Source organism: Secundilactobacillus pentosiphilus, assembly GCF_002217985.1.
Classification (GTDB): domain Bacteria; phylum Bacillota; class Bacilli; order Lactobacillales; family Lactobacillaceae; genus Secundilactobacillus; species Secundilactobacillus pentosiphilus.
Genome location: NZ_BCMI01000002.1, coordinates 57672 through 173014 on the forward strand (window position 1 = coordinate 57672; position 115343 = coordinate 173014).

The window sequence follows — 115343 nt, forward strand, 5'->3', positions numbered from 1 at the left end:
TAACCCCCTGCGTTATACCTCAACTCCAGAAGCAACTGATGGTCACGGCACCTGGGCTGCTGCTGGGATCAACAGCGCTAACGTTGCTATGACCGCTACTGAAACTATTACTTCAAACTCACGTATTTTAGGCGTTGACCCACTGGTTAAGGATGGGATCGGTGAAGAAGATATCACCACTATCACCCTGCCTTATAGTCATTCGGCCCGTGAAGGCGTTGAACGCCTGGGCAGCTTGCTGGAAAAGTATGGCACTTACGAAATGAACGCCATGGCTTTCTCAGATAAAAATGAAATTTGGTATTTTGAATCAATTGGCGGCCATCACTGGGCAGCTGTTCGAATTCCCGATGATGCTTACGTCATTGCACCAAACCGCTTGAATATCGATCAATTTGATTTCAACTCTGACGATACGTTGTTTGCCAAAGACCTGCCTGATATGATTGAAAAATATCACATGAATCCTGATAAAGACCAGGTCAATCTGCGTCATATTTTTGGTAGTGCCACTATTAAGGATACCCGCTACAACAACCCTCGTGCATGGTACGGTCAAAAGTACTTTAACCCAGAATTCGATACGACACCCGTAGACCAGGACCTGCCATTTATTTGCCGAACAAACAAGAAAATCTCCATTGAAGATATGAAGTTCGTCTTGAGTTCTCACTACCAAAACACTCCGTATGATCCTTACGGCACTGGCACTGAAGCTCAAAAGAAGCAGTTCCGGCCAATTGGTATTAACCGGAACCAAGAATTGCACATTCTGCAAATTCGTAACGATGTACCGGCTGAAATCGCAGGGATCCACTGGCTGGCATTCGGCCCTAACACCTTCAACTCCGTAGTCCCCTTCTATGCCAACATTACCGATACACCAGAATCTTACAAAAACACTACTGGTAACTGCGACCCAACTAATATGTACTGGTTGCCAAATATCCTAGCCTTAATTGGTGACCGCGACTTTGCACTGTTTGAAGATCAGGAAAACTTATTTGAAGAACACACCGTTGCGCAGTGCCGAAATCTCCAAATCAAAGCTGATCAAGAAGCTGCTAACCAGTCCGACTTACCCGCTTACCTTGAAAAGGTCAACAACCAAATGGCTGACATTGCAAAAAAGAACACCAACGTTTTGCTTGGCCAGATGTTAGCGCTTGGTGAACCACAAATGGACTTAAAATTCCAACTGAATGATTAACAGATAAAAGCTGTCAGTACGATTGATCATTTAATCTAAATAGCCTGATTTTCCAGTCATGATGATTGGAAAATCAGGCTTTTTTAGTTAACACTAGTTGGTTGATGTCTTCGGTTGATCGTTCTTTGGCGAAAAACGACTGAACAGGAAAATAACTGAGACAACGCCTAACGCCATGCAATACCAGCTATACGGTACAATTGACGCCGGCGAAATCCGAGCAATTGCACCCGCCATTAACAGCTGACCGCCATACGGAATCAGGCCCTGTCCCACACAGGAAAAAATATCTAGGATACTGGCCGTATACGCCTTTGAAATATGGTAGGTTTCTGACAAGTTCTTTGATATGGGTCCAGCAATCATAATGGACACGGTATTATTGGTGGTAATCACATCCAGTAGCAGGCTTAAAAAAGCCATGACGAACTTACCGCCGAGAGCACCATGGGCGTGCTTAGTAATCTTGTTTAACAGCCATTTAATGCCGCCCATATGCGTCATTAAAGCAGCTAACCCACCAACAACAATGGCGATCAAGGAAACATCTGCCATTGATAACATCCCTTTATGCACAGCGTTAAGTGCCCCAATCACGGCGAAACTACCAGAACTGATACCAACCGCCGCGGCAGTCAAAATGCCCATCAATAACACGATCAGTACGTTTATGTTCATAAAGGACAAGGTGATCACAACAATGTAAGGCAAAATATTGAGCCAATGAATGGCACCGAGGCTGCTAACATCGGCTCGGCCAACATGGACTGTCATCAATAATACGGTGGTAATCACTACTGCCGGAATAACCATCATGACGTTTGCTTTGAACTCATTAAAAATGGTGACACCCTGCGTCTTAGCGGCCACAATGGCCGAACTGGAAATAAGCGATAAATCATCGCCGAACATTGCCCCGCCAACGACTACCCCTGCCATAAGCGGCATACTAATATGTGCCATTTGCCCAATACTAGCGGCAATGGGCATCAAAGCAGCTACGGTCCCCATAGAAGTTCCCATAGCAAAGCTGAGAATACAGCCCATAATAAATACACCAGGAACTAAAAACGACTTAGGTAAGTACGTCAGCCCAATGTTCGTGATGGTCGTTACCGCATGCATCGATTTAGTGATGTAATAAAAAGCGCCTGCGAATAAGAAAATCATGATCATGAGCATCATCGTTTCCTGACCAGCGCCCTTAAAAAACACGTTTAACTTGTCACTTAGGGTATCGTCTTGATTATCACCTTTCAATAAAACGGCAACGATACTAGCCAGTATCATCGCCACCAATAACGGCATATTATCAAAACTACCCGTGAGTGTTGCGGAGCTAATATAGAGAATGAGGAAGAAAATTAACGGCACTAAGCCAATAAAGTTCCCCTTTGGTGATGGTTCATTTGGTTTCACGATCAATTCCTACTTTCAAACAGTTTACTCACACTATTATAACGGTCAGCTTTTTGAGAAAAATGGGAGATTACTGAGAGTTATCACATTGTTCTATTTTCTAAAAAAGCAGTCTAACAATCTGTCACACTGAGAATTGTTAGACTACTATTATAGTGACACGCTATTCATTAAATTCAACTAAAAAGTGTTTGTTGCACTGCGGGTCATTTTGACTCGGTTCAGCAAGACGGAACTCGTCACCACTGACAACGAACTAAAGGCCATTGCTAAGCCGGCAAGTTCCGGGCTCAAAGTTAAGCCAATCCCATAGAATACGCCCGCTGCTACTGGAATCCCCAGCACGTTATAAATGAACGCCCAAAAGAGGTTAAGCTTGATTCGGTTAAAGGTCTTGCGGCTGATTGCCAATGCCCGATCCACATCACGTAAATCATTTTTAACCAGGACGATCCCACCGGATTCAATCGCAATATCCGTGCCGGAACCCATGGCGATTCCGACATCCGCCGTTGTTAGTGCCGGGGCATCGTTGATACCGTCGCCAACAAAGGCAACTTTACCCGTCTTTTGAAGTTCCCGCACGTGTGTTGCCTTATCAGCAGGCAGCACATCCGCTATCACCGAATCAATACCGACCCGCCCAGCAATCGCTTGTGCGACTTGCTGGTTATCACCGGTCAGCATGACGGTTTTGAGTCCCCGAGCCTTCAATGCAGCAATGGCTTCTTTTGAGGTTGATTTTGGTGCATCCTGGATCGCAATCAACCCCACTACTCGACTACCAATACCAATAAAGACCACCGTTTTAGCTGCCAACTGCAGCTTTGCCGCGCGTTTTCTTAAATCGGGGGTCACTGAAAAATCTGCCAGTAATTTATCGTTACCAACAAACGCGGTTTGACCATCAATCACAGCCTTAACGCCCTGACCTTCAACCGCCTGGAAATTCGTCACTGGTTTTACAGCAACACCAACCGTTTGGGCTGTTGTTAGGATAGCCGCCGCCAAGGGGTGCTCCGAATCAGCTTCAAGACTAGCAGCCAGCGTTAAAACGCGTTTTTGATCGCCAACGATATCGGTAACCTCGGGTGTCCCTTTCGTAATCGTACCGGTTTTATCAAAAACAACCGTGGTAATATCGTTCACGGCTTCCAGTACCTCACCATTCTTAATGAGGATGCCCATTTTAGCAGATCGACCGGTGCCGACCATTAACGCGGTTGGTGTGGCCAGTCCCAACGCACACGGACAAGCAATGACCACCACTGACACTGCGAAAATCAGCGCACTCGCCATACTGGTCCCAATCAACACGTACCAGACCAGAAAAGTTAGAATCGCTACGATCAATACAATGGGAACAAAAATATTAGAAACCCGATCAGTTAGCTTTTGAATCGGTGCGTGACTGTTCTGCGCCTTTTTGACCAGCGTCACGATTTGCGACAGCATGGTGTCTTTGCCAACCTTTTCAGCCTTAAACATCAACGCCCCGTTGCCATTGACGGTTGAGCCGATCACGTGGTCACCGACCCGTTTTTCAACGGGCATGCTTTCACCCGTCACCATGGATTCATCAATTGCGGAATTGCCCTTAGTAATCACACCATCAACCGCGATTTTTTCACCTGGCTTAACACGGATCACGTCGCCGACAGCAACCTCGCTTAACGGCACGCTAACTGGTTCGCCGTTTCTCATCACGGTGGCTTTCTTGGCCTGTAAATTAACCAATTTTTCAACGGCACCTGAAGCGTTGTTGCGCATCCGTTCTTCAAATACTTGTCCCAGTAATACAAAGGTAGTCACAAAAGCGGCACTTTCAAAAAATACGGCTTGATGCGTAATCATGGCATAGACACTATAAAAATACGCAGTTGCCGTTCCAATTGCCACTAGTGTATCCATATTAGAATGGTGCTTTTTAAAGGAGGCCCAGGCACTCTGCCAGAATGGCCCAGCCGAAACGACCATAATAATAGTCGTTAGTACAAACATGGTCCATTCACCACCGGGAAGCATCCACCCCAGCGGGTGTAAGATCATTTCCGCTAACATGGGTAACGAAAGGATCAGCGAGATCCAAAAACGATTGGTTATTGCCATACTGACTTACCACCTTCCAAACTATTTGTCGTTTCACAACTGAAATTACTTAATAATGAGTTTGCCGTGAAACATATCCATACCGCAGGCCCACTGAAATTCACCAGTTTTACTAGTATCAACTTTAATGACCTGTTTTTCACCCTGAGGCAGCTCACGATTGATCCCAAAGTCCGGAAAAACAACGCGATCTAGGCAACTTGATGAATCACGACGGGTAAAATTCAAGACAGCGGGGATTCCCCGTTTTAAAACGATTCTTTCGGGTGAGTAGCCGCCATTAACGTCGACATCAACTTGCTGAACATCATTGGTTACACTAGCAGTTTCAGTTGCTACTGCATGCTTTCCGAAGAACCACCAAGCAATGAAACCTATTAGTACTAAGCCAACGATCAAAACCAGTATTCTGAGCATTTTTCCAACCTCCCAAGGCGCTTTTATTTCCGTTTACATTTGTAAACCTTGATTATATCTTAACGACTTCGTTTACAAATGTCAACTAAAAAATAGGGTAGGCTAAATGCTTTAGCCTACCCTACTTGACGTTACCTTATTCAGTTTGAATTGCGAAAATCAGTTTCTACCATGTTCCGAAACGTGCGCCTTCACCTGATCCACAATCGTCATAATGTGCCTATCGGACAGCTCGTAATGAATATTTTTCCCATTCCGGGTACCCTTCACTAAGTTTTGCTGCTTGAGCAAGCTTAACTGGTGAGAGACCGTCGACTGATTTAAATCTAAAACTTCGGTAAGCTCAGTCACACTGAGCGTTGATTCTGCTAGGGCTAAAATAATCCGGACGCGGGTGACGTCGCCTAGTGTCTTAAATAGGGCAACAACGTTCTCTAACTCCGATGACACAATCAAATGGTCCTTCAGGTGTGTGACGATTTCTAAATGTTTAGGATCTTCCATTAATTACCAACTGCCTCCAAAATGATCATTTTCCAGTATACGATTACTGCAGAAACCGCGAATACGTTTGCAATTCAATAATAGGACAGTTACAATACATATTAAGATATGTGCATATGTCAATATGTATCGAGGTGATGATAATGAAATTAGCAACTGCTCCTTCGCGCACCAATAAAACGCTGCGTGGTTTTCTGAATCACAAGGGCGATTTAATGATGATCGCCAGTTCAACCATTATATTATTAATTGCGGTAAGTTTACCAGTCTCTGGGGTAAAAATTCTGTTTTATATCACTTCTTACGCCATTATCGGCTATCCCGTTATCTGGGAGTCATTTAAAAATATCCTTCATGGTGACTTCTTCGACGAAAACTTTTTGATGACGGTAGCCACCATTGGTGCGATTGCCCTGGGTGACCATCCTGAGGCTATCGCAGTTATGCTATTTTATCAAATCGGTGAGCTGTTTGAAGCTATTGCGGTCCAACAATCAAAGCAGTCGATTTCAGCCCTGTTAAAACTAAAACCGGCTACGGCGACAATTTTAACCGATACCGGTGAAGAGACCGTTAAGCCGGAACGAGTCACCCCTGGACAGACTATTCGGGTGAAACCCGGAGAAAAGGTCCCGCTAGATGGTCAATTAATTCGCGGCAACACCAGTCTAGACACTTCAGCACTAACGGGTGAATCGCTTCCCCGCGACGTCCAGGCAGGTGAAACGATTTTAAACGGTACCATCAACCTGACTGGTGTCATTGACATCCGTGTGACTAAAGCCTACCAAGAGTCAACCGTGGCCCGAATCCTAGACTTAGTTCAAAACGCCGCTCAAAAGAAAACGGTGACCGAAAAATTCATCACACGGTTTGCTAAAATTTACACACCGATCGTAGTAGGATTTGCCGTTCTGCTGGCCATCTTCCCGCCGCTGCTTCACTTGGGTCCTTGGGCTACCTGGATCAACCGTGCCCTGGTATTCTTAGTCATTAGTTGTCCTTGCGCCTTAGTTATCTCCGTGCCATTGAGCTTCTTTGGCGGAATTGGCGCGGCTTCCCGGCACGGCATTCTGGTTAAGGGCAGCAACTTCCTGGAAGTATTGACCCGGATCAATACGGTTGCGTTCGATAAAACCGGCACCTTAACGCAGGGCCAGTTTACAGTGAGTGAAATCAAGCCAGAAGCACCATTGACTAAGCAGCGGTTATTGGGCATCGCAGCGGCAGCCGAACAGCACTCTAACCATCCCATTGCCCGTTCCATCTTGACGGCCTATCAGGGTGATATGGCTCAATTCAGTATCCACGACGTCCACGAAACGGCTGGTCATGGGATTCAGGCAACGATCAATGATCAGCTGGTAGTAATAGGCAATACCAGATCAATGACCGAAAATCATATCTCAGTGCCCGTTACTCAAACGGACTGTACTACCGTCTACGTCGCCATTGACCATCAATTTGCCGGCAGTATCAGCGTTGCTGATCAACCCAAACCAGATGCTAAGGTTGCAATCAGCACACTTAAACAGCTGGGCGTGGCCCACACCGTTTTATTAACCGGTGATAATCGGAGTGTCGCTGATCAGATCGGTCACAAACTAGGCTTAAACCACGTTGAAGCTGACTTATTACCCGCTCAAAAGGTGTCAAAAATTGAAACCCTTACCCTGGCGGCGCACACTGCCCAGCACCGGGTCGCCTTCGTCGGTGATGGTATTAACGATACACCAGTACTTGCCCGAGCTGACGTGGGCATCGCCATGGGTGGCCTGGGCGCCGACGCGGCTATTGAAGCCGCCGACGTCGTCATTATGGATGACAAACCATCCAAAATCGCGACGCTTATTCAAATCGCCAAAGCAACTCAACGGATCGTTTGGGAAAACATCACGTTCGCTCTCATGATCAAAGTCCTTTTCTTAATCTTGGGTGCCTTTGGTATCATTGGTATGTGGCAAGCCGTTTTCGCCGATGTTGGTGTGACAATGATCGCCATTCTAAACGCGTTACGACTTCAGCACCAATAAAAAAACAGCCTTGAATCAAACTCGATAACGGTTATCAAGCTTGATTCAAGGCTGTTTTTTGATTTAGAAAATGAGGCGCAGCGCATTAATAAAGAGCACAACACCATAACCAACGACTATCAGTCCCGAAATGATGTTGATCCACATGAGTATCCGCTTTGGCAGCCGGCTCTTTAAAAGAGCCACGATAATGGTGATTGAAAAAAACCAAATCGCCGTGGCAAGAACAATCCCGCCTAAAAAGGGCAGCACTTCCGCATTGGTTAAGGTCCCGCGCAACGCCCCCATCGTGACACCCGTATCGATAATTGCTTGCGGATTGGCAACCGTCACAATCCAAGCACTGGCAAAGGCTTCTTTTAACGGCATTTGCGAATCATTTTTACCAAGTTCGATTTGGCTGGCCGACCGTAAAATGCCGATCCCCATCCAAACGACAATTAGTCCCCCAAGGAACATGATGATGATTTTAAGCCAGAGATAGCGGCTCACTAACGCGCCCATCCCTAAAAAGGCAATGGTCGTTAACGTGGTATCCGCGATCCACACAAAAAAACAAATCAGCAACGCCCGTCGTATCCGGTTGCTCATCGCACTATTAAAAACAAATAAGTTCTGCATTCCAATCGACGATACCAGCGCAAAGCTGATCACCATCCCGCGTAGAATAACTGCTGTCATGACAAATTCTCCCTTATTTTGCATAGAAAAAGGCAACCGACTTAGTCTTCAACGTCACTTGGACGTTGCATCTGCGACTAAGCGTAGCTGCCTACCAAGGCCACCCGATGATGGCCAAGTTATTAGCGATTTAATTGATTCTAATCAGCATACGGGAGCCCAATTCAAAAGTCAAGATTGACTTATTTGCCAAAATAAGCCGTGTAGAAAAGGTATCCCGAAAGGCAAAACGCCGCAATCGTAATGATGTTTCTCAGTAATTTAACGGGCACATGCCGAATCACGATTGGACCAGCATACCCGCCAATAAACATCCCGACAGCTAACGGCACCGCCATTAGCCAATACACTTTGATAGTGAATACGTAAATGACCAGTGAAATCACGTTCGTCAGCAGCGATGAAAAATTCTTAATAGCGTTACTGACCACAAAGGGTTTAGTCAGTGTCACGGTTAAAATTGCCAGCATAAAAATTCCGGCCGCCGCACCAAAGTAACCAATGTAAATCCCCACCAGAAAAATGGCGATATTTTTTAGTATCCGCACCCATAACCGTTCCGGTTGCACCGTTTTAGCGGTCCGTTTCTTTTTGCCCGAAACCACCATCATGACCGCAGCCAGGAAAATCAAAAACGGCACCACGTGTTCAAAACTCGATGATGGCAGAAAAGCCAGGATCAAGCAGCCGATAATCCCGCCAAATGCCGTTAAAAGGCCAACGTGCCACATCGTTTTATGATTACCCTTAAGTTCCCTAGAGGATGACAAAGTCGACCCTAGCCCGGTAAAAATCAGCGCAGCAGTATTAGTAACGTCCGCACTCACCGGCGGAACGCCAACACTGAGTAAAACAGGGTAGGACACTAAGGAAGCTAGACCAGCCACTGAACTTAAAAAGCCGGCGGTCGCACCAGCTAGCACCAGATAAATTGTAATGAAAAGAATATGTAGCATGATACCTCCTCAAAAACACTTACTTCACTAGTATAGCGCAATGACTGGCAACGAAAAAGCATGTTTCAAGACCATTGCTGGTCCGGAAACATGCGTCGGTGTCACATTCTCGCTTAAAGGACTACCTTTAATTGCGGCCTAATCTGGGCTTTCATTTGTTCGGTTAACTGCCGGTTATTTTTAATCAACAGTTCATCGTAAATAATCTTTTGAAAAATCGAAACGATTACGCGTGCCAATGGCCGGTACTGGTCTTCAGGCATGGTTTGAAGTATCGGTGCACTTTTCAACTGCCCGGCAATCTCATCAACAAGCCCTTCTAAAACCTGAAGCAGCCAATCGGCTTGATCATCAGACAGCAGCATCCGTTCGTGAATCGTAATCACAAATGATTGATAGTTTTCTTTATCCTGAAAGACTTGCCAAATATCTTCAAAAATCTTCATGAGCCGTTCTTCCAGGTCAGCTTTAGTATAACAATCGTTAAAGGTGGTCTGTAATTGATTCACACGGTTAATAATTCCCTGACACACGATCGTATCTAAGATCTCATGTTTGCCATGCGGGAAATAATAATACATCAAGCCCTCGGCAGTTCCTGCCTCCTGATTGATCATCCGCGTGGTGGTTGCCTCGTATCCGTTCTTGGCAAACATTTCCCGGGAAATTTCTAGGATCTTTTCTTTGTGCTGATCGCTCTTTGTTACATTCTTACTCATCATTTAATCCCCACTTTATTGCCCTTCGCGGTATAAAAAAGGGACAGCTTCTCAATTTATCACTGAAATCTGTCCCTACACTGGTTTATCCCACCATGCCAGCTATTTGCTGTGCAAGTAGATAAACGTCTAACACTATCAAAACGATGGTCACGATCCAGGCACTATACTTTACCCAAGCCCGGTTAGCGAATTCACCCATGATCTTCTTGCTGCTGGTAAACATCACAAGCGGGATTACCGCGAACGGTAAGGCAATACTTAGAAATACTTGCGAAAAAGTCAGCAGATCTTCAATCTTGGCTTCATTGCTGTGATAAATGATGGCAAAGATCAGAACTGGCGTCACTGATAGCAAACGCGTTACTAATCTTTGAGCCCATAACGGAATCCGCAGACGAATGAAACCTTCCATGATAATCTGGCCAGCTAGCGTTCCAGTAATCGTAGAACTTTGGCCTGAAGCCAGCAGTGCCACTGCAAACAGCATACTTAACATTGGGCTGGCAATCGCACCAACGATTTGACTATTGCTTAACGCATTAAATAAATCAACGAAGTGCCCTAATGAGCTGTTCGTGCCAAAGAACAGCGCCGCACCCAGAATCAACAGTAAACTGTTGACGATAAAAGCGATGAACAATTGCAGGTTAGAATCGATCGTTGAGAATTTAATTGCCCGGGCAATATCTTTAGGTTTCGACCGGTCAAGCTGACGGGTTTGTGAGATTGATGACCCTAAGTACAGGTCATGAGGCATAACTGTCGCACCAACGATTCCTAAAGACAGGTATAACATCGAATGGTTGCTCACGATGTCAGTCTGTGGGATATAACCGCCCAGAATTCCGGCAATGCTTGGATCTGACAAAGCAACTTCGTAAGCGAATACTAATAAGATAACGGCTACCAATGTTGCTACGATAGCTTCAATTTTTCTAAAACCTAACCTCATCAGTAACAGTAAGATCAAAACGTCGGCAGCTGTAATCAGGATCCCGATAACTAACGGAATCCTAAACAGTAGCTTAAGCGCAATCCCAGAACCAATAATTTCCGCAATATCGGTCGCCATAATTGCTAACTCAGCAATGACCCAAAGCATAAATCCGGTCCCTTTACTGGTTCGCTCACGAGTAAGCTGAGCTAAATCCTTACCCGTAACGATACCTAATTTAGCAGACATTGCCTGCAGCAGCATCGCAATCAGACTGGAAATTAAAATAACGGCCAGTAGTTTGTACTTAAACTGTGCCCCACCAGCAATTGATGTAATCCAGTTCCCTGGGTCCATATAACCAACGGCAATCAGAATGCCAGGTCCCGTATAAGCCATTAATGTCTTCCAAAATCCGCCGTTTCTTGGGACTTCAACTGAACCGTTTACTTCGTCAAGACTCTTGCCTTCACTGTCAACATCTTGGACAAAGTTGTGTTTCTCTGTATCGTTTTCCTTCATCATAAAAACCTCTTTTCTATTGGCTTAGAAATTCGGTTGGTCATTGAAATCCAAATTTGATATAAACTTAAGCACTTAAGCTTGATTCCATATCAAGTTATTATTTCCTTGATCCAAACATTCAAAGCAATTCATTTACTAGACTGAGCGCCCGCTCAATTACCAAAACATATGTTACCACCATAAATTAAAATTACAAGCAAAAGTTGACTGGATAGAAGAATTAATTTGGAAACCCTAAAAAAATGAGCGCAAAAATAAAATGAGGCCTCCCGTTATTACTTAGATTTAAGTAGTAACAAGATACCTCATTTTATTTATGAAACCGCCAGCCATCGCCAAAATGGCGACGCTGCTAAAACTTAGCCATTAAGCTGGCATTTTCATCATTAATCAGCTTCTTTTACGGGTTCTGCAGCGTTTGCAAGCCCGTTAAACGGATGCTTAATGTAATGGTATGAGTAAACGATCATTGCCCCAAACGTTAAGAAATGAACTGCAAATGAGATCGTCATCGAACCGGTAACATCAGCAACCCATCCTTGGATAGCTGGCCAAACACCGCCACCAACAACCATCATCACTAACATTGCGCCAGCAGTTTCGGTTTGACGGGGGTCTTTAATAAATCCAAGTGTTTCCGTGTAAATGGTGGCATAGCCTGGACCCATTAGAGCCGATACCAAAATCGCAACGTAGACACCATCAAAGGTCCTATCGATCATCATGTATCCAATAGCAAGAAAGCCCAAAATTGAGTACCAAAGAAGAACTTTTAGATGGGGAATCTTTCTCATCAGATAGTCAGCAAGAATCCGGCCAACGAAGAATGCGACATAACTGCCAATCACAAAATTCGAAGACGTTCTCTCGTTGATCGCGTGATTTAAGTTCAAGGCCAGTCGAATGGTGAATGACCAAACTGAAACTTGAAGTCCTACGTACATGAACAACGTAAACATCCCGTAAGTAAAGTTGTGGTTTTTAAGTAAATGAAGGACGGTTTGTCCGATATTTTCCTTAGGAACATTGTGCTTTTGCTTTGGTTTACTACTTGGGAACTGGGTAATCAAAAACAGGATAATCATGACAGCAATCACCATAACCAGATACTTATATGGCTGCAAGGTCTTTTGCAAAGCTTGCTCACCAAAACGGATTCTAGCACTGCCAGATAACTTGCTTAACTGTTCATCCAAATTTTCACCACCGGAAAAAATCAGGTATTTTCCAAGTAGGATCCCAGTGATTGAACCAAAGGGCAAAAACGTTTGTGAAATATTTAGTCTCAGCGTTCTTTGCTTTTCCGGTCCTAAGAGTGCTGAACTGGTATCCGCAGCCGTTTCAATCACTGTTAGCCCAGTTGCCAAGACAAACAAAGCCACTAAGAAAAAGCCATAAGTTGCGGCAGCAGAAGCTGGAAAGAACAAAACACAGCCAATTAGATAAAGCAACAAACCAATAATAATTGTCAGTTTATAAGAAGTTTTCTTAATGAGCCAAGATGCTGGAATTGCCATCAAGAAGTAACCAAGAGAAAACGCACTCTGGACGTATGCAGATGCAAGATTACTTAACTGAAAAATCGATTTAAATTGCGTAATTAAAATATCATTTAAACTAGCAGCTGCTCCCCACATTGGGAATAATAGCGATACCAAAATAAACTGGAGAACAGGCATTTTACTGGTGTAGCCGTTATCTAACTCCTTTCCTCGAAATTGAATAAAACCAAAATCACGGTGCTTTCCTTTTTCCATATCCACGCACTCCTCATAATTTGAAATATTTTGAAATAACACCTGAAAACGTGATTACCTCAACATATTAACACTGGTTTAAAATTTGTTCTACATCCTCAGCAAGATATCTTTCATTATCTTTCATTATTAATGAGTTATAGAAAACAAATGCATTGCTTACAGAATCATGCTAATAGCTCCTATTTAAAATTGGTCTACCCTCTAACTGCGTTCGTGAAACAAAAAAAGCACCAGGATTATCGTCATCATCCCAGTGCTTCTTTTTTTGAGACAAGGTTTCCCCGCCCGTTTTGATCATTTCAAAAAATGATGTTGTTGCAAATACTCTTTGGCAACTACTGAAGCTTTTTGGTGTTTAACTGTTACTTGATAGTTCATATTTTGCATATCAGCAATTGAAATTTTACCACTCAGTCGACTAAGCTGCTTAACAAGAGCTGGGTGCTGTTTAGCAAAACTCGTTCGCATCAGCGGTGCGCCTTGATAAGTTGGGAAAAAGCCCTTGTTATCCTTTAATACGACTAGGTGATACTCCCTAATTTGCGGATCAGTGGTATACCCATCCGTTACGTCGACCCGGCCATCATTTAAAGCCTCATAGCGAAGCGAAGGCTCCATTGTTCTAGCCGACTTTAAGTGCAGCCCATAAGTTTGCTTTAATCCCGGATAACCGTTGCTTTCCTGATAAAAGTCCGGATCAAACGCCCCTGAAAGCTGGTTTGAAACCCGTGCTAAATCAGAAATCGTGCGTAAATGATAGCGCTTAGCTGTTCCTTTTCTGACTGCAACCGCATAGTTATTTTGATAAGCCATTGGTTTCAAATAGGTCATCTGAAACTGCTGTTGCATCTTGCTGCGAGCAGCGTTATAAGCAATCTGGGGATCATGGTTAACCACTTTATTGCCCCTAACCAACGTTTGTAAAATGGTGCCCGTAAACTCAGGATACACGTCAATTTTTTTACTTTGAAGTCCTTTAAACAGGAAACTAGTCCCGCCAAAATTGGGCTTTAACTTCACCACCACTTTTGGCTCATTTTGTTCGATTAAGTCCTTATACATATTAATCAGGACTTCTGGTTCACCGCCCAATTTACCAGCAATTGTCACCGTTTCAGTCTGTGGCTTCATTAAATTATGGCCGATAGTTCCGCCTATGCCAACGATCACCAGAATTAAAATCCCAATTCCCAGTCGTTTCAAGGGGACCTTCGACAAAATTTCAATCAGCCAATTAGCCAGTAACGCTAAAATAGCTGAAAGAATCGCACCCACTAAAAGCGCGTTGTTATTATTCGTTTGAATACCCAACAGAATATAAGTCCCCAAACCGCCACCGCCAATCAAAGCAGCCAAAGTCGCTGTTCCAATGACCAGGACAGTAGCGATCCGAATACCTGATAAAATCATTGGCATTGCTAAAGGCAGCTCAACTTTAAAGAGTTTAAACCGCGGTGTGACCCCCAGTGCATCAGCCGCCTCTAAAAGCACCGGATCAATATTAGTGAGTCCCGCGTAAGTATTTTGAAAAACGGGCATAATCGCATATAAAACCAGCGCAATAATCGCTGGTACCGTGCCGATTCCTACGAAGGGGATTAAAATTCCGAGTACCGCCAAACTGGGAATGGTCTGAATCACACCCGTAACTTGAAGAAAGAAAGCCCCGATACGGCGGTGATTAATGAGGGCAATTGCCAATGGTATGGCAATTAAAATCGTGATCAGCATGGCAATCAGAGAAATTGAAATATGCTGCCACAGTGCCTGTAATAAGTCACTATGATTCTTATTGAGATAACTGATTAATTGACTAATGACTGTCACCTTCCATTTCAAGAGATGCTAAATAGTCAATTAAATCATGATCCGTCAGCACCTGGTCGGCCACGATGACTTGATCGATCTGCGATTGCTGAAGCGCAGTTGCCCATTCAAAGATGCTTTGACCCTTAACCATTTTTGTCCCTGGTTCGCCAGGTTTAACTGGCCGGCCAAAACCGGACGCCAAAACTTGACCTAGTAACTGATCCGTTTGCTGTTCATCCGCAAAGAAGTTGCTGACAAACGCATTTGCCGGCTCACTCAGAATTTCAGTCGGCGTTCCTATCTGTTGCAGCTTGCCGTCATGGACAACGGCGATTCGATCGGCTAACCGTAGTGCTTCATGCATATCATGGGTCACAAAAACAATTGTACTATCTAAGTCCCGGTGAAGGTTGATGACGATTTGCTGTAATTGTCGCCTCGACACTGGATCCAAAGCGCTAAACGGTTCATCCATCAATACTAATCTGGGCTTACCGGCTAAAGCCCTGACGATGCCCACCCGCTGCGCTTCTCCACCAGACAGTTCACTGGGCATCCGATCAAGAAATTGCTCAGGATCCAAACCAACTGCCGTCATCAATTCGGCAATCCGAGCATGCTTTTTCTCTACCGGCCACTTGAGGTTATCTAGTTGTACACTGGCGTTTTCAGCCACCGTCATGTTGGGAAATAACGCCCCGGTTTGCAATACATAACCAATTTGCCGCCGTAGCTGCTGCAAATTCATATCTGCAACGTCCTTACCATCAATTTTTATTTGTCCAGATGTGGGAATAACTAATCGATTGATGGTCTTTAATAACGTTGTCTTACCACTGCCAGAAGGTCCAACCAACACAAATAATTCACCATCGTTAATGGTGAGACTTAAGTGATCAAGTGCATGCTGATCCTCATACTTTTTATTGACGTTAAGCAGTTCAATCACTAGACTCACCTCGATCTAAACGTTTCATTCTAATTTTACTCATCGCTTTATTCTTTCAAATGACTGACTAAAAAAGAGTCACTTTCATAAAGCGCTCCTTAGCCAAATTATTCTCGTAATCGTTTCACGCCAGCTGGTAACTTTGCAGCCGAAGCCATCATCAGTACAGTTGCGTTACCGCCACCTCACCAACGTCATCAGTCACAGCCAAAAGATTACCGCAAAAATGATTGGCCTTCAAGTAGATTGCCCAAAATGCTTACTTTTAATTAAGAAAGGCGCTTAAAATCTCCGAAAGCGTTTCAGGCATCAAGCAGCCGTCTGATCTCAGCTTGCAATTCCGGCACAACTTCGTCTTCAAACCAAGGATGTTGATGCATCCAGCCATAATTCAATGGCGAAGGGTGAACAATGGGAAAGTACTCTGGCAAATAGTCGCGGTAGTGTGCCACCGTTTCCGTAAGCGTTTTTTGACGTCGTTTCTGCAGATAATATTTCTGAGCATACGCCCCAATGAGTAAGGTTAACGACACTTTAGGCATCAATTCCAGAACGGGTTGATGCCATTTTTCAGCAAACCCTTTTCTAGGTGGCAGATCGCCTTGCTTACCTTTTCCCGGGAAATAAAAGTCCAGCGGCACAACGCCTAATTTCCCAGAATGGTAAAACTCATCACGACTCATCCCCATCCATGATCTTAATCGGTCCCCGCTTGGATCATCCCAATAAGTCATCGATTCCTGACCCTTTCGGCTTGGTGCCTGACTGATAATTAGAATCCGTGCTTCGGGTTCAACGTGATACAGTGGCTCAATTCCCTGCTTGGTGAAGTCTGCATTCTGCGGATCCGCCATAATTTCCCGGTAAATCTCTTCTGCGCGCCCCATTTTTCCACTTCCTATTCTTGATAACTCATTTTAACATGACAAACCCCTTGTATGCATGCACATACAAGGGGTTTTCTTAATTTAAATGATCTAATAAAAGTACCCGAGATCACTGGTGACACTTGGATAAACGGGCGTCCAATCAGTGGCATCTTTAGCCGATGTGCCGTGAGTAATCAGTTCCGAAAAGTCGTTGATCAGCTCTTCGGCATTGACTGCTAAAACAACTGCGCCGGCTATTTTACCAGAAGTCTTATCAACGATCGTCGTCACGTGGGCATTCTGATCTTGGAGCCGATGATACGTGTACCAGGCTCCTACCGGCTGATCACTAATTGTATATTGATCAGGGGCCTGCTTAGCTGATTCAAGCGTCACACCAATTTGTGCCAATTCTGGTCCAGCGAACACAGTATGGGGAATGGCTGGATACTGAATCGGATCGTGAGTTTCCCCGGTAATTTCTGCAGCTACGTAGCGACCTTCAATACCAGAAACCGGCGTTAACTTAGGCACCGTTTTAGCAATGGCATCCCCAATCGCATAGATGGACGAAACGCTGGTTTTTAAATGGTCATCGACCTTGATACCCTGCGGTTCGACTGCAACCCCAATCCCAGCCAAATTCAGATCATCCAGATTAGGGCGCCGTCCTGCCGCAGCAAAAACGGCGTTTAATGTCAGCGGATCTCCAGAATTCGTTGTGACTTTGACTTGATCACCAGCAGTTTGCAGTGCTGTCACGTTGGTATTCATATGGAAATGAATCCCCTTACCGGTTAAAATTTTTCGCAACCGCTCAGTGTACGCTTGCGGGAAATTACGCAGCAAACGGTCATTGTGCTGGAAAATATGAACCTCAGCACCAGCTTCAACTGCAATATTAGCCAGTTCAATCGCAACGTAACCAGCACCAACAAAACCGACTTTTTCAGGCAGATTATCTAAGTTTAAAAAATCCGTACTGGTCAAAAAGGCTTCCTTACCAGGAATATCTGGGATGTTAGGGGTCGCTCCAGTAGCAATCACGATTTGCTGACCCGTGACCTGCTGATCACCTACTCGAAGCGTATGACCATCAACGAATTGCGCAGTGCCATGAAGATGGTTAATGCCGGCTCCCTTTAGCCCTGCTTCAGTACCCGTTGGGATCTTTTCCGTATAACCACGCTTAAATGCCATCATTGCCGGCCAATCGACCTTAGGTTCTGCCGGCAACCCGCTTTCGTGATAGCGAATGACCTGCCTTTTGGCCTCCACAACCCCATAAAGCATCTTTTTGGGGTCACAGCCAAAGTTGGGACACGTTCCGCCCCACAAGTTACTTTCAACCACCAAAACTTTCTGGTGGTTGTTTAAACCATATGCCACGGCTAATCCGCCGGGTCCGCCACCAATAACAATCGTATCGTAATCAAACGCCATATGAACCCCTCCTGTTTGCTGCTTATCGTTTCACCCTTCAACATACTACAAAGTGTGTTGTGACACCAAAGTTATGCCTTTACATCGTTAACTGTCAACCACCATTGCCAACCTTATTTACCAAACATTTACACATTACCTATAAATCTTTACGAAGGCTTTATGTTGTATTTACAATCACTCGCTAGTATTAAGCCTATCAAACATAGATAGGGGTTATTTAAGATGAATCTTTTTAAAACAAGTTTATTTGCCGCCGGCATCGTTGGATTATCACTTGCAGCAGCTGGTTGCAGTTCTTCCAATGCATCGGGAGGACACCAAAAGGCCAAAGATTTAACGGTCGTTTTCTTACCCGGTGACTCCGCTAAAGAAGCTGGCCCGGCCAGAACGGCATTAGCCAACGAGATTCATAAGGCGACTGGAAAAAAGGTGACCGTTAAAACGACTACTGACTACAACGTTGCTATTCAAGCAATTTCTTCCGGGAAGGCCCAAATTGCGCTGATGGGACCAGATAGTTACATTCAGGCACATAAGCAAAACGCTGCTGTTGAACCGATCCTCACTTACTCTGGCAAATCCGGCACACTAAAGGACGCCCAGTACCACAGTTACATCATGGTACCTAAGGATAAGGCCAGCCAATACAAAGTAGACGGCAAGTATAGCCTGAAAAAGATCAAGGGCAAAAAAATGTCATTTGTCTCAAATACTTCAACATCTGGTTTCGCCATTCCAGCTGGCGCTATTCAAACCAGCTTTAAGTTGAAAAATAAGGACGATTTACAGCAAAGCGGTAAATTCTTCTCCAAAGTCCTATTTGGCGGCTCGCACCAAGGTTCAGCGGTCAACCTGCTCAAGGGAGATGCCGACGTAGCTGCTTTTGATGATATGGACCTGGTTTCATACGGAAAATTCACCAATGACTCAACCAAAGCGGGAGCCGACTTCAAAATTAACGCCAATGCACCGGCGCCATTCAATCGTGTCCGTGGTAAAGAAAGTATTGCGCTAGCTGCTTACCCGGTACAAAACGAGCCGATTGCAGTCAATTCAAAAATGATCAGTAAGTCAGATACTAAGAAGATCACCAGTGCCTTAACTTCAGCTCGCATCGCCAAGGATAAGAAATTCTTCGCACCATCTAACGCTAAGGTACACAGTCTGTTACCTAAGGATGGTGATAGCCAATTCGTTGCTGTTTCTGATAAATGGTACGCCCCTACTCACAAGATACTTGGTGAATAAATTGCTAATAGAAGGGGGCCTCTATTATGTTAACAGTGAATCACTTAACTAAGAGCTATGACGGCGAGAAAATGTCACTAACGGATGTTTCTTTTAGTGTTCGACCTGGTGAAGTAACCGTGATTATCGGGCCTTCTGGTGCCGGAAAAACAACTATTTTACGTAGTATCAACCAGTTAATCCGAGATGATGACGGTGAAATTTTGTTTGATGATACCGACATGCGTCAATTAAATCGCCGGCAGTTACGGCAGGCGCGCTGCAGGATCGGGATGATTTTTCAGAACTATAACCTGATTGAACCGCTGACTGCCATCGAGAACGTCCTGCATGGCTGTTTAGGCACCAAATCAAATCTGGCGGGGATTTTCTCGATGTATCGTAACCGGGAAAAAGAAGAAGCCCTGCAGCTGCTGCAGAAGGTTGGCCTGGGTGAATTTGCCTATCAGCAATGCCGTAACCTCAGTGGTGGCCAAAAACAGCGTGTGGGCATCGCTCGCGCGCTCATGCAGCGTCCCAAAATCATTTTATGTGATGAACCGATTGCGTCGTTAGATCCCAAATCAACGGTTACGGTAATGGATATTCTCAGAGACTTGGCCGTTAATGACGGTATCTCAGTTCTGATCAATCTTCATCAAGTTGACATTGCCAGGAAATATGCGGACCACGTTATCGGTATTAATAACGGTCAAGTCGTCTTCGATAACCGTGCAAAACTGCTGTCTGATGTGGCCATCGCAAATATTTATCAAAAGAATGTGAACACAGAAGGGAGTCTTGTACATGAATTCTGATGTTCAGCAAATCAATCGTTTCTTTAGTAAAAAACGTTTTCGACTAACACTCATCATCGTCATTCTCGGAATGGCTTACGTTGGTGCTTCAATTGGACTCGGCTTCCAGACTCACTCGTTACTCAATGTTCAAGATGGGATTGCGTGGCTGATTCAAAATTTCATACCCAATGAAGCCTCTAAAGGTTATTGGAATGAGATTTTACAGCAACTCTTTCGAACCTTTTTAGTGGCAGTTGCAGCCACTACCTGTGCCGCCATAGTTTCGCTATTCTTAGCGATTGTTGGTGCTAAAACTTTAACCCCTGCCATTACCGTTAGTTGGGTCATTCGTGCTTTTTCATCGCTGCTGCGAAACATTCCGATCGTTGCCTGGGCAATGATTCTGCTTTTTTCGTTCAAACAAAACGATCTGACAGGATTTCTGGCACTGTTCTTTATGACGCTGGGCTTTCTCACACGGGCTTTTATGGAAACCATTGAGGACTTTGGCACCGAAAAGGTTCAGGCATTACAAGCGACTGGTGCTACTTATCTACAAGTCATTGCCCAGGGCCTCTTACCTGAAATTGCTGTTGCGCTTATGTCCTGGATACTCTACATGATCGAAAATAATGTTCGTGATGCCACCTTAGTTGGCTTACTGACGGGAACTGGTATTGGGTTTATCTTTAACCTCTACTTTAAGAGTCTCCGGTATGGTGCTGCTGGTTTAGTCGTATTGTCCGTCATCATTTTAGTGGTATCAGTTGAACTTATTTCCAACTTGATTGGGAGGTTACTATCGTGATCAAACCAGAAAACCAAGTTTCTATCCCCACCAGAATTCCAGCGGGTCCTAGGCTGTCGATTCCCCTACGATTCCGAGATCGACGCCGCGTCACGATTTTGCTGACACTGATTGTGTTGGCCTATGTCACACTCATGACGTTGCCGACAATGATTCCAAACCATTTCAAGCTAGGCGCAGCACTAGTGAGCTTTACCGAAAACATTAAAATCATGTTTTTACAGCCGCACCTTGCTAACACTACGTTTGTGACTCTATTGGGTGCATTAGGTCAAAGCATCCTTTTGGCCTTCTTGACCACTTTGATTGGCTCAGCCATCGCATTCTTCTTTGCACTAGCAAGTACACGGCGGTTAGCCCCTACCTATTTAGTGTTGGGGATTCAAAGTTTCATGGCTGTTATCCGTGCCATTCCTACCGTTCTTTGGGTCCTCATCTACAGTGTCGTCTTTGGCTTGGGGGCCAACGCTGCGGTGGTCGGTATCACCTTTCACAGTGTTGCGTACCTGACCAAGGTCTATGCCGATAGTATGGATGAACTTTCACCAGGGATTATTGAAACGATGCAGGCCATGGGGCTTAAAAAGAGTGCCATCATCCGTCAGGCAATCATTCCCTACTTGATTCCAAGTTACCTCAGCTGGACTTTCATCCGTTTTGAAATTAACTTTGCCGACGCGATTGCCGTTGGTGCTGCAGCAGGTGCTGGCGGTATCGGGTATCAGCTTTTTATGTCAAGCAGCTTCTACTTCAACTTCCACGAAGTTGGCGTCATGGTTTACATGATCTTGGCCTTTGCGCTAGTGCTAGAAATCATTTCATACCGGCTGCGTTCTGTCACTCATCAGTAACCATCAGGTATCTCACTATTTTAGGAGGAATTCTTTATGATTGAAGCCATTGTATTAGACTGGGCCGGTACCACCGTTGACTATGGCAGTCGTGCCCCCATCATTGCCTTTAAAAATGCTTTTGCCCATTTCAGTATTGATTTAAGTGAAGAAACCATCCGTCAAGATGTTGGCTTGGATAAACTGACTCACGTCCGTAAAATGCTTCAAGAACCAGAAGTATCAAGCTCTTGGGAAGCAAATCATCCTGCCATTCCATTAGCAAAGGCCGCTGAAGAAATCTACGCACAGTTCCAAGTTGAAATTAACAAAGTGCTAGCAGATACTGCTCAGCTAAAGCCTGGTATGACAGACTTCATCAAATTTGCTAACACTCACCACATTCAGCTGGCAACGACTACCGGCTACAATCAAGCCATGCTCAATCAAATTCTGACACTAGCAGCAAAACAAGGCTATAACCCCGCCTATAACATCACTTCGGAACAAACCAATCACGTGGGTCGTCCAAATTCTGACATGGTTGACCTTGCGCTTAAAAAGATGAATATATCTGATCCAGCTCACGTTATCAAAGTTGGTGATACGGTTAACGATATCTTAGAAGGTAAAAACGCTGGCACCATTTCAATTGGCGTTGTAGACGGGGGCAACTTAATCGGGCTATCACAGCAAGAATTCAATCACTTAGACATTGGGGAGCGTGACCGCTGTCATGCTAAAGCAGCCGCAATTTTGAAAGAAGCTGGCGCTGATGAAATTATTAATAACATCGCTGATTTAATTCCGCTAATTGAGTCCATTGACGATCAACAGCATGAAATACCATTATTATTAACACCTGGTCCACTGACAACTAGCCGTACCGTTAAAGAAACGATGCTCATTGATCATGGCACTTGGGACGACGACTACAAAGAACTCACGCAATGGGTTCGTCATGAACTTGTCGCCATTGGCAACGCCTCAGAAGACAACTACACCGCCGTTCTGATGCAAGGCAGCGGCAGTTTCGGTGTGGAGGCAACGCTTGGCACCGCCATTCCTAAGCAGAACGCTACTTTACTAATTGCAGCAAACGGGGCGTATGGTGAACGGATGATTGAAATTGCCGACTATTTAGCAATTCCACACATTGTCCTGCAGGTACCAGAGGACCAAGCCGTCACATTAGCGGCCGTTGAGGAAACGTTAGCAGCCCATCCAGAAGTCACTCACTTCGCGGTGGTTCACTGTGAAACAACCACGGGAATCTTAAACCCAATTGAAGCCATCATCCCAGCGTTGGCGGATAAAAGCATCATTACCATCGTTGACGCCATGTCTAGTTTTGGTGGTGTCCCAATTGATTTAGAGAAACTTCACGTAGATTACCTCATTACGAGTTCAAACAAATGCGTCCAAGGCGTTCCTGGTTTCAGTATTGTACTGGCTAAAAAGACAACCTTACAAGAAACTGAAGGTAACGCTCGTTCCTTGGCATTGGATCTATATCAACAATACCGAACATTCGAAGACCACGATGGCAAATGGCGCTTTACGTCTCCAACCCACGGTGTCTATGCCTTTGCTGAAGCGCTCCGCGAACTTGAACAGGAAGGCGGCGTCACAGCTCGGACGCATCGTTATCACACAAACGAAACGCTCTTACAGGAAGGCATGCAAAAGCTTGGTTATGAATTAGTGATCAACCAAAATGTCCAGTCACCGATCATTACTTCGTTTAAGTACCCAACAACTAGCTTTAACTTCCGCGCCTTCTATGAATACCTAAAAGAGCGTGGCTTCATTATTTATCCGGGTAAGGTTTCAAAGTGTGATAGTTTCCGAATTGGTAATATCGGCGAGGTCTCAGCCGATGATATCAATCGTCTGCTAAACTTGATCAAAACCTATACTAAAGAAAAGTTACAACTGCCGATTGGTAGCTAACTTATCAGTTAACATATCAACTGCGATTACATTAACGAATCAATCAGTACATCTCTGCCAACTCAAACCGTTTCAAATTAAACAGCACACGTCATTTCTTAATCTAGATAAAATGACGTGTGCTGTTTAGTTCGAATCCCAATAGCGTTACTATCCCCCTATTTGATTTAATAAATGTTTCATGTGAAACAAAATAAGCCAAAATTTATTACGATTCTCCTAAGTTAAAAAATAATTAAAAAAATATTTTTGGGGTATACCAATTGTCTCTATTTTAACTTATGGTAACTATACCGAAAATATTAATCGTTGACTTGTGAACTTCAACGAACTCATGGCAGTATATGTGAGTAAATTAACATGAATTTGTATTTTCATTAATCGTTGAAATCCCTATCCTATCCAAATTTGAAATCGCTTTATTTTTTGATTTATAGGCATTGTAAACGTTTGTGTTTTCTGAATAAACGTTTACAATTGGGGTTGTTAAAAAGCTATTATCTATAAGTTAGGAGAGATTATCATGCGTGTACGTCATTTGAGTACTTTCTTTATATTTACTTTCGGCGCACTGGGTGGACTCTTGTTTGGCTTCGATACCGGTATCATTTCAGGTGCCTCATCCCTGATTGAATCCGATTTTAGCCTCAACATTGAACAGACTGGTTTTATTACCTCATCCGTTCTGATTGGTTCCTCAGTTGGTGCTTTGTCAATTGGTTCTTTATCAGATAAGTTTGGGCGGAAGCGACTACTCCTAGTTGCTTCACTGCTCTTCTTGCTCGGATCAGGACTCTCAATGACAGCTTCAGGATTCGTATCAATGGTTGTTGCCCGTATTATCCTTGGGTTTGCCGTTGGTTCTGCTTCAGCATTAACACCGGCTTACTTGGCTGAACTTGCTGATGCACCTCACCGTGGTTCACTTGGGACCATGTTCCAGTTAATGGTTACTTTAGGTATCCTGTTAGCTTACGTATCAAACTTAGGCTTCTTGGGACACAACCTTCTAGGTATCCGTGACTGGCGGTGGATGTTAGGGTCAGCTTTGATTCCTGCCTTGGCATTGTTCTTCGGTTCATTAGTTCTCCCAGAGTCACCAAGATACTTGGTTGAAAAGGGTAAGGTTAGTGAAGCTAAAGAGGTCTTACACGACTTACGTGCCAAGACCAATGAAAATCCTGATAAGGAGTTAGCTGATATTCAAGCTGTCGCTAATCAACCTAAGGGTGGCATTAAGGAATTACTCACCTTTGCTCGTCCCGCTGTGGGAGTTGCCATTGGACTAATGCTGCTACAGCAATTAGTTGGTATTAATTCCGTTATTTATTTCTTACCTCAAGTCTTCATTAAAGGATTTGGGTTCCCTGACGGCGATGCTATTTGGGTTTCCGTTGGTATTGGGATCGTTAACTTCGTGTGCACGGTATTGGCTTACAATATCATGGATAAGTTTAACCGTAAGACAATCTTACTTTTTGGTTCCGTCGTAATGGCAATTTCAATTTTCATCTTGGCATTTTTGAACTTTACCGTCAGTGTTAAAACCGCTGCGGTACCAACCATGATTTTAATTGCTGTCTATATTTTCGGTTTTGCGGTTTCATGGGGTCCCATTTGCTGGTTGATGTTAGGTGAAATCTTCCCATTGAACGTTCGTGGAATTGGTAATTCAATTGGTTCCGCTGCTAACTGGATCGGTAACTTTATTGTTTCACAATTCTTCTTAGTTTTGCTGAGCTTCTTCCACAACAACGTTGGCGGTCCATTCCTAGTATTTGGTTTCTTTGCCATCGTTTCAATCTTCTTTGTTATTTTCGCGGTTCCTGAAACCCGTGGTAAAACACTGGAAGAAATTGAAATGGAGATGCGTCATAAGGAAGCTGATAAGGAAGCGGCTAAAAAAGCGGCCCAAAAAGTCAACTAACAAAGCCACTGACTAATAATCTCTTCACTTTAATATGAAATATTAATATAAATAACACCTCCGAATAAACGTATCCGGAGGTGTTATTTTCATCTAGTGACCCACTCATTACCATTCATTAGAACTTATTAGATGGAAACTACCGCATAAATCTGATACTATATAGGAACTGATTCACATTTCTTGATTTCGACAACCATAAGTGAGGTACTAATTTTGTTAACTGTAACCAATGTGTCCATGAGCTTTTCGGACCGCAAACTATATGACGACGTTAATCTGAAGTTTACTCCCGGCAACTGTTATGGCATTATTGGTGCCAATGGAGCTGGTAAGTCAACTTTTCTTAAAATTCTAGAAGGTCAATTAACCCCTACTACTGGGAATGTTTCAATGGATCCTAATGAGCGAATGAGCAGTTTAAAACAAGATCACTTTGCTTTTGATGACCAAACCGTTTTGAATACTGTTCTTCAAGGACATGAGCATCTCTACCAGGTGATGACTGAAAAAGATGCCCTTTATGCAAAACCCGATTTTTCCGATGAAGACGGCATCAGAGCCGCTGAACTTGAAGGCGAATTTGCTGAAATGGACGGCTGGAACGCTGAAAGTGATGCCAGCCAGCTGCTGCAATCGATGGGCATTCCAGAAGCTCAGCATCAAGCATTAATGAAGGATTTACCAGAAAGCGAAAAGATCAAGGTCTTATTAGCACAAGCGCTATTTGGCAAACCAGATGTGCTGCTTTTGGACGAACCGACTAACGGTTTGGATCCCATGACAATCAGTTGGCTCGAAAACTTTCTTGCTGACTATGAGAATACTGTTCTCGTTGTTAGCCATGACCGTCATTTCCTGAACGCTGTATGTACACACATGTGTGACGTTGATTTTGGTAAAATTCAACTGTTCGTGGGGAACTACGATTTCTGGCTGCAAAGTTCAGAACTTGCCTTAAAGCTTCGTAATCAGGCAAATGCTAAAAAAGAAGAACAAATCAAACAGTTACAGGACTTTATTGCCCGTTTCTCAGCGAACGCTTCAAAGTCCAAACAAGCAACTTCCCGAAAGAAGCAATTGGATAAGATTACTTTGGATGACATTAAGCCAAGTTCGCGTAAGTACCCATTTATCAAATTTACGCCTGAACGGGAGCTGGGAAATGACTTTCTGCGCGTTGAAAATGTCAGCAAGTCGATCGACGGTCATCAAGTTCTGGAAAACGTCAGCTTTATTCTCCGTCCTGGTGATAAGGCTGCTCTAATTTCTCGTTCTGATGTCACCACCAGTGTGCTCATGCAGCTGCTGGCTGGTAAAATGGCACCCGATACGGGTTCTATTACCTGGGGTGTAACGACTAACCGAGCCTATATGCCAAAAGACTTAAATCCAGAGTTCAGCAACGATAACTTGAACATTCTGGAATGGCTGCGCCAATACGCCAGCAAGGAAGAAAGCGATAATACTTTTCTGCGTGGCTTCCTGGGTCAAATGCTGTTCAAGGGTGACGAAGTCCTTAAAGAAGTGCCCGTTCTCTCCGGGGGCGAAAAAGTACGTAGTTACCTCTCCAAACTGATGCTGAGTAAGGCCAACGTCCTCTTACTGGACGATCCAACGAACCACCTGGACCTTGAAAGCATCACGAGTTTAAACGATGCTCTGATTGATTTTAAGGGTTCTATGGTCTTCACTAGTCATGACCACGAGTTCATTCAAACGATTGCCAATCACATCGTTGAAGTTGGTCCTAAAGGTGTGGTAGATCGCGCAGACACTACTTACGATGACTTCATGGCACATGAAGTTGCCCAGGCACAAGTCGATAAAATTTATTAAATATTTCATTACATCGTCTATATCGCAAAATAAGGCCTACCCCAACGTGATTGTCAGGGTAGGCCTTATTTGTTTATTTGTCCGTTTAGTGATCCTTTTTTACTTTGAAATAGCTGCCACGAATCGTACCCGCCAGTTTGGATTTCTGATGGGCAAACTTGAACTTGTCAGCTAATTCAGCTGGCACTTCCATCCCGTCTGAAAGTTTAAAGCCCACTGCGCGCTTTCCGTCTGGATCCAAAGCATACATCACGTTAATCACCAGGCCGCTTTCGTAGAAAACGTAGGTCCACTTAGTCCCTTCGACCTCAAACTGTGAAACTTCCAGTGGCTTAGACTGAATCTTCAAATCACGTTCTGACAACACGTCGTTTACATAGGCCACTAATTCCGGGTGGTCACTGGCCGGCTCAGTCACGTACTCATGTTTATATTTATTCCAGAAGTAACGGGCTTCATTGGCCCGTAATCCAGCCAGAGCTGGCGCAACTGGCGAGCTTTCCAAGCCAACTTGTTCAACGTTTTTAAAATCAACTTTATAACTCATTTGTATCCTCCACTTTTTAACACCAATCAACTACTCCAACGTATAAAGCGCCTAGCGATAATTAAGCTAAGCACCCTTTTAACTACCGTTTGTAAGTGTATGTTGTTTTGGTAACATAATTATGGATTGAAACTCGGTGTGAACTCTTAATCGTTACCTTGAGCTTTTCAGCTTCACCGCCACGAATAATTCGTTGACCAGCACTGTAGCGACTCTTATCCTTACCGGTAATTTCGTAAACATGGTGCTTGAGCGTTTTATACTTCAGCTTATAAGTATCGAAGTAAGGCATACCCATTCCTTGATAGCGGAAACTGCTCTTCTTAAAAGCGTAATATTCCCAATATTGCCCTTTCTTATAAGTATACTGATGTCTGACAGCAGTAGGCGTGCCCTTGTGCCAACTAGCAGCACTGGCAGTGATGGTCGAGATAGAAGCTAACCCCATCACCCCTAAAATTAACGCAACGAATAATAGCAAATGTTTTTCATGATATTTCCCCCTTAAAATAGGGCAATTATACCATAAAGCAAAACTGTTCAAAAAAGGTTATTTCTCGGTCCATCAGAAATGTTCCATATGAAATATTTGCTTAGTTTATGCCTGCTTACAATAATAGTTGTCCTCAACCAATAACCGTCAAAGACAACACTGTAAGACATAATTACGGCCTCCTACAGGCCCCCACGATAAACGATCAGCCTTGCTTCACAACAGTTAGCCGGTGCTTGGCTACTTTAATAATTAGTTGTTCCGGTAACGGTTCATCATACAGTAGATGCCAGCTGCTCTTGGTTGTTTGATACCCTGCCAGTTCATCAGAAAAAAATGAAATCCCCTCACTAGTTGGATATATGCCGATATGATGCTTATTAGCGCCAAAATAAATGATCGGCTTCGTTTGAAAAAAGGCGGGCATGCCGTAAGAGATTTTTTCACTTGCGTCTGGTAATGCCTCTTTTAATAATCGATATAGTCTGGTTAACTGAGGCTGATAGGCTTGTAGCTGTTCAGCAATATATGCCGTAATGACACTCATTTACCCACCCCCTATTCCACTACCTTAAGCACCATGTCAATGTGGGGGATCCCGTCTTCTGAATAAACCTCAGAAACCGGTTTGAAGCCAAAGGATTCGTAGAACTTTTGCAAGTAGCTTTGACCGGCAATTTTAATATTATTTCCCGGGAAATCCTCCTTAATTTCTTCAATGGTGGCACTGACTATTTCCCGTCCGAGATGCTGATGACGAAACGCTTTTAAAACCAATACCCTGCCAAACCTGATATAACCCTGACTGGGGTCTTTGATAATTCGCGTATAAGCCGCCAGCTGGCCGTCAACTCGTAAAATCATATGAATAGCATCGTCGTCTTGATCATCAATTTCTTGATAAGGACACTCCTGCTCCACTACAAAAACCTTGATACGGGCTTTCATGATTTCGAGGAACTCAGGAACAGATAATTCTGACGTCTTTTTTACACTCAGTTTCATAATGGCTCCTCCGTTCTAAATTAGCGCTGGTTAAATTACCCGACAGCTTATTTACCCATGGATAAATTTAATCGCATTATAGCATACTTAGCTTAGCACTAACTGGCTTGCATGACTGAAGCGGACGCCATTTTGAAACATCAAAAGGCGGATCACCGGTAATTGATACCAATGATCCGCCTGCCATTTTTTAACTGCTATGATTCCGGTACTAACTCGCCTTCATCCGTACGGGGAGCCGAAACTAACCAGCCATTATCTAATAGCTGATGGTACTTCCGACCCACTGGTACCCACAGTTTAGCATTCAAAATACTTCTTAGTTCGTCCCAAAATAAGGGATCTTCACGTTCTTCATCCGAAAGGTTGATATGGAGATAGTCACCGGTTTCAGTCTTTGCGACCACAAAGGGGTAGAACACCTTAGTAATCTGCGCTGCCATAACGTTCATTATTTTAGAATCGTGGTCAAGTAGCATCTGCTTCACACTCCTTATCTTTGAAACTAAGCTCAGTTTAGCGTTCAGAACTTAAAGAAAGCCCAAAAAAACCTTGCGAAAGGTTTAAGAAGCACTTATCTTTTTTTAAATGAGACAGTAAAAAGGACGGCTATCAGAGCCGCCCTTTTGCACGATTGTTATATTCTTCTTACTTAATTTCACGCTTTAGATACTCTTCAAACGTCGTTGGTTCGCGTCCAAGTAACGTCTTAAGAACAAATGGGTTACCATCCAAGCCCCACTTAGAATAAGTATCAGATAAGTGTTTAAATGCTTGACGCATATAAAGATCATTAATATGATTCTCATCCAAGAACTTTTCGAGGTCGATATGAGTGGCAACAGCGTGTTCACCCGTCAACTTGTTGTAAGTATCAACTAAGTCTTGAGGGGTATAAGTCTTCTTAGTGCCGACTAATTCGAAGGTCGCCTTGTTGTAAGTATCTGGGTCTTTAGCAACCTTAGCAGCAACTTCACCGACATCCAAAGGATCAACGTAGCATAATTTACCATCTGAAGCGTAGAAGTTTTCGTACTTCCCAGTATCGTGAACCCGCTTAGGATCGAAGTTATGCATGTAGTGCATTGGCTGCAGGATGGTGTATGGCAGTTGAGTTGACATACCGGCATAGATCAGGTGTTCTTCAGTATCACGTTTTTCAACGTGTTGTAAAAGCGTTGTTAAGATCGGGTGGGTCACAGAAATAAAGATGAACTGTGAAACACCGTTCTTAATACTGGAATCGATCATTTGCTTACCGATCAAACCTTCCTCAGCTGAAAACAGCGGTGGAATGTAAGCAATCTTGTCGCTGGCTTTAGTGATTTCATCAATCACCGTAATGTCGGTCAAATCACCAACGAAAGCCTGCTTAATGCCTGGTAAATCTTTAACAGCTGGGTTAATGTCAGCAGCGCCGACTTCGAAACCAGCATCCACTAACGCCTTAACAACGTGGCTACCAGCATGACCGGCAGCTGAAGTAACTGTAATCATAATGTGTTGTTCCTTCCAAATAATCTAATCACTTTTTTAAAGTAAAATTACCACGGAACGATACCAGCATCTTCGGTAAAGGTACCGTTTAAATTGTTCTTAGGGTCTAAGGCAAGTTCAATGGCACGGTGAGCACCACTTTCAACCGGCTTAGCACCCTGCTTTTCGAATAATTCCTTATCAACGAGGTCCGTTGCGGTCATACCTGGGTTAACAGAGTTGGCCGTAACGTTAAGCTTAGCATCTCTGAATTCCTTGCTAAAGGCAACCGTCATAGCATTCAAGGCTGTCTTAGAAGCTTGATATGGGAAGGAAATGATGTGTGAGAACATTGAGGTTGGATCAGTAGCCAATCCCAATGAACCCATGTCACTGGTAATCGTGAGGATCTTACCATATGAAGCCTTCTTCAATAGCGGAACAGCAGCTCTTGTCATGGCATAAGTCCCAAAGAAGTTGGTGTCAAATGTCTTACGCAGTTGGTCGACAGTCGACTTAGTTGGTAAAGCATCTTGAGGACCGGGGATACCGGCATTGTTAATCAAAATGTTGAGGTAACCGAACTTATCATCAATGGTTTTGATCGTTTCATCGATGGTCTTTTGATCCGTAATGTCACAGTGGACTAAAGCAACGTCCAGGCCTTGGTCCTTCAGTTCTTTAACTGCTTTTTGACCAAGTTCCATATCATAAGCACCGATGAAGACGAACTGGCCATGTTGAGCTAACGTTTTAGCTTCAACAAAACCCATGCCTCTTTCGGCACCCGTAATTAATGTGACAATTTTTTTAGCATCAGCCATTATAAAATACTCCTTTTCTTATAAGCATTTAATAACTATTTCACATGAGAGCTTAGAATAAATCGAAACTGTTCGATGTCTTCTCAGTGTCTTCAACTGAAACAGTCGGTTTGATATCATTAGCAACTAACTGACGGGCACACCAGTTAGCAACACTGCGAGGCTTGTGATCGAGTAATTCGATCAATTGCTTGTTGTTACCAGCCCAGCCCCACTTGTTATAAGTTTTACGCAATGCGTAGAAGGTTTCAGTTGCGAAACTGTCACTGCCTGCGAAGTAGTCTGGCCAATACTCAACCAATTTTTCTTCGGGAACTGAAATTGGTGTGATTTCCTTACCAGAAACTTTGCTCATGATAGTAGCAACGTCTCTAGGTGTCATCGATTCGTTACTGCAAGTATAAATGGCATATTTGTAGCCGTCTTCAGTGAGCATCTTGATGGCACAGTCGGCAACGTCCAATGGGTCCACCCATGAAACCAGCTTGTCAATGTCACACATACTTGGGTATTCACCCATATCGTAGAACATCTTCATAAAGATGTTTTGGTGATACGTTGATGGCCGCAGAACGCTCCAGTCTAAGCCGCTTTCAAAGCCGCGATAAAGCAAATATTGTTCGTCCTTAGCCTTCATCCGGTGTTGCAGGAGTGTACTCATATTAGGATACATGCAAGATAAGTAAACAAATTTGCTGACCTTAGCATCGATGGCTGCGTCGATCGCGATCCGGCCCATCTTAGCTTCTTGATAAGTAAACTGCGGCGGAATGTAAAGCACCTTATTGACGCCCTTCATTGCTTCAGCAACAAATTTGGGATCACGGCTGTCACCAACAAGAGTTTCTTTAACCCCTTGCTGTTCAAATTTCTTAATATCAGGATTCATGTCAATGGCACGAATTTCAAAACCTTTTTTAGCAAGGTAAGGGACAATCTGACGACCAACTTTACCGTATGCGCAGGTAATTAGTAACATATTTCACAACCTCCTTTAATGACCATAGTGTATTCCCTTAAAGCAAACTCGTCAAGTATTACTTTATGAGTTTGGTTTGCATGAATTTCGTGTATAATGGTTTTGAAAAGAAGGGGAGAATAAAAATGACGGGGAAACAATCACAGCGCCAAGAACAATATAACCGTGGGAAACAGCTATTTATCGATACTGCGAAGCATCTGTTTAAATCACAAGGGTACGATAAAACAAAGGTCAGCGATATTGTAAACGCCAGCGGCCGAAACGTCAGTACGCTCTACCACTATTTTCCAGCAGGTAAAAAAGATATCGTTAAAACCCTCTTAATTACGGATATTAAAGAGGAATTTGATAAATTGGCCGAGTTAATGGCCTCTAAAAGTGATGGTTCGCTCATTGATTCACTGCATTTGTTCTACCATCAATTCGTTGAAATTTTCTATCATAATTGGTATTTGATGTCGATCATGCTGTATTACAAGGATGATTTTGAAACTGAGGTCACGCCCATTACACGTGAAGGGACAGACCATATGCGTGAGTTGCTGGCGGAATTCTTACAAAAACGTGTAGACAGCAAAGAATTGTACATCACTAACTGTCAGGTAGCTGCAAAACTGTTTTTCGCCCCTGGGATGGAAAACATTATCGTTAACTTTTCTGAACCCGAAAAAGACGTCTTTGAAACCAGCGAGATTGACCAGCTGATTGCGACGTGGCAACGAGATACCATTTTCTTCGAACACTCTAAGTAATTAAAAACAGCCCGAAACTGCCCCATTGGTGGTTTCGAGCTGTTTTTAATTACCCGGCTGATCAAGCATCAACAACACTGAAGCGCTGTTTGATATGCTTAGGTTCTTTCATTTCTTGTACAATGGCAGCTGCCAAGTTACCCGTAGAGGTTACTGGTTTTCCCTCTTGGTTGACCATTGGGTGATCACCGCCGATTTTAAAGTTGGTCTTAGGACCGTCATTTAATTCATTTTGAGGTGTGACGGCGATCCAATCAACGTTATCCACCCACTTCAGGTACTCAAATTCATGACTTTGCTGAACGGGTGCTTCGATCCAAGGCTGACCGGCATACTTCTTCAAAACAGTGTCGATCATTGGCTTGCCATCATCGTCCAATAACGTGCTGGCACCAATGATGAAGACCAATTTAGTTACCGTGTTTTCCCGGAACATCGTGATTAGATTGGTTGCCATGTCAATGTGCTGATAGGCCTTTAGTGAAGCAAAGGCGTCAACTACGTAGTCAAATCCCTTTAAGTCGTCGTAAGTTAATGCCAGCGCATCTTTTTCAACGATTTGTGCGTCTGCTCCCAATAAAGACTGAGCTTTCTTAGCATCGCGAACGATTGCTGTGGCGTCAATGTTATTTGCAACGGCTTCTTTGTATACCGCTTGACCAACGTGCCCCGTTGCACCAATAATGCCAATTTTCATGAGGAATCCTCCAATTTACAGTTAAAGTTTAGCGTGGTCCCTCTTTTACGTTGCCGACCACCGATACAATATAACGCATATTATATCGGCCGTCAACAATTAACAAGCAGCTTGGCAAAAAATAGCTGTTAGCCAATTAAAAAACACGTCTGCGGTGCCCCGCAAACGTGTTACATCAATGAATCAATAAGCTTCATCCCAGCTGCCGGCAAACTCGCCAAATAACCCGTTGATTTTCTGGGGATCAAACGCGCCGCCGCGATCGCCCGTTGCCTCTATCCGTTCTGGTCCCTTGCCCGCCAGCACAACTGGGAGCTGGTGGTGCTTAGCTTGAAGAAAGGCCTTCATCGTGATCATCTTTTCTAACTCAATTTGGTGCGTCCAACTAGCACCGAAGTCGTAAATATATGTCACATCGCCTTTCTCGAGGTCCGGATAAGCAAAGTTTTCACTCTCATCTAACATTTTGTCACCCACATCCAGATCTTGCATCACGATGCCGTATTCAGTAGTGGGATCATCAACTGGCGAAAAGCTGTGCAAATGACTATTCGTCCACCCAAACAATACTTGGATGATGGCATGCAGCTGATCATACCGGATACTAGTAGGAACGACAACCCGTCGCCAGGTATCTGGTTTGACGTCTTTTAATGTCACTTTGAGCTGCATCATACTACTTTCAATCATGAGGCACCTCCAGTCACTTTAGCTAACTGCGCACCCATTCGGTAAATTCGGTCAAAAACCTGATCTTCAACCCGCCGTTCTGCCGCACTTCGTGAACGCAGTGTACTATTAGGCCGGTTGATCTTCGTGTATCTAATTGCTGGATCATAAAGATAAATGCCTGGATTGTGAGCAATGTAAGTCGTGGTAAATAAATAATCTTCCGCGATCGTCAGTGATTCATCAAACCGCAACTGCTGCTGTCGAATAGCCGGTAACGAAAAAGCCTTATTCCAAACATATCCGCCAATTTCAGATCCCCGTAGGCTTGCCTGACGAAACATCATTTGCTGAGAAAAGGTTTCGTAGTGATCCTGCTGCTCCATCGGCGTATGCCACCATTGATAACCGACCGTTACCGCTGGTGTCTCTTTCTGAAACCCGGTAATAATGGTTTTAGCGAAGTCTGGGTGCAGACGGTCATCGCCATCTACAAAGGCTACCGCATCCCCAGTTGCGTGATCAATACCAAAATTACGGGCAGCTGAAACCCCATGATGATGATCAAATTGTTCCACGTGAAACATCGGTATTCCCTTCACGAATTCCGCTGCTTTTTCTGCCGTACCATCCGTAGAATGATCATCAACCAGCCACAGCTCAAAATCTTCCGTCTGGTTAGCTATCGTTTGCAGGGTTTCATTAAAATAATGACTTAAATTATAGGTGGGTACTACTAGTGTCAGCTTGATCATTGCATTCACCCCAAAACTTTCATTTTGTCGTCATTATGGCAGAATACACGACATAGTCAATTATCTTCACTCGACTTTATACCTGAAGCTGCAAATGTGGTATTTTCAATTAAAAAAGCCTGCCAAATTGACAGACTCTACCCTATTCCAAAATTTAAAGTTCCTCACCGTCTGCAATTTTACCAAGAACAGTAAATGATGGGATAAAGAATACTTCACCAGTTTCTGGCGTTGAGAAATCCAACAACCGGTCAGACTTGGTAAACATATTTGTCAGCATCCGCTTGGTAACCGTCCAGTGACGGGCATAGCCGATAAAGTAAGTCCCGTTAACATTCTCTGTGGGGTTCGAAAAAGGCACGTTCATCCGCACAATTTTATGTTCAACCCCGCCCTCATTGTCTTGGGAGGCAATGTTATGGGCGTTGGGTGCCTTTTGATCATCTTCAAGTTCCACGTCATTGAATTTCTTTCGGCCAATAGCTTGTTCCTGCTGCTCGGTCTTTAAGTTGTTCCAGGCTTCCATATCGTGGGCATACTTTTGAGCAAACGCATACGAGCCGTTAATGAATGCCGGATCTTCATCGCCAATGACCGCGTAGTCGGGTGTATCCAGGGCACTCGGATTTTCCGTACCATCCACAAAGCCGATAATGGCCCGTCCTTCAAAATAGCGGAAGCCGTGAGTTTCATCAAGTACCGTAACGTTATCTTGGATTCGTTCCATCACCATGGTCATTAACTCAAAGGGAACAGCTGAATCTTTCGCCCGTACATGGAAGAACAGGTCCGCAGGCGTTGCCGGTGCCGTATATTTTGGCCCCACAACCGGTGCGAACTCCTCTAATTCTTTAGGCCGTTTAGCATCGGGAAAGAGATAGTCCCAGGCCTTGCGTGAGAAACCGAAAGCAACCGCTAATCCCGCATCTGGGTACCGAATGTTCAGCGAATTTTCAAACGCCGGCAAATGTTCTGCCAGGTCTTGAATCATTTCTAGATCAGCATCATGATCCTCACGCTTTAAGTCCATCGTTGAGAAAATAATGTTACTTCCCGCATCCTTATAAACTGACTGAACGTCTTTCAAATCAATTGCCATTCCTAATCTCCTCCTTAGATAGCCAGTACCACTATCTTTTAAAAGTATTCACTTTAGAACAATTCTTAGCTAAAGTTATTTTACCACAATTTAACACTGATTAAAGCGCTTTCTTAAGCTTAATTTTAAGCTTATTCAGATGATAGCTAACACCTTACACGTGAACTTAAAAAGCACTTTCAAGCTCATCGCTCAAAAGTGCTTTTCTAGTGATTAATTCTTCGCGTAAGGATAATGCGCCATTACCGGTAACTGATTCCATTTGACGGGATAGCCGGCACCATGCGCACAGAAAACGGAATCTGGGGTATTCTCCAAATCTCCTACCGGATCATAAGCTGCTGCGGCAATCACTTCTTCAGCATTATGACACGGCCGGTAGTCATCAACGACACACTCTAATTCGCCTTGACCATGGGTATAGGCGTTGACCGTTTGAGCGTACCCCTGCATTTCGGCAACCGGCGCGCTGCCTGTAAGTGTAACCACGGTGCCAGCGGTATTGTCCGGCGTTTCAAATTCACCAGCCATTCGCTGAATGTCGTTCATTGCCCGGCCGACCTGGTCTTGAGTCACTGTTAGGCGAAACTGATACCAGGGCTCTAATAACTGCGCTGTCCCCTGCTGCTTGGTCATCATGAGCCCCTGACGAACTGCTCGCCAAGTCGCCTGCCTGAAGTCGCCGCCAACCGTATGCACGATACTGCCGCGTCCGCCGATCAACGTGATCTGCATATCGGTGATCGGTGCACCCGTTAATACACCCAGGTGCTGCTTAGCTTTCAAACTCGTCATAATTTGATGCTGCCAATTTTTATCCAGTACCTCCAGTGAGCAATCGGCGGCAAAACTAACACCGCTGCCACGTGGTGTCGGTGTCATCAGTAAATGGACTTCAGCGTAGTGCCGCAACGGTTCAAAATGACCAACCCCTTCGATTGGATCAGTGATGGTTTCTTTATAGAGGATACTGCCTTCATCAAAACTCACGTCCAGTTGAAACTGCTGCTCTAACAGCTGTTGAATGACTTCCAGCTGCATGGCACCCATCAGCTGTACCCGGATCTCCTGCAACTGGTTTGACCAGGTCACGTGCAGTTGCGGATCTTCATCTTCCAGCTGCTGCAAGGCGGTTAAACAAGCGTGCAAATCATTTCCTTGTGGATCAACTTTATACGTCAAAACCGGCTGCAGAACCGGTGCTTGACTATCCGCCAGATCACCTAGACCCTGTCCAGGGCGTGTCCCTGTAAGTCCGGTAATGGCACAGACTTCACCAGCAGTGATCGTCTGATTTACCGTATATTTGGTGCCATTATACTGACGCAGCTGATTGATCTTTTGCTCCGGCAAGACTTCATCCCGGGGGTGCAGTTCACCGCCCGTCACACGTACCCAGGTCAGCCGTTCGCCCTTTTCATCATGTGAGACTTTAAAGATCCGGGCACCGAAACTTTGATTCGCTTTCCGTTCAGTTGTCCATTGCTGTAAGCCGGCCATTAGGGTATCAACGCCGTTTAGTTTCAGTGCTGCACCGAAATAAGTTGGGAAGACTTTTCGCTGACTGATCAATTGCCGGATAACGTCATCACTCAGCGTTTCCGAGGCCATGTAACCATCAAGCACTGAATCATCCTGTAACGCAATATCTTCGTAGCTATCAGCGATGCTGTCGCCATCAAATGCTAGGCAGCCGGGCGATAACTCCGTCTGTAGCTGCGTCAGCAACGCCTCCCGATCAACGCCGGGAGCATCCATTTTATTCACAAAAATAAAGGTGGGGATGTTATACCGCGACAATAACCGCCATAACGTCCGCGTATAGCCCTGAACGCCATCGGTAGCGGAAACCACCAAAATAGCGTCATCCAAGACGCTTAGGACCTGTTCCGTTTGAGCGCCAAAATCCGCGTGACCCGGCGTATCTAGTAAGGTTAAGTTCAACTGATCATATTGCAGACTCGCTTCGTGAGAAAAAATGGTGATGCCGCGTTTCTTCTCCAGATCATCGGGGTCAAGAAACGCATCACCATTATCTACTCGGCCCAGGTGTGACAGTATCCCCGCCTTATAAAGTAAAGCTTCAGACAGCGTAGTCTTTCCCGCGTCCACGTGGGCAATAATTCCAGTTACGATGTGTTTCATGCCTGTTCCCCCTGTAGTTGTTCAATACTCTTATTATTCCATGTTATCACCAATAAGCAACTGAAAAAGGATTATAGCACCATCATTAATAAAAAAGCCGGGCAAGAAATTTTGATTATTTCCCGGGTAATATTTAATTGAACAATCGTGCCCTCTCACACCCAATTTGTAATAGAATACCCGGTTCATTTTCCTCATAATAGCGAATAAAAACGGTCCCTACCAGATGATAGAGACCGCTTCCAATTTTAATATTAATCAGCGTTTAAAGTTTAAATCCTATGAATGATCTGGAACTGCATTAGCATCAGTATTCACATCCGTGGTTACTGTACTCGCCTCTGTGTTACCATTATCATCCAGCTTCGTTTCAAGCTTTTCAACAATCTGAGCATGCTTCTTTTCAGATAGTTGAACCTTGGTAAAGAAGAGCAAAGCTGAAACCACTAGCAAGACCATTGGAATGTAGAACATGAACATGTTGAAGTGAAAGACGCCAGAAGCAGAAATATCACTTGGCTTAGCATCTCCGGTCATGCCTGCAGCCACGGCAACGATACCGACAACACCATTTGAAATGGCACCAGACAACTTATCAATTAAGGGACGAACTGACAAAGTAACGGATTCGTTCCGGTGACCGCTCTTTAATTGCCCATATTCCACACTGTCAGTAATTGCCATTAAGGTTGCCAAGAAAATCAACGGGTAAGGGAAGAATAACAAACCGATAGCAACCAGTGCTAACAGCAAGTTCGTTCCAGCAAACAAGAAGAGAATGTAACCAAGAAGCATAACCCCAATACCGCCGCAGAAAATTGCCTTACGGTGTACGAGTGCTTCAAGTGCTGGGAATGAAGCAACTGAGATAACACCCAAAATACAAGTGATCACACCAACCCAAGTGTATGCCCCAGCATTACCTAAACGATAACGGAAGTAATACATCAGCAGTGAGTTGTTAACAACGTAGCTGAAGGCAAATAAGAAGTAAGCCAGCGCGATCCATAACAACTGATCATTGCGAGCAATAACTTTGAAGACTTCAAGAACACCAGTATGCTTCGTGTTATTACGAATCTTATTGTGCTGTTCATTGGTGTTCAAACACGTCATCATCGCACCACCGACACATAGGACCGCCACAACAATGGCATAACCTAACCAACCAGCCTGCGTCTGCTGGCCGCTTTTAGCACCGGAAAAGATTTGAGAAAATAACATAATTGCTGGGGTGATAATGATAATAACACCTTGAGCGCCAAGTGTTGAACCAAACCGGGCAAATGTCCCAAACTTTGTCCGTTCGTCAGCTTTCATACTCAATGCTGGCAGCATTGACCAAAACGAAATATCGGCAAATGAGTAACTGCCATCCAACAGAACGAAAGTAATCCCGAAGAGAATGAGATATAACATCGGGTTACTTGTCGTCAAACCGAAGTAATCAGAGAAAATCATGATTAACCCAGCGGAGGCAACGAGTGAACCACCAAGTAACCAAGGCTTAAACTTACCCCAGCGGGTATTGGTGTTATCAACAACCCCACCAATGATTGGATCAAACATAATTTCACCAACCCGAATGACAACGATTAAAGTTGTAACGAACCCAACCATCTTTGCGTCACCAGCATTGGTGAATAATTGACTAGTGACAAACATCATGAAATAAATACTTAGTGTATTGTAAAACGCATCATGGCCAAAGGCACCAAGGGCGTAGGAAATATACTTTTTCAATGGGAACCCTCCTAGTGATTTAATAATGTCAAAATAATTGCAGTAACCTAATTGAATAAGTCATTTTGTAAAACTAGATTACTTATTGGTGTACATTATAGTTGTAACCGGTTTCAAAGTGCAAGTTAGATTTCTATTTCACTTAGTTAAAATTTCCCTTCAAAGGCCATGAAAGCGCTTAACACCAACGTGTTTAATTCCTAAATTTAAAGCATAAAAATTCTTTATTTCCTATTATTGTGATACTTTGAACTTTTAAATCCACTAAAAAACGTAACTTCTGCAAAGGAAGTTACGTCTAGAAAATCGTTAGATATTATCTAAAACCGTTTTTATAATCTGCAATGTGGCGCCATAAGAAACCGCCCTTGATTGCACTGTCCCACGTTCTACATAGGGCTCATCCTCTGGAAAAGCGGTAATCTTTTTAATACGATCATTGATAAACTCAACTGCATGGTCGTCCAAAAACTTGACCAGCTCGCCGGCTATCACTAACCGGTTATCAACGAACATATGCAAATTATTGATTACCTCAGCGAGATTAGTTAAATAGTTTCGCCAACGTTGAACCGTTTCTTGGTCCTGCTGTGCAAGGTGATCCATAAAACTCTGAATGTTTTCGTCCCGTTTCAAAAGTGCACTTAAAGAACTGTAGGTTTCTATGCACCCCCGCCGACCGCAGTAACACAGGTGTCCGTTTTGGGAATTAAGCGTGATGTGCTCCATGGTACCGCTTCGTCCCTTCGCACCCGTGTAGATCCGGTCGTTGATCACAATGGCCGTGCCTAAATGCTCGCCAATCGACAAATAAGTCGCATCCTCATGGTTCTTTGACTGCGTCTGTTCAGCCAAGGCAACACAATCCGCATCATGAAATAACGTTACCGGTATGCCAAACGCACGCTCGAACTGTCCGCTAGTTAAACCAGTGCAATTTAAAATCTTACCATAGAGCACCGTTTTTCCATCAGAAGAAATCAAGCCTTGAATACCGATACCCACACCAGCAACTTTATCCAGCGGAATTTTTTGGGCCTTAATAAAATCTCGCACCCAATTACCCAGTTGCTGAAAGTATCCCAGTTCAATGGTAAACGGCAGGTTAATTGTGGCAGAGCCCAAATCCTCGTACAAGACGTTTACTAACGTTGCCGTCACGTGGTTGGCGAATAGTTCCAACCCAACAGCATAAGCCTTTTCGTTGTTTGGGGAATAAACAACCGCACGTCGGCCAACACTTGAGGAGAATTTACCATCAGTCACAATTTGCTCATCTTCCATTAGTTGATGCAACGTTTGAGTTACCGTTGGCAAACTCAAATCCATCTTCTTAGCAATGTCTTGCTTAGAAATTTTTCCTGATTCATAAATTAATTTGTACATCGCCCGGTAATGTCCGGACGGTCTGCTATTATCACGTTTCATTCGTTCGTCCCCCCGTAATGTCATAGTTAAAACCTACCATCATAATGCTTAAAATGCAATTTTAAAAACGTTTTCAAAAAGTGTTGACATTTATTTTGAAAGGGGTTACATTAGTCGTGAATTAAATAAAGCGCTTTTACAAAATGAATTTATTAAATAGTTTTCGTTTTGCAATCCGCGAAATTTTAATCACACTATATTTTCCTGAGGAGGAACAGATATGGGTATTTTAGATCGTATGGCCCTTACCGGTAAGAAAGCTTACGTTACCGGTGGAGCACAAGGATTAGGGAAAGCAATGGCAACGGCCTTAGCCGAAGCCGGTGCCGATGTCGCCATCGTTGATATCAACGAAGACAAAGCAAAAGCAACCGCTGATGAAATTGCAAAGAGCACAGGTCGTAAGGCAATTGCCGTTAAGACCGATGTTACCGATCCCGACCAAGTTAAAAAGATGGTTGAAACGGTTGTTTCAGAATTAGGTGGCCTTGATGCTGCATTTAACAACGCCGGTATGTGCTTGAACATTCCAGCCGAAGAAATGTCATATGAAGACTGGTTGAAGGTTGTTAACTTGAACTTAAACTCCGTCTTCCTTTGCTCACAAGCCGCTGGCCGTTACATGATCAAGCAAGGCAAGGGTTCAATCGTGAACACCGCTTCAATGTCTGCTCACATTGTTAACCGTCCACAACCACAATGTTCATACAACGCTACTAAGAACGGTGTTATTCAATTATCGAAGTCACTTGCTATTGAATGGGCTAAAAAAGGCGTTCGTGTTAACACCATCAGCCCAGGTTACATGGGCACTGACTTGACTTTGAGCTCAGAATCATTGAAGCCATTGATCAAGACCTGGAACGATTGGGCACCACTTGGCCGCTTAGGTCGTCCTGATGAATTACAAGGTATGGCTGTTTACTTGGCCGGCGATACCAGCAGCTTCTCAACTGGTGATGACTACCTTGTTGATGGTGCCTTCACAGCTTGGTAATAAGAACAATGTATTTAAAGAGGCGCTTAAGGACCGCAATATAAGGTGCTTGCGTCGGCAGCACCCCAGCAATGGGGTGTTTCTGCCGGAAGTACCTTATTTATAAGTCTTAGCCTTGCGGAACGTACAGCGACTAGATGTATAGTGAGAGTCAATATTCTCACTTGCCCAACCATTTAATCACCATGTTCCCTACCCCATCAAATATGATCGAATGAAAGGAAGCATTCCCATGCAATATTTAATTGGTACAGATATTGGGACTTCAGGTACTAAGAGTATCTTAATGGATACAACTGGTAAACTGATTGCTCAAGATCTTGAAGAATATGATGTTTTAACACCAAAACCACTCTGGGCTGAACAATGGCCAAACGTTTGGGTTAAAGGTGTTAAAGATTCCATCCGCGCCGTTGTTAAAAAGTCCGGCGTCGCTCCAGAAGACATTAAAGGCTTAGGCATTAGTGGCCTTTACGGTGGTTCAGGTGTTCCAGTTGATAAGGACATGAAACCTGTACGTCCGGACTTGATTTGGATGGACCGTCGTGCTGAAGAAGAAACTGAATGGGTTAAAGCTAACATCTCCACCGAAAAACTGACAGAGATCACTGGTGACGATGTAGTTGACCCATACTACGGTTACACCAAGATTTTATGGATCAAGAACCACGAACCAGAAAACTGGCGTAAGATCCACATGTTCCTGCCACCAAGCAACTACGCTATCTATCAATTAACTGGCGCCGTTTGCATCGACCATACTGCGGCCGGTAACTTAGGTGGTTTGTACGACATCAACACGCATACTTGGTCAAAGGAATTACTGAACGCAATGGATATTCCTGAGAGCATGATGCCAGAACCAATCGTTGACTCAACGACGATCGTTGGCCACATTACAAACGAAGCTGCTGCTGACTTAGGCCTTAAGGCTGGTACCCCAGTTGTTTCTGGTGGTGTCGACGTTGGTGCTGCTAACGTTGGGATGGGTGTCTTTGAACCAGGCCGTTACGTTGCCGCTATTGGTTCATCAATGAACGCTGCTCTTGTCAGCAAGACGCCTATCAAAGGTAAAGGCTTGATCGTATGGCCATATCCTTACAAGTCTGAAGACTTGGTTTACAACTTCTCTGGTTCAGCTACTGCCGGTGCCATTACGAAGTGGTTCCGTGACGTCTTTGGCGAAAAAGAAGTGGCTGCCCAAAAAGCTGGCGGCGATAACGCCTATGTCGCATTAGGCAAGGAAGCCCACGACATTCCTGTTGGTAGTGAAGGTTTGGTTGTTCTCCCTTACTTCATGGGTGAACGGGCACCTGTTTGGAACTCTGATGCTAAAGGAACCATTTTTGGCCTATCATTAGTCCACACCAAGGGTCATTTGTTCCACGCCTTTCAAGAAGCTGTTTGCTACGCTTTACGTCACAGTATGGAAGCAACTGGCCGCGACCTTGGCGATTACGTCGTCATTGCCGGTGGTGTGACTAACTCACCTGACTGGGTTCAAATGTTTGCCGATGTTACTGGCTACGCTGTTCGGACACCAATCGAAAACGCTGAAGCTAACTTAGGCGATGTCATGCTCGCAGGTCTTGGTACTGGTATCTTAGACGTTGAAGACGTGCAGAAGTGGCAAGTTCTTGGCGACAAGATCGAACCAGATCCAAAGAAGCACGAAGCTTACAACAAATTCTACAAGCTTTACCGTCAACTCTACGGTGATCTTGAAGGTGACATGCACACCCTCACCCAGATCACTAAGGAATCTGAACAGTTACTCAAAAAAGAAGAACAAACTGTTTAATTTAAATTGACACGAATCACAGAATAATAACCATAACTAACTTAACTATTAAAAAACTAGTGAGAGCCTTGCCCGGCTCCCACTAGTTTTTATTTTCGCCACTACTTAGCAGATCCTGTTAAATCACAGTCTAAATCCGATACCGCTTCTAAAGCCCGTTAATGGCCGATAGCAGCCCGGCCATATCAGTTAAGGTCATTCCCTTTAATGCGGTTTGAAGTTTCTCGATTCCCTGTTTTTCGATCACTGATAAGTGGGTACAAACATTGCGCGAGATTATTCACGCTAGCCCTTCCCCTCTATGATCACTCAGATTATAACGCTAAATAGAATCTTGAACGTGATATAGCCCTTCTTATCATCTAAAAAAGCACCCCCACCAAACCGGTAGAGGTGCTTTCCCAATTGAAACTATTTAACTTTTTCTTCGTTTAAGCGTTTTTCTTAAGCAAAGTCGTTGGTACAAACAGCATCAATAACAGTGCAATACCAATCAAAGCTACTGAAGATGATTGCTTTTCAGAAGTTTGTGGCAATTTAGCTTCAGTTGATTGTGGTTGGACATTGTCCTGCTTACGTGGTTTAACAACGGCGTTTCCGTGAACCTGAGTAGCTTTAACACGTGTAACAGGTGTGTTAACGCGATTCTTAGAAGGCGTTGGCGTTGATGCACGATTTTGATCAGTTGTGGTCACAGGTGTTTCTGGAACGTTTGGTGTCTTTGGTTCTTCAGGTGTAATCGGCGTTTCCGGGATATTCGGAGTATTCGGATTCTCCGGTGTTGGAGGCGTTACAGGTGGTGTTGGAGGCGTCTGGGGTTTCTCCGGCTTAACTGGAACATCGTAATCGTTAACCAAAGTTGCAGTTCCGTCAACAGCTGTGGCAACACCGTCATTTTCAGCGGTAAAACCAGCAACTGGTGTTTCTTTAACACTGTAGATAATTATGTTGCCATTGGCATCCGTCACATCTAGATCAGTAAAACGACCTGTATAGTGGTTGCCGTTAGTTAACAGCAGCGTCTTAGTCGTTACTTCACCGTTAACAAGTAAAGTAACGGTAATATCTGGGGCTTGTGTACCGGTTGGTACCCCTTTCCAAATTTTAGCAACATTGACATTGGTTTTAGGCTTAACAGGTGGCACGATAGGTGGAATGAACTTATTTACAAGTTCAGCCTTGCCATTAATCACTACCGCGATTCCACCATTTTCGGCGATATAGCCAGCAACTTTAGTTAGTTCCTTAACTGTGTAGGCAATTACTTTGCCATTGACATCGGTCACATCTAGGTCAGTAAAGCTACCCTTGTACTGGTTATCACTTGTTAAGGTTAGTGTCTTACCAGTTGATTTCCCATTAGCATACAAAGTAACTGTCACTGTTGGTGTTTCCGTACCAGTTGGTACGCCACTCCAAGTCTTAGTTACTTCGATATTGGTTGTGTTCTTCTTGTTGAAGATATTGACAAGAACACCATGCTTATCAATATTACGGTCAATGGTTATTGTGTATGATTTACCATCACCTAATACGTTACCGGCTCCATCATCTAGTAACGTATTCTGATAGCCACTAGCCGGCTTAACTTCAGTAATAGTGTATGTGCCACTCAGTAAAGGGTTAGTCTGGGCAGATCCACTATCATCCGTCGTTAAATCCGCTACAATAATACCAGTGGCATTAGTAATCTTAAATTCAGCGCCAGCTAGTTTAGAGTAGTCACCTTTTGAATCTTTATCAGTACCATACTTGTGAATTTCGATGACACCCTGAGCAATCGTCAACTCAACATCACTATCTGTTCCACTATACTGAATTGTATAGTGGTTAGACGTTGCTTGAGTATTATCATGCGCAACAATTGCTGTATTGCTAAGGTCATGCGTAGTGGATGCATCTTCATTCATACGAAATTCGATATGCAAACCAGCTATACCTGAGTTTCCAGTAGCTTTCAGTAAATTATGATAGCCGTCGACAGTTTGGCCAACATTAGCTACTCCTTCAGACGGAACTTTGTCACGAACCTGATCCTCATTTGAACCTGACGTCGGTTGTGTCAGACTTAATTGATTACCTGCACTATCCTTAACACCAAGATCACCAACGTTCATGATAAAAGTGTACTGCCCAGCAGTGTATGACTGACCATAAACGTTACCATTACTAGTTTGCTTGAAGAATCCATACGAGCCCAGATGACTCTTAACGTAATCATTAAATTGAGTAAAAGTGACGTTATCAGTAGATTCATCACCATTAGCAGCAGCAACATCAGCTAGAGATACATTTTGACCTACATTAACGCCAAGTACGGTATCAGTAGTACTCAACACATTACCATCCTGGTCTCTTAAATAAATTGGGACACTCAAACGTGGTGTTGAGTCCTGAGATACAGTTTGCCCTGGCGTCAAATTATCATAAACAACTGCATTCTTCATTACATGATCAGCAGACACGGTTCCAGTACCCAATGCATCTGCTATGGCGTCAATATTAACATTTAACGTCCAGTTAACTTCGCCAGTTGGACGACCATTATCATCAAGAACTTGATACCCTTCTTTAACGATTGGCCCTTTACCTTGGTAAGGATCACCGCTAACCGGCTGTCCATTAGGAGCAGGTTTAACATCAAGAGGAACTGTGCCACCCTGTTGATAACTGATGGTTTTTTGACCCTCGGTTACCTTACCACGAGTATCAATAGTGGCAGAAACATCCGTAACACCAGTGTTCTTCTCCAGATAATCATTGAATGCGACTTTTACCAGTTTTTGAGTATCACCAATTTTTACTAATTGATACGAGCCAATCTCAGGATTGCCTGATAAATGCTTATCTATTAAAGGAAACACTGATGTGTCAGTGAATACTATTTGGTCAGGGAGCTTAACACTGAAGTAATCACCATTCTTTATCTGACGCACTGCAGTATCATTGATAGTAAAATTAGAAAGAAAGTGTACAAAGTCACCATCATGAATATCTTTCTGATAACTTCCATCAATGTTATTACCATTAATATCCGTCAATTGTTGATTAACAGTAACATCACTAGAAATATCTTTGCCTGTTTCACCAGATTTGTAACTAATTTCTGGTACGAAAACTGCAGGCGCAACAGCTTCTTTGAATGATTCATTGCTGTGATTAGATTCAGTCTTCTCAGCTTTTACTGTAGGATCCTGAGTCATTGTCACATCAGGAGTTGTCGTCGCTGGCTTTTGAGCTTGATCATTAGTCGTTGCTGTATTCGGCTTCTCAGATTGTTCATCAGTAACTGTCGCCTGTGACGCTTTAGTAGTTGTACGAGGCTCCACTGAACTATTCACAGTGTTCGTGTTTTTCCCTAGGTTTGCCAGATATATACACTTGCTTGAACCAGTGGAACCGGTAGCAACCGCAGTATTAACAGACACATTATTTGCTGTAGCATTAGCAGTTACTGGCAAGATGAGCAGCGTCAGCATAGCCAGTAGAAAACTAACAGCCAGCAAAAATTTCTTCACAGAAATATCCCCCTTTTTTGTGAAATAATCCATGGAAAAAAGCTTCCTCAATATTAATTCACCCCCTTTACTTTAAAAAGTAGTTTTCACAAATCATAAAGAAAATTAACTTCTCCTAGTCAATCCTCTTTATGCGGTCATTATAGCACTATAACATTTATTCATGGACACTTTTTTGATATTGTTCAATGAAGAGACAATTTTAATACAAAATATTTTCTTTGATATCCCCATAGTTACCTTTTATATAGCAAATGACTTTGTTTTAGTAAGCTTTTGCGGCCAAATTAAGTCATCTAAACTGACAAACATAGTAAACGGTACTTAAACGTTCCATATGAAACATTTAAGTACCGCTGGGAATGAAAAAGCTTTAAGCTATTAAATTTAATTATAAATTCAATAACTTAAAGCTTAATTATCATGTGAATCTTCGGATTAACTAATTACTTTAAGACGCTTTTACCAAGGTAACTTACCCGCATTTTCCGTAAAGGTTCCCGTGGCAGCATCATTCATTGGCAAACTAGCCATCTTGATGATCTGTGCCGCACCGGTAGCAACGTCCTGCATCTCTGCTGGAGCGGGTGCATCCTCTGAGCGGCCGGCCTTCAATAGCGGAATCATTGCCTGGGTCACATCGATCAGGCCAAAGTAGTTCACGTCAAAGTCCTGACAACTGAACTCGATCATCACTTCGCCCATTCAATAACAAAATTCGTTTGCCGACTAGAAAGTGGTCATCCGAATCGGTAGCTGTATGCAAACCAACAATCAGAAATACGGTGGAAATAACGCCGAAAAGATTGTTCAGAGCATCCGCTTTTAGCGCCTGAGAATGACCGATAGATGCTAATCCGTATTCAATCAAAGTAATCATCAAATAAATGGCGATATTACCCCACAGCGACTTAAGAGCGACTTTAATTCTAATCAAGGTTAATTAGCGCTGGTATGATTCCATAAGATAATATAAAAAGAGTTATACGGTGTTCCACGTGAAAATATTTGTATTCTTTAAAGGGGTTGTTAAAAACAATTATTAATTTAATCTCGTAATGGTTTGAATAAGCATTTCTTCAAATGATTTAGTAAACTCCGCATGCTCCATTCTAATTGCCATGCCTTTATTAAACCCAAAACCAGGATCAGAGCATAGCCATAGCTGCTGAGCATCTATGATAATACAGTTAGGTAGATTATGCTCATACTGTGTCCAATTGACATGTCTAACTAGTTCAGGATCTGGGGCTTCTTTTGTAAGAATATGAATCTTCCCACCATGATTAATTACCTGGTTTATGAGTTGATGCAAGAAAGGCTTTAACTTAGGAGTTGTGATAAATACTTCTGTTGCCTTCTGGTCTCGTGATAAAATCGAATTCTGGTAATGCCCGCTGTACATCTTTAACCCTCGTTGCTTTGAATAATCATCCTCAACGATTTCATATCCTAATCGTCGATACGATGAACACCGTTTGCGGTACATATGCATTAACATGGGTACGAACATATCAACATAATCATATATTCTAAGTTCTTTTTTATGGGCTAAATTACGATTCAAGCGTCCAACTACTTGTTCAACATTACCTCTAAAACTTATTGGCATAGCTAATATTATAGTGTCTAACGACGGAATATCTAATCCTTCCCCGCCTATAGAGACTGTTGCCAAAACGATAAAAGCATCCTTAAATTGATTGATTTTTTCAATCTGCTTTTTTCGATCTCTAGCATTAATTCCTCCGTATATTCTGAATGTCTTTTCAGGTGGCAATTGTGCATAAAGTTGATCCACATGAGAAATAAGATTAGTTAAAACAATGACATGCTTTCCTTCATCCAAGCTTCTTTTACAGTCCCGAATGATGTTGGCGTTACGTTCCGAATCATTTAAAATTGCTAAGTTATTTTCATTACGTCCATTATTCAGCATCTCAAGACTGGTCATACCAAGATTAGTGAAACGAGGAACAACACTTCTACTCACGGATAATGCATATTCTGGATCTATAATATCAGTTTGATACCTAATCGGGCCAAATCTCATAATAATGATGGGTTCTTGTCCATCCCGCCGATATGGTGTCGCTGAAAGACCATATAAATACTTTCCCCGAATTTTTTCAATCACAGAATCAAATGTATATGCTGCATCATGATGAACTTCGTCACTGATAACCATGCCATAATGATCTAAAAAAGCCTGAGAATCTTCCATTTTACTTATTGACTGTATAGTTGCGATATCAACAAGTCCACTGGGATTCTTTTTTACACCATAATAAGTCCCTATTTTATTTTTGTGTTTCTTACGACCTTTGGGAGTATACTCTTCAATCACTGGCTCATCTTTAATATCAAGAAAGCTGCTTAACCTTTCATACCATTGTTCTGCTAACGTTTTATTTTTTACGAGAATCAACGTGCTCACTGCTCTTTCTGCAATTATTCTTGCACTAATAACAGTCTTTCCAAAACCAGTTCTAGCAGCTAAAATACCTATATAACTATCCATCAGAGCCGAATAAGCCGGAAGTTGGTTATCATATAATTTACCATTAAAATTAACGTGCAAAGGATGACCAGCAATTGTGTCATCCACCCAATCAATACTTGCTACAACTGCTTTTAACTTATCCTCTAATCCTCGGGGTAGAGCAAGTACATCATTAGTCTCATGAAAAAGACTAATGATGCGAGGAATATTATATACAGATCGTCTACTTGCCTGTGCTTTATAAAACTCAGGGTTGCGAAAAGATGAAAGATATTTTAACTGAAGTAACTCTTTAGAGGATAGATCCGTTTTCTTGATATATAGTAAATTAGCGCGTTTTACTGTTAACTTCCGATTGATACTGAACGATTCATCAAATAAATTTGATTCTGCAGGTCGATCATCTTCGAATAATCGGTACCCCGTTCTGCTTGTAATTTTCTCTGTTAACTCAGTAACATCTTTTTCAGTCAAAATTCCAATTTGTTTTAAGACTTTCCATTGGCGCTTTAGCGGATGCCAACTGGCATCAACAAAACAGTTCCGTCCTTGCAAAATTGCTTGTCCTTCTAAGGGTGCTGCAATTAAATTACCAAGCTGTTTACCATCAATCCGATCTTGAGATGGAAACATCCTATCAAATGCCGAAAATGGTAACCTTGGTTCGATTGCTTGAGTTGCTTGTAGAATTGCATCACCGAAATGTCGTGCTTTAGTAGCGGATATTGGTCTGTCAAAAAACAACCAAATATGACACCCCACTCCCGATTGAGATAGTTCAATTAAGTGCGAAATATCATACTTAGTGCACACTTTGGTAATAGACTGAGCAAGTTGTTTCCAAGGCTGATTTTCATGGTGCCCATCAATATCAATTGCTAAAAAGGGAGTTGTATTCTCTTTAGTCAGTGGATATAAACCAATCGCGCTACTATCATGTCGACTAAGATGTTTCCGAATAACGTCATCTGTCAATGGATAATGAACTGTTTCAGACGGCCGACCATTCTCCCATGGTCCTGCAGGAGAATATGCCTTTCGTTGCGCTTTTTTATTAAAATAACGAGAGGCATAAACATCTGTACGTCCAACAAAGCGTCGTTTAAATAAATCCAATCTGGCAGTCCAATTAATTTGTTGTTCAATTAAATGATTTTTTAGTTCAGACAGCGGCATTGTAAACAGCTGCTCAGTATTAACTTCCCGGTAAATTACTATCTCTCCAAGGCTAGCCATACTTTGATCATTTGCCTTTGCTACGATTTCATAACGCTGACCGTTTAATTCAAAGGTTTTAATTTTTGTCATAGTATACCTCCCCAAAAGATAGTAAATTGATAAATACACCCATAAATATTTAGACAACTTTTTGAATTATTACCAAACAAGGATTGCTCCATTTAAATTTTTTTGACCAGTTCTTCTATTCCTGAGAAATTTTTGAAACTAATAACTCTTTTTGCAGTGTCAACAAAAATTCTAGTGAATAAAAGTGGGAAATTTTAAAAATACCCTGTGCACGCTCATACCAACCCGAATCAGCGTTATCTTGTTTAAAATTTTGAAAAAGTGTCAGTTGATCAGTAAATAGTTCTACCTCGTTATCGAAAGTAATCAAGATGCCGTACGGTTTTATAGAAAATGAATTGGCGTTTTTAATAACTAGAGAAATTTTATTTAAATCTGTGAAATAAGAATATGTGAGATTTGCTAAACTGTTAACGGACGCGATTTCTAGCGCATCCTCTTCCTTTTTAATTGGTACCATTGAATTAAACCAATCTGGCTTAATCAATACCTGTGAAAAAAATATTTTAGTTCTTAAATGCTCCTCTACTTGATAGGGATATTTATAAGGTTCAACTTCGGCATGTCTTGTACTTTTACTTTCAATTAAATCATCTACTAATTTGATAACGAAGTCAGTCTGGTGGTATCGGTAATTCCCCCAAGTACCTCGAGTTCGACTATTATCCGCACGCCTAACTGTTGCCCACAACAATGAATATATTTGGGCAGGTGTATAGCTTATCAACCAACGCTGAAAAGCCATCTTCATTTTATCGTGATCCGCATCACCTGAATAAGTCAATGATAGATCTTCAAATAAATAGATAACAAGTTGATTCAGTTCTGACAATACTAGTTCAAGATAGACTTCATTCACCTTCGAAGGTATAAAATCCAATGGAAATCCTGCATTCGGACTCTTTAAAATCTCTAGTAGTTGGTCATTGTCTGTATTTTTACGAACAATATTTATATCCCAACTAACTTTATCTAAAAAGAAATTGTATTCGTTTTCATTTTCATCTACCTCAATAGCCTCACTTGGACTTTCTACGGATACAACAAGTACTCCACTTCTTGCTAAATGCCTTAATGTTGTAATGCTGATCTCATTCTCCATATCAGGTAATGAATTAAACGACCCAATATTTGTTAAATTACTGGCATGGAGACTCTGTAATATTACAGCCAAGTCCAAAACATAGTCTAGTGATAAATCAGCATAGTCAATCGGTGGATAGTTGCTCCGATTTTGTTTCTCGATGAGTTTTTTACGGGTTTGAACTACTTCTCTTCTCTTCTTTTGACATCCCATACAATTACAAATACGATTGATTCCCGAATATCTAAGGTTATTTCTAAAAATTGTGTGGTGGCAATGAGGACAAACAATATTCTTATCCCAATCATCCTTCCTAGTTCTAGAGGGTAAATCAACAAACATATCATTGTTATCATATGGACATTGAATTTCTGAATCAATCTGTGGAAGTTCTTTGGCTACATCACCGGGTTGCATTTTAAGATGATACTTTTTGAGAATATCTGATACTTTATCCTCACTAAAATAATAATCATTTAGTAACTGGGACAGTGCTTCCCCTGGCATGTCGCTAAACACGTTACTTTCTTTAAACCGTACTTTAGAAAGGTCTAAATCTAACAGATTTAATTTGATATTTGCCAAACTGCTCACCTCAATATAGTAAAAATTAATAGGTTAATAATATTTAATTATACAGGTTATTAAAAAAGACGCCCGTTTTTTTGAGCGCCTAAATACATTTCTTCAATTTTTAACCCTTATCGCTTACCAAGGTAACTTACCCGCATTTTCCGTAAAGGTTCCCGTGGTAGCATCATTCATTGGCAAACTAGCCATCTTGATGATCTGTGCCGCACCGGTAGCAACGTCCTGCATCCCTGCTGGAGCAGGTGCGTCTTCTGGCCGGCCACCGAAACCAGTAGCAGTCCAGCCGGGGTTGACTGAGTTAACCGTAATGCCCTCATCCGCTAACTCTTTACTGAAGATGATCGTGGCAAAGTTAACCGAGGCCTTTGATGACTGGTAACCCAGTGAATTAACCTTGTAGAACCGTGAGTTGGGATCACTGGCCAGGCCCATGGAGCCCATGTTGCTGGAAACGTTGATGATTTTGGCTGGCTGAGCTGCCTTTAATAATGGAATCATCGCCTGAGTGACATCGATCAGGCCAAAGTAGTTCACGTCAAAGTCTTGACGGATAGTGTCTGTACTAAGTTCTGAAGCTGACTGATGGTGGTCCATTGCGATTCCCGCATTGTTGATTAGGATGCTGAGATAACCGTAATCGGCCTTAATTTTTGCCGCTGCAGCTTTGATCTGTGCCTTATCGGTAACGTCTAGCTGAATGAAATCAGCTTTAATCCCGTCATTTTTAAGCTGTTCAACCGCTTTTACACCACGTTCTGGGTTACGGGCACCGATCAAGATATGCTGTCCCTTCTTACCCAGTGCTTGGGCGGTAGCAAAACCGATCCCTTTATCAGCACCAGTAATCAGTGTCAAAGTTACTTTTTCTTCTGCCATAGTTAGTGATTCTCCTTATCGTTTAAAATGATGATGGTTTAATTAGTCGTTTTCGTGAAGCCAGTTTTCTGTTTTTTGATAGAGCCCGTCTTCATCGGCCTTGCGGTCAGTTCCCATTAAGTCTTGGCTGATTTCACCACCGGCTTTGATGCGGCCATAAGCAAGAAAACGATAGCTCCGGCGTAATTTGGCAACGTCATCTGCGTTAACCTTGAGATCTTGACCAGGGATTGCCGGCTGCATTTTATCGGCTTCATCGATTGAAGTTAAGTTAACGATTTTCCATGCGTTATCCCGCTTTTCAACCCGGTAGATCAGACGCATATAGGATTCAATGACCGCTTCAACGCCGTTAATCATCTGCCAGTGATTAGTGGTTGATGAAAGTTCAACGTAGGCCCGGTTCCCATTTTGGTGGACGATTGGTGTGCCAAAACGTCCCACGATCGGTAATGAATTGGCAAAATCCGCCGGCTGCTTGCCTAAAAAGGTTGAAACCGGGCCGCTTTGCCAGCTAGTCGTCACCGTTGCATCCGGAAAATAACAATCAGCGGCTTCCTTAACGTGCCGACCCCGATACATCCGTTCCTTCAATACAAGTTGACTAATTGCTTCAAAATCATTCATTATTACCCACGTTCCTTTCAATCAAGCGTTGACCTACAATTATACGTACAATATCAAATAGTCTATAATTGACAGGAATCTACTTTATACTTACAATTGATAATTGTCAATTGTTTATAATCGGTTACACTTTATTAATCTTAAAACTTCACTAAGGAAGTGACGAAATGACAGCGAATACTAACGATGCTTTAGAACTGGAACGGCTGTTTACCGATTTGACCCAGGCAATCACTCAAAACCGGACGCTGGATGAATTTGGTCTCACACGGCTCCAGGCCATTACCCTAAAGAACGTTTATACCCGAATCGGTATCAGTATGAGCCAGCTGGCTGACACTACCGGCATCTCACGGGCACAATTAACACGTTTGATTACCACGCTAGAAAAACGGGATCTGGTCGAACGCCGGCACAATGAAGATAATCGCCGAGTGGTCAACGTTTATGGCACCGAACATGGGAAGAACGTTATCCGTGAACACAGCCAGCTGATTGCTAACCGGATCCAATCCCATACCAAAAACTTATCCCCGGCTGAACAAACTGCCTTGACTCATCACTTACGTGAGGCCATTCGGCTGATGGTCAAAGCGGGAATCATTACACCAGACGATCAGTCGCCGCTGAGTCAAATCAGCAAAGATCAACCCAAATAATCTAAAAAGCGTTAGAAGGTTAAGTGCCTTCTAACGCTTTTTTAACTACATTTATTGTTGCGTACCTGCTAAATTGTTAGGAATCAACATCCGGTATAACTCCAGCACTTCGGCCTGCGGAATTGGTTCTGGCGCCGCCGCAATTTCCTGTGCGAAGTGCAAAATTGCCCCACCAAGAAACTCACTGACAAACTGTCTTCTGGCAATTGGATAGTCCCGTAAAATCAGGATTTGCTGCGCGGTGCCGCTTAACACTGACTTGACACCTGATCAGCTAGAAGCCTTTGCGCATGGTAACGCCGAACGAATTTTTCATCTGAATTAGAAAGGAATCTGATTGTAATGACTTTAAATCCACAGCAAATTAAAAATACCCAAAATGAATTACAGCAAAATTTTGAACTTAGCGGTTTGACGAAGGAACAAGTCGCTAGCGACCTGCACATTAGTCTCACCAAATTAAACCACTTATTTACACTGACACAAAGCTCGCTGAATGACCCCTGGATCTTGCGTAACTACCTTACTAAAAAAGTTGAAGCACTAGGTAAAAAGCCGGTACCTTTCACCGCTCTAGTTGGTGATTGGCACCAGTACTGGTTCTTGGATAGTGGCCTGATTGATGCACGGAAGATGTCGGCTGGGGACGATTAATGATTGATTATTGCTGGATAGATTCTTACTTTAAAATTGCAGTATGCAGTATAATGATGCTGTTTAAAAAACTATTATGGGAAGATGATTTAAATGGTTCAATCCAAACGTCTCGTTGCATTAACACTTAGTGCAGGCATGCTTTTACCAGTCTTTTGTGCCCCACTGACAGCCAGTGCAAAGACAACCTATCTGCCATCGTCAGTTCGCAGTCATACCTGGTACCGGCTGACCGATGGCTCCCAAGGTGGTTTTCATGATAAGACCACGTTTAGGGGCAATCACATGACCGTAAAAAGCTATGGTCATACCTACCATTGGTCACTAACCAGTTTAAAGAAACACAGTAAGTCAACTTATTATGGCCGGCTGCATTATTCGAAGAAATATTCTGAACTGATTAAGGTTAAGGTCATTAGCTCAAAGCACTTTGATTTTATTCCAAAACACTCCTATGGAACTATAGGTAACTACAAGGGCACTGATCGAGTTGGTGCTATCATTTTCAGACGTTAAAATAATAAGAGGAAGCCCCAATGTTTCACATGAAACATTGGGGCTTCCTCTTTGGTTTCTAATTAGTAGCGTTACCCACTAGAATTACAAGAATAATAAGCAGTATAATGTTAAGGCATTGTTTTCATCAGCTTAAATTCAACAATAATTAATCAGCTAGGAGTTTTCTAATGACCAAACCAATGAACAAAGTTTTAAAAGAACAGTTTTTCGTCGATGATCTTTCTGATGATCAAAAAAAGGTCATCACCAATATCAACGACTACATTAAGCAAGGACTCAACAGCAAGACTTCCTCCGTTGCCATCATCGAAGGGGCTGCGGGAACCGGTAAATCAGTTGTTCTGATGGAACTAGTGCGCCAATATATGACGGATAAGCGCTATAAAACTTCGCTGGTAGTCAACCATCCGGAACTCTATAAAGCTTACCGGGAAATGGGTTCAGCCATTCCTAATATGAATGTTGGTACCATTCGCCGACCAACGTCACTCATCAACTACGCGCAAAAGCATCATGAGAAATACGACATTATTTTCGTTGATGAAGCGCATCTGCTTTATTCCAAATCAGAACCCTACGCGCATTATCGCGGCCAAAACCAGCTGACCGATTTAATGAATTTAGCCAAAGTGGTCGTTGTCGTGTACGACTTCGATCAGGTCTTTCAATCAAAGATGTACTGGGACAAGGACCTGCTCTTCAAGACCATTGGTAACCACCCCTACAAACAGTTCAACATGAACTTCCAGTACCGGATGGTTGCTAGTGATGAACAGGTTAAATGGATGAACGATTTAACTGAAGAAAAGCCCATCAAACCGTTCCCCAACAACAGTGATTTCGAATTCAAAGTGTTCGATAAAGCTGGCGAGATGTTTGAAAAAATTAAGGAACAAAACAAGAAATATGGCATGAGCCGCATGGTCGCTACCTCTGGTTTCCCACGAATTGACGGCCGCCATAACGTTGAAATGGACACCTTTAACCTGCCATGGGACGAATGGGATCCGCAGCGGACACCGTGGGCGAAACGTGAAGGCTCCATTACCCAAGTTGGGACTATTTATACCCTGCAAGGCTTCGATTTAAACTACGTCGGCATGGTTATCGGCCCATCATTCGGTTATGACAAAGAAACTGATACGATGACGGTCATTCCCGAAAAGTATTCGCATAAGGAAGTCTTCAAAAAGCGCAAAGACCGGAAGTTTACCCGTGATGAATACAAAGCGTTTATTGCTAATGTTTTGAATGTTCTAATCAAGCGTGGTAAGTATGGACTTTATCTGACTGCTTACGATGATGCTTTGCGGACACGGTTGTTGGAATTAAATAATACAAGTAAGTAGAATTAACCTACTCAACAAATAAAAGCAGACCGGAAATTTCTCGGTCTGCTTTTTTATGAATATTAAGTTAGTTGCCATTGGACGCAAGTCTGTTCAATCTATACCGATACCACCAGTCTGGCACATCCACGGGATAGTTACCCATCGCTTCACCAATGACTCGGATTGCTGGCCAGCTAGTTAATTTCTCTAAGCTCAAAAAGTGATCAAAAAAGGTCTCACCAACACCAACGACTGTTCCGTTTAGGTTCACCCTTACAGGTGCGTTCTCTTCCAACACTGCTTGCCATCCATTTGCATACGACTGACGCTCATCGATTGATAAGGGATGTTCATTCTGCAATACGGACTGAATATCAGCAAAATCGAGTTCACCTAAATGTGAGACTCGGTACAATGCTGACCATTTTTTCGCTTTTGGCAACATTAATGGCACCCGCACTTGCGTAACCCGATTAGTTACACGCTGAGTTAACTGGCAAAACCAGTAAAACCCAACCTGGTCATCTGCCGTTTCACTCCACCATACTCGCAACGGCTCTCCAGCAGCAATGGCTGATTTAAGCTGCTCTATCTGTTTCATAATAGATGTCCGTAATTCATCAGCTGTTTGCCCATCGGTATTATGGCTAGCTTTCAATTGCCAAAATGAGTCCTTAGCACCGCTAAATCGGTGTAAATTCCCAAATTGGGCATCTAACTGCAAACCGATTGTTGGCATTTTTGCTTCATATTTCAACATACCCGCAAAACTTTCGTCAAAAGTTACTTCCACGGCCGTCACCCCTTATCTTATTTTCAGCATCTATTTAACCGGTCGATAGCTGCCGTTAAATGCTTCTCGTCCTTTTTGCGTATACCTAGTCACAAAATCCGTTTTAGCAGCAGTGTAAGCGTCACGGTTATACTTGTACTTTTGTTCTAACTTTAGTTTTAGTTCCCCATACTGCTTCGCTATTTCCGGATTTACTATCAAATAATCGCGAAAATAGAGCTCTCCCCAATCACCAGCTGGTTTAACGTGTAAATGGTACACCTTTTCTGCAAAGCCAGTAGGTAGATACCCTTTATTCAAATCGATTGTTTTTAAACGGTTATTTCTAGCCATGACCAGCCATTTCAATGATTGCAAATCTGAAATGACACTGTCCAGATCATACGAACCAACAAGTTCTAACAAAATATCAACCGTGGGCTTCGCAATTAATTCAGGCACAGACGTACTGCCAATGTGATTAATGCGATAAATAGCCGCACTATGCAAATGTTGGACTATCTTTTGTTTTTCGTCCGCATACCACAGCTGATAATTCGGATTAGGTGCTTTCAACACAATTGGAAATAGCTGCCAAAGCTCATGAAGACTCATTTCTTCTAATTTTTTCATGAAGTAATTCTCCTCACTTATGATACGGACTGCCCTCATTAATCATAAATGCTCGGTAGATCTGCTCCGTAAGTACCAGCCGCATCAGCTGGTGTGGCAGCGTAAACCGCCCAAACGAAATCTGGGTATCCGCACGCTTCAAGACTTCTGTTGCTAAGCCCAGCGAACCACCGATCACAAAGGTAATATCGGAGTGCCCATACGTGGTAAGATCCTTGATTTCCTTGGCAAATTCCTCTGACGAGCGTTCCTTCCCTAAAATGGCCAGTGCATAAACGTATTCGCGGTCTTTAATTTTAGCTAAAATCCGGTCGCCTTCTTTTTGCATCACCTGATCCATCTCAGAATCACTTAAGCTCTCCGGTGCTTTTTCGTCAGGTACTTCCACGATTTGAAATTTGCAAAATCGTGACAGCCGTTTCGCGTATTCAGCAATGCCTTGTTTAAAATATTTCTCCTTTAATTTACCGACTACCACCAATTTAATGTTCATAACTTTCTCCTCATTTTAAGTTGTCCACAAAGTTATCCACAGGCTGATGTGGTTAATTTTGTTCCCTTTGTGGACGGTTATTCGCTTGCTAAAAATAAATATTCATTTTCATTTCACACTGTCTTATAGGGTCTATTGTACCAATGTAAACGCCGTCATAGCAACGTTTTATTAAAATATGATTAACCCCGTTTTTTAGTTATCCACAATCTGTTCATAGTTTTCGAGGCACGCCTGGAGGAAACCGGCAACCACGGTGTTTCTACCAATTTAAATGTTATCCACAAAGTTATCCACAGTTTCTTGTGGATTACTCACACTTCCGAATTTTCCACAACTGTAGCGCTTACTATATTCGACTACTGACAATAGACATACCATTAAAACGGTACTCATCCATCCGTGAATATCGCGAACATTCGTCTTTTTCATCACATACGAAAAGGCTGGCACCTGATTCATCAGGTGCCAGCCTTTGCTTCACATGCACTACTTTTTTGATTATCGATTCAGTTGAGAGGTGGTTTCAGTCAATTTTACCTTCGTTGTCTTCTGATTACCGTTGTGGTAGTAGGTGAGCGTAACCGTATCATCCACCTTGTACTTGTACAACAGATCTCTCAGCGTGGAATTCGTACTGATCTTCTTGCCGTCTAAGGCAGTAATGACATCGTACTTCTTAATGCCGCTGCGACCTGCTGGTGTTGAAGCACTTGGCGTTTCCATGACGACAACCCCGTTTTCAACACTGCTTGGCAGCTTCAAAATTGACTTTTGCTGTGACTTTGAAATTTCCGATAGATCAACGTACTTAATTCCCAATGCCGGTCGAACGATCTTACCGTTCTTGATCAGTTGGTTAATCACCGAAACGACTTCATTACTTGGAATTGCAAAGCCCATTCCTTCAACGCTAGTACCAGAATTGCTGCTAGCGAGTTTCATGGAATTGATCCCAATCACTTGACCGGCAAGGTTGATCAGCGGTCCGCCAGAGTTCCCTGGGTTGATCGCCGCATCCGTTTGAATAACGGTGGCGTTACCCGTTTGCTGGTTAGTGGCTTCATCCGTTGTCGCCACGGTCCGCTTCTTGGCTGAAATAATGCCTTCGGTCAGCGAAGTGGCATATTGGGAACCCAATGGTGAGCCGATTGCCAGCGCGGTTTCACCAACTTTAATGTTATCCGAGTTGCCAAAGCTGGCAACTTTAGAAACTTCCGCGCTGTTAACTTTCAGCACCGCTAAGTCAGTAATGGCATCTTTCCCCACTAACTTGGCGTCGATCTTTTTACCGTTGCTCATGATCACTTCAAGTGCGTTAGAACCGGATACCACGTGGTTATTGGTGACGATATACGCACTGTTGCCAGCCTTTTTATAGATCACACCTGAACCTTCGGAACTGGCTTGCAGTTTACCATCACTCGATGAACTGCTATTTGAGTCATTGCCGCCACCAAAGATGCCAGCCAAACTATTAGAAGATTGGCTTTGTTTTTGCAGATTAATCACTGAGACTACCGAATCCTTCACGTTTGAGAAGGCTTTAGAAGCTTGCGAACTGACATTGACCTTCATATTGCTGGTTGACGCCGTACCGGATTTATTTGAACCGGCTGGGACAGAAGTTGTATCCCGATTACTGATATAGTTAGCACCGCCATAAGCAATACCGCCACCCAGTAGACCAGCGACAAGTGCTGTCACAGCAACCTTGATAAGCAGTCCACGATTATTATTTGATCCTGGTTTTTGTTGATTATCCATACTTCCGCGCAAATCGCGCTTCCCTCCTTGTATGTCATCACAATTGAGGCAAAGTGATGAACACAGATATTTAGGTCGCATGTCGCCCCTAAACTTGCTCAACCTACTTACTTATGCGTTTATTTTACAGACGAGATGTGAAATTTGTTTGAAGCTTTGCTCGTAAAAAGTATAAGCTTTTTCTAAGAAAAGTTTAAGCGTTTAAAGCGCGATCAAGTCGCTAGCCTTTTCCGGATCGGTATCCAATATTTTAAAATCGTGGTTAACCCCAAAATCATGGTCTTCCATGATCGAAGCCACGGTCAGACGGGCCAACGACTTCATGTTGTTTTCCTGACTCAAGTGACCCAGGAAGATCCGTTTGGTGTGATTGCCCAAAACGTCCATCATTGCATCGGCACCCTCTTCATTGCTTAAATGCCCCGTATCGCTGAGAATCCGCTGTTTAAGCGGCCATGAATAGCTGCCCATCCGTAACATTTCAACATCGTGGTTACATTCCATCAAGTACGCATCCGCGTTCTTGATTACACCCTCTACATGGTCCGAAACGTAGCCGGTGTCCGTGAGTACTACAAAGCTCTTTCCCCCGCTGTGAACAGCGTAAAATTGGGGCTCAGCAGCATCGTGAGACACGGTGAAACTCTCAACGTCAAGGTCACCCATACTCAGTACGGAATCCGGCGCAATAATGTTTTTTTGTTCAGTAGAGATTTTACCGATCTTACTAGCCATGGCATCCCAGGTACCTTGATTAGCGTATACATCCATCCCGTAGCGCCGTGCCAATACCCCGACACCCTTACGATGGTCTGAGTGTTCATGCGTCACGAAAAGTGAATCAACATCACTCAAATCGCGACCGATGGATTGCATCAGATTTTCAATTTTTTTACCGCTTAATCCGGCGTCAATTAAGATTTTATGTTCAGCCGTTTCTACATACGTACAGTTCCCCGTACTGCCACTGGCGAGAACACTTACCTTTAAGCCGTCATTTTGCTCTTGCATAAACTGCCCAACTTCCTTTTATTTAAATACAAAAACCCCGCCAACATGGTCATTGGTAGGGTCGTGAATCATCATCCATACTCACTTCTCAATGATTGTTCGTCGTTACTATTACAACGCATTTTGTGCTGAAACGCAATCATTAATCCTGCTGATAAGCGACTATGTGAGGGTAAATATCTCTGAATTAGCATTACTCGTTTGGTTGTTCTCACCCGTCTTGATCACTTCACCGGTATAAGCATTCACCCGCTTTAAGATAACGGAAGATGAGTTGTTGATCTTCACGGCAAATACCCAGGTTGGTAAGAAGACGTATTGTCCACGCGCCGTTAGTAGCCGCGTATAGGCCAAATGCACCCAGGTCACTTTAGCACCATTCGGAATTTCATTATACTGATATAACCAAGTCAACGCCCGTTCATCACTGATGGTCTTAGCAGCCTCCTTGAGGATCTTGACGCCTTCCAAGTAATTTTGACTGTACCCAACCACCCGATGCTGACTGTCTAAATCAAAACGGATCTGACAAAAATGTGAGTAGACTGGCTTTTGTTCAACTCGTTGCACATAAATAATTTCACTGCTGCTGGAGAGCTGCTTACTATAACTGTAATGCTTGCCTTCTGCAACTAACCCAGGATTAGCAACGATTTTGTCTAAAGTTTGCTTAGCTGACCCACTTGTTATCTTAAGCGGTTTTTTAAATTCGCTAACCAGTTCATCGCCACTGAAGCGGATTGACTGCTGCTGTAAGTTAGGCGCAGCCTGCCGCAAAGCATCCCCGTTATTTCCTGAGAAATAGTAGCCTTCATATTTCTGGGTAGTCGGCTTACTATAAGTGATTTGATCTTTGCGCATTTCTTCCAGGATATTATTACTGCCCGCCGCTGTAGAATCACCAACGCTATTACGGTTATACGCCAGAAATAAGAACACGTCCATGGCGATAAAAATTGCTAAGAAAATTAATTGAATTCGCTTAAAATTCACGTCCGACTACCCCCTTTCACTCTTGACCAAGCAGTTTGCGATAGTTCTCCCACTGGTTGCCAATCTTGACGTACCAGGTTGGCGATAAGTTAACTACTTTGGCTAACGATCGGTCACGACTCCACTCATAGCCGAGTTCAATGTCTTGAACCTTGTTAACCTTGATGCCAGCAGCCTTAAGCTGTTTCAGCAGATCGCTAGTCGACATGATCGTGGCCGAACTCTGCACTGGCGGAACCGGTATCTGCAGACTATCCAATGAGAATCGCATGCGGTATGAAGACTGATCCAGTACTTTCATCTGAATGGCACCAAAATTACTCTGATCAAAAACCGGCAGGCCGCCAGCATAAGTGCGGAAAACCGCGGTATCGCTGGATGGGTCATAATCGTAAAAGCGGACACTATCTAGTGGTATTCCGACCATGACCAGCTGTTCATAAACGTGATTCATCGTTTGCAAAAAGCTGCTGCTCTTAACTTGTGAATTATAGTCAGTGAAGTTCACCGTATCCGTCTTTTTATCGACTGTCATGTGCCGGAATCCGTGATCATCGTAATCGGTGCTGTTCTTGTGCCGCTTGATCTGCACATTACTGTTGGCATTAGTGGTCATGATTCGGTTAGCGTAATAGTCTTGGGTCTGCTGCGTTAGCTGATAGCTGTAAGTGCGTAGTTTAACACTCTGCGGATAATCCAAGATGATCTTACCGTTCAGTAACCTAAAGGTAACGGGGTGTTTGACCATGCTATTAGTGGTGCTATTACGCAGCTTCGTTTTATTGTGCTTAAGCGCCACTCGAACAACCCGATAGCCCTGGTCATTTAATAAGTACAGATGACTAGGATCATTGAGCATTAACTGCATGCGGTTAAACTTCTGATTGGGAATTTTGATTTGATTGTTAAACGCCTTGCGAAAGAAATTCACCGAAATAGCAGAATTATAATTCATCAAAATCGTCCCTTTGTGCTTTAACTGCGCAAGGTACTTTTTGGCGTTTCCATGACTGATCGTTTGGGCCTTTTCCGCTGTAAAATGACTCATTCGATCCCGTAAATCAGTCGCCACGTTAACCCGGCTATTGGTCAGCAGTTCCTGCTTGCCTGAATTACTCGTTGAAATAAGCTGCGATGGCAAATAGATATCTTGAAAGGTTGTATTACTGCTGCTATCTGAATTTTTGGTTACTTTAGTTCGGCTGCTCAAGTTGGAATGGGCCGGATTGGTCCACATCATACCTGAGAGTCCAATACTAATGAGCACTGCTGTTACCAGACTAGCTGGCAGCCAAATATTTCTAAGCTTCATCCCAGAGATCATCCCCCTCATCGTAAGGTTCGTATGGCAGTGAAATGTAGAAAGTAGAGCCATGACCTTCACGGCTTTCTACCCAAATCTTGCCACCCAATGACTGGATAACTTCTTTGGAAATTGCCAGACCAAGTCCAGTACCGCCTTGAGCACGTGAACGGGCTTTATCAACCCGGTAGAAACGGTCAAAGACGTGCGGAATATCCGCTCGCGGAATGCCCAATCCCTGATCGGCAATGCTAATGATCACGTTATTGTCAGTTTCCATCAAACGACAAGTAATCACCCCACCATCAGGTGAATACTTAATCGCGTTATTCATGATATTATCAATCACTTGCGTAAAACGGTCCGTATCAATTTCAACCCATAAATCACGCTTAGTAAAGTCCCGTTTAATGGTGTAGTGTTCATCAGACCGGTCTTTTTGCTCATCACTATCAATGATCATATCAAACCGATTCAAAATGTAATTATATAACTCGTTTAAATTAACGAGTTCCAAATTCAACTTTTGCGTACCGGAATCCATTCTGGAAAGGGTCAATAAATCATTGATCATCCGAATCATCCGGTCCGTTTCATCTTGCGTGACCTTCAAGAACTTTGGTGCGATCTTAGGATCTTTCCAAGCGCCGTCGGACAATGCTTCGACGTAAGAACGTACACTAGTCAGCGGCGTCCGCAATTCATGCGACACGTTTGAAACGAATTGTTTCCTATCTTGGTCGATCTTTTGCTGCTCAGTGACATCGTGCAGCACACAGGCTAGTCCGCTGATAAACCCTGATTCACGCTGAATCAGTGAGAAGTAAGCCTGCAAGATCAAGTCGTGATCATCAGTGGAAAAGTCCAGCATAATTTCATCCGGATCTTCCAGTAAATCACGCAAGGTATATTGATCACGAATATTCAAAATATCCAAGACGGACTGACCAATTGCCTGATTAGAATCAACGTCCAAAAATTCTACCGCGGTTTCGTTAATAATGGTGACATTTCCACGTCGGTCAGTGGCAATAACGCCATCAGTCATGTGCGCCAGGACAGAATTCAGCCGCCTTCGCTCAGATTCAGTGGACTCTTGGGCTTCTTCCACACGAACAGAGAGGTTATTAACCGCACTGGCTAACTGACCTAATTCGTCGTTTCCGTATACTTGAACCTGCCCAGAATAATCTCCTCGGGCGATGCGCTGCGTTTGTTCCTTCATTTCTGTAATGGGTACGGTAATTGCCCGGGAAATAACAATTGAGAGAACTAGCCCCATGGCAACCGCAATCACAGCCGCAACCAAATATAGGGCAGTGACTTTACTAATACTGTCATAAACGTTTTCTAGGTTCGCACGAATGTAAACGACCCCAACGGGCGTACTGCTCCCGCTGCTTTGTTTGATCAATGGTGTGACCTTAGTGTAATAATATTGATTTGTTGACGCGTCATACGTCGTTGTTTCACTGCCGGCACTGTTATTATAAATGACCTTTTTAACGGTGTTGTCAGTGGTTTTTTGACCAACAATCTGCTGATTATTAGCCTCATTGGTTCCCCGAATGGTGCCCTTATTGTCGATGACGCGGATCTGCGCGTTCGCCGTGCTAGGAATATTGGCATCAGACAGGAGAATACGGATCTGCCGGTTAGAAGCATCAGTATTCGACCGTGACAGTTGAGTGGTTAAGTTCGTACTGACATAACGTTGCAGCGAAATTTGGCTTTTAAATTGCCGCAAGTTTTGCGTCTCAAGCTGCTGTACAAACACGGCGCCGACAATTTCCAATGTAATAATGAGCATCATCGCGAATACAAACGCGATTTTAAACTGTATCGAATGATACCATTTTAGTTTTCGTTTCACGCTACCGTTTACCCCTTAAACGCCCTAGGACGCGAATAATTAAGCCTGACCAGACTCGCTTTCAGTATTCCGTAAATAATACCCAACACCTCGACGGGTGACTAACCACGTTGGGTGACTGGGATTATCCTCAATTTTTTCACGTAGCCGACGTACAGTAACGTCGACCGTTCTGACATCACCAAAGTAATCATAGCCCCACACCGTCTGCAGCAAGTGTTCACGGGTCATGACTTGGCCAACATGCTGTGCTAAATAGTGCAGTAACTCGAATTCACGGTGAGTTAATTCAATGTTTTGGCCCCGTTTGGTGACCGAATAAGCGTCTGGATGAATAACCAGATCGCCAATTTCAATGTCCTTGTTTTCCTCTTCTTCGGGCTGAGCCGCGTTGACCGTATTTTGCCGACGCAAATTAGCCTTAACTCTAGCGACCAGTTCACGGTTAGAAAACGGTTTGGTGACATAGTCGTCCGCGCCTAGTTCCAAACCTAGAACCTTGTCCAGTTCGGAGTCTTTAGCAGTCACCATGATGATCGGCATATCGTGTTTCATCCGTACCTGACGGGCAACTTCCAGTCCATCGATCTTAGGCAGCATTAAGTCCAGAATAATTAAATCCGGGTTAGCTTCTTCAACTTGTTTAAGTGCTTCTTCACCATCATGGGCGACGACCACTTCGTATCCTTCTTTAGTTAGGTTAAATTTTACAATATCAGTAATTGGTTTTTCATCATCGACAACGAGAATAACTTTTTTCATCTGAACATGTCCTCCTTCAGATAACGATTCGTTCAAGTATAATAGTTTTTATTTTAGGTGCTTTTCGGTCATTCCAACGCAGTAGCACGGGCCGCGCAGGATCTTACAAGTAGGTGGCAGGTACATTTTAGATCATACCTGCACAAGGTTTATTATATCACAGTATTTTACATTACGCGAAAGGCCAAATCTAGCGCGCATCATAGGTTTATCGGGTTAAATCACCAAATTGGTTGTATAATACAATCATCTGGCTGAAACCCGGCCAATTTCGGCAGCTTATTCATCTTTTTAAATATTCTGCCACTTTTTTGCAAAAAATAGTTGCCAATCACTTTTTATCATGATATATTAGTAAACGTTGATTAAGACAGGTGCTTGATCACAGGCTTCAAACAAGCCGTTATGGGCAGTTAGCTCAGCTGGCAGAGCAACGGACTCTTAATCCGTGGGTCCAGGGTTCGATCCCCTGACTGCCCATCACAAGCAACACACCACTAATCAGTTTCCACGATGCTGTAAATCGCCGTGGTTGCTGATTTTTTTATTCTCACTGAAAAGAGTATTCGTTAATAACGGGTACTCTTTTTATTTGTGCTATCAATGTTTTTTATAAAACGACAAAAGTAACTGACCGTCAAAATATATAAATTAGACTGTCTCCCCTATATCTCAGTACTATTGGATAAGTATCATGTGACAAATTAACGGTTTAGTATCTAAAATTTTTTATATCTTTCTTTTTCATCCTTATAATACTATAATCAAATCAATTGTTTCTATCCATCTCTAAGGGAGGTCATTATTAATGATGAAAAGCGTTTGGAAAAAGGCAGCAACAGTTGTATTGGGGGCTTCATTAGTCGGCGGTGTGCTTGTGGAAGTGCCGAATGCGTTGACAACTACGCAGGCACAGGCATCAGTCAAAATTTCGTATTCACAATATCAAAGTGACATTAGCGGTATCAAGGGTGCTTTAGGAAAGGCGCCAACAGGTACTCAAAGTTATGTTGCTGATGCACTTCCCAAGCCAAATGATAAAGAAGCCTATCAACCAATGGGTAGCTTTGATTATTATCTAGGCAACCTGGCATCAGCCGCTCAATCGAATACTGATACCAAGGAACAGGCAGCTGAAAATCTAAGTGCACTGGTTGCAACGTATAACGTCTTCAAAAACCGGTTAACTTCAGGTGAACAGAGTCAGTTGGAGTCAATGGCCAATAAAATCAACGGAGAAATTGCAACTTCCAATGTTGCTACCGGTTATTGGGATATTGGGAATGATCTGAGTGGCTTTGGCACCACATTACAAAGTGCCGTACTAAACTATGGGAACAACTATGACGGTGTTGGTTCTAAGCCAACTAAGAAGACAAGCTACATTTCCAAACTATCTGTTAAGAAGGCCTCAAAGAAGTACGTTAAAGTCACTGGTTCAGCTAAACTTTACAAGAGTGCTAAATACGCCCGCGTTCACACCTACAAGGGCAACAAATACACGAAGTTGAGCAGCAAACACACCTTCAGCAAGTCCGTCTACGCACCAAAAGCGAAAACTGTGAAGGTTACGGTTGGTAACTACAGCCACGGTCACTTTTCTTCGGTAACCAGTACTAAAACAGTTCACGTTAAATAAGCTTAGAGCAGTTCTCTAAAGAGCACCAAGAGATTAAAATTAATCCCTTGGTGTTTTTATTTATACCGTTACTATTTTTTATAAAAAGTATTAATCAACAGGATATGAAGATTGAGCCGTCTCTCCTAGATACCAGTATCATTGGATAACATCATGTGACAAATTAACGGTTTAGTATCTAAAATATTTTATATCTTTCTTTTTCATCCTTATAATACTATAATCAAATCAATTGTTTCTATCCATCTCTAAGGGAGGTCATTATTAATGACGAAAAGCGTTTGGAAAAAGGCAGCAACAGTTGTATTGGGGGCTTCATTAGTCGGCGGTGTGCTTGTGGAATTACCTAATCCGTTAACTACTACACAGGCACAAGCAGCAACAACATCAATTTCATATTCTGATTTTAAAGATGATGAAAACGCGGCTAAAGAAGCCGTGAAGTTAGGGAGTCCATCAGTACAAAAAATCGTTAACTCCAAATTTTTTGCTAATATGGAAAAAGACCCTGTGAGCGCCTATAATGTCTACAAACCATATTCGTTTACCGCAGTAATGAGTGCATTAGGAAATGATGGCGCAAAAAACTATGATTCCAAAGGAAATTTAGCAGGAAATTCAAGTAAAGACTGGGCTGCTATGCAGTCATTAAGCGATCACTTTTCAGGAAGATTTAGTTCAAATACTCAAGCAGGTGTACAATCTGCTTATCAGGCTGTCATAGATCATAATGGTAAAAATGATGGTGAGAAAGACTACGGATTGGCGGGATATGCAATCGACTTTCAAGATAGTTTTCAAACAACATTTGACGTAAAGAAAATTACTGGAATGCCAGCGTCAACTAAAAAAAGCTACATTTCCAAACTATCTGTTAAGAAGACCTCGAAGAAGTACGTTAAAGTCACTGGTTCAGCTAAACTTTACAAGAGTGCTAAATACGCCCGCGTTCACACCTACAAGGGCAACAAATACACGAAGTTGAGCAGCAAACACACCTTCAGCAAGTCCGTCTACGCACCAAAGGCGAAGACTGTGAAGGTCACGGTTGGTAACTACAGCCACGGTCACTTTTCTTCGGTAACCAGTACTAAAACAGTTCATGTTAAATAAGCTGCAATGAACGTTTAAATAGCGTTTAAATTCAACACCAAAAGCACCGAGAGATTAACTCCCTCGGTGCTTTTTTGCTTCCTAAATTCGGGTGATGATCCCAATTTACCAGCCAATCACTACTTAAACCGGCGGCCCAAAATATCCAAACTGCGTAATTGTCCGGCCATATCAGCAACGTCTGGCAAGTGGCCCCAGGTTTCAAAACCATTTTTCTTAAACAACCCAATACTGGGGAGATTATGATGGAAAATAAAGGCGACCAGTGTGTCGATATCCAACGTTTTTAACTGCGAGAAGACGTAGTTTAACGCCGTTTGTCCCAGGCCGCGGTGGCGGTAATTTTCATCAATATAAATACTGATTTCCGTTGTGTGCACATACGCCGGACGGCCGTAAAACGACTCCAGACTCACCCAGCCGGCGGTGGCATCCCCGTCCTTCATGACCCAAATCGGCCGTGAATGCGGGTCAAATTGATCAAACCAGGCCTGCTTCGAGGCCACCGAAACCGGCTTCAGATCAGCGGTGGCTAAGCGGCTGGGGATGATTTGGTTATAAATTGCGGTAATGGTTGGTAAATCAGCTTCAGTTGCGTATTTAAAGGTAATACTCATAGTTAGGCTCACTTTCAAAATTTCTATGAATATCATACGCTTTTCCTGTTCTGAGTACCACTTCACATCGCGGTGTTATTTAACGGGTGGGTCAGCAATTGTGATCACGATCTTGCCGTGAGCATGGTGTGATTCACTGCGTAAATGAGCCGCACGCAGCCCTGCCGTAGTGAGCGGGTACTCGCTATCAATAATCACCTTGACCTTCCCCTCGGCAACCAATTCAGCCACCGCTGCTGTATCCTTACCATTGGGGTGCATCCGCCAGTGTTTAGCTGACGGCCGACCGTTCTGCTGGGCAGCTGTTGGCTGACCGGCGATACTGATCAGGTGTCCAGCTGGCTTTAAGATCGACAGCCCATTGTCAATATCATCCATCGTGTCAAACACCCCATCGTAATCATGTAAAACGTCGGTATACTTAGTCTGATGGTAATCAATCACTTCATCAGCACCTAAGGAACGCAGTAATGCATGATTCTCTGCACTGGCCGTAGTCGCGACGTAGGCACCTCTAGCTTTGGCAATCTGAACTGCAAACAAACCAACGCCGCCGGCACCACCTTGAACAAGCACTTTATCACCCTTACCAACGGCTAATTGCTGAACGATCACTTGATAGGCAATCGTGCCAGCCAATGGAATGGCCGCACCCTCTTCAAACGAAATAGCCGCTGGTTTCAATGCTAACTTGTCTTCTCTAACCGCCACATACTCCGCATACGTACCAGGGTTATCCGGTCTAGCAATCACTGCATCACCGACTTTAAACTGCCGAACGTTTGACCCTACTTTAGCGATGACACCAGAAACGTCCGTACCTAGTACCAGCGGGAACCCCCGACCCGACCGTGTTCCGTTTCGGGTACGCCAATCAATGGGATTCACACTCGTTGCAACCATTTTTACCAACACCTCATCCGGCCCAATAGTTGGTACCGGTAATTCCGCTTCATGAAGCTCCTGAGCATCACCGAAACGATCAATGACAATTGCTTTCATCACTTCCAACCCTCTTTCGCAAAGTCCTGTGATTTAATTTCGCGCACAATATAGGCCGATTCAGGCCGAAACGCAAGCATTTCAAACCGCAAGTTCAGACACCAAAAAAACGCTGATATTACCCATTTAAGTGGGTAATATCAGCGTTTTTTATATGTGTGGGTGTGTATCTATGTGTTTGCTATGTGTCGTTTTTAACTCATCTTTTAAATTTTTCTACCATATATACTATGTGTAATGAAATATGTGTGCCGTTACTATGTGTTGGTGATTAAACTTCGACTTTTTTGTCGATGGCTTCCTTGATGGCATTGCCTAACCGTTCAATCCCGGTAACGATTTTATCGTCTTGCATGTTGGAATAGTTCAAACGGAAGGTCCCAGGAATCACTTTATCAGCATAGAATGGTTCGCCAGGAACAAAGGCCACGTCATGGTCAATGCAGGTATTAAAGAGCGACTGGGTATCTACGCCAGGAACTTCGACCCAGATGAACAGCCCGCCTTCTGGATGACTGTAACGGGCATCCTTAGGGAAGTACTTCTTGATGGCATCCATCATTAAGCCCTCACGGCGGCGGTAAACGTCACGGATCTTGGCAATGTGGTCATCAATATTGTATTCCGCCATGTACTTAGCAATGATATGCTGGGTCAAATTATCGGAATGAACGTCCACCGTCTGCTTCATTAACGTAAACTTCTTAACCAGTGTCTTTTCGGCAACGATCCAGCCGATCCGAAGACCTGGTGCTAAGATCTTGGAGAAGGTACTCATGTAAATGACCCGTTCATCATGTTCAAAGGTCTTGACTGGTGCCACATCCTTACCGGCGAAGCGGATGGCACCATACGGATCATCCTCGAGGATCATGATATTGTACTTATCGGCAATTTCAATCATCTTTTGACGACGATCAGCGGTCATTGTCCGGCCGGTCGGGTTTTGGAAACTTGGTACCGTATAGATAAATTTAGTGTTGGGATTATCTTTAACGGCCTGCTCTAAGGCGTCCATCTTCATGCCGTCATCATCCATCGGCACGCCGACCATGTGAGCGCCATAACTGCGGAATACATCCAGGGCACAAAGGTAAGTTGGCTGTTCTACGATAACGGTGTCTCCAGGGTTAACAAAGAGCTTGGCGGTTAAATCGATCGACTGCTGTGAACCGGTGGTGATCATAATGTTATCAATATCGCACTTGATACCTGAACGGTTCATCCGCTTAGCAATCTGCTCACGTAATTTCGGATAACCAGCTGCAATGCTGTATTGTAAGGCTTCGCGGCCGGATTCATCGTACACCTCGTTAGTGACTTTCTTGAGGTCTTCAACTGGGAACAACTCTGGTGCGGGTAAGCCGCCCGCAAAGGAAATCACCTTTGGATCCCCTGCCACCTTTAAAATATTGCCAACTGGGTCTTCATCGCTTTCAGGTATGTTGTTTGCAAATTGATATTTCATTATGCTTCCACCTCTGCTTTTTTGTCCGCCACGTTTTCTTGTGGTTTGTGATACTTACGCATCATTTCTGCCATATGAACTTCTTCAACAACAAATTCATGAACCCGGCAAACGTAGTCGTGTTCGCGGCCGATCTTGGCAATGTAGCCGTTGATGTAATCCACTTCAGTAGGACGACCCTTTGAGAAGTCTTGATACATTGATGGGTAATGGTACTTGTAAGCTTGGCTCACTGGAATAACCGAATCGATTTCTTCTTGACGGCTTTCAATGAGTCGAATACCGGCGCGTTCGCAAGCGTCAAAGGCTTCGTTGAAAAGCGTGGTGGCCATCCGGGTAACACCCTCGTATTCGATAAACTGACCCATTTGCATTTCAAACATCGTGCAAAGGGTGTTGGTCACGGCGTTGAAGACGACCTTTGACATGCACATGCCCTTCCATTCGTCCACCATTACGGGACCCATCTTAGCTTTGGTAAAGTCGTCGAAAATGGCTTGAGTGGTCTCATCGGCCGGCTTATTGTTGTAAGGTGCCATATGCATCACTTCACTGTTAACGGGGCCCATGAAATCAACGTTTGCTGGTCCATCCATCCGGGTCGCGATCATCGCGGTACCACAGACAATTTGATCTTTAGGGAAGTACTTTTCAATTTTTTCGAAGTGGCCCATGCCGTTCATAGCTGAAAAGACGTATTGGTCATCGTGGAAAATACCGGCTTTACTATCACGTTCGAGTTCTTCGGCTAATTGCATCTGCTTCTTGAAGATGATCCAAACATCTGGATGACCGGTATATTCTTCTGGGTAGTACATGTTGATCGGGATGATCCGACGATTCTTGTGGTCGCGGGCAACTGAAACGCCGCCTTGTTCACGAACTTTTTCAACGTTTGGTTCCCAGGTATCGATGAAGTCAACATCGACACCAGCGTTTTCCTGAAGCATGACACCGTAACGATAACCCATTGCACCTGCACCAATAATTCCGTATTTCATGACAACCACTCCTTTTAAAGTTTTATAATCTAATCAGCTATACGACAACTAAAAAACGCCCTTTGGTCAAAGACCAAAGGGCGTTTAGTAACGCGGTACCACCTTAATTCAAATTACCGTTTGAAGTAATTCCTCACACGCACGGCAACTAACAGTTGCGATGCGCTGCACAATAATGGGTGCCACCAGTTCGCCTCGAGAAGCGAACCCGTCGAACACGATCTTTCAAGTCATAGTCTTAATACCGTCTCACCTAATCGGTACTCTCTTCATAAGGCTATGACCCTAATCCACCGGGTCAAATCTGTTTGTCGTATTTGAAATGTTGCAATTAGTGTAGACCCCAGCATGAGAAAATGTCAATCTTTTTTAATAAATTAATTTTATTCGCGTCATTTCAAAACCGGTATTTATACTGCTATAATAGACTTTGTCGCCGTTTAAATTATTTTTAAATGGTCAAAAATAATGAGCAGTTATCCTTCTCATCAAAATAACAGAAGTATAACTGCCACTGGAGGAATGTCGGATTATGTGGCGAACAAAGTCATTTTCGGAATTATCAACTAAGGAACTGTTTGAGATTTACCGTGTCCGCGTCGCAACCTTTGTGGTCGAACAAAATCGGGTTTATCAAGAAGTCGACAATGACGACCTCAACGCGTTGCACGTTTTTGATCAAGACGATCACATTGTCGCTTACGCGCGCATATACAAAGAGAATCAAGGCGTGACCTTTGGCCGGGTATTAACTGATCCAAAACACCGGGGACAGGGTCTTGGCGGTCAACTCTTGGAACACGTTTTAAGCGCTATTAAAAAGCACTATAGCGGCCTAGACATCAGTATTGAAGCCCAAGTACAAGTCCAGGGTTTCTATCAAAAATACGGTTTTCGGTCCGTTGGCGAGCCCTTTATTTTCAATTCCACCCCACACATTAAAATGGTTCACGACCCGCTTTAATTAAAAAACGAGTTTGGCCAGTAATTTTGTCAGCCGTGCTTTTTCTGCCTCAGTCAGCCGTGAAGTTAAGCGCTCTGAACACGCTGTTTCAAACGCATGTAACTTCGGATAAACTTCTTTTCCCTTGGCGGTCACGTAGACGCGCCTAATTCGCTTATCCTTTGCGTCATCTTGTAATTCTAAATAGCCGCTATCAACTAATTTTCGTACGGATCTAAACGCTGTAGTGCGATCAATTTGCAGAGAATCCGCAAGCTCGCCAAGAAACATGCCTGGCCGCTCATAAACGCGGATGACATACAAAAAAGCGTTATTTCCTAAACCAAACTTCCGAAATTCAGTATTACTAGTGCTTTGAATACGACGGGTAATACCGCCGATATCCCGAATAATATCAAACATGACATCCTCCTTAAATACTTTCTGCCTCTAATTTATCTTAAACTAATTGCATTTGCAATGATAAGGTGATATACTTTTGCCATAACGTTGCATATGCAATGAATTTACAATAACATTTAAGGGGAGATACTATGTCTGCATTTATTATTTTCGTCTTCATCATGTCACTAACACCAGGGCCTAACACGATTATGGCCATGAATTCTGGACAACAGCACGGATTTCGTTCCAGTATTAAATTAAATCTGGGAATGGCCTTTGGTATGGGACTAATTGGTTTAATTGGCGTTTTCTTTGCTCATTGGCTACAATCTACACCGACCTTTTTAACCGGCATGAAAATTATCGGCAGCGCCTATTTACTTTACTTGGGCTACCACGTTTTTATTAGTAAGCCCACCGATGATGATGAAAAAAGCGGTGATTTTCAAACCGGCTTACTCTTACAGTTGACCAACGTCAAAGTTTACCTGTACTTCATTACTGGTTTAGGCGCCTTCAGCTTTGCGGGCTTATTAGATTCAATCCCCGCTAAATGGGTCTTTATGGTCATCATTGGCAGCCTAGGAACCTTCGTCTGGACCGTCGGCGGCCAGATGATCAGTCGTTTATACTTCCGTTACTACCGGTTATTTAATCTGATTGTCGCACTGTTACTGGCCTTTTCCGCCGTTGATCTATGGCGCTAAAGCTGATCAATTCGTTCAAGCGCGATTCTTTAATCCTTTTTGCGTTAAATATGTCTCACTTAATCTAAGCTCAGTTTATTAAGTCAATTCTTTAAGATTGATTTGGTAGCCTGGGCTTAGATTTTTCTGCACAACTAAAAAATCATTGTATTTGCAATTAATTGGTGCTAATATTCTGCTAAATTGTAATAAATGCAATGAATAATCATACATACTCGTCAGGGGGAGATTCAATGTCAGCTTTTTTTATTTTTGTCTTTGTGATGTCATTTACACCGAGACCCAATACGATGATGGCAATGGTCTCTGGCCAGCAACGCGGATTTCGTTCCAGTCTGCGGCTTAATCTGGGCATGCTGTGCGGCATGGGATTCATGGGACTCATGGGTGCTTTGTTTGCTCACTGGATGCAATCAACACCGACCTTTCTAACGGTGATGAAAATTGTTGGCAGTGCCTACCTAATGTATCTTGCTTACCATATCTTCATCAGTAACCCTGGGGAAGCTAATAACAGTACCGGTGGCTTTCGCACTGGCATGTTACTGCAGTTGACCAATATTAAAGGCTATCTGTATTTCATCACTGGTCTGGGCGCATTTAGTCTAACTGGTGTCTTAAATAACATGCCCGTTAAATGGCTGATGATGGTCTTGATTGGTAGCCTAGGCACCTTTGCTTGGACGGTGTGCGGTCAAATGATGAGCAAGTTCTACCACCAGTACTACCGAGTTTTCAACACCGTCATCACCCTGCTACTAGCGTTTGCCGCAGTTGATCTCTGGCGGTAATCAAATTGATAAATGTTCCACGTGAAACATATCGAAAAAAATAAAGCTTCGTCCTGCGGCAGCCGATTTTAATTGGTTACTCAGAACAAAGCTTTATTTTTTTATTAATTCATCTCAAGCGAACCATAATCAACGCCAAGTCGATCTGCAATCCCGGTAACTTCAGCTAACGTCTTATCATCAATGATCATGCCGTTTTTCTTTCGGTCTTCATAGGCTAGTGCTTCCTTATCCCCGGCAACGTAAATCGTCTTGCCTGGAATGGCTGGCAGCTCGCGAATTTGCTGCAGGTAATCAGAAAAGCGCTTAACAATTTGATTCACATCACCAAAAATAGCCGGATCAATCGCAATAAAGCTCTGGCATGGCCCCACTGATAGGTCCTCAGGCGTAATCTCAGTAGAAGTGTTGCCCAACGATAGAATAGAGGTAAATACTTCCACGATGACCCCTAACCCAAAGCCTTTATGGCTGCCAGTTTCTTCCGTCACACCACCAAGCGGTGTCAAACCGACGTTAGACATTGGGTCCCGCAGCGCATCCAAATCAGCCGTATCGTGATGGTCGTTGATCTCTTGATCGCCATCTTTGGCTACCCACAAAGCGGGCAGATCCTTTCCCAACTTCCGATAAACCTCAATTTTACCCTGAGGTACCGTCGTCGTAGCCGCATCATAGATAAAGTTATGCGGTTTTGCCGGCATGGCAAACGCAATTGGGTTAGTGCCCACAAATGCTTGTGTGGCGTGGGTTGGCAGCATAGCGGGCCGAGAGTTGGTTGACGATAACCCGATCAAACCTTGATCAGCCGCCATATTGGCGTAGTAGCCAGCAATGCCATAGTGACCTGACCGCTTAGTCGTCACGATGCCAACACCGTGCTCCTTGGCCTTTTTAATAGCGATATTCATACTATAAATACCGTTCAGCTGACCCAAGCCAAAGTTAGCGTCGACTACAGCACTGACATCGGTCTCTTTCACAATTTCGGGCTGACTTTTAACGCGAATTTTACCGTTTTGAATGAAGTGATCATACATCACCATCCGTTGCACCCCATGGGAAGCAATCCCGTGTAAGTCCGTATAGATCAGTGTTTCGGCAACTGCGGCACTCTGTTCTTCCGTAAAACCGTATGCTTTATAAATCTTATGTACCAAAGCCTTAACTTTATTACTATCATATCGTTTAGTCATCTTAAACATCCTTTCTAAGCGTGTTGATCAATGAAAGTAAGATTAAATTATTAACCCTTTTATTATCTTCTTCTTATTCCCGACTTGCAACTACCTTTTTTTCAATTGAGCTACTGGCGCTAAATATTTTAATTGCTTTATTTTATGTATTTTTATTAAGAATTTTAATACTATATGCAGTTATTTCCCTGCCTATTTTGGTATCACTTCTCACATGGCTTTACCATTCCTTAATAATACCTTTAGAAAGTAACATGGAAAAATTCATATTTTTGTCACATTTGTTGCCTATCATTTAATCATAGTCAATGAAAGATTAGTTGGCTTCCCTTTTTAAAACAGATAACGGTTTTTCCGATTTTTCCTCCTCCCCAAAGCAGGATAAACCCAAGATTAAACGCTATCACTCCCCTCAACCTCACCACAACCCCTAATGTGGTGGGGCTTTTTGTAGAGTGTGGAGGTAAGCGGTTAGATAGCGGAGTGTAAGGCCACCCCACCATAAATCCATGAGCTTAGGATTTGTGGTGGGGTGGCCTTACATGCAGCTATCTGCTTACCGGAGCACGTTTCGGCAATGTACCATAAACCCATGGGCTTAGGGGTTGTGAGGAGGGGCCTTATATGCAGCTGTCTGTCTGCCGGAGCACGTTTCAGCTATATAAAATAAAGTATACAAAAAATCCGGTCATCCACCGATGACCGGATCATTCAATCCATCAAAAAAGGCAGGCCCGCCGACCTTCTGAACGCACGAATGCGTCGATCTTTGGAATCCCGCCATGGTTTGGCACCGCTTGATAGTATCGCATGGATGTTGCGGTGTGTCAAGGCAGTACTGTTATATAGCCGAATCGGGCTACAGCAGACAGAGAGCTGCAGATAAAGGCGGTAAATACAAACCCAAAACCAGTTTGTCTGTAATGGTTATATAGCCGAATCGGGCTACAGCAGACAGAGAGCTGCAGATAAGGGCAGTAAATACAAACCCAAAACCAGGGTTTCTATTTACTGCCCTTATCTTTCGCTCTCTAACCGTCTGCTTCCGCACCATACGCTATCGAAGAGAACTTATTATACGACTTAACGAACAGCAATTTCACCGTTCCACGTGGGCCCGAACGGTTCTTTTCAATAATGACTTCAACTTCGCCCACATCCTGTTCGCCATTATTGCTGTCATCATCGCTATCATCACTGTCGTCATCATGCTCGTAGTAGTCATCACGGTAAAGGAATGAAACAATATCGGCATCTTGTTCGATTGAACCGGATTCCCGGATATCTGACAGCACCGGCCGCTTATCCTGACGCTGTTCTACACCACGTGATAGTTGTGACAGCGCAATAACGGGGACATGCAGTTCCTTAGCGAGTTTTTTAAGCTGCCGCGAAATCGCAGAAACTTCTTGTTGCCGGTTTTCAGCGCCGGTACTTTCAACCAGCTGTAGGTAATCCACAACAACTAACCCTAACTTACCGTTCTGTTCCTTGGCTAACCGACGGCACTTCGCCCGAATCTCTGACATTTTAATCCCAGCAGTATCATCAATGAAGATCTTGGCTTTAGATAAACTGCCCATTGCGACAATTAAATTCTGCCACTCGCCTTCTTCAAGCTGACCGGTCCGCAAGTGGTTGGCGTTAATACTGCCTTCTGCACACAGCATCCGGTTAACCAGCGATTCAGCACTCATTTCAAGACTAAAAATGGCGACGGCTTTATCCGTCTTGGTGCCGACATTTTGCGCGATATTTAACGCAAACGCTGTTTTACCAACCGCTGGCCGAGCCGCTAATATCATTAATTCGTCATCATGAAGTCCCGTGGTCATTTTATCTAAGTCAGGATACCCCGTAGATAAACCGGTGACCGTATCGCCTTTTTGCGACAAGCGATCGATCTCTTCGAAGGTGGTATTTAAAACGTCCTTAATAGCCTTAAAACCCGCTTGATTACGAGATTCGTTGACGTTCATGATCGACTGTTCCGCCTGATCAAGCAAGTCATCAACCGGTGCGTCTTCAGCGTAGCCATCCGTGACGATTTTGGTAGCCGTTTGTATCAACCGACGCAAAACCGCCTTTTGAGCCACGATTTTGGCGTAGTAGCCCACGTTAGCCGCCGTTGGAACGGCCGCAGCTAACTCTGCAATATAGGGCATCCCGCCAATATCTTCAAGCTGGTTTTGGCGTTTTAATTCATCCGACACCGTCACCACATCAATGGCTTCATCCCGGTCGTTTAAATTGACCATCGTCTGGAAAATCAAACCATGCGCACGACGATAGAAATCATCCGCGGTCAGTTGTTCCATTGCATCGACCAGGGCATCGCCGTTTAAAAAGATGGCCCCAAGTACCGCTTTTTCCGCCTCAATGTTTTGAGGTGGTGTTTGATCTCTCAATCCTTCACTCATTATTAATTACCCCTTGCTCTGATAAACGAAGGGGTCGGGGCAAACTCGATTTGCCGACGACCCCTCGAAAATGGACTTCCAATTACTTTTCTGAAATATGAACCCGAATCCGGGCAGTCACATCCTGATGTAATTTAACGGGCACGTTGACGAAGCCCATCACTTTAATCGGTTCGCGTAATTCAATCTTACGCTTATCCAATTTTACGCCATACTGTTTCTCTAACGCCTGCGCAATCTGCTTGCTTGGAATTGACCCAAACAGGCGGCCGTCAGCTCCAGCTTTCGCTGTTAATTGAACGATGGTCTTATCAGCTTCCAAGACCTTCTTAACCGCTTCAGCTTCCTGACGTTCTTCTTCTTCGCGCTTAGCTTCGGCTTTTTGCTGACCCTTAAGCTGGCTTATTGCACCGGCTGTTGCCGCTTTTGCTTTTCCCTGTTTAATTAAAAAATTTTGGGCATAGCCGTCTGGAACATTCTTAATTTCGCCGCGCTTACCTTTGCCGCGAACATCTTGCAAAAAGATAACTTTCACAATAAGTCCTCCTTATCTGACATGCAAAATCATTCCGCAATGCCAAGACTTTATCGATCCCAAATTGGGAGCTTTCATCTAATAACTTTACCATAAATCGCGACCTGTTTAAATAACCTTAAGGTCGCGATTTTTTAAGCAGTTTGATTCATTTTTACGAAGCAGGTTCAGACTTCTCGTCAGTTTGACTCTTTAAAATAGCTACCAGCTGATCTTTAACTTCAGCCACCGTACTATCCGCAATCTGGGTAGCACCGCTTGATAGGTGACCGCCGCCGCCCATCTTCTCCATGATCAGCTGAACGTTAATCTCACCCATGCTTCGAGCGGAAATACCGATCCGGCCATCATCTCGTTTAGTAATGACAAATGACGCATCTACACCCGACATATTGAGTAAATCATCCGCTGCTTGAGCCGCTGTCACAGAATCGTAAACCTCGTTTTCTTCACCAGCAATAACCGCCAGATCCTCGTTTACAAAGGTGACCAGTTCGATCAGGTGATTGCGTTGCAGATAACTATCAACGTTTTCCTTCATAAACTGCTGCATCTGAACCGAGTCGGCGCCGGCTGAACGTAAGTAACTTGCTGCATCAAAGGTCCGCGAACCAGTTCGCAGCGAGAAGGACTTCGTATCGATAAAGATCCCGGTGAGCATCGCTGTTGCTTCGATCTCATTAATCGGTTCACTTTCCTGAGACTGGTATTCAAACATCTCGGTAATCAGTTCACACGTTGAACTAGCGTACGGTTCAATGTAAACCAGCATTGGGTTTTCAGGGAATTCCTCGCCACGACGGTGGTGGTCAATGATCATTACCCGGTTCTCAAGCCGCTTGTATAGCTCTGGTGAGATCGATAACGACGGCTTAGAGTGATCCACCATGACTAACATACTTTGCTTGGTAATCTTAGTCAGCGCTTCTTCTGGTGAAATGATGGCATCGTTGATCTCCGGGTACTCTTTGATTGAATCCAGCAGTCGCTGCACGTCACTGTGAATATCGGTGCGATCCAAAATAATGTAACAGTTCTTCTGGTTCATCTGCGCGATCCGCCGAATCCCCATACAAGCCCCGATCGAGTCCATATCAGGCTGCTGGTGACCTTGAACAAAGACAATATCTGATTGGTTCATTAACTCCTGCAAAGCCTGTGAAATCATCCGTGCACGCACTCGGGTCCGCTTTTCCATCGGGTTGGTCTTCCCACCGTAGAAACGGGCTTCTTCGTCTTGAGCACGAACAACCACTTGATCCCCACCACGACCGAGCGCTAGATCAAGGTTACTCTGCGCCTGATCAGCTAACTTGTTTAAGTCGGCACCACCGTACGCAATTCCAATACTTAGCGTCAACGGGAAGTTTTGCTTAGAAGTACTCTCGCGAATAGTATCCAAAATACTGAATTTATCTTTCTCGACAGCCCTCATCGCTTGTGCATACATGAAAACTAAGTAATGGTCGTCATCCAGCTGCTTGACGTACATCCCGAACCGCTGTGCCCAAGTGGACATTTCATTCGTGACATAGTTTCTCAAGTTAGAGATCTCCTGATCAGTCATCGACTGCGTCACTTCGTCGTAATTATCCAAAAAGACTTGGCCAATGGCGATTCGTTCGTTTTCATACCGCTGTTCAATTTGGGTGAAGTAGGTGACCTCAATCATGTAAACGGCGCGAAAATCCTTTTGCACTAAAAATGAGAATTGACGGTCTTTCCAAGTCACCGTTTGCGGCTGCTCATCATTAACGTGATCTTGAATCAGCTTTTCTAATTCTGGATCAACGTCACTCATCCGCTTACTCAATACGGTTTGATCACCAAAATACTGCTGCAAGTACGGATTGACCCACTCAATGGCATCATTGTCGCCAAAAATCATGACCCCAACAGGCATATCGATCAACGCCTCTTGTTCGCCACGATTAATTCGGAACGACAGATCAGCAATGTAACGGTTCATATCTGCGCTAATTTCATTCATGGTGTTAAAGGAAAACACTAAACTGGTAGCCACCGCCACTAGCGCTAGCAAGCCCAAAATCCATGAGAATAAAAAGGCCAGAACGATCCCAGCAACTGATAACACGATCATAAATAACGACAGACCGCGAAGACGTCTATTTCTTAAAAATTCGGGTAAATTAGCCCTTGAAAATAAACCGTTCATCTTCAGACTCCCCTGCTTTATCGACGATAATAGTAGTTACATTTTAGCACAAATGGAAATAAGGTGCGGACCCGGTTCTCAGGTTGTTATTTTGTCTATCTGTGAACAGTATATCAAATTAAAATTAATCGTCTCATAAAAATTTAACTTACGAAGCCAACTTTTTTCTGGTAATGTAACCCATTGTGCAAAAAACTTATTTTGAAAGTGGGGATTTAATTTAATGGAACAACAAGCTGCAATGGCCGCTTCAAAACCACGTGTCATCGTTAAGCACCCAGCATTAGCCATGGCCAGCATGCTGATCGGTGCCTTTGTCGGAATGTTTAGTGAAACGTCTTTAAATATCGCCCTACCAAGTCTGATGGTCAGTCTTGGAGTCAACACAGCAACCGTCCAATGGCTCGTCACGGGCTATATGTTAGTGATTGGGGTCGTTTTGCCGCTGAATAGTTTAATGACGAAGTGGTTTACTACCCGCCAGGTTGTTATCTTCGGCTTACTAGATTTTCTAGTCGGTGCCGTGATTGCGGCCTTAGCGCCGACTTTTTCAGTTTTACTCTTTGGCCGCATGATCCAAGGCATCGCTACCGGGCTGATTTTACCCCTGATGTTCACCGTCGCCATGCAGGTCTTCTCGCCAGCAAAGCTGGGAGCTGCCATGGGTGCCTGTGCCATGGTCATTATGTTCGCACCAGCCATCGGACCGACCCTAACAGGATTAATTTTAGCCAAACTTTCCTGGCGCTGGCTTTTTTGGGCTTTCGTGCCCTTCTTAGTGGCAGCGTTAATTTTTGCGCTGACTTCATTGGAAAACGTCGGTAAACTCAGCAAACCAAAAATCGACATCATTTCCATTTTGTCCAGTGTGGTGGGCTTTGCCAGTATCGTTACGGCCGTTAGCTTTGCTAGTTCACATGGCTGGGGATCACCGCTTGTTTTAGGGTTATTATTGCTTGGTGTTATTGTGTTAGCCGTTTATACTTATCGCCAAGTCCACATTAAAACACCCATCTTAAACCTGAAGATTTTTGCCACCCCAGCTTTTCGGGCTGGCGCGCTAATGGTGATGCTGGACTTCGGCATTATTCTTTCGGCAATGTATATTCTACCAATGTATATGCAAAAAGGCTTATTGTTGCCAGTTGCAATGACCGGGATCATCATGCTGCCGGGTGGTATTGTTAACGCCTTAGTATCCGCAGTTTCCGGTCGCTTATTTGATCATTTTGGCGCTAAGTGGTTAACTCGTCTGGGCTTTTTCATTGCCATCATTGGTAGTATCATGCTTCTCATGACTAGTACGCACACGGCTGTTATCTTCGTGATTGCCGCCCACGTCGTCTTAATGATTGGCTGTCCCTTAGCAATGTCACCAGCTCAAACCCACGCACTAAACGCTTTGGCTGGACCAACTGCCGGCGACGGCAGCACCATCATGAACACGATGCAGCAGATCGTCGGTGCCATTTCCACGGCGCTGGCCACCAGCCTCTTGGGGATCGGTGAAGCTGCCAGCCATGCAAGCGCTCAGGGAGCGTTTACGGCCGGTGTCCATGTTGCGGTCTACCTACCACTTGTATTAGCTGTAGCGGCACTAATTATTACGTTTACGACACGTTCTTTTAAAACGGAACGTTAATTTAACTTTTAACCAAGAAAAACGTCTTCGACGGTCTGAAATGACCTTGCGAAGGCGTTTTTTTAATGTTTCGATTATTTCTTTTCATGTTTCCGACGCGGAAGGCCGAGCCAGCCGAGAATACTTAACAGTAAGCCACCAAGCAATGTTGGTTTAACGGTGACTGTTTCGTTGGTTTGCGGCAAACGTGTCACGGACAGTTTATTCGCCGTTTTAGCTTTCAAACGAGTTGTTAAGACAATCTGACCAGCAACACGACCAGCACGACTGTCTTTTGAAAGCACAGCTGCTGTCGCTTTTTTAGGCGTGGTCGTCGCGACAGCTTTGCCACCTTGCTCATTTTCGGTGATTTCCGGTACCGCGTGCGCCTTAGCAGCTTTACCAAGGTGTTTTCGATACGCACCTTGGTCATCAGCTGGTGTTGTTACCATCCCCTTGTCGTTACTTGTGGCATTCGGCTGCAGCGGTTCTGGATCACTTGGCACGGACGTTTGACTATTCCCGCCACCGGAAGTAGCTGTCCCGCTGCTCCCTTGTGAAGGACCAGTTGGCGTATCATCTTGCGGCATTAAGGGAATAATGACTGTTTGATTACGGGCTTGCGCTATTAATAGCGGCAGCTCACTGACTGGAATCGCCAGCTGCCAATTGGCAGGGACCTGTTCCAAAACCTGATACCGGTCAAACGGTACGCCAGGATTGCCAATTAAAGTCATACTGCCACGAGTAATGCCATCCGGTGTCTGGTAATTTACCGTTGTGGTTGTTGCGGCTAAAGCTGGTGCAGTAGCCGTCTTCGTTTGTGCGGCCAGGGAAATGACGATTGTCTGGTTCACCATTTGAGCCACTAGCTTGGGCAATTCATTAACTGGTATACCTAACTGCCAACCCTTAGGAACGTGGGTCAAGATCTGATCTTGGTGAAATACTGTTCCTGGGTTACCGATCAAGATCATACTGCCACGAGTAATACCATCCGGCGTTTGGTAATTTACCGTTGTGGTTGTTGCAGCTAAGGCCGGTGCAGTAGCCGTCTTCGTTTGTGCGGCCAGGGAAATGACGATTGTCTGGTTCACCGTTTGAGCCACTAGCTTGGGCAATTCATTAACTGGTATACCTAACTGCCAACCCTTAGGAACGTGGGTCAAGATCTGATTTTGGTGAAATACTGTTCCTGGGTTACCGATCAAGATCATACTGCCACGAGTAATGCCATCCGGCGTTTGGTAATTTACCGTTGTGGTTGTTGCAGCTAAGGCCGGTGCAGTGGCCGTCTTCGTTTGTGCAGCCAAGGAAATTACGATTGTCTGGTTCACCGTTTGGGCTATTAGCCGAGGTAATTCATTAACTGGTATACCTAACTGCCAACCTTCAGGAACGTGGGTTAAGATCTGATCTTGGTGAAATACTATTCCTGGATTACCGGTTAAGGCCATACTGCCACGGGTAATGCCATCCGGCGTTTGGTAGTTCACTGTTATCGTCGTTGCAAATATTGCGGGTGATGATGCGGTTTTATTTCTTTTAAGGTGAATCACCAAATCATTTGTCCCGTAACTACCGGACCCTACTGAGCTAAACTGAAAGGTGGCTTGATCAGGCATTTTCTCTCCGTTAGGGATGGTCAGTGTATCCGCCTTGACATCATAGAACCACGTTTTTCCACCCTTATCCTTAAAAATTAATTCATCAGGCAACGTCACACCAACGGCCTCTTCAATTGCAGAACGAACATTTTTAATTTGAGTATCGGTCGCCTGAGCTGCGACATCAACTCGGGCCTGCTGATTGCTTAAATAGTCTGCGGAACCCTTTTCGGCATAATCGGCGACCTTACTAATGGCGTTCTTGGCAAAGGCATCAGTAGCAATTGTTTGGTTAATAGCTGAATCTGGTTTGTCGATGACCAACTCACTAATTTTGTTATTTTCAAACGCCTGGATACCGATCGAAATCACTTTTTCAGGAATTGTAACGGTCCCGCTAATCTGATTGTTCATAAAAGCATGGTCGCCAATTGTTTCAACGTTTTTACTTAAAGTGAGCTGGTCAATTTGATTATTTGTAAAAGCGTTATCGCCAATATAAGTAACCGTATCGGGAATCACGATTGCACCCTTTATTTGATTACCCGCAAAAGCGCTGGTCCCAATCGTTTGAATCTGATGGTCTAACGCCAGTACACTAATATGATTACCTGTAAATGCACGGTCGCCAATATTGACAACGTTTTTTGGAAGCGTCAATGAGCTAATCGCATCTGCTTCAAAGGCTGACGTTCCGATCCCTGTCAACTTACTATTCTGACCGAAACGAACCGTTGTTAACGCCTTATTATTCTGAAATGCTTCATTATTAATCAGGCCAACTTGATCCGGTACTGTCAGCGCAGTTAACTGGTTATTCGCAAACGCGTCATTGCCAATTAGCGTGACACCCGTCCCTAAATCAAGATGACTGATCCGGTTATTGGCAAATGAGCCACGGCCCGTATACCAAGTGCCCGTTCCCAGCACCACACTGGTGATTTGATTATCTGCGTAAGCATCATCACCAATTGACTGTACTGAATTAGGGATCACAACTTCACCGGTGAGCGCGTTACCTGCAAAGGCAGCGGTACCAATTGATGAGATGTTTTTGCCTAATGTCACTTGGGTCAAAGCTTTGACGATCTGTAACTGATCACGGTCACTTTCATTATCAAAAGCGTAATCAGCTATGGCTGTAACTGCATCACCATTATAAGTATCGGGTATTGTGATGGCTGTCGCATACCCGTTCTTTGGTGCCGTACCGCCAGCGAGGTACTTTTGAAGCTTACCCGTGTAGCCTGTAACGGTATACCCGTAATTGTTTTTCGCGTAGGTATAATCCGTCAGCTGTGTATACGTATTAACCCCGGTTTTTTCATTTGTTGAGGCGCCAGTAACTGACACCCAATAGTTGCCAGTTTGATCCTTTAAAACAGTTGGATTGCCTGTTGGGGCAGTTGTTTCACCCGTCTTCTGATCAGCGGCTGCTGGCGTAACGCTGGGTTGCTTGGTCGTAGATTGACTGTTTGCAACTTTAAGCGCCAGTGAGTGACCGTTGACATCAACTGCTGGTTGCTGAGACGGTTTAGTTGCTTCAGTGGCTGGTTGAGATTGGCTTGAGGAATCAGGCGCGGAACTACTGGTTGACGCGCTTGATTGGGCATCAGGTGTACTCTCAGCAGAACTTGACGATGCACTGCTACTTGATACTTGCGCGGCATCGGCTTCACCCTTTTGCTGTTCTGATGAGTCGACTACTGAGGACGTTGATGCCTTAGTTGTTTCAGTCTGCGTTGCTGATGTCTCCTGAACATTAGCACTGGCAACCGACATACTCAGTGTAAAGCCAGTCATCATTGTCACGGTAATAATCCCCATCCGAACCCAGCATTTCTCTTTATTGCACTCAAAATGCTGCAGTCGAACCATATTCAGATTATTTAATCGGTCGTTTTTTTCCATTTACTTGTGATACTCCTTGCTTAAAATTCTATAATTCGGTATTACTCTGGATAGACGTGCTTTCACTATACCACTGCTTTGGGTATCTAAGTAGGGATTACATGAATTAAATTTACAAGACTTGTATCATAAACCTGAAAATGAGGCAAACAAAAAAAGGGGCCAACCAGCAAATGCTGATTGACACCCTTTACTCACTATATTAGTCAGCAACAACGAATGGCATTAAGCCCATGATCCGTGCACGCTTGATAGCGATGGTTAACTTACGTTGGTTCTTGGCACTAGTACCAGTCACCCGACGTGGTAAGATCTTGCCACGTTCTGAAACAAAACGTTCCAATAAGTTAGTATCTTTGTAATCGATGTATTCGATATGGTTTGCGGCGATGAAGTCGACTTTACGACGACGACGGCCACCTCTTCTTTGTTGAGCCATGATTTTCCCTCCAATTCGATCCGTTTAGAACGGTAAATCATCATCGGAGATATCAATTGAATCACCATTATTAGCAAATGGGTCAGCCTGATTATCCCCGCTATTCTGATTATTATTGTTAGCCGCTCCATTGGTATTTGGATTACCAAACGGATTAGTGTTCTGAGGAGCATTGCCAGTGGGTGCGTTATTGTTACCGCCATTATTGCTGTTACCTGCATTATTATTCGCTGAACGCGGTTCTAATAAAGCAAAGTTTTCCACAACAACTTCGGTAACGTAGACCCGTTGACCCTGCTGATTTTCGTAGTTTCTGGTTTGAATCCGACCATCGATCCCGACTAACGCACCCTTGTGGGTAAAATTAGCAAAGTTCTCAGCGGATTTGCGCCAAATAACACAGTTGATAAAGTCAGCTTCACGTTCGTTGTTTTGATTGGTAAATTGCCGATCAACAGCTAACGTAAAGTTCCCAACTGCTGCCCCGCTTGGGGTATACCGCAAATCAACATCTCTTGTCAAGCGTCCGGTAAGCACTGCCCGGTTGATCATACGACCCGCTCCTCTCAGTAGTTAAATGTCAAAAATTAGTCTTCGCGTTTTACGATCATGTGACGAAGAATATCATCATTGATCTTTGAAAGACGGTCGAATTCGTTTAAAGCTTTATCGTCATTAGCGTTTAAGTTAACAATGTGATAAACACCTTCATTGTAACCGCCAATTTCGTAAGCGAAACGAAGCTTCTTCCAATCTTTTGAATCGATTAAATCTGCACCATTATCAGTCAAAATCTTGTCGAAACGGTCAACCAATGCGGTCTTTGCTGCATCGTCAAGATCTGGACGAATGATGTAGGTAATTTCATACTTCATGAAATTTGCACCTCCTTATGGACTTCAGGCCCTCTTCATTGAGTTTTAAGAGAGCAAGGAGAGTTATCCGAATGGATTACTCACAGAATATTATTCTACCAAAGTTCAATCAAAAGTGCAATGTTATTCTCCATTTAGATTACCGGCAGCGAGACGATCACCCCGCAATTCGGCTGCCGTAACCTTCAAAAATTAACTTATTTTAAGACTAACCTGACAAGAGATGGTGGTTATACCTGTTATCTACGCAAAAAAGAACGGCATTAATTGCCGTTCTTTTAAATTACTTTATTTTATTCATCATCGCTACTGTCATCACTGTCAGCTGATGAATCAGTGTCATCATCCGTTGCCCGGTCAACTAACCGGTTTAATGATGTATCACCACCGTCAGTTGAATCATCCGATACCGCATCGTCAGATTCATCTTCAGGCGCTTCTTTTTCAACAACCGCCATGGTCGCGACTTTCGAGTCATCGTCCAAACGAATCAGGTGAACGCCCAAGGTTGCCCGACCGGTTTGTGAGACATTTTCCACACCAAACCGGATCATGACACCCTTATCGGTGATCAGCATAATGTCTTCTTCACCGGTAACCGTTGCTAAGCCCGCAAGCGGACCATTCTTTTCGGTCACGTTGATGGTCTTAATCCCTTTGCCACCACGTCCCTTGATGGCATATTCGCTAGCTGGCGTCTGTTTACCGTAGCCCTTTTCCGAAATGACAAAGACGTTATCATTCGGTTCTAGAATATCTGAACCAACGACGTAATCATCTTCACGAAGACGGACACCACGAACACCAGTAGCTGAACGGCCCATTGAACGAACATCGCTAGCCTTAAAGCTAACGGCGTAGCCTGAATGGGTCCCAATGATCATGCATTGCTCATCGTCAACAATGGAAACGTTGATCAGCTGATCGTCATCTTTCAGACTCAAAGCTTTAAGTCCGTTGCTGCGAATATTGGAGAAGTCGCTAACTGGCGTTCGTTTAACGGTGCCGTGCAGGGTGGTGAAGAACAGATACTTCTGCTGATCACCCGCTGCATCAGACACGTTGATCACGGCTTGAATCTTCTCGCCAGCTTCAATATTCAACAGGTTAATAACGGGAATTCCCTTAGCGGAACGACCGTATTCGGGAATTTCATAACCCTTCATCCGGTAAACTTTACCAGCGTTAGTAAAGAATAACAAAACGTCATGCGTCGAAGTTGAAATCAGGTGCTCGATAAAGTCGTCATCGTGGATACCCATACCTTGAACACCACGGCCGCCACGATTTTGCGCCTTAAATTCAGACGTTGGTAACCGTTTAATGTAGCCGTTATGGGTCAAAGAAATCATGACGTTTTCTTCTTCGATTAAGTCCTCGTCTTCCAGACTCAAGACTTCACCGACCATTAATTCGGTTCGACGTGGGTCACCGAATTTATTTTGAATGTCCAGCAGTTCCTCGTAGATAATTTGGTTCTGCTTGTCCTTGCTTGCCAAGATCTCTTGGTAGTTAGCGATGGCCTTCTGCAGGTCCGCATACTCCTTTTCAACCTTATCGCGTTCCAGACCAGTCAAACGAACCAGCCGCATATCCAAAATAGCTTGCGCCTGTTTTTCGGAAAGCGGGTAGCGATCAATCAACTCGTTTTTAGCAATTTCAGCTGTGTGCGAATTACGGATGATCGCAATAATTTCGTCAATGTGATCAAGCGCAATTTGCAGCCCTTCCAGAATATGTGCCCGTGCTTTCGCCTTTTTCAGTTCAAATTCAGTCCGGCGACGGATGACTTCCAGTTGATGAGCCAGATAATACTGCAAAATCTCTTTTAAGCTCAAAATCTTCGGTGAGCCGTTTACGATAGCCAGCATGTTGAACCCAAATGAAGTTTGCATCATCGTCATTTTGTACAAGTTATTCAAGATAACTTCAGCACTGGCGTCACGACGAACATCGACGACGATCCGCATCCCTTCACGGTCAGACTCATCGTTAACATCCGTAATGCCTTCGATCCGTTTGTCCCGTGCAAGTTCAGCGATCCGTTCAATTAGCCGCGCCTTGTTGACCATGTAAGGAATCTCGGTGGCAACGATCTTTTGCTTGCCGCTTTTATCTTCTTCAATTTCAACTTTAGCTCGTAAAGTAATGGTTCCCTTACCGGTTTCATAAGCTTTTCGAATACCGGATTTGCCCATAACAACACCGCCGGTAGGAAAATCGGGACCAGGTAAGGCTTCCATCAAATCAGCAGTGGTCGCATCGGGATTTTTCATCAGAATATGCAACGCACTGATCACCTCCGCCAAATTATGCGGCGGAATGTTGGTAGCCATCCCAACGGCGATACCAGACGCACCGTTTACCAGCAAGTTGGGAAAACGCGCTGGTAAAACCACGGGTTCCTTTTCAGTGCCATCGTAGTTGGGCTGATAATCGATGGTATCTTTGTTGATATCCCGCAGCATTTCCATGGCAACCTTACTCAAACGCGCTTCGGTATACCGCATGGCAGCTGCGCCATCACCATCAACTGACCCAAAGTTACCATGCCCATCAACTAACATGTAACGGTAACTGAAGTCTTGTGCCATCCGAACCATGGCTTCATAAATCGCGGAATCACCATGGGGGTGAAATTTCCCCATAACATCCCCGACGATTCTGGCAGACTTCTTGTACGGCTTATCAGGTGTCACACCTAATTCACTCATGCCGTAAAGAATCCGTCGGTGAACTGGCTTTAGTCCATCACGAACATCTGGCAGTGCCCGAGCAACAATAACACTCATGGCATAGTCCAAAAATGAAGTCCGCATGGTTTTCGCTAAATCGACATCGGTGATGCGACTTGGCAGTTCTTCATTCGCCAAATTAAGTACCTCCCATACTGTTTCACGGGCAACTCAACTACCCGTCGATCAATGACTCCCAGAGAATTTAAGCTCAATTCCAACTAGACGTCCAAGTTTTCAACATACTTTGCGTTCGTTTCAATAAAGTCCCGCCGTGGTTCGACCTTGTCACCCATCAACGTCGTAAAGACTTCGTTGGCTTCGGCAGCATCACTGGGGTCAACCCGCAATAACCGTCGTTTGTCAGGATCCATCGTGGTTTCCCACAGTTGGCTGGCATCCATTTCACCAAGTCCCTTATACCGTTGAATAACGGGTTTCGGTGACGGTGGTAACTGACCCATAATGGTGTCTAGTTCTTCGTCAGAGTCAATATAGCGTTTCATTTTTCCTTGACGAACTTGGTACAGCGGCGGCTGAGCAATGTAGACATACCCTGCATCCAGTAACGGCCGCATGTAACGGTAAATCAGCGTCAGCAGTAACGTTCGAATATGGGCGCCATCCACATCGGCATCGGTCATGATGATCAACTTATGGTAGTTGACCTTAGAAACATCAAAGTCTTCACCAAAGCCGGTTCCCATGGCTGTAAACAGCGAACGAATTTCTTCGTTGGCCAGAATCTTGTCCATGCTGGCTTTTTCAACGTTCAGGATCTTCCCACGGATTGGCAAAATAGCCTGAGTTAACCGCGACCGGCCCTGCTTAGCAGAACCGCCGGCGGAATCCCCTTCGACAATAAACAATTCGGAGATCGCCGGATCCTTACTGGTGTTATCAGCTAATTTTCCTGGTAAATTACTAATTTCCAGGCCGCTCTTTTTTCGGGTAACTTCACGCGCCCGCTTAGCAGCGACCCGTGCTTTAGAAGCCAGTAGCCCCTTATCAACCACTTTTTTAGCAACCGTTGGGTTTTCCATCAAGAACTTCATGAAGTGCTCACTGAAAATATGATCTGTTGCGGTTCTGGCATCTGAGTTCCCGAGTTTCGTTTTCGTTTGTCCTTCGAACTGCGGATCCGGATGCTTAACTGAAACAACGGCCGTCATCCCTTCACGGACATCTTCTCCGCTCAGGTTAGCTTCGTTGTCTTTCATCAAATTATTCTTCCGGGCATAGTCGTTAACGATCCGGGTAAGGGCTCGTTTAAACCCTTCCTCATGCGTCCCGCCTTCGTACGTGTGAATATTGTTTGTAAACGTCAGCAGGTTAGCATGGTACCCATCCGTATATTGCAGTGCAACTTCCACCGTAATACCGTGTTCTTGACCCTCAACGTAAATGGGCTCGTCAAATAAAACGTCGGTATTCTTGTTCAAGTACTCCACGTAATGTTTGATGCCGCCTTCGTACATGAAGGATTCTTCCGTTGGCTTTTCTGGCCGCTCATCGCGAATCGTGATCCGCAGACCCTTGTTTAAGAAGGCTAGCTCACGAATCCGGGTTGTCAGCGTTTTAATATCAAAAGTGGTGGTTTCCCGGAAAATATCTGAATCCGGCAGGAAGTGAACCGTCGTCCCGTGAATGTTTTCCGGCAAACCGGTGTCAATGACCTTCATTGGCGTGGTCACCCGGCCGTAAGCGAAGTCCATGTAGTAACGCTTGCCGTCACGAACAACCTTGACATCTAGTTTGGAGGACAGTGCGTTAACGACTGAAGCGCCAACACCGTGCAGGCCACCGGAAACTTTGTAGCCGCCACCGCCGAATTTACCACCGGCGTGCAAAATCGTGAACACCGTTTCCAGTGCGGGCTTACCCGTCTTCTTTTGGGTATCGACCGGAATTCCACGGCCATTATCCATCACAGTGACACTATTGTCTTTATGAACCGTCACGTGAATGGCGTCGGCAAAGCCAGCTAAGGCTTCATCGATCCCGTTATCAATAATTTCCCACACCAAATGGTGCAGCCCTTGTGAACTGGTAGAGCCAATGTACATTCCAGGCCGCTTCCGAACCGCTTCAAGCCCTTCAAGAACTTGAATCTGGCTGGCATCATATTCGCGGGCACGTTCCTGTTTAGTTTCTTTTTCTTCAGCCAAGTGTGATCCTCCTCACTATAATTCCCTGTGATAACTATTCATCAGCCTGGATTTCACCATCGCTGATCCTAAATACTTTTGGTTGATGTATCAATTTTTGCGCCACACCGCTTAAACTGGTGGTGGTTAAGAAGGTCTGAACCTTATCTTGAATCGCCGTTAATAAGTGGGTTTGCCGATTATCATCTAATTCAGACAAAACATCATCTAGCAGTAACACCGGATACTCACCCGTCTGCTCATGCATTAAGTCGATCTCGGCCAACTTAACGCTAAGCGCTGTGGTGCGTTGCTGCCCCTGAGAACCAAAACTCGAGACGTCCTTATCGTTCACCAGGAATTTTAAGTCGTCCCGGTGCGGCCCGATAAGCGTTGTTCGCCGAAAAAGTTCCTTTTCTCGGTGCTGCTGATAAAGCTGCTTTAGCGCATCATAGACGTGCTGGGTATCTACTAGATTTTCATCTTTAACACTGGTTTCATAATGAAATGACAGTTTTTCCCGCTGCTGGGAAATCTCCTGATGAACCTGAGCTGCCCAGACTTCTAAGCGCTTCAATAGCGTGACGCGGGCACTGATGATCTCAGAACCGTACGCCGCCAGCTGATCTGACAAAACGTCTAACAGCACCATATCGGATTGCTGTTTATGGCCTAATTCCTTAAGGTAGCGATTACGCTGCTTTAAAATCATCCGGTACTGGGTCGTATTGTATAAATATTTATGACTCATCTGTCCAAATTCCATATCCATGAAACGCCGCCGGACTTGTGGCGATCCCTTAACTAAATTAAGATCTTCCGGTGCAAATAAAATCACGTTTAACTGACCGACATAACCCGATAATCTGGCCTGTTCCAAATGATTCACTTTTGCTTTTTTACCGTGTTTTGAAAGGTCTAATTCCAGCGGCGTAACGCCACCGTGCTTTTGAACTCGGCCTAACACCTGCGCTGCTTGCGCCTGCCAGCCGATCAATTCACGATCATTGCTTGTCCGGTGACTGCGCGCTAAAGCCAAGAAGTAAATGGCTTCCAGCAAATTGGTCTTCCCCTGTGCGTTCTCACCGATCAAAACGTTCACGCCTGGTCCAAAAGTAACCGTCAAATCCTCATAATTGCGAAAATGATGCAACCTTAATTCTTCTAGTTTCATAAGCTTATTCAGCCTGTTTTAAGCGAATAAAAAACAGCCCGACATCTTTAACATCGACCGTATCTCCTGGATATAGTTTTCGTCCGCGCCGATCATCCGGCTCATCATTAACATCAACTGCGTGTTCCTTCAAATACCACTTCGCTTGACCACCTGAGCTAACGATTGCTTCCTCTTTGAGCAATTGGCCTAAGGTGATAAAGGGTGGTTCAATGAAAACTTCCTTTTTCACAGCTTCACCCACCTTCATTTTCTCTTATAATTATACGCTTTTTAGGGGTAAAAGTATAGTTTCAGTTTCATTTTAAGCCATTTGAGCGCTTTTCCATATTTGTAAGGTATTTTGCCATAATTCAGTTAAAAACGCTTAGAGCTTAAAAATAACGTTTTAGAAGAAATTAAGCGTTTATCGAATTAACAACGCAATGACTCTTGTGAAAAAGTAGAAAAAACACTGCGATTTAACCTAAAAAACCAATCATTTTTGTAAAATTAACTTTTTTAGCTAACGTTTTGTTAGGTACAAAAAAGCACCGGTTCAGTTTTGTGCTGAACCGGTGCTTTGCTTATTTTCTGCTTAAAACGTTCTGACTGGTGTGATCAGCTGAATGAAGTTTTCCTGATCTTCAGTTGGAACTAACGTAAACGGCCGCAATGGTGACGTAAAGGCAATTTTGATCACTGCTGCACCAAATGACCGCAAAGCGTCTTTCATATAGTCGGGATTGAAGGAAATCTCCAATTCTTCTCCGGTCATTTCACTAGGCGTCAAGGCTTCCTCAACGTTACCAACGTCGGGCGAATTACCAAAAATCTTCGCCTGACTGTTAGCTGGGTCAAGTGTCAGCTTAACCACGTTGTTGCGTGATTCGTGTGACAGCAGTGAGGCACGCTCGATAGCTGAAAGTAAGCCCTTGGCGTCAAATTCAGCACTGGTAGTCGATTCGTTTGGAATCAGTCGCGACGTATCTGGATAGTTGCCTTCCAGTAATCGTGAATAAAACATGGTGTCACCGATCGTAAACAGGACTTGGTTTTCTGATAACCGCATTTCAACGTCCGGATTATCATCGCCAATCATCCGTGCAAGTTCCGTTAAGCTCTTGCCGGGAATAATGACGTCGTAAGTCGCGGAGGCAGACGATGGCAACTCGATTTTTCGTTGACTTAACCGGTGACTGTCAGTGGCAACCGCTAACAGCTGGTTATCAACTAACGTAAAGTGAACCCCGGTTAGAATCGGCCGGCTTTCCTGGTTAGAGACCGCAATAACGGTTTGGTTGATCAATTCCCGGAAAACGTCGCCGGTTAAAGTAATCGCATCGCTGGCATCGATTTCTGGCAAGTGCGGATAGTTATTTGCATCTAAACCATTGATCGTAAACGATGCCGAACCAGAAGTGATTTCCGTTTGGAACCCTTCAGTCACATCTAACGTCATGTTGTCTTCCGGCAGGCGTTTGACAATATCACTGAAAAAGCGGGCAGGCAACACAATGGCACCTGGGCTTTGAATGGCGAGTTGATTGTCCGGATTATCCGAATGAATCAGCGTTTCAATGGAAATGTCGGCATCTGAACCGGTTAAAGTCAAGCCAGTATCATCAGCTGATAATTTTAAACCGGTTAAGATTGGGATCGTTGTTTTTGAAGAAATAGCGCGTTGCACGTTGTTCAGTTCCTTGATAAACGCTGCACGATTAATTGTAAATTTCATGTTTGGGACTCCTTATAATCCATAATATAAATAAAAAGAATAGTAATAGTAGGGCAGTGGAAACTGTGGATAAGTTTAAGAAACACTTATTAATTAGGAGTTATGCACATGTGGATAACTTGTGCATAACTTTTTGAGTTTTCCACACCCGTTTCTCTGAAGTCTTATCTATCATAGCCTATTCGTACCAGTAAAAAAAGTAGCCGATTTGAGATTTGAATCAAATCGATTACTCATTTACCCGTTAATAAGACTACCTTTCAATTTCGGTTTTGAGATTCGTAATTTCAGCTTGCAGATCACTGTCCGTTTTTAGCGCATCCGCAATCTTATCATAGGCGTGAATCACGGTGGTGTGATCCTTGCCGCCAAATTCATTACCAATTTTTGGCAGTGAGCTGTCAGTAAGCTCTCTTGAAAGGTACATTGCGATTTGCCGTGGCATCACAATGGTCTTCATCCGTTTTTTACCCTTTAAGTCAGTTAAGGAAACGTGATAATACTTGGCAACTTTTTCTTGAATCAGCGGAATCGTCAGTTCGCTGGAACGGCGGTCAAGCTTCAGGCTCTTCAGTGAGCTGGCAACCAGTTCCGTGGTAATCGGCTGGTGCACCATCTTGGAATAAGCATGGACCCGCGCTAAAGCGCCTTCGAGTTCACGAACGTTGGAGTCGATACGACTGGCGATGTAGCTTAACGTTTCGTCGGGAATGGCGATGTTGTCTGCTTCAGCTTTGTTCCGTAGGATAGCGATTCGGGTTTCCAAATCGGGCGGTGTGATATCAACTGATAAGCCCCAAGCAAAGCGGGAAACCAACCGGTCCTGCAGTTTTGGAATCTCGTTTGGCAGTCGGTCTGAAGTCAAAACGATTTGCTTACCATCATCGTGAAGATCGTTAAAAGTATGAAAGAACTCTTCTTGAGTACCTTCTTTGTCAGCAAAGAATTGAATATCATCTACTAATAGGAGATCAACGCTGCGATACTCTTCACGGAATTGATCCTGTGTCTTGGATTGGATCGCGGTAATAAAGTCGTTGGTAAACGCTTCACTAGTCACGTATTTCACCTTGGCATTGGGATCATCGGCTAACATCTTGTTACCAATAGCGTGCATTAAGTGGGTCTTGCCTAATCCCACGCCACCATAGAAAAATAGTGGGTTATACATCACGCCTGGTTCTTCGGAAACAACCAGTGCAGCAGCATGGGCCATCTGATTTCCCTTACCAATAACAAAGGTATCAAAGGTGTATTTGGGATTCAGTTTAGCGCTTTGGCTAAACGGAGCGGATGCTGTTGCTGGGTGTTCAAGTGTGGATACCTGGGAGCTGCTGTCATCATTAGCCACAATAAAAACTGGCTGAATATCCTCTTGGGCGTATTCATAGGCCAGTTCAACTAACGGTTGCGTTAAGTTGCGTTGCCAATAATCACGGTGTAACTCCGATGGTAGCTTGATTGTCAGACGATTGTTTGTTAACTTAACGGGCTCTGCAGATGAGATCCACGTTTTAAATGCAGTAGGGGCGATTTTCTGTTGGAAACCGTCTTTGATTTCACCCCAAAGTGTGTCTAAATCAAGCACTTTTCTTCCTCCCCGTATTAAATTGATAAATTCAGTTTAGCATGCCACTAAAAAGTTTTCCACAGCCTTTTGAACTTGTGGATAAATGTTTCACAGGCAGGTATAAAGTTTTCCACAAGGGTGTTCATAACTTTTAAAAAAGCTCTGTGAAACATTTTTATCCACAGGCCCCTGTGCAAAACAAATGCTGTTATATCAAGTGTTTCACAAGTTCGTCCCCAGAATTAACAAGGGAGAATTCTTGAGAAACCACAGCCTGTGGACTAGTGGATAACTCTGTTAAAAGGAACTTAATTTGAATCTAAAATGAACGGGTTATCCACACCCCTAAAGCATGAAACAAATTTTTTTAATCGAAAAAAAGCGCCTCTTTTTTAAATTTAGTCTTTGATGTTGGCACTATATATGCTATTATATTTTAGAAATGCATTTAGAGATGTAAATAATGGCTTCATGCCTGAGGATCAGGAGGTGTAAGTTTTATGAAGCGAACATATCAACCAAAGAAACGTCATCGTTCACGCGTGCACGGTTTCCGCAAACGTATGAGTACGAGCAACGGCCGTAAGGTTTTAGCACGTCGACGTCAAAAAGGTAGAAAAGTATTGTCTGCATAGACCACTGACCAATCAGTGGTCTTTTATTTTTATTTCGCTTAAAAATAATTTAGAGCGGACGTTTTGGAGATGCAATATGCGAAAATCTTACCGCGTAAAAAAAGAAGCGGAATTTCAAGAAGTCTTTGAAGCACGGCAGTCGGTAGCTAATCGTCAATTTGTCATTTACCGGATGGATCGCAAAGACCAGCCCCATTTTCGGGTTGGTATTTCAGTAGGCAAAAAGATTGGCAATGCCGTTCACCGTAACTGGGTCAAACGCCGTATTCGGCAGTCGCTGACGGAGTTAAAACCCTATTTGAAGCAGGACGTTGATTTTCTGGTAATCGCTAGACCATCAACGTCTGAAATGCCGATGCCAGAGATCAAGACGCACTTGATTCACGCTTTGAAGCTAGCAAAGTTGCTTGATAATGATTATAGCGAGGAAGACCAGTGAAAAAATTAAAGCGATTTATCACTATGTTTGGAATCGTTGGTCTGTCTGTCTTATTGACAGCCTGTGGTAACCAGCCAATTACCGAACATAGCACAGGGTTTTGGGACGGCGTTGTCCTCTTAAACTTCTCCCGGGCCATTATTTGGTTAGCCCACGTTTTTGGTGGGTATGGTATGGGAATCATCGTCTTTACGATTATCGTGCGAATTATCATCTTGCCGTTGATGGTTTTCCAAACACGAAGTATGCGGAAGACGCAAGAGATTCAACCCCAGTTAAAGGCATTGCAGAAGAAGTATTCGTCTCGTGACCAGGAAACGATGGCTAAGCTACGTGAAGAGCAGCAAAAGCTCTATAGTGAAGCGGGCGTTAACCCGGTTGCTGGGTGTTTGCCGATGGTTGTGCAATTGCCAATTATCTGGGCGTTGTACCAAGCTATTTTTCGAACCGATGTTTTACGGTCGGGTCACTTTTTATGGTTGCAACTGGGTGCGAAAGATCCGTACTTGATTTTGCCCATACTAGCTGCAATTTTTACCTTCTTGAGTTCATGGCTCATGATGAAGGGTCAACCAGAATCAAATTCCATGACAACTATGATGACGGTAACCACACCTGTGATTATCTTCATCACCGCGTTAAGCTTGCCGAGTGCACTTTCGTTATACTGGGTGATTACCAACGCGTTTCAAGTAGGTCAAACTTTGGCGATTCAAAATCCTTGGAAGATCCGACGCGAACGTGAAGAAAAGATTCGGGAACAACGAGCACACCAACGACAAATCAGAAAGGCTGTTCGACGTGCTAAACAAAGCCGTCGTAAGTAGTTAACAGTCCTCATTTTAAAAGCTAATAAGAATCTCAGGGTAGTCTGACTGCTCTGAGATTTTTTGTGCTTTCTAGTTAGATATCGTTATTTAAAATTAATTTCACAAAATTTGTAATATTACCATTTGCAAAAGCTACTAAATGCAAGCCCCTCGCATGCTATACTATAAGTTAAGCAGTTTATTGAAGGGAGGTATGAACAGTAACTGTTTTGTTGTAAAAGGATATCAATTTTTGTAAAGTGGTACTGCTATTCTATTCTGTATGCTTATAAGTCCATTAAAAAATCTAAGAAGGTTAAAGTTAGGCGTTAAATTTTCTGCATTAGCTAATAGCTTATAAGTTGTGATTTATATGAATTTCATTAAAAGGCTTTTTGGGATAAAGCCATCCCGTATAATGTGAGGGACACCTCACCTTGGTGATTAAATTCAATAAGGCGGAACAAGTGATGTTACTCACCTATCAAGTCGAAATTAAGCCGACTAAAAAGCAAGCATGGTTGATTGACAACCACATTAGCGGAAGTCGCTGGGCTTACAACCTGTTTTTGGATATCAATAAGCAACGCTACGAACAAGGTTATTATTATTTGAATGCGTATGCCTTTAGTAAGTGGTTTAACCATGAGTACCTTGAGGCCAATCCTGATGATTTATGGATTAAGGATTTATATGCTAAATCGATTAAGCAGGCTTTTATCGATGCGGATACTGCTATGAAGCGGTTCTTCAAGAAGCTGAGTGGCTTCCCTCATTGGCGCTCGTTTAAACGCGGTCAGGGCAGTTATTATTTTGTGAAGAATGGTAGAGCACAAGTGATTGCCTGTGAACGTCATCGAATTAAGCTACCCAAGCTTGGCTGGGTTCGTTTGAAAGAGTTTGGCTATATTCCTACAGACTCAGAACATTTCGTTATCAAACAAGGCCGGATCAAATTCGAAGCTGGTCGGTATTACCTGACCTGTTTAGTGGAACAGGCTGAATTAGCAAAGCTAGAATTGACCGGTGAGCCCATTGGTATTGACCTTGGTCTAAAAGAATTTGCCATTTTAAATGATGGTACTTTATATCCTAATCAAAACAAAAGCAGTCGGGTAAGACGGATCAGAAAACGCCTGCGCCGACTGCAAAGAAAAATGTCCCGTCAGTATCACGCACTGAAAGCTAGAAGACAGAAAGAAGGGAAATCTGCTACTGATTTAAATCTAGCTAAAACTCAGCGGAAAGTGCAACGCTTGTATCAACGATTAACCAACATTCAGTCCAACTATCATAATAAGATTATTGCTACTGTGGTGAGAACCAAACCACGGTGGGTAGCCTTAGAGGATTTGAATGTTAAGGGTATGATGAAAAATCGGCATTTAGCTAAATCGGTTAGTTATCAGGGATTTTATAATTTTAGGATCAAATTAACCGCTAAATGTCAGCAATTAGGCATTCCGGTACACCTGATTCACCGGTTTGAACCAACTTCTAAGTTATGCCATCAATGTGGCCATAAAAAAGTTGATTTGAAACTGCAAGATTGAGTGTATGAATGTCAGAATTGCAACTATACTGAAGATCGCGATATCAATGCGGCTCTGAATATCAGGGATACTGAAAACTTTGAATTAGCCTATTAAAAAAGGTTTCAAAGCATGTACCGGTGGCTAGCCGGGAATTAACGCTTGTGGACTATCATATCAACTGTATTAGTGAGTTTCATGCGAGGCAGGATAGGGGGAAGCAAGAACGATCTATAACTTTTAAAAGTTATCAGTAGCAGAAGGCAGTCATGACTTTATACACCAGCGAGACCGTTGAAGGGGCCGTTCAAAAAGCACTTCAACAACTTCAGCTCGATAAATCTCAAGTGGAGGTGACCATATTAACGAAACCGCGCAAAGGTTTTTTTGGTATTGGTGCCCGAAAGGCAAAGGTAGAGGTTAAGCCGGCTGTTGTCAGCAAGCCAGAAGAAGCAGTGGAGACGACTGATCCGTTAGCTAAAGCATCGTATAACAAATCAGAGTCAGAAACTGAAACTGACAGTGGATCGACACAGGATGTAGCAACCACTGATGAACCAACGGCTAACCGACAAGCTGAATATCAGCAGGTAGCCAGCGAACTCAATCAGTATTTAAGTGAAATTATTAAACAATTAGGCATTGAAGCCATCAGTCAGGTTGTCGTCCAGCACAGACACGTCAACTTGAATTTTGAAACTGAACAAGAGGGGCTACTAATTGGTAAGCATGGCCGAACGATCAACGCACTGCAGAGCCTGGCACAGGTTTATTTAAATCATAAACGGTTCTCCAAACTTGAAGTGACATTGGACGTTGCTAACTACCGTGAGCGCCGGGTAGAAACCTTGACCCGCTTAGCCGAAAATATGGCCCGTGAAGTGGTTGCAACTGGCAAACCAGTTTATCTGGATCCAATGCCATCTTTCGAACGTAAACAGATTCATAGTGTCCTAGCAGACAACGAGCACGTTATGACCTATTCGGCAGGAACGGAGCCGAAGAGGGCGGTGGTGATTACACTTCGTTAGGTGCGTAAAAAAGCGTTAAGGGAGTGGAGCGTAAGGTGACTAGTGGTGTAAACCGCGGGCTTGGGTTTAGACCACTAGTCACCTTACGTGCAACTCCCTGCTTTTTGAAGCCAGTTTGGGCTAGAGGAAAGGGGAGCGGAATGTCTGAGAAGTTGGACAGTTAGGCGCTTTAAATTTACCCAGCTTAATCAGGCTCCAACGAGCAGACAGCTGCATGTAAGGTGCTGTTCGCACAGGTACACCAAAGTCCGGCGCACCCATGCGAACAGCACCTTACACTCCGCTATCTAAACGCTCGTTTCCGCACCTTGTTTTCGCACCTTTTCTCCTTGACACTCCCCCCATTCCAGTCTATTATGATACTTAATCATTCTTATCTTAAATAGATAAAGTAGTCAAAGTGCTTTATCCATGCTGTTAGGGGCATGGAGTGGGCACTTTTTTTGTGCGTGAAAATATGAACAATAAATTAATGGAGGGATAAACATGACGACGACAAGTGAATTTGACACGATTGCGGCCGTTGCAACACCGCCTGGCGAGGGTGGTATCTCAATTATTCGGGTGAGCGGCGACCATGCTTTTGAAGTAGTCATGCCCTTATTTAAGGGTAAATCACTGGATAAGGTGAAAAGCCACACAATCAATTATGGCCATATTATTGATCCAGAAACGCAGTCTGAAGTGGATGAAGTGATGGTTTCCGTAATGCGGGCACCAAAGACTTATACGCGTGAAGATGTGCTTGAGATCAATTGCCATGGCGGTTTGTTAGCCACCAACGAGATTTTGCAGCTTGTCATTAGTCAGGGTGCGCGGTTAGCTGAACCCGGCGAATTCACCAAGCGCGCCTTCCTCAACGGCCGTATTGATTTGAGCCAGGCGGAAGCCGTCATGGATCTGATCCGAGCTAAGACGGACCGGTCGATGAAAGTCGCTTTGAATCAGCTGGACGGGAGTTTATCGCGACTGATTAAAAAACTGCGTCAAGACATTTTGGAAGTTTTGGCTCAGGTTGAAGTCAACATTGACTATCCGGAATACGATGACGTGGAAACGATGACCACTAAACTGCTGCTGGAAAAAGCCAAAGAAGTTAAGGCTTCAATTCAGCAGCTGCTCAAAACCGCTAAACAGGGAAAAGTCCTGCGCGATGGCCTGGCAACGGCAATTGTCGGCCGGCCGAACGTGGGTAAATCCAGCCTACTCAACCAGCTGCTTCACGAGGATAAGGCCATTGTAACGGATGTTGCCGGGACCACTCGAGACGTCATTGAAGAGTACGTAAACGTCGGCGGTGTACCGTTGAAACTGGTTGATACGGCTGGGATTCATCATACGGATGATAAAGTCGAAAAAATTGGTGTGGAACGCTCCAAGAAAGCGATCGCTGCTGCTGATTTAGTGGTACTGGTGTTAAATGCCAGTGAGCCGCTAACGGATGAAGACCGTCAGCTGCTAGCTGATACTGCAGACGAGAAACGGATCATCATTTTAAATAAAACGGATTTACCACTGAAACTAGAAATGCCGGAACTTAAGCAACTGGCTGGTGATACTAAGATCATTCAAGCTTCCATGACTCAGAATCAGGGAATCGATCAACTGGAAGGCGAGATCAGCCACCTGTTCTTCGATGAAGGGATCGAAACGGGCCGCGGCAGCGTGATGGTCACTAACGCCCGCCATATTGGCTTGCTGAAACAAGCCAGTTCGGCTTTAGACGATGTCATGAGCGGGATTGCCGCCGGTATGCCGGTTGATTTGGTACAGATCGATATGACACGGTGCTGGAATACACTGGGTGAAATTACCGGTGACAGTTACCAAGACGAATTGCTGGATCAGCTTTTCAGTCAGTTTTGTGTCGGTAAGTAAACGAGAGAATATATTTAGGAGGAAACAACATGCCTGAGATTCAAGCCTATCAAGGCAAGGACTATGATGTCATTGTCGTTGGTGCCGGTCATGCCGGAGTAGAAGCAGCACTGGCAGCTGCGCGGATGGGCAACAAGACGTTATTAATGACGATTAACCTTGATATGGTTGCCTTTATGCCGTGTAACCCATCCATTGGCGGTCCTGCTAAAGGGATCGTCGTGCGTGAAATTGACGCGTTGGGCGGTGAAATGGGCCGTAACATTGATAAAACCTACGTTCAGATGCGGATGCTCAATACGGGTAAGGGCCCTGCTGTCCGTGCTTTACGGGCACAAGCAGATAAGCACGCCTACCATGCTGAGATGAAGCACACCCTGGAAAAGGAACCGAATTTAACGCTGCGCCAGGGGATCGTCGATGATTTGATCGTTGAAAATAAGGTTTGCCAAGGGATCATCACGAATACGGGGGCACATTATCATGCTAAGACCGTCGTGATTGCTGCTGGAACGTCCGCACGAGGCAAAATTATCATCGGTGAGCTCATGTACTCATCGGGGCCGAATAATTCCCAGCCAGCTATGAAACTCACTAAGAACCTCGAAAAATACGGTTTAGAGCTTGAGCGGTTCAAAACGGGAACGCCGCCACGAGTTGACGGCAATACCATCAATTATGATGAAACTAAAGAGCAGCCAGGCGACAAAGCACCTAACCACTTTAGTTACGAAACGCCGGATGAAAATTACTTGGCGCTTAAGAACCAGCTGTCCTGCTGGTTGACGTACACCAACGAAACCACCCATAAAATTATTCGGGCCAATCTCGACCGCGCCCCAATGTTTACGGGTGTGATCGAGGGTGTGGGTCCGCGGTACTGTCCTTCAATTGAAGATAAGATCGTGCGGTTTGCGGATAAGAGCCGCCACCAGCTGTTCTTGGAGCCTGAGGGCCGGAAAACGGATGAGTGGTACGTTCAAGGACTGTCTACATCAATGCCGGAAGAAGTACAGCAAAAGATCGTCCATTCGATCAAGGGCCTGGAAAAAGCGGAACTGATGCGGCCGGGATACGCCATTGAATACGACGTGGTTTCGCCATATCAATTACGGCCAACGCTGGAAACGAAAGTCATTAAAAACCTGTACACCGCTGGGCAGACTAACGGAACTTCGGGCTATGAAGAAGCAGCTGGTCAAGGTATTATGGCTGGAATCAACGCTGGGTTGCGTGCCCAGGGCAAAGCGCCGTACGTGATGAAGCGTTCAGAAGGCTACATCGGTGTTATGATCGATGATTTGGTCACGAAGGGCACCAATGAACCGTACCGGTTGCTGACGAGCCGGGCCGAATACCGGTTAATTTTGCGTCACGATAATGCTGATTTACGGCTGACGCCAAAGGGCCATGAGCTCGGACTCATTTCTGATGAGCGGTACAGCGCCTTTCTAGCGAAGCGTCAAGCCATTGAAGACGAGATGGCACGGCTAAACACAGTACGGGTCAAGCCCTCTCCTGAAGTGAACGCCTACGTTGAATCGCATAACGAGAAACCGTTGAAAGACGGCGTTTTAGCTGCGGAGTTCCTCCGTCGGCCACAGGTCACTTACAAGGACTTATTGCAGTTTATTCCAGCCCCTGAAAAGCCGTTGGACCGCCGGGTGATTGAGGAAATCGAGATTCGTATCAAGTACGCCGGTTACATTAAGAAAGCCGAAGATAACGTGGCTAAAATGAAGAAGATGGAAGCCAAGAAGATCCCGGAAAACATCGACTTTGATGCCATCGATGGTCTAGCCACGGAAGCACACCAGAAATTGGATAAGATCCGTCCCGAAACCATTGCGCAAGCAACGCGAATCAGTGGCGTCAACCCAGCTGATATTGCGATTTTGAGCGTGTATATCGAACGGGGTAAAATTGCCAAAATTCATTAATTAGAAATGCAGTAACTAAAAAGACTGAACCTTGATCAAGGTTCAGTCTTTTTTGGTCTAATCTAAATTAAGGTGTTTAAATAACCCTTTTTGATAATCACGATCACGTTGACGTTCAATCAAACGATCAGCGTAGCCGCTGCACAGGAATTTTTCCTCTTCGGTTTCGGGAACAATTTCCGGCAGGGGCGGATCAGCGGGGTTAGAAACGGTGACGAAGGTGACAAAGCAGGTGAAGCCCACAAACCGTTCGCCGGTCAGTAAGTGCTCCCCGAGGCCCTTAACGAAGACTTCCAATGAGCGGTGACTGGTGCCAGTAACGTACGATTCAAACAGCATGGCATCCTGCATGACAAACGGCGCGATAAAGTTCATGTGATCCATCGTCGCCGTAACTTGGACCTGACGGATGGCTTGAGAGGCCGCAATTGAGCTGGTATCATCCGCCATAGACAGGATTCGGCCGCCAAACACGGTGTTATGTTCGTTTAAGTCAGAACTAAATACCCGGTGGTTTGAGATGGATAACGTTTCGTGACAGGTTAGCTGATTTGCACTCATAAATGTGACCTCCAATTGTCAGTAATTAAAACCATTCTACCATAAATTCACAAGCAATAATAAAGCGGTTTCATTTAACAGACGAAATCGAATTAATTGTATTTTCGGATAACGACTTGCATAATGAAGCCAAAATTAACGGAAAGAAGCGATGAAAATGACACGCCGTTTAACCCTGTCACCAGAGGCAATTGAAAAAATCAAGCCGCATCTAAGGGAGGATACCCGCATCTTGCTCAGTTACGATGACGGTGTCGGTCCTTATTCTCACCACGGATTAGTGGCCTTACAAATTTCGTTTCAACTAGTACTGATCAATGACAGTCAGTCTTTTAAGGATTACGATGAAAAAATTGAAACTAATCTGCAGCCGATGTACGTCAAAAGTTATTCTGATCGTTTCTTAAGTGACCAGATGACGTTAAAGCTGCAGCCGAAATACCAGACACTGATTTTGGCGGATAATGGCGAAGTCATTGACCAAAATGTCGAGATCGTGGATGAACGAAAATAAGGGTTTAAAAGCAGCCATTGTGATTCAACGGCCGCTTTTTTTGTTGGTTGAAAGGCCGAAAATTGTTGTGAAATCATTAACTTACAAAAAGTAAGCTAATGACGTGACTTTCAAATATGGCAGTCCTATACTTTTCTATGTTGAATAATTTAAGAATCAGTCTTTTTTGATGAAACTGATGGAGGAGTGCGATTCAGATGACAAAGATGATGGCAGGACAAGCATTAGTGAAAGTATTGGAAGATTGGGGCGTAGATCATATCTACGGCATTCCTGGGGGCTCAATCAACCACACGGTGGAAGGCCTATATTTAGAACAAGATAAAATTAAATACATTCAGGTGCGTCACGAAGAAGTCGGGGCCATTGCGGCTTCGGCTGATGCAAAATTCACCGGTAAAATTGGGGTAGCCTTCGGTTCTGCAGGTCCCGGTGCAACTCACCTGTTTAATGGCCTGTACGATGCCAAGATGGATCACGTACCAGTGCTGGCCATTGTGGGACAAGTGCCGCAGCCGACGATGAACACCAACTTCTTCCAGGAAATGGATGAAACGCCGATGTTCGAAGATGTTTCGGTTTACAACCGGACAGTGACAACTGCGGAACAGGTTCCCTACGTCATCAACGAAGCCATTCGGGAAGCCTACCGTCAAAGCGGAGTTGCTGTGGTGATCTTGCCAGAAGATCTGACGACTAAAGAAATTGACTACAAACCAGCTAAGACGCCTAAGGTCGTAGCTAATAACTACAGTCAAACCGTTGATCCCAAGGCGATCCAAGACAGCCTGAAGATGATCAAGGAAGCTAAGCACCCGTTGATTTACGCGGGCCGCGGTTTACTGGGTGCCAGAGACGAGCTGACTAAGTTCTCCGAACAGTTCAACATTCCGGTGATGAACACTGTGCCAGCCACCGGAGTCATTTCAACGGACCACCCGAACTTTATCGGAACGTTTGGCCGTTTGGGTGCTAAGTCAGGGTTCGAAGCTTTGCAGCATACTGATTTGATCCTGTTCTTAGCTTCCGAATTCCCGTTTGCCCAGTTCTGGCCAAAAGACGTTAAAATTATCCAAGTAAACACCAACGCCTTTGATATTGGTAAGACGGTTGACGTTGACTACGCCATCATTGCGGATGCCAAGGCTTACTTAAACGATATGATTGCCACTGGCGAAAGCCGCCCAGCCGATACTTGGCTGAAAGCTAACCAGCAAAACAAAGCTAACTGGGACAAGTGGTTAGACGAACAGGCCGAGGACGACAGCCGCGGCTTGAACCCTGAAGCCGTGACCAAGAAGATCGCTGAACTGGCCGGTCCTAACGATACCTACGCTGTTGATACCGGAAACGTTTCTGAATGGGGCGTTCGTGGTTTACCAATGAACAAGAATCAGCGGTTTGCCATTTCCGGCTTATTTGCAACTATGGGGTTCGGCTTACCAGGCGGTATGGCTGGTGCGCTCAGTGTGCCTGATGCTCAGGCCTGGTCATTATCAGGCGATGGCGGTTTTGCCATGGTAGTACCCGACATCATTACGGAAGCCCGGTATGAGTTACCAGTCATCAACGTGGTCTTCTCCAACGACCGGTTTGGTTTTATCTACTATGAACAGGCTGAATCCAAGCAGCACTTCTATGGCGTTGATCTAACCGATGCCGATTGGGCAAAGGTTGCTGAAGGACTTGGCGGCATCGGCTTTACCGTGAAGAATAAGGCTGATTTGGATGAGGTCTTCGCTAAGGTCAAGGATCTGCAAGCTAACGGCAACAAGAAACCGATCGTCATCAATGCTTACATCAATCCGGATGACCCGATTGCCACAGCCTTTATGCCATTAGACGAAAAGCTCTACGGCGCGGACACTGTTAAGGCGTACTCAGAGAAGTACCACATTGATCCAAAGACGCAGCCATCGTTGGGCGAATTGCTTCGGGCTCAGGGTGATGAAAGATAATCAATAATGAGTAAATAGTGCCGTGCAACTTATTTGGTTGCATGGCACTATTTTTTGGTTGTTAATTAAAAGTTCCCATTTCTTTACAAATTTGCCGTAATCCACGCAACCGTTAATAAATTTGTTATTATACAGATATAACTAACTTTTGGGGAGGCAAAAAAATGGCAAACTGGTTTAGTAAAAAACGCGCAAAGCACCGTGTACTTGGGGGATCCAATAGTGATCATGAAATTGATTATGGCGAGTTGTTCACGAATTATATGAAAGATAAGCAGCAAAATATCTCGCGGCAGCGACAGCAGGCCCAGAAGTTATCCCATCAAATTAAGAAAGAACAGCAACGAAATTCGTAAAATTCAGTTTAAAAAAAAGACTAGTGCAGCTACGCACTAGTCTTTTTGACTACTATTCGTAGCCCAAACCGTTAACGTTTGCCCGCTGAGTTTTAGTGCCCGTCCAAAACGGCACTTTTACCACGCCAGCGACCTTATTCTTCTTAACGAAGCCCCAGTAACGGCCATCGTTTGAAACGCTTCGGTGGTCTCCTAAAACGAAGTAGTCACCCTTAGGCACGACCGTCACGTGCTTGCCCCAGCCGTACTGTTTTGCTAACGACTGTAACGTCCAGTTACGGGTACCTGTTCCAGCTGTTGCTTCACGCTGACTGATAAAACTTTGGCTGACGACTTTATCATTAACGTAAAGTTTGTTGTTGACGAAGGAAACGGTATCGCCAGGCAGGCCGATGACGCGCTTCACGTAATCCGTGCCCGGTGCGGCCTCTGGATCAGCCCCGTGAGCATCAAAGACGACTACGCTGAGGTGTTTGATCTTGGCCTGTTTGAACATCCAGACCCGTTCATTATTGGTCAGATTTGGTTCCATTGACGGTCCATCGACCCGAACCGGTGATAGGACAAAGCTTTTTAATCCGAATGCCAGCAGCAGACCAATGACGACTGGTATGACGATTTCCTTGATGAATTTCATGACGTTTTTTTCCCTTCCAGAGTATGCGGTGCAGACCCTGATATCTTAATTAAATACACTTTATATTACTCTTTTTCTGCTAAAAGTCACAATGAGCGACGGTGATTTATCATAATGTTAATGAGCTTATAAATGATTTTGCTAGTATTTTTGGCATAATTTCGTATCATGGTAAGTATGATGCAATTTTGAAGGGATGGCTTGATAACATATGTCTGAAAAACGTCACCGGCTTCGGTTTACTTTAATTTTAGGGACTTTGAGTGCCACGGGACCATTGTCGATTGATTTATATCTGCCGGCGCTGCCGCAAATGATGCGCCAATTTCGTACTTCCGCGTCGCTGATTCAACTCAGTTTAACGGCGTGTCTTTTAGGCTTGGCGTTTGGCCAGTTGATTGCCGGGCCGTTAAGCGATCATTACGGCCGTAAAAAACCGCTGCTTGCCGGTTTCTTGGTGTTTGCTGCGGCTTCGTTTCTGATCGCGCTGACGCACTCGATTCCCATGCTGATCGTGATGCGGTTTATTCAGGGCCTGGCGGGTGCCAGTGGTCAGGTGCTTTCCAGAGCGGTGGCGCGAGACCTGTTCAGCGGTCACGCGTTGACTAATTTTTACGCCATTTTAAACGCGGTGAACGGGGTTTTCCCGATCATCGCGCCGATCATCGGCGGATACATGATCCAGTTCGTACCGTGGGAAGCCGTTTTTATTCTCCTGGGTGTGATCGGGCTCGGGCTTTCCGGACTGATTGTGATTGGGATTCCAGAAACGCTGGCACCGGCAAAACGTTTGACGGGACCGCTGTTTGCCACTTTTAAGTCCTTCGGCAGCCTCGTTAAAATGCCGGGGTTCATGCGTCATATTATAGGCACCGGCTTAATTTACGGCTGCTTGTTCAGCTATATTTCTGCCTCAACCTTTATTTACCAGCAGCTATTCCAGCTGTCCGCCCAAACCTTTAGTCTGATTTACGCGCTGAATGGGCTGGGAATTGTGATCGGCAGCGGGCTGCCCAGCCGCGTTAACCGGCTGTCGGAAGTCAGCCAAATGAAGCTTGGCATCGTGCTGGTATTATTAGATAGTCTGGCCTTACTGCTTGGGTCATGGCTGCGATTCTCACTGATCGCAGTGGCAGTATTGCTGTGGTTCTTAGTGTTATTCATCGGGATGCTGCTGACGCTGACGACTTCGATCATCATGAACCAAGCATCCCAAAACGCCGGCAGTGCCTCTGCGCTGGTCGGGCTATCACAAAATGCGTTTGGCGGGATCTCCTCACCATTAGTGGGCTTGTTTGGTACCGCGAGTTACGCACCAATGGCTGGGCTGATTTTGATCTATAGTCTAGGTGCGTTAGGCCTAGTGTATAAGGACCGGATGCAGACGCCTTAAAAATGCAGTAGAATGAACCTACTTAAATTTAAAATACGTATTAGGAGGAAAATGAATGCAACCATCAAATCCAGCAGAATTAACAGCAAACGATTTTAAGCAGTATCATCAAGAACTAAAACAACGATCAGACGCCGCCGTTATCAGCCGCGCGGTAATGACGAACGGGATAGATGCCGCGGCTACCGATCCGCAGGCCAAGGTCCGCCTCCACCGGGAATTTTCAGTTGAGTTAGACACGGGGACCGTGACAAATCAAAAACAAAGCGGCCGCTGCTGGGAGTTTTCATTACTCAATACCTTGCGGCACAAGTTTGAGCAGTCACACCACGTGAAAAACTTTGAACTGTCGCAAAACTACCTGTTCTTCTGGGACAAAGTGGAACGGGCGAATATGTTTTACGAGCATATTCTAGCGACGGCTGATAAGGATCCGAATGACCGTGAAGTGGCTTTCTACCTCAAAATGGCAGGCGGCGACGGCGGTCAGTGGCCCATGGCAGCTGCACTGGTTGAAAAGTACGGGGTGATGCCGGCTGACGCGATGCCAGAAACGTATAACACTGATCATACCAGTGCCTTTGCATCCACCTTGGCACTTAAAATGAAACGGGATGCCGTTATTTTACGTGATCTGGTCCACGACGGTGCCAGCGCGGACCAGCTGGCGAAAAGACGTCACCAAATGGTTGGTGAAGTGTACCGGATGGCAGCTTATTCCTTCGGCGAACCGCCGACTCACTTTGATTTAGAATATCGCGATAAGGATCAAAAGTGGCACCGGCAGGCTCATTTAACGCCAACGGCCTTTTTCAAACAGGAATTTGATGTTGATCTGGAAGATTATGTCGTGGTGACGAATTCACCGGATAAACCGCTGAATGAACTGTACCGTTTGGCCAGTCAGGAAAACATTGTTGGCGGCAAGCAGATTCAGTTTTTAAACGTGGAAATGCCCGTTTTGAAGAAAACGGCGATCGCACAGCTGCAAGACGGCGAAACCGTTTGGTTCGGCAATGACGTCCTCCAGCAGATGAGCCGCGAACAGGGTTTCTTAGACGCTCAATTATACCGACGTGCTGAACTGTTTGGTATCGATCTGTCACTGACAAAGGCACAGCGGTTCGCTTACCACGAAGCCGAAGTGACCCATGCCATGACCTTAACGGGTGTTAACCTAGTTGATGGTCAGCCTAACCGCTGGAAAGTGGAAAACTCCTGGGGTGAGAAAAACGGTGAAAAGGGCTACTTCGTGATGACGGATGATTGGATGGATCAGTTTGTCTATGAAGTTGTCGTTCATAAAAAGTACCTGACGGATGAACAGCGTGCGATCTTAACGCATCGTCCGGTCGAATTAGCACCGTGGGATCCGCTGATGTAGGTTTAAAATTGATGTTAACAGCCACGACAAAGGGCGTTCTCAAAACTGGG

Annotated in this window: 98 protein-coding genes, 1 tRNA gene and 2 pseudogenes (1 of these 101 only partly in view); 36 read left to right on the forward strand and 65 right to left on the reverse strand. The window is 44.1% G+C overall.

The features are described from left to right. Nucleotides 1-1210, forward strand: the 3' portion of a protein-coding gene (locus CES81_RS01395; RefSeq protein WP_089120393.1) for a C69 family dipeptidase. 197 nt of this gene lie to the left of the window's left edge; only the last 1210 of its 1407 coding nucleotides appear in the window; its start codon lies beyond the left edge, outside the window; the stop codon is at nucleotides 1208-1210. Between the two features lie 93 nt (nucleotides 1211-1303). Here the strand turns inward: CES81_RS01395 and CES81_RS01400 are convergent, their stop codons facing one another. From CES81_RS01400 to CES81_RS01415, 4 genes are all read right to left on the reverse strand, one after another. Then, nucleotides 1304-2629 carry a Na+/H+ antiporter NhaC family protein gene (locus tag CES81_RS01400; RefSeq protein ID WP_089120394.1) on the reverse strand — a complete coding sequence of 442 codons (1326 nt, stop codon included), beginning with the start codon at nucleotides 2627-2629 and terminating at the stop codon, nucleotides 1304-1306. A gap of 180 nt (nucleotides 2630-2809) precedes the next feature. After that, on the reverse strand, nucleotides 2810-4738 hold the full coding sequence (locus CES81_RS01405) for a copper-translocating P-type ATPase (RefSeq protein WP_089120395.1): 1929 nt from the start codon (nucleotides 4736-4738) through the stop codon (nucleotides 2810-2812). 45 nt (nucleotides 4739-4783) lie between these two features. Continuing rightward, nucleotides 4784-5155 carry a cupredoxin domain-containing protein gene (locus CES81_RS01410; protein WP_089120396.1) on the reverse strand — a complete coding sequence of 124 codons (372 nt, stop codon included), beginning with the start codon at nucleotides 5153-5155 and terminating at the stop codon, nucleotides 4784-4786. Nucleotides 5156-5314: 159 nt separating this feature from the next. After that, entirely contained in the window at nucleotides 5315-5659 is a 345-nt protein-coding gene (locus CES81_RS01415) for an ArsR/SmtB family transcription factor (RefSeq protein ID WP_089088041.1), read from the reverse strand. Between the two features lie 143 nt (nucleotides 5660-5802). Between CES81_RS01415 and CES81_RS01420 the strand changes: the two genes are divergently transcribed. Beyond that, a complete protein-coding gene (locus CES81_RS01420) occupies nucleotides 5803-7692 on the forward strand; it encodes a heavy metal translocating P-type ATPase (RefSeq protein ID WP_225356314.1) in 1890 nt (629 codons plus the stop codon). A gap of 63 nt (nucleotides 7693-7755) precedes the next feature. On the opposite strand, the gene CES81_RS01425 is transcribed toward CES81_RS01420, so the two are convergent. The 9 genes from CES81_RS01425 to CES81_RS01465 form a co-directional block, all read right to left on the reverse strand. Then, the gene (locus CES81_RS01425) at nucleotides 7756-8373 is read right to left on the reverse strand and encodes a LysE/ArgO family amino acid transporter (RefSeq protein ID WP_089088042.1); all 618 of its coding nucleotides are present in this window, start codon (nucleotides 8371-8373) and stop codon (nucleotides 7756-7758) included. Between the two features lie 182 nt (nucleotides 8374-8555). Then, nucleotides 8556-9329, reverse strand: coding sequence for a sulfite exporter TauE/SafE family protein (locus tag CES81_RS01430; RefSeq protein ID WP_089088043.1), 774 nt, complete (start codon nucleotides 9327-9329; stop codon nucleotides 8556-8558). A 113-nt stretch (nucleotides 9330-9442) separates the two neighbouring features. Next, complete coding sequence (locus CES81_RS01435; RefSeq protein ID WP_180949684.1) at nucleotides 9443-10048, reverse strand: TetR/AcrR family transcriptional regulator; 606 nt, start codon at nucleotides 10046-10048, stop codon at nucleotides 9443-9445. Between the two features lie 85 nt (nucleotides 10049-10133). Continuing rightward, entirely contained in the window at nucleotides 10134-11507 is a 1374-nt protein-coding gene (locus CES81_RS01440; protein WP_439951264.1) for an Nramp family divalent metal transporter, read from the reverse strand. A gap of 389 nt (nucleotides 11508-11896) precedes the next feature. After that, nucleotides 11897-13267 carry a sugar MFS transporter gene (locus CES81_RS01445; RefSeq protein ID WP_089120399.1) on the reverse strand — a complete coding sequence of 457 codons (1371 nt, stop codon included), beginning with the start codon at nucleotides 13265-13267 and terminating at the stop codon, nucleotides 11897-11899. A gap of 297 nt (nucleotides 13268-13564) precedes the next feature. Beyond that, nucleotides 13565-15088 (reverse strand): ABC transporter permease/substrate-binding protein, encoded by a 1524-nt coding sequence (locus tag CES81_RS01450; protein WP_225356320.1) that lies wholly within the window; start codon nucleotides 15086-15088, stop codon nucleotides 13565-13567. Further along, on the reverse strand, nucleotides 15084-16028 hold the full coding sequence (locus tag CES81_RS01455) for an ABC transporter ATP-binding protein (protein WP_089120400.1): 945 nt from the start codon (nucleotides 16026-16028) through the stop codon (nucleotides 15084-15086). Before CES81_RS01455 ends, CES81_RS01450 begins: the two co-directional genes overlap by 5 nt. Before the next feature lie 302 nt (nucleotides 16029-16330). After that, nucleotides 16331-16915: a uracil-DNA glycosylase family protein gene (locus CES81_RS01460; protein WP_089120401.1), complete on the reverse strand. Its 585-nt coding sequence runs from the start codon at nucleotides 16913-16915 to the stop codon at nucleotides 16331-16333. 90 nt (nucleotides 16916-17005) lie between these two features. Then, complete coding sequence (locus tag CES81_RS01465) at nucleotides 17006-18340, reverse strand: dihydrolipoyl dehydrogenase family protein (protein WP_089120402.1); 1335 nt, start codon at nucleotides 18338-18340, stop codon at nucleotides 17006-17008. A gap of 225 nt (nucleotides 18341-18565) precedes the next feature. On the opposite strand from CES81_RS01465, the gene CES81_RS01470 reads away from it, so the two are divergent. From CES81_RS01470 to CES81_RS01500, 8 genes and pseudogenes are all read left to right on the forward strand, one after another. Continuing rightward, complete coding sequence (locus tag CES81_RS01470) at nucleotides 18566-19591, forward strand: phosphate/phosphite/phosphonate ABC transporter substrate-binding protein (protein ID WP_089120403.1); 1026 nt, start codon at nucleotides 18566-18568, stop codon at nucleotides 19589-19591. Nucleotides 19592-19617: 26 nt separating this feature from the next. After that, entirely contained in the window at nucleotides 19618-20388 is a 771-nt protein-coding gene (gene phnC, locus CES81_RS01475; RefSeq protein WP_089120404.1) for a phosphonate ABC transporter ATP-binding protein, read from the forward strand. Continuing rightward, nucleotides 20378-21178: an ABC transporter permease subunit gene (locus CES81_RS01480; RefSeq protein ID WP_089120405.1), complete on the forward strand. Its 801-nt coding sequence runs from the start codon at nucleotides 20378-20380 to the stop codon at nucleotides 21176-21178. Before phnC ends, CES81_RS01480 begins: the two co-directional genes overlap by 11 nt. Next, nucleotides 21175-22029 carry a PhnE/PtxC family ABC transporter permease gene (locus tag CES81_RS01485; protein WP_225356315.1) on the forward strand — a complete coding sequence of 285 codons (855 nt, stop codon included), beginning with the start codon at nucleotides 21175-21177 and terminating at the stop codon, nucleotides 22027-22029. Before CES81_RS01480 ends, CES81_RS01485 begins: the two co-directional genes overlap by 4 nt. A gap of 36 nt (nucleotides 22030-22065) precedes the next feature. Then, nucleotides 22066-22812, forward strand: a pseudogene (phnX, locus tag CES81_RS13730) (phosphonoacetaldehyde hydrolase); the annotation flags it as partial. A gap of 39 nt (nucleotides 22813-22851) precedes the next feature. Beyond that, a complete protein-coding gene (gene phnW, locus CES81_RS13735; RefSeq protein WP_263849962.1) occupies nucleotides 22852-23961 on the forward strand; it encodes a 2-aminoethylphosphonate--pyruvate transaminase in 1110 nt (369 codons plus the stop codon). A 523-nt stretch (nucleotides 23962-24484) separates the two neighbouring features. Beyond that, nucleotides 24485-25888, forward strand: a complete 1404-nt coding sequence (locus tag CES81_RS01495) for a sugar porter family MFS transporter (RefSeq protein ID WP_089120407.1) — start codon at nucleotides 24485-24487, stop codon at nucleotides 25886-25888. A gap of 216 nt (nucleotides 25889-26104) precedes the next feature. Continuing rightward, entirely contained in the window at nucleotides 26105-27727 is a 1623-nt protein-coding gene (locus CES81_RS01500) for an ABC-F family ATP-binding cassette domain-containing protein (RefSeq protein WP_089120408.1), read from the forward strand. Between the two features lie 85 nt (nucleotides 27728-27812). On the opposite strand, the gene CES81_RS01505 is transcribed toward CES81_RS01500, so the two are convergent. The 8 genes from CES81_RS01505 to CES81_RS01540 all read right to left on the reverse strand — a co-directional run bounded on the left by CES81_RS01505 (nucleotide 27813) and on the right by CES81_RS01540 (nucleotide 33051). Beyond that, nucleotides 27813-28274, reverse strand: coding sequence for a DUF8821 family protein (locus CES81_RS01505; protein WP_089120409.1), 462 nt, complete (start codon nucleotides 28272-28274; stop codon nucleotides 27813-27815). 82 nt (nucleotides 28275-28356) lie between these two features. Next, the gene (locus tag CES81_RS01510) at nucleotides 28357-28722 is read right to left on the reverse strand and encodes a hypothetical protein (protein ID WP_180949685.1); all 366 of its coding nucleotides are present in this window, start codon (nucleotides 28720-28722) and stop codon (nucleotides 28357-28359) included. A gap of 250 nt (nucleotides 28723-28972) precedes the next feature. Further along, nucleotides 28973-29314, reverse strand: coding sequence for an iron chaperone (locus CES81_RS01515; protein ID WP_089120411.1), 342 nt, complete (start codon nucleotides 29312-29314; stop codon nucleotides 28973-28975). Between the two features lie 11 nt (nucleotides 29315-29325). Then, nucleotides 29326-29772, reverse strand: coding sequence for a GNAT family N-acetyltransferase (locus CES81_RS01520; RefSeq protein WP_089088058.1), 447 nt, complete (start codon nucleotides 29770-29772; stop codon nucleotides 29326-29328). Nucleotides 29773-29969: 197 nt separating this feature from the next. Then, the gene (locus CES81_RS01525) at nucleotides 29970-30251 is read right to left on the reverse strand and encodes a hypothetical protein (protein ID WP_089120412.1); all 282 of its coding nucleotides are present in this window, start codon (nucleotides 30249-30251) and stop codon (nucleotides 29970-29972) included. A gap of 169 nt (nucleotides 30252-30420) precedes the next feature. Continuing rightward, complete coding sequence (locus CES81_RS01530; protein ID WP_089088059.1) at nucleotides 30421-31269, reverse strand: SDR family oxidoreductase; 849 nt, start codon at nucleotides 31267-31269, stop codon at nucleotides 30421-30423. A gap of 47 nt (nucleotides 31270-31316) precedes the next feature. Next, nucleotides 31317-32072, reverse strand: a complete 756-nt coding sequence (locus tag CES81_RS01535; RefSeq protein WP_089120413.1) for an SDR family NAD(P)-dependent oxidoreductase — start codon at nucleotides 32070-32072, stop codon at nucleotides 31317-31319. 52 nt (nucleotides 32073-32124) lie between these two features. After that, the gene (locus CES81_RS01540; RefSeq protein ID WP_089120414.1) at nucleotides 32125-33051 is read right to left on the reverse strand and encodes an SDR family oxidoreductase; all 927 of its coding nucleotides are present in this window, start codon (nucleotides 33049-33051) and stop codon (nucleotides 32125-32127) included. 125 nt (nucleotides 33052-33176) lie between these two features. On the opposite strand from CES81_RS01540, the gene CES81_RS01545 reads away from it, so the two are divergent. Beyond that, complete coding sequence (locus tag CES81_RS01545; RefSeq protein WP_180949686.1) at nucleotides 33177-33806, forward strand: TetR/AcrR family transcriptional regulator; 630 nt, start codon at nucleotides 33177-33179, stop codon at nucleotides 33804-33806. A gap of 61 nt (nucleotides 33807-33867) precedes the next feature. Here CES81_RS01545 and CES81_RS01550 read toward each other — a convergent pair whose 3' ends face one another. The 7 genes from CES81_RS01550 to CES81_RS01580 all read right to left on the reverse strand — a co-directional run bounded on the left by CES81_RS01550 (nucleotide 33868) and on the right by CES81_RS01580 (nucleotide 42342). After that, on the reverse strand, nucleotides 33868-34503 hold the full coding sequence (locus CES81_RS01550; protein WP_089120416.1) for an NAD(P)H-binding protein: 636 nt from the start codon (nucleotides 34501-34503) through the stop codon (nucleotides 33868-33870). Between the two features lie 183 nt (nucleotides 34504-34686). Continuing rightward, a complete protein-coding gene (locus CES81_RS01555) occupies nucleotides 34687-35193 on the reverse strand; it encodes a plasmid pRiA4b ORF-3 family protein (protein WP_089088064.1) in 507 nt (168 codons plus the stop codon). After that, nucleotides 35190-35927, reverse strand: coding sequence for a glycosyltransferase family 2 protein (locus CES81_RS01560; protein ID WP_089120417.1), 738 nt, complete (start codon nucleotides 35925-35927; stop codon nucleotides 35190-35192). Before CES81_RS01560 ends, CES81_RS01555 begins: the two co-directional genes overlap by 4 nt. Before the next feature lie 154 nt (nucleotides 35928-36081). Next, entirely contained in the window at nucleotides 36082-37026 is a 945-nt protein-coding gene (locus CES81_RS01565; protein ID WP_089120418.1) for a Dyp-type peroxidase, read from the reverse strand. Between the two features lie 213 nt (nucleotides 37027-37239). Further along, nucleotides 37240-39171 (reverse strand): elongation factor G, encoded by a 1932-nt coding sequence (locus tag CES81_RS01570; protein WP_089120419.1) that lies wholly within the window; start codon nucleotides 39169-39171, stop codon nucleotides 37240-37242. Between the two features lie 279 nt (nucleotides 39172-39450). Further along, on the reverse strand, nucleotides 39451-40914 hold the full coding sequence (locus tag CES81_RS01575; RefSeq protein WP_089120420.1) for a glycoside-pentoside-hexuronide (GPH):cation symporter: 1464 nt from the start codon (nucleotides 40912-40914) through the stop codon (nucleotides 39451-39453). A 309-nt stretch (nucleotides 40915-41223) separates the two neighbouring features. After that, entirely contained in the window at nucleotides 41224-42342 is a 1119-nt protein-coding gene (locus tag CES81_RS01580) for an ROK family transcriptional regulator (protein WP_179211601.1), read from the reverse strand. 220 nt (nucleotides 42343-42562) lie between these two features. Between CES81_RS01580 and CES81_RS01585 the strand changes: the two genes are divergently transcribed. Both CES81_RS01585 and CES81_RS01590 read left to right on the forward strand, forming a co-directional pair. Next, nucleotides 42563-43339: an SDR family oxidoreductase gene (locus CES81_RS01585; protein WP_089088070.1), complete on the forward strand. Its 777-nt coding sequence runs from the start codon at nucleotides 42563-42565 to the stop codon at nucleotides 43337-43339. Between the two features lie 232 nt (nucleotides 43340-43571). After that, nucleotides 43572-45140, forward strand: a complete 1569-nt coding sequence (locus CES81_RS01590) for an FGGY-family carbohydrate kinase (RefSeq protein WP_089088071.1) — start codon at nucleotides 43572-43574, stop codon at nucleotides 45138-45140. Nucleotides 45141-45571: 431 nt separating this feature from the next. Here CES81_RS01590 and CES81_RS01595 read toward each other — a convergent pair whose 3' ends face one another. The 6 genes from CES81_RS01595 to CES81_RS13435 all read right to left on the reverse strand — a co-directional run bounded on the left by CES81_RS01595 (nucleotide 45572) and on the right by CES81_RS13435 (nucleotide 55647). Then, complete coding sequence (locus CES81_RS01595) at nucleotides 45572-48658, reverse strand: Cna B-type domain-containing protein (protein WP_180949687.1); 3087 nt, start codon at nucleotides 48656-48658, stop codon at nucleotides 45572-45574. A 462-nt stretch (nucleotides 48659-49120) separates the two neighbouring features. Then, nucleotides 49121-49351 (reverse strand): hypothetical protein, encoded by a 231-nt coding sequence (locus tag CES81_RS01600; RefSeq protein ID WP_145993315.1) that lies wholly within the window; start codon nucleotides 49349-49351, stop codon nucleotides 49121-49123. 349 nt (nucleotides 49352-49700) lie between these two features. Further along, on the reverse strand, nucleotides 49701-52469 hold the full coding sequence (locus tag CES81_RS01610) for a DEAD/DEAH box helicase (protein WP_089120423.1): 2769 nt from the start codon (nucleotides 52467-52469) through the stop codon (nucleotides 49701-49703). A 115-nt stretch (nucleotides 52470-52584) separates the two neighbouring features. Beyond that, nucleotides 52585-54138: a hypothetical protein gene (locus CES81_RS01615; RefSeq protein WP_089120424.1), complete on the reverse strand. Its 1554-nt coding sequence runs from the start codon at nucleotides 54136-54138 to the stop codon at nucleotides 52585-52587. Between the two features lie 123 nt (nucleotides 54139-54261). Then, entirely contained in the window at nucleotides 54262-55020 is a 759-nt protein-coding gene (locus CES81_RS01620) for an SDR family NAD(P)-dependent oxidoreductase (RefSeq protein ID WP_089120425.1), read from the reverse strand. A gap of 42 nt (nucleotides 55021-55062) precedes the next feature. After that, the gene (locus tag CES81_RS13435; RefSeq protein ID WP_180949688.1) at nucleotides 55063-55647 is read right to left on the reverse strand and encodes a hypothetical protein; all 585 of its coding nucleotides are present in this window, start codon (nucleotides 55645-55647) and stop codon (nucleotides 55063-55065) included. A gap of 167 nt (nucleotides 55648-55814) precedes the next feature. On the opposite strand from CES81_RS13435, the gene CES81_RS01630 reads away from it, so the two are divergent. Beyond that, nucleotides 55815-56306 (forward strand): MarR family winged helix-turn-helix transcriptional regulator, encoded by a 492-nt coding sequence (locus CES81_RS01630; RefSeq protein WP_089120426.1) that lies wholly within the window; start codon nucleotides 55815-55817, stop codon nucleotides 56304-56306. 51 nt (nucleotides 56307-56357) lie between these two features. Here CES81_RS01630 and CES81_RS01635 read toward each other — a convergent pair whose 3' ends face one another. Next, the gene (locus CES81_RS01635; RefSeq protein WP_089120427.1) at nucleotides 56358-56561 is read right to left on the reverse strand and encodes a hypothetical protein; all 204 of its coding nucleotides are present in this window, start codon (nucleotides 56559-56561) and stop codon (nucleotides 56358-56360) included. An 87-nt stretch (nucleotides 56562-56648) separates the two neighbouring features. Between CES81_RS01635 and CES81_RS01640 the strand changes: the two genes are divergently transcribed. From CES81_RS01640 to CES81_RS01650, 3 genes are all read left to right on the forward strand, one after another. Further along, the gene (locus CES81_RS01640; RefSeq protein WP_089120428.1) at nucleotides 56649-56960 is read left to right on the forward strand and encodes a DUF2316 family protein; all 312 of its coding nucleotides are present in this window, start codon (nucleotides 56649-56651) and stop codon (nucleotides 56958-56960) included. A gap of 93 nt (nucleotides 56961-57053) precedes the next feature. Then, entirely contained in the window at nucleotides 57054-57476 is a 423-nt protein-coding gene (locus CES81_RS01645; protein ID WP_089120429.1) for a hypothetical protein, read from the forward strand. Nucleotides 57477-57658: 182 nt separating this feature from the next. After that, on the forward strand, nucleotides 57659-58828 hold the full coding sequence (locus tag CES81_RS01650) for a DUF2075 domain-containing protein (protein WP_089120468.1): 1170 nt from the start codon (nucleotides 57659-57661) through the stop codon (nucleotides 58826-58828). Nucleotides 58829-58895: 67 nt separating this feature from the next. On the opposite strand, the gene CES81_RS01655 is transcribed toward CES81_RS01650, so the two are convergent. The 9 genes from CES81_RS01655 to yycF form a co-directional block, all read right to left on the reverse strand. Then, entirely contained in the window at nucleotides 58896-59603 is a 708-nt protein-coding gene (locus tag CES81_RS01655) for a DUF3658 domain-containing protein (protein ID WP_089120430.1), read from the reverse strand. A gap of 30 nt (nucleotides 59604-59633) precedes the next feature. Next, the gene (locus CES81_RS01660; RefSeq protein ID WP_089120431.1) at nucleotides 59634-60215 is read right to left on the reverse strand and encodes a GrpB family protein; all 582 of its coding nucleotides are present in this window, start codon (nucleotides 60213-60215) and stop codon (nucleotides 59634-59636) included. Nucleotides 60216-60228: 13 nt separating this feature from the next. Next, nucleotides 60229-60708 (reverse strand): 23S rRNA (pseudouridine(1915)-N(3))-methyltransferase RlmH, encoded by a 480-nt coding sequence (gene rlmH, locus CES81_RS01665; RefSeq protein WP_089120432.1) that lies wholly within the window; start codon nucleotides 60706-60708, stop codon nucleotides 60229-60231. A gap of 501 nt (nucleotides 60709-61209) precedes the next feature. Further along, entirely contained in the window at nucleotides 61210-62475 is a 1266-nt protein-coding gene (locus tag CES81_RS01670; RefSeq protein WP_089120433.1) for a S1C family serine protease, read from the reverse strand. A 201-nt stretch (nucleotides 62476-62676) separates the two neighbouring features. Continuing rightward, nucleotides 62677-63486, reverse strand: coding sequence for an MBL fold metallo-hydrolase (locus tag CES81_RS01675; RefSeq protein ID WP_089120434.1), 810 nt, complete (start codon nucleotides 63484-63486; stop codon nucleotides 62677-62679). Nucleotides 63487-63648: 162 nt separating this feature from the next. After that, the gene (locus tag CES81_RS01680) at nucleotides 63649-64479 is read right to left on the reverse strand and encodes a two-component system regulatory protein YycI (protein WP_089120435.1); all 831 of its coding nucleotides are present in this window, start codon (nucleotides 64477-64479) and stop codon (nucleotides 63649-63651) included. Between the two features lie 16 nt (nucleotides 64480-64495). Continuing rightward, nucleotides 64496-65791 (reverse strand): YycH family regulatory protein, encoded by a 1296-nt coding sequence (locus CES81_RS01685; protein WP_089120436.1) that lies wholly within the window; start codon nucleotides 65789-65791, stop codon nucleotides 64496-64498. Beyond that, nucleotides 65781-67595: a cell wall metabolism sensor histidine kinase WalK gene (walK, locus tag CES81_RS01690; protein WP_439951265.1), complete on the reverse strand. Its 1815-nt coding sequence runs from the start codon at nucleotides 67593-67595 to the stop codon at nucleotides 65781-65783. The genes CES81_RS01685 and walK overlap by 11 nt, the downstream gene beginning before the upstream one ends. Before the next feature lie 99 nt (nucleotides 67596-67694). Continuing rightward, on the reverse strand, nucleotides 67695-68417 hold the full coding sequence (yycF, locus tag CES81_RS01695) for a response regulator YycF (RefSeq protein ID WP_089088088.1): 723 nt from the start codon (nucleotides 68415-68417) through the stop codon (nucleotides 67695-67697). 407 nt (nucleotides 68418-68824) lie between these two features. On the opposite strand from yycF, the gene CES81_RS01700 reads away from it, so the two are divergent. From CES81_RS01700 to CES81_RS01710, 3 genes are all read left to right on the forward strand, one after another. Further along, a tRNA-Lys gene (locus CES81_RS01700) sits at nucleotides 68825-68897 on the forward strand. 328 nt (nucleotides 68898-69225) lie between these two features. Further along, nucleotides 69226-70056, forward strand: coding sequence for a hypothetical protein (locus tag CES81_RS01705; RefSeq protein WP_089120437.1), 831 nt, complete (start codon nucleotides 69226-69228; stop codon nucleotides 70054-70056). 267 nt (nucleotides 70057-70323) lie between these two features. Further along, nucleotides 70324-71169, forward strand: a complete 846-nt coding sequence (locus CES81_RS01710; protein WP_089120438.1) for a hypothetical protein — start codon at nucleotides 70324-70326, stop codon at nucleotides 71167-71169. Nucleotides 71170-71288: 119 nt separating this feature from the next. Here the strand turns inward: CES81_RS01710 and CES81_RS01715 are convergent, their stop codons facing one another. From CES81_RS01715 to CES81_RS01730, 4 genes are all read right to left on the reverse strand, one after another. Then, nucleotides 71289-71786: a GNAT family N-acetyltransferase gene (locus tag CES81_RS01715; protein WP_089120439.1), complete on the reverse strand. Its 498-nt coding sequence runs from the start codon at nucleotides 71784-71786 to the stop codon at nucleotides 71289-71291. Nucleotides 71787-71861: 75 nt separating this feature from the next. Continuing rightward, the gene (locus CES81_RS01720; RefSeq protein ID WP_089120440.1) at nucleotides 71862-72788 is read right to left on the reverse strand and encodes an NADP-dependent oxidoreductase; all 927 of its coding nucleotides are present in this window, start codon (nucleotides 72786-72788) and stop codon (nucleotides 71862-71864) included. A gap of 271 nt (nucleotides 72789-73059) precedes the next feature. Beyond that, nucleotides 73060-74256, reverse strand: a complete 1197-nt coding sequence (locus CES81_RS01725; protein ID WP_089120441.1) for an aminotransferase-like domain-containing protein — start codon at nucleotides 74254-74256, stop codon at nucleotides 73060-73062. Continuing rightward, nucleotides 74256-75257: a ketopantoate reductase family protein gene (locus tag CES81_RS01730; protein WP_089088093.1), complete on the reverse strand. Its 1002-nt coding sequence runs from the start codon at nucleotides 75255-75257 to the stop codon at nucleotides 74256-74258. Before CES81_RS01730 ends, CES81_RS01725 begins: the two co-directional genes overlap by 1 nt. Nucleotides 75258-75789: 532 nt before the next feature. Between CES81_RS01730 and CES81_RS01735 the strand changes: the two genes are divergently transcribed. Further along, nucleotides 75790-76221 (forward strand): GNAT family N-acetyltransferase, encoded by a 432-nt coding sequence (locus CES81_RS01735; protein WP_089120442.1) that lies wholly within the window; start codon nucleotides 75790-75792, stop codon nucleotides 76219-76221. Here the strand turns inward: CES81_RS01735 and CES81_RS01740 are convergent, their stop codons facing one another. Further along, nucleotides 76222-76623, reverse strand: coding sequence for a MarR family winged helix-turn-helix transcriptional regulator (locus tag CES81_RS01740; RefSeq protein WP_089088095.1), 402 nt, complete (start codon nucleotides 76621-76623; stop codon nucleotides 76222-76224). It lies immediately after the preceding gene. A 131-nt stretch (nucleotides 76624-76754) separates the two neighbouring features. On the opposite strand from CES81_RS01740, the gene CES81_RS01745 reads away from it, so the two are divergent. Beyond that, entirely contained in the window at nucleotides 76755-77312 is a 558-nt protein-coding gene (locus CES81_RS01745) for a LysE family transporter (protein ID WP_089088096.1), read from the forward strand. Nucleotides 77313-77545: 233 nt separating this feature from the next. Continuing rightward, nucleotides 77546-78103: a LysE family translocator gene (locus tag CES81_RS01750; protein ID WP_180949689.1), complete on the forward strand. Its 558-nt coding sequence runs from the start codon at nucleotides 77546-77548 to the stop codon at nucleotides 78101-78103. A 104-nt stretch (nucleotides 78104-78207) separates the two neighbouring features. Here the strand turns inward: CES81_RS01750 and CES81_RS01755 are convergent, their stop codons facing one another. From CES81_RS01755 to CES81_RS01770, 4 genes are all read right to left on the reverse strand, one after another. Continuing rightward, the gene (locus tag CES81_RS01755) at nucleotides 78208-79299 is read right to left on the reverse strand and encodes an Ldh family oxidoreductase (protein ID WP_089120444.1); all 1092 of its coding nucleotides are present in this window, start codon (nucleotides 79297-79299) and stop codon (nucleotides 78208-78210) included. A 1031-nt stretch (nucleotides 79300-80330) separates the two neighbouring features. After that, nucleotides 80331-81719 carry a replicative DNA helicase gene (dnaB, locus tag CES81_RS01760; RefSeq protein WP_089120445.1) on the reverse strand — a complete coding sequence of 463 codons (1389 nt, stop codon included), beginning with the start codon at nucleotides 81717-81719 and terminating at the stop codon, nucleotides 80331-80333. Nucleotides 81720-81801: 82 nt separating this feature from the next. Next, nucleotides 81802-82254: a 50S ribosomal protein L9 gene (gene rplI / locus CES81_RS01765; protein ID WP_089088100.1), complete on the reverse strand. Its 453-nt coding sequence runs from the start codon at nucleotides 82252-82254 to the stop codon at nucleotides 81802-81804. 154 nt (nucleotides 82255-82408) lie between these two features. Further along, on the reverse strand, nucleotides 82409-84430 hold the full coding sequence (locus CES81_RS01770; RefSeq protein WP_089120446.1) for a DHH family phosphoesterase: 2022 nt from the start codon (nucleotides 84428-84430) through the stop codon (nucleotides 82409-82411). 223 nt (nucleotides 84431-84653) lie between these two features. Here CES81_RS01770 and CES81_RS01775 point away from each other — a divergent pair, with 223 nt between their 5' ends. Next, complete coding sequence (locus tag CES81_RS01775; protein ID WP_089120447.1) at nucleotides 84654-86072, forward strand: DHA2 family efflux MFS transporter permease subunit; 1419 nt, start codon at nucleotides 84654-84656, stop codon at nucleotides 86070-86072. 74 nt (nucleotides 86073-86146) lie between these two features. Here CES81_RS01775 and CES81_RS01780 read toward each other — a convergent pair whose 3' ends face one another. The 10 genes from CES81_RS01780 to dnaA all read right to left on the reverse strand — a co-directional run bounded on the left by CES81_RS01780 (nucleotide 86147) and on the right by dnaA (nucleotide 100244). After that, nucleotides 86147-89569: a leucine-rich repeat domain-containing protein gene (locus CES81_RS01780; RefSeq protein WP_089120469.1), complete on the reverse strand. Its 3423-nt coding sequence runs from the start codon at nucleotides 89567-89569 to the stop codon at nucleotides 86147-86149. 202 nt (nucleotides 89570-89771) lie between these two features. Then, complete coding sequence (gene rpsR / locus CES81_RS01785) at nucleotides 89772-90008, reverse strand: 30S ribosomal protein S18 (protein ID WP_054655617.1); 237 nt, start codon at nucleotides 90006-90008, stop codon at nucleotides 89772-89774. 24 nt (nucleotides 90009-90032) lie between these two features. Next, the gene (gene ssb / locus CES81_RS01790) at nucleotides 90033-90560 is read right to left on the reverse strand and encodes a single-stranded DNA-binding protein (RefSeq protein WP_089120448.1); all 528 of its coding nucleotides are present in this window, start codon (nucleotides 90558-90560) and stop codon (nucleotides 90033-90035) included. 35 nt (nucleotides 90561-90595) lie between these two features. Next, the gene (rpsF, locus tag CES81_RS01795) at nucleotides 90596-90883 is read right to left on the reverse strand and encodes a 30S ribosomal protein S6 (protein ID WP_089088106.1); all 288 of its coding nucleotides are present in this window, start codon (nucleotides 90881-90883) and stop codon (nucleotides 90596-90598) included. Nucleotides 90884-91176: 293 nt separating this feature from the next. Next, the gene (gene gyrA, locus CES81_RS01800) at nucleotides 91177-93702 is read right to left on the reverse strand and encodes a DNA gyrase subunit A (RefSeq protein WP_439951266.1); all 2526 of its coding nucleotides are present in this window, start codon (nucleotides 93700-93702) and stop codon (nucleotides 91177-91179) included. 137 nt (nucleotides 93703-93839) lie between these two features. Continuing rightward, the gene (gene gyrB / locus CES81_RS01805) at nucleotides 93840-95786 is read right to left on the reverse strand and encodes a DNA topoisomerase (ATP-hydrolyzing) subunit B (protein ID WP_089120450.1); all 1947 of its coding nucleotides are present in this window, start codon (nucleotides 95784-95786) and stop codon (nucleotides 93840-93842) included. 34 nt (nucleotides 95787-95820) lie between these two features. Beyond that, on the reverse strand, nucleotides 95821-96939 hold the full coding sequence (gene recF / locus CES81_RS01810; RefSeq protein WP_089120451.1) for a DNA replication/repair protein RecF: 1119 nt from the start codon (nucleotides 96937-96939) through the stop codon (nucleotides 95821-95823). A gap of 4 nt (nucleotides 96940-96943) precedes the next feature. After that, nucleotides 96944-97189 carry a S4 domain-containing protein YaaA gene (yaaA, locus tag CES81_RS01815; RefSeq protein ID WP_179211606.1) on the reverse strand — a complete coding sequence of 82 codons (246 nt, stop codon included), beginning with the start codon at nucleotides 97187-97189 and terminating at the stop codon, nucleotides 96944-96946. A 327-nt stretch (nucleotides 97190-97516) separates the two neighbouring features. Then, entirely contained in the window at nucleotides 97517-98656 is a 1140-nt protein-coding gene (gene dnaN / locus CES81_RS01820; RefSeq protein WP_089088111.1) for a DNA polymerase III subunit beta, read from the reverse strand. A gap of 253 nt (nucleotides 98657-98909) precedes the next feature. Continuing rightward, nucleotides 98910-100244 (reverse strand): chromosomal replication initiator protein DnaA, encoded by a 1335-nt coding sequence (dnaA, locus tag CES81_RS01825; protein WP_089088112.1) that lies wholly within the window; start codon nucleotides 100242-100244, stop codon nucleotides 98910-98912. Between the two features lie 482 nt (nucleotides 100245-100726). On the opposite strand from dnaA, the gene rpmH reads away from it, so the two are divergent. The 7 genes and pseudogenes from rpmH (at nucleotide 100727) to mnmG (ending at nucleotide 108490) form a co-directional block, all read left to right on the forward strand. Then, nucleotides 100727-100861 carry a 50S ribosomal protein L34 gene (gene rpmH / locus CES81_RS01830; protein WP_054702263.1) on the forward strand — a complete coding sequence of 45 codons (135 nt, stop codon included), beginning with the start codon at nucleotides 100727-100729 and terminating at the stop codon, nucleotides 100859-100861. A 76-nt stretch (nucleotides 100862-100937) separates the two neighbouring features. Continuing rightward, nucleotides 100938-101300 (forward strand): ribonuclease P protein component, encoded by a 363-nt coding sequence (rnpA, locus tag CES81_RS01835; protein ID WP_089088113.1) that lies wholly within the window; start codon nucleotides 100938-100940, stop codon nucleotides 101298-101300. A gap of 23 nt (nucleotides 101301-101323) precedes the next feature. Then, nucleotides 101324-102127 (forward strand): membrane protein insertase YidC, encoded by an 804-nt coding sequence (gene yidC / locus CES81_RS01840; RefSeq protein ID WP_089088127.1) that lies wholly within the window; start codon nucleotides 101324-101326, stop codon nucleotides 102125-102127. A 452-nt stretch (nucleotides 102128-102579) separates the two neighbouring features. Next, nucleotides 102580-103758: pseudogene (locus CES81_RS01845) on the forward strand (RNA-guided endonuclease InsQ/TnpB family protein). A gap of 152 nt (nucleotides 103759-103910) precedes the next feature. Further along, nucleotides 103911-104672: an RNA-binding cell elongation regulator Jag/EloR gene (jag, locus tag CES81_RS01850; RefSeq protein WP_089120452.1), complete on the forward strand. Its 762-nt coding sequence runs from the start codon at nucleotides 103911-103913 to the stop codon at nucleotides 104670-104672. Nucleotides 104673-105158: 486 nt separating this feature from the next. Beyond that, nucleotides 105159-106550: a tRNA uridine-5-carboxymethylaminomethyl(34) synthesis GTPase MnmE gene (mnmE, locus tag CES81_RS01855; RefSeq protein WP_089120453.1), complete on the forward strand. Its 1392-nt coding sequence runs from the start codon at nucleotides 105159-105161 to the stop codon at nucleotides 106548-106550. Between the two features lie 29 nt (nucleotides 106551-106579). Beyond that, the gene (mnmG, locus tag CES81_RS01860) at nucleotides 106580-108490 is read left to right on the forward strand and encodes a tRNA uridine-5-carboxymethylaminomethyl(34) synthesis enzyme MnmG (protein WP_089120454.1); all 1911 of its coding nucleotides are present in this window, start codon (nucleotides 106580-106582) and stop codon (nucleotides 108488-108490) included. 57 nt (nucleotides 108491-108547) lie between these two features. On the opposite strand, the gene CES81_RS01865 is transcribed toward mnmG, so the two are convergent. Then, complete coding sequence (locus CES81_RS01865; RefSeq protein ID WP_089120455.1) at nucleotides 108548-109051, reverse strand: acyl-CoA thioesterase; 504 nt, start codon at nucleotides 109049-109051, stop codon at nucleotides 108548-108550. Nucleotides 109052-109208: 157 nt separating this feature from the next. On the opposite strand from CES81_RS01865, the gene CES81_RS01870 reads away from it, so the two are divergent. The 3 genes from CES81_RS01870 (at nucleotide 109209) to CES81_RS01880 (ending at nucleotide 111879) form a co-directional block, all read left to right on the forward strand. After that, entirely contained in the window at nucleotides 109209-109565 is a 357-nt protein-coding gene (locus CES81_RS01870) for an iron-sulfur cluster biosynthesis family protein (RefSeq protein ID WP_089120456.1), read from the forward strand. A gap of 197 nt (nucleotides 109566-109762) precedes the next feature. Beyond that, nucleotides 109763-111523, forward strand: coding sequence for a pyruvate oxidase (gene spxB, locus CES81_RS01875; protein ID WP_089120457.1), 1761 nt, complete (start codon nucleotides 109763-109765; stop codon nucleotides 111521-111523). A gap of 164 nt (nucleotides 111524-111687) precedes the next feature. Next, on the forward strand, nucleotides 111688-111879 hold the full coding sequence (locus CES81_RS01880) for a hypothetical protein (RefSeq protein WP_089089391.1): 192 nt from the start codon (nucleotides 111688-111690) through the stop codon (nucleotides 111877-111879). 52 nt (nucleotides 111880-111931) lie between these two features. Here CES81_RS01880 and lepB read toward each other — a convergent pair whose 3' ends face one another. Next, the gene (gene lepB, locus CES81_RS01885; RefSeq protein ID WP_089089392.1) at nucleotides 111932-112516 is read right to left on the reverse strand and encodes a signal peptidase I; all 585 of its coding nucleotides are present in this window, start codon (nucleotides 112514-112516) and stop codon (nucleotides 111932-111934) included. A 211-nt stretch (nucleotides 112517-112727) separates the two neighbouring features. Here lepB and CES81_RS01890 point away from each other — a divergent pair, with 211 nt between their 5' ends. Further along, on the forward strand, nucleotides 112728-113909 hold the full coding sequence (locus CES81_RS01890) for a multidrug effflux MFS transporter (protein WP_089120458.1): 1182 nt from the start codon (nucleotides 112728-112730) through the stop codon (nucleotides 113907-113909). 55 nt (nucleotides 113910-113964) lie between these two features. Further along, nucleotides 113965-115293 (forward strand): C1 family peptidase, encoded by a 1329-nt coding sequence (locus CES81_RS01895; protein WP_089120459.1) that lies wholly within the window; start codon nucleotides 113965-113967, stop codon nucleotides 115291-115293. Nucleotides 115294-115343: the final 50 nt, after the last annotated feature.

Excerpts from the sequence above, each read along its gene's own strand:
- CES81_RS01745 (WP_089088096.1), top strand. The coding sequence starts at position 76,755 with ATGTCTGCATTTATTATTTTCGTCTTCATCATGTCACTAACACCAGGG.
- CES81_RS01735 (WP_089120442.1), top strand. The coding sequence starts at position 75,790 with ATGTGGCGAACAAAGTCATTTTCGGAATTATCAACTAAGGAACTGTTT.
- CES81_RS01425 (WP_089088042.1), bottom strand. The coding sequence starts at position 8,373 with ATGACAGCAGTTATTCTACGCGGGATGGTGATCAGCTTTGCGCTGGTA.
- CES81_RS01420 (WP_225356314.1), top strand. The coding sequence starts at position 5,803 with ATGAAATTAGCAACTGCTCCTTCGCGCACCAATAAAACGCTGCGTGGT.
- CES81_RS01880 (WP_089089391.1), top strand. The coding sequence starts at position 111,688 with ATGGCAAACTGGTTTAGTAAAAAACGCGCAAAGCACCGTGTACTTGGG.
- jag (WP_089120452.1), top strand. The coding sequence starts at position 103,911 with ATGACTTTATACACCAGCGAGACCGTTGAAGGGGCCGTTCAAAAAGCA.
- gyrA (WP_439951266.1), bottom strand. The coding sequence starts at position 93,702 with ATGCGGACTTCATTTTTGGACTATGCCATGAGTGTTATTGTTGCTCGG.
- CES81_RS01480 (WP_089120405.1), top strand. The coding sequence starts at position 20,378 with ATGAATTCTGATGTTCAGCAAATCAATCGTTTCTTTAGTAAAAAACGT.
- CES81_RS01535 (WP_089120413.1), bottom strand. The coding sequence starts at position 32,072 with ATGGCTGATGCTAAAAAAATTGTCACATTAATTACGGGTGCCGAAAGA.
- CES81_RS13435 (WP_180949688.1), bottom strand. The coding sequence starts at position 55,647 with ATGAATGATTTTGAAGCAATTAGTCAACTTGTATTGAAGGAACGGATG.
- dnaN (WP_089088111.1), bottom strand. The coding sequence starts at position 98,656 with ATGAAATTTACAATTAATCGTGCAGCGTTTATCAAGGAACTGAACAAC.
- CES81_RS01460 (WP_089120401.1), bottom strand. The coding sequence starts at position 16,915 with ATGGGGCGCGCAGAAGAGATTTACCGGGAAATTATGGCGGATCCGCAG.
- CES81_RS01890 (WP_089120458.1), top strand. The coding sequence starts at position 112,728 with ATGTCTGAAAAACGTCACCGGCTTCGGTTTACTTTAATTTTAGGGACT.
- CES81_RS01755 (WP_089120444.1), bottom strand. The coding sequence starts at position 79,299 with ATGACTAAACGATATGATAGTAATAAAGTTAAGGCTTTGGTACATAAG.
- yycF (WP_089088088.1), bottom strand. The coding sequence starts at position 68,417 with ATGAAAAAAGTTATTCTCGTTGTCGATGATGAAAAACCAATTACTGAT.
- yaaA (WP_179211606.1), bottom strand. The coding sequence starts at position 97,189 with ATGAAGGTGGGTGAAGCTGTGAAAAAGGAAGTTTTCATTGAACCACCC.
- CES81_RS01540 (WP_089120414.1), bottom strand. The coding sequence starts at position 33,051 with ATGTTACTAATTACCTGCGCATACGGTAAAGTTGGTCGTCAGATTGTC.
- CES81_RS01675 (WP_089120434.1), bottom strand. The coding sequence starts at position 63,486 with ATGCAAGAGCAAAATGACGGCTTAAAGGTAAGTGTTCTCGCCAGTGGC.
- mnmE (WP_089120453.1), top strand. The coding sequence starts at position 105,159 with ATGACGACGACAAGTGAATTTGACACGATTGCGGCCGTTGCAACACCG.
- rpmH (WP_054702263.1), top strand. The coding sequence starts at position 100,727 with ATGAAGCGAACATATCAACCAAAGAAACGTCATCGTTCACGCGTGCAC.
- CES81_RS01630 (WP_089120426.1), top strand. The coding sequence starts at position 55,815 with ATGACAGCGAATACTAACGATGCTTTAGAACTGGAACGGCTGTTTACC.
- CES81_RS01560 (WP_089120417.1), bottom strand. The coding sequence starts at position 35,927 with ATGATCAAGCTGACACTAGTAGTACCCACCTATAATTTAAGTCATTAT.
- CES81_RS01515 (WP_089120411.1), bottom strand. The coding sequence starts at position 29,314 with ATGAGTGTCATTACGGCATATATTGCTGAACAGCTACAAGCCTATCAG.
- CES81_RS01645 (WP_089120429.1), top strand. The coding sequence starts at position 57,054 with ATGGTTCAATCCAAACGTCTCGTTGCATTAACACTTAGTGCAGGCATG.
- rnpA (WP_089088113.1), top strand. The coding sequence starts at position 100,938 with ATGCGAAAATCTTACCGCGTAAAAAAAGAAGCGGAATTTCAAGAAGTC.
- lepB (WP_089089392.1), bottom strand. The coding sequence starts at position 112,516 with ATGAAATTCATCAAGGAAATCGTCATACCAGTCGTCATTGGTCTGCTG.
- CES81_RS01730 (WP_089088093.1), bottom strand. The coding sequence starts at position 75,257 with ATGAAATACGGAATTATTGGTGCAGGTGCAATGGGTTATCGTTACGGT.
- phnC (WP_089120404.1), top strand. The coding sequence starts at position 19,618 with ATGTTAACAGTGAATCACTTAACTAAGAGCTATGACGGCGAGAAAATG.
- CES81_RS01525 (WP_089120412.1), bottom strand. The coding sequence starts at position 30,251 with ATGCTACTTGACCACGATTCTAAAATAATGAACGTTATGGCAGCGCAG.
- CES81_RS01580 (WP_179211601.1), bottom strand. The coding sequence starts at position 42,342 with ATGAAACGTGATAATAGCAGACCGTCCGGACATTACCGGGCGATGTAC.
- yidC (WP_089088127.1), top strand. The coding sequence starts at position 101,324 with ATGTTTGGAATCGTTGGTCTGTCTGTCTTATTGACAGCCTGTGGTAAC.
- rpsR (WP_054655617.1), bottom strand. The coding sequence starts at position 90,008 with ATGGCTCAACAAAGAAGAGGTGGCCGTCGTCGTCGTAAAGTCGACTTC.
- ssb (WP_089120448.1), bottom strand. The coding sequence starts at position 90,560 with ATGATCAACCGGGCAGTGCTTACCGGACGCTTGACAAGAGATGTTGAT.
- CES81_RS01565 (WP_089120418.1), bottom strand. The coding sequence starts at position 37,026 with ATGGCAATTGATTTGAAAGACGTTCAGTCAGTTTATAAGGATGCGGGA.
- CES81_RS01650 (WP_089120468.1), top strand. The coding sequence starts at position 57,659 with ATGAACAAAGTTTTAAAAGAACAGTTTTTCGTCGATGATCTTTCTGAT.
- CES81_RS01705 (WP_089120437.1), top strand. The coding sequence starts at position 69,226 with ATGATGAAAAGCGTTTGGAAAAAGGCAGCAACAGTTGTATTGGGGGCT.
- CES81_RS01470 (WP_089120403.1), top strand. The coding sequence starts at position 18,566 with ATGAATCTTTTTAAAACAAGTTTATTTGCCGCCGGCATCGTTGGATTA.
- recF (WP_089120451.1), bottom strand. The coding sequence starts at position 96,939 with ATGAAACTAGAAGAATTAAGGTTGCATCATTTTCGCAATTATGAGGAT.
- CES81_RS01610 (WP_089120423.1), bottom strand. The coding sequence starts at position 52,469 with ATGACAAAAATTAAAACCTTTGAATTAAACGGTCAGCGTTATGAAATC.
- CES81_RS01435 (WP_180949684.1), bottom strand. The coding sequence starts at position 10,048 with ATGAGTAAGAATGTAACAAAGAGCGATCAGCACAAAGAAAAGATCCTA.
- CES81_RS01405 (WP_089120395.1), bottom strand. The coding sequence starts at position 4,738 with ATGGCAATAACCAATCGTTTTTGGATCTCGCTGATCCTTTCGTTACCC.
- CES81_RS01865 (WP_089120455.1), bottom strand. The coding sequence starts at position 109,051 with ATGAGTGCAAATCAGCTAACCTGTCACGAAACGTTATCCATCTCAAAC.
- CES81_RS01780 (WP_089120469.1), bottom strand. The coding sequence starts at position 89,569 with ATGGAAAAAAACGACCGATTAAATAATCTGAATATGGTTCGACTGCAG.
- CES81_RS01640 (WP_089120428.1), top strand. The coding sequence starts at position 56,649 with ATGACTTTAAATCCACAGCAAATTAAAAATACCCAAAATGAATTACAG.
- CES81_RS01410 (WP_089120396.1), bottom strand. The coding sequence starts at position 5,155 with ATGCTCAGAATACTGGTTTTGATCGTTGGCTTAGTACTAATAGGTTTC.
- CES81_RS01465 (WP_089120402.1), bottom strand. The coding sequence starts at position 18,340 with ATGGCGTTTGATTACGATACGATTGTTATTGGTGGCGGACCCGGCGGA.
- CES81_RS01620 (WP_089120425.1), bottom strand. The coding sequence starts at position 55,020 with ATGGCAGAAGAAAAAGTAACTTTGACACTGATTACTGGTGCTGATAAA.
- CES81_RS01430 (WP_089088043.1), bottom strand. The coding sequence starts at position 9,329 with ATGCTACATATTCTTTTCATTACAATTTATCTGGTGCTAGCTGGTGCG.
- CES81_RS01530 (WP_089088059.1), bottom strand. The coding sequence starts at position 31,269 with ATGATTACAGTTACTTCAGCTGCCGGTCATGCTGGTAGCCACGTTGTT.
- CES81_RS01510 (WP_180949685.1), bottom strand. The coding sequence starts at position 28,722 with ATGGGGTTAGCTTCTATCTCGACCATCACTGCCAGTGCTGCTAGTTGG.
- CES81_RS01685 (WP_089120436.1), bottom strand. The coding sequence starts at position 65,791 with ATGAAGCTTAGAAATATTTGGCTGCCAGCTAGTCTGGTAACAGCAGTG.
- CES81_RS01770 (WP_089120446.1), bottom strand. The coding sequence starts at position 84,430 with ATGAACGGTTTATTTTCAAGGGCTAATTTACCCGAATTTTTAAGAAAT.
- CES81_RS01570 (WP_089120419.1), bottom strand. The coding sequence starts at position 39,171 with ATGAAACACATCGTAACTGGAATTATTGCCCACGTGGACGCGGGAAAG.
- CES81_RS01585 (WP_089088070.1), top strand. The coding sequence starts at position 42,563 with ATGGGTATTTTAGATCGTATGGCCCTTACCGGTAAGAAAGCTTACGTT.
- CES81_RS01895 (WP_089120459.1), top strand. The coding sequence starts at position 113,965 with ATGCAACCATCAAATCCAGCAGAATTAACAGCAAACGATTTTAAGCAG.
- CES81_RS01555 (WP_089088064.1), bottom strand. The coding sequence starts at position 35,193 with ATGATTGAAAGTAGTATGATGCAGCTCAAAGTGACATTAAAAGACGTC.
- CES81_RS01495 (WP_089120407.1), top strand. The coding sequence starts at position 24,485 with ATGCGTGTACGTCATTTGAGTACTTTCTTTATATTTACTTTCGGCGCA.
- CES81_RS01415 (WP_089088041.1), bottom strand. The coding sequence starts at position 5,659 with ATGGAAGATCCTAAACATTTAGAAATCGTCACACACCTGAAGGACCAT.
- rpsF (WP_089088106.1), bottom strand. The coding sequence starts at position 90,883 with ATGAAGTATGAAATTACCTACATCATTCGTCCAGATCTTGACGATGCA.
- CES81_RS01870 (WP_089120456.1), top strand. The coding sequence starts at position 109,209 with ATGACACGCCGTTTAACCCTGTCACCAGAGGCAATTGAAAAAATCAAG.
- dnaB (WP_089120445.1), bottom strand. The coding sequence starts at position 81,719 with ATGAGTGAAGGATTGAGAGATCAAACACCACCTCAAAACATTGAGGCG.
- CES81_RS01440 (WP_439951264.1), bottom strand. The coding sequence starts at position 11,507 with ATGAAGGAAAACGATACAGAGAAACACAACTTTGTCCAAGATGTTGAC.
- CES81_RS01715 (WP_089120439.1), bottom strand. The coding sequence starts at position 71,786 with ATGAGTATTACCTTTAAATACGCAACTGAAGCTGATTTACCAACCATT.
- CES81_RS01445 (WP_089120399.1), bottom strand. The coding sequence starts at position 13,267 with ATGGAAAAAGGAAAGCACCGTGATTTTGGTTTTATTCAATTTCGAGGA.
- CES81_RS01660 (WP_089120431.1), bottom strand. The coding sequence starts at position 60,215 with ATGAAAAAATTAGAAGAAATGAGTCTTCATGAGCTTTGGCAGCTATTT.
- CES81_RS01740 (WP_089088095.1), bottom strand. The coding sequence starts at position 76,623 with ATGTTTGATATTATTCGGGATATCGGCGGTATTACCCGTCGTATTCAA.
- CES81_RS01590 (WP_089088071.1), top strand. The coding sequence starts at position 43,572 with ATGCAATATTTAATTGGTACAGATATTGGGACTTCAGGTACTAAGAGT.
- CES81_RS01710 (WP_089120438.1), top strand. The coding sequence starts at position 70,324 with ATGACGAAAAGCGTTTGGAAAAAGGCAGCAACAGTTGTATTGGGGGCT.
- CES81_RS01550 (WP_089120416.1), bottom strand. The coding sequence starts at position 34,503 with ATGAAAATTGGCATTATTGGTGCAACGGGGCACGTTGGTCAAGCGGTA.
- CES81_RS01520 (WP_089088058.1), bottom strand. The coding sequence starts at position 29,772 with ATGAAACTGAGTGTAAAAAAGACGTCAGAATTATCTGTTCCTGAGTTC.
- spxB (WP_089120457.1), top strand. The coding sequence starts at position 109,763 with ATGACAAAGATGATGGCAGGACAAGCATTAGTGAAAGTATTGGAAGAT.
- CES81_RS01545 (WP_180949686.1), top strand. The coding sequence starts at position 33,177 with ATGACGGGGAAACAATCACAGCGCCAAGAACAATATAACCGTGGGAAA.
- CES81_RS01750 (WP_180949689.1), top strand. The coding sequence starts at position 77,546 with ATGTCAGCTTTTTTTATTTTTGTCTTTGTGATGTCATTTACACCGAGA.
- CES81_RS01725 (WP_089120441.1), bottom strand. The coding sequence starts at position 74,256 with ATGAAATATCAATTTGCAAACAACATACCTGAAAGCGATGAAGACCCA.
- mnmG (WP_089120454.1), top strand. The coding sequence starts at position 106,580 with ATGCCTGAGATTCAAGCCTATCAAGGCAAGGACTATGATGTCATTGTC.
- CES81_RS01720 (WP_089120440.1), bottom strand. The coding sequence starts at position 72,788 with ATGAAAGCAATTGTCATTGATCGTTTCGGTGATGCTCAGGAGCTTCAT.
- CES81_RS01600 (WP_145993315.1), bottom strand. The coding sequence starts at position 49,351 with ATGATCGAGTTCAGTTGTCAGGACTTTGACGTGAACTACTTTGGCCTG.
- rlmH (WP_089120432.1), bottom strand. The coding sequence starts at position 60,708 with ATGAACATTAAATTGGTGGTAGTCGGTAAATTAAAGGAGAAATATTTT.
- CES81_RS01775 (WP_089120447.1), top strand. The coding sequence starts at position 84,654 with ATGGAACAACAAGCTGCAATGGCCGCTTCAAAACCACGTGTCATCGTT.
- walK (WP_439951265.1), bottom strand. The coding sequence starts at position 67,595 with ATGATGCTCATTATTACATTGGAAATTGTCGGCGCCGTGTTTGTACAG.
- CES81_RS01670 (WP_089120433.1), bottom strand. The coding sequence starts at position 62,475 with ATGGATAATCAACAAAAACCAGGATCAAATAATAATCGTGGACTGCTT.
- CES81_RS01505 (WP_089120409.1), bottom strand. The coding sequence starts at position 28,274 with ATGAGTTATAAAGTTGATTTTAAAAACGTTGAACAAGTTGGCTTGGAA.